This window comes from Paenibacillus soyae (assembly GCF_024623455.1).
GTDB classification, from domain to species: domain Bacteria; phylum Bacillota; class Bacilli; order Paenibacillales; family Paenibacillaceae; genus Pristimantibacillus; species Pristimantibacillus soyae.
The window spans coordinates 1-115,343 of the sequence record NZ_JANIPJ010000022.1 but is presented as its reverse complement, the minus strand read 5'-3'; the positions used below and the strand labels follow the sequence as shown (position 1 = coordinate 115,343).

Sequence of the window (115,343 nt, the reverse complement as noted above, 5' to 3'; positions counted from 1 at the left end):
ATCGTCAGCTTCTGCAGCGTCAGATTCATGCTGAGCTCGTCCAAGCGGATTTTGAGCTTGTCGTATATCGGTTCCTTGTGGCCGCCGAACTCGGATTCCAAGGTACGGATGCCTTTCTCCGCGTCCCTCGTCATTCCCGTAGACAGACTAACCTCAACCTGCTCGGTCATTCGCTTCAGCTGCTCGACGTGCCGAATTACTTGCATATCCTTAGCGACGGCTTCGTATTCCGGCCTTGCTTCCAGCGCGTCGGACAACAGCTCCATCGCTTGCCCGTATTCGCCGGCCAAAGCTGCCGTTTTGGCCTCCGAATGCAGCCTCAGCACCGTCTCGTTAATATTTTTCTCGTGATTGTAGTAGAGATAGAGGGCAGCGGCAACCGCGACGCATAGCCCCGACATAGCCAACGGGAGCTGCCAGCCAGCGCTCCGCTGCAAGGACTGGGGCTGTTCCGCGGCGGATGGGTAATAGGCAGTCGTATGGATGAATTCCGCAGCGGCCGCACCTTCCATAAGCGCGAAGGATTCGGCGCCCGCCTCGATCACTCGGTGTGAATGCAGCCTTCTGCCGCATTGCATACAATATTTGGCTTCGCTCGCATAGCTTTTGACGCAATGATGGCAATACACTTCCGTTCAACTCCCAGCCGCTTTCTCTCTCTTGCCCATATCCGAAATCGATGACTCTATTCTATCTTAAGTAGCCGCCAATCTCCAATCTTCGTATTCGAATAATAGACGCCGGTTTAATAGAATTCGTTCAACCTTTCTCGGCGAAAAAAAAAGCATCCGCGCCCGGATGCTAGTCGTTACCCTTCCTATTAACCGTTCGGCCGCATGCCAAGACGCTCCAGCATGTAACGGCGCACATCATCGGCCAGATCGGCCCGGTCAAGCGCAAAGTCGATGGTCGCCTGGACGAAACCGAGCTTGTCGCCCACGTCATGCCGCCGGCCGTCGAACCGCATCGCCGTAAGCGACGACCTTCGATTAAGCTCTTGAAGGCTGTCGGTCAACTGAATTTCGCCGGCTTTGCCTGGCTTCGCGGCCTCCAGAAGTCCGAAGATCGACGGATGAAGCACGTAGCGGCCGACGACCGCGTAATTGGAAGGCGCCTGCCCGGGAGCCGGCTTCTCCACGATGTCGCGAACGGGCGCGACGCGCTTGCCCGGCTCGATATCGACGATGCCGTATTTGTGCGTCTGGTCCCAGGGCACTTCCATGACCGCGACGACAGAAGACTCCGACTCTTCGTAGACGTCGATCATTTGCTTGATGCACGGCGGCTCGGAAGTCAATATATCGTCTCCGAGCAGCACCGCGAACGGTTCGTCCGCGATAAACCGGCGCGCGCATAACACGGCGTGCCCAAGTCCAAGCGGCTCCTTCTGCCGGACGTAGTAAATGTCGGCCAAATGGGAAATTTCCCTGACGACCTGCAGCATCGTCTCGTTGTTGCGCGCTTCGAGCTCGGCCTCCAGCTCATACGATTTGTCGAAATGATCCTCGATCGCACGTTTGTGCCTTCCGCTTATGATCACGATGCTTTCGATGCCCGACCGGACCGCTTCTTCGACGATATATTGAATGGCGGGCTTATCGATCAGCGGCAGCATTTCCTTCGGCTGAGCCTTCGTGGCGGGCAGGAATCTGGTTCCCATGCCGCCGGCTGGAATAACGGCCTTCCTTATCTTATTGACCATGGACAGCATACTCCTCTCCCCCGTGCCCGGGAGCGTTTTATTGTCAGGATATCATACCATTTTTTTGAAGCACAATCTAATCGTTCCTCCATCCTCTCCCGTTTATCCCCTCGAACATGAACGTTGAATGAACTGTATTGACATTCATTACAGTTTGTAATAGCTTTAAGCTAAGAAAAAAATTATAGACGGCATGGGATGAAGGGGAGGAACATTTATGAACAAAACGATTATTATCGGCACCGGTCCCGCAGGACTGACGGCCGCCATCTATTTGGCCCGCGCCAACATGGAGCCGCTCGTCATCGAGGGCTGGCAGCCCGGCGGACAATTGACGACAACCACGGAGGTTGAGAACTTCCCTGGTTTCCCGGAGGGCATCCTCGGCAGCGAGCTGATGTCCAATATGCGCAAGCAAGCACAGCGTTTCGGCGCGACATTCAAGAACGGCGCGGTGAAAAGCGTCGACTTCAGCAAACGTCCGTTCACTCTCGAGGTTGAAGGGATCGGCCAGCTTCAAGCGGAATCCGTCATCATCTCGACCGGCGCCTCGGCCAAATATCTCGGCATTCCCGGCGAGCAGGACAACATCGGACGCGGCGTCAGCACGTGCGCGACCTGCGACGGCTTCTTCTTCCGCGGCAAAAAAATAATCGTCATCGGCGGCGGCGACTCCGCGATGGAAGAAGCCGGCTTCTTAACCCGCTTCGCGTCGGAAGTTCGCCTCGTGAATCGCCGCGACGAGCTTCGCGCTTCGAAAATCATGCAGGACCGCGCAAAGCAAAACGAAAAAATCGCCTGGAGCCTCAACCGCACGCCTCTCGAAGTGGTTGCCGCGGAGAACGGCATGGGCCTGCAAGGCTTGAAGGTTCGCAACAACGCGACGGGCGAGGAAGAATTGCTTGAAGCGGACGGCGTCTTCGTCGCGATCGGCCATACGCCGAATACCGGCTTCCTGGGCGGTCAAGTGACGACGGATGAGCAAGGCTACATTATCGTGAAGCCGGGCACGTCCGAGACGAACATCCCGGGAGTATTCGCTTGCGGCGACGTACAGGATAAGAACTACCGCCAAGCGATCACGGCGGCGGGAAGCGGCTGCATGGCGGCGCTGGACTGCGAGCGTTTCCTGGAAGCCCAGGCGCATGCGGCGGTGCACGCGTAATTTCTGTCGGAATAGACTAGTGCAAGATTTGCCTTTCATGTATAATAAGCCTTATCAAACGTTCAAAATATAAAGGCACTGCTACCGCATACCAACGATGTTGGAACAAGGTACAACCTCGGCTTAGCTAGCGGAGGTTGTGCCTTTTTTTATTTGTCCAGCCAATTATCGAGAGGAGAATGTTCTAATGTTACTCGAAGCCATCTATCATCGTCCCAAACAAAACTGGGCCTACGCCTACGATGGGCAAACGCTCCATCTGAGAGTCCGCGCGAGGCGCGGCGACGCGAGGCTGGTGGAAGCGATCGCGGGGGACAAATACGCCTGGGAGCAGACCGTGGTGACCGTTCCGATGCGCCTCTTCAGCTCGGATGAGCGGTTCGATTATTGGGAAACTTCCATTAAACCGCCGTTCCGCCGCCTGCGCTACGCCTTCCGTTTTCACAGCGCGTCTTCCGATGAGATCGTCATCCTGACGGAGAAGGAATTCACGAAGGAGCTTCCGGACAATCCGAACACGTTTTTCGATTTCCCGTTCATTAATCCGGTAGACGTGTTCGAGCCGCCGGCTTGGGTGAAGGATGCCGTCTTCTATCAGATCTTCCCTGAACGCTTCGCGAACGGAGACCCTTCTCTCGATCCTCCGGGCGTCGAGCCGTGGGGCGGCAAGCCGACTCCGCAAAACTTTTTTGGCGGCGACCTGCAGGGCGTAATCGACCATCTGGACCATCTGACCTCGCTCGGCATCAACGCGATTTATTTCACGCCGCTCTTCGAGGCGACGACGAACCATAAATACGATACGCAGGACTATCTCAAGGTCGATCCGCAGTTCGGCACGAACGAGAAGCTTAAAGAGCTTGTCGACGAGTGCCACAAGCGGGGCATTCGCGTGCTGCTGGACGCCGTGTTCAATCATTCCGGCCGCACGTTCGCGCCGTTCGTTGACGCCCAGAAGAACGGCAAGGCATCCAAATACGCGGACTGGTTCCACGTTCGGGAATGGCCGCTTCAGGTCGTGGACGGCGTTCCGAGCTACGAGACGTTCGCGTTCGAGCCGCTCATGCCGAAGCTCAATACCGAGCATCCGGAGGTCAAAGCGTATCTATTCGAGGTCGCGCGCTATTGGATCGAAGAAATCGGCATTGACGGCTGGCGCTTGGATGTCGCCAACGAAGTCGATCACCAATTCTGGAGAGAATTCCGGCAGGTGGTCAAGGCCGTGAATCCGGAAGCTTATATTCTCGGCGAGATTTGGCATGAGTCCATGATGTGGCTGCAGGGCGACCAATTCGATGCGGTCATGAACTATCCGTTCACGAACGCGGTTCTCGATTTCTTCGCTTACGGCACGATCGACGCGGCTTCCTTCGCGAAGGCGATCGGCACGCAGCTCGCGGCTTATCCGCGTCAGGTAACGGAGACGGCCTTCAATCTGCTCGACAGCCACGACACTCCGCGGCTCCTGACCATCTGCGACGACGAGCTCCGGAAGCTGAAGCTGGCCGTCCTGTTCCAATTGACATACCCGGGCACGCCTTGCATCTATTATGGCGACGAGGTCGGCATGAACGGCGCGGGCGATCCGGACTGCCGCAAGTGCATGGTCTGGGATCCCGAGGAGCAGGATCAAGGGCTGCTCCGATTCTATCAAGAAACGATCGCCCTAAGGCACGAGTTCAATTCGCTTCGAAGCACGGATATTTCGTTCCTGCACGCAGGAGCAGAAAACGGCTTGCTCGTCTATGAACGCCGTTCCGGCTCGGAACGCGTGCTGATCGCGATTAACGCGCAAGCAAGCGCGGCCGAGCTCAGCTTCCTCGTCCCTACGCTAGGCGAATCGGAGGAAGCATGGAGCTACGATATTCCGTTCCGCGGTTTCGTTAAGGCTGCTGATGATGCCGGTACAGCTCCGAAGCTGGCGCTTGATCCGCCGGCGGCTGCTGCCGCTGCTATGAACTCCGTAAGCGGAGCGGCTTCTTGGAAGGTGCTGCATGCCAACACGCCGGCGCTCAAGGCGAACGATACGCTGAAGGCGGACCGCGACGGCAAGCTGAGCTTGCAAATGAGCGCCTACAGCTACGTTGTTTTGATCGAGCAATAAGATTTTGGGAGGAAGCCGTTTCGTCTGTTCGGTAGACGACGAAACGGCTTTATGCGATAATCGGCTTAAACGATTAAGTTTAGATGTGGCTGGAGGGTACAGTGTCGTTATGAGCGAATCCAAAGAAAAAAAAGCGACGATGAAGGACATTGCCAAGGAAGCCGGCGTGTCCGTCGCCACCGTTAGCTACGTGCTGAATTGCGCCCCTAATCAGACGATCCCGGAAGAAACGAAGCAACGGGTCATGGAAGCGGTCAAACGGCTTCGCTATGTTCCGAATCTCGCTGCCCGTTCGCTTATCAAAAAAAGCTCGGGTCTCGTCGGGATTCTCGTGAACCGCCCGGAGCGCGAGCAGTGGTGGGAAAGGCTGCAGCATGGCAGCTTCATCGATGCGCTGGAAAGGGAGCTTACCCGGCTCGGCTACCATGTCGTATTGTGCAGCGTGAAGGAAGACTTGCCTAACGCCGCGGTCATATCGGAGCGGAAGCTGGACGCGGTGTTCGTGCTCGGCGCCAAGTCGGAAACCTTCCATCAAATCTCGGTTCACTTCACCGCCGGCGTACCGCTCATCGTCGTCGACAGCTTCATTGAGGATCCGTTGTTCTACAAAATCGTATGGGACGCGAAGCTTACCGCAGTCGAAATCGCGCAGCGACATCCGAACCATCGCGAGTTTATGGTGACGGACCGGCTTTCTGCGGAAGCTGCGGGAGCGCTCTGCCGAGAGTTGGCGATTTCCGAAGACAGGCTGTTCATTCTGGAGGAAGAGGAGCAGCTCCCGCGCTTCCTCGCCGGTCAATCCGGATGCGGCATCATCATTGGCGAGGCGATCGGATTGCTCGCCTCGCGATGGCTGCCTCCCGCCAGATACGTCACCGTATGCGCATCGGGCTGCCCGGAGCTGCTTCATCCGTTCCCCGATGCGCCTGTTGTTCATTATGGTAGCGGAAAGATGAATGCCGCGATCGAGCTGATGCAAGGCCTGCTCCGCGACAGCTACTCGGGCCCGAAGGAGAAGTATGTGCGCATTCCGCCAGAGCTTCCCTCGCGGCCCGGGCTAGCTTCTCGAGAATAAAGCCGTGACCAGAGTTGCAGCAGAGAGCCGTCTCTGCTTTTCTCTCATGTAACTTAAACGATTAAGTTAAGCAAACAAGGAGGTGCTCTATATGGGAATCAATGAAATCGAAACCGCGAAAGCGTCGTCCCTCAAAGAGCCTGACTCGACACCGCGCTTAGCCAAGGAGGCGTCCATTTGGCGCAACCGCGCGTTCATGCTGGTGTTCGCCAGCTATACCGTCAGCAATCTCGGCAATACGTTCCACAGCATCGCGATAAATTTGTGGGTGCTTCAGACGACGGGCAGCGCCAAGCTTATGTCGCTTGTACTCATAACCCATCTGGCATCCAGCCTTCTGTTCGGCTCCATCGCCGGCACTTTGGCGGACCGGATCGACCGGCGCAAGATGATGTGGATCAGCGATTTGATCCGCTTCGTCCTCGTAGGACTTATCGCCATATGCATGCTTGTGCCCGGCGTCCCATTCTACATGATCCTATTACTGACGGCACTGGTGGCGGTCGTCGGCACTTTCCGTTCGCCCGCCTTCCAGGCTTCGCTCATCGAGATCGTCGGCAAAACCGGCGTCACGCAAGCGGTTGCCGCGATGACCGTCTCCGACAACGCGACGCGGATCGGCGGCTTTGCGGCCGGCGGCATCGCCGTTGCCGCATTCGGCGGCGCGTTCGCGGTTGCGATCGACTCGTTCGCCTTCCTGCTGTCCGGCATTCTGCTGCTGCTGGCCGGACGCTTTCCTTATCGCGAGGCAGAGGCTCCGTCCGGCGTGAAACCCTCCTTCCGCTCCGACTTCGCGGAAGGCTTCCGCGTCATCTGGGGGGATGCCTTCATTCGAAGCGCGTTTCTGCTGCTTCCGCTCGTCACCTTCTTCTTCCTGTCTACGTTCATGCTCGTTCAAGTGCTGGCCGTGAAAGTCTGGCAAGCGCCGCCGTTCGTGTTCGGCCTGCTCGAGGCTTGTATTCCGCTTGGTTACGTCATCGGCTCCGTCGCCATAATGAAATGGAGCGGAAGAATGCGACGCCGCGGCATCTGGATGCTTGGCAGCGTCGCGCTGATCGGCCCCTGCTTTATCGTCATCGCATTGGTTGATACGGCCGCGCTCGCGCTGCCCATCGTCTTGAGCGTCGGGCTGCTCTTCTCCTTCAGCACGACGATCTTTGCCATCGCGCTTCGCGTCGGCGTACCTGCCCATCTCCAAGGTCGCGTCTTCGGCCTGATCGGCACGCTCACGAGCGTTGCGCCTCCCGTCGGGCTGGCCGCGTTCTCGGCGCTGGCTGACTCCTACGGCCCGGCGCCCATTATTTTGGGCAGCGGTTCGGCTATGCTGGCAATCGGTCTACTCTCGTTTCTTCTATTTAAGCAGCTGCGTAAGTTTGAATAATGCGACAAAGACCCGAGACTCGTCATCCGAGGCCGGGTCTACTTCGCTTCGCTTTATGAATGCCGGTCAACGTCCTCGCCGTTTTTTCGTTCATCCGACCAGGAATGACGAGGACTCCAGCCCAGAACCTCGCGCGCCCGGCGGTTGCTTACGATCGCTTCGCGCTCTTGAAACGAGGAGCGCAGATCTACGACGTCGGGATAATAATCCTTCAGCAGACTCGCGGTCTCCCGGTCGCTAAGCGTATCGCTGCTCGTAATGTTCAGGCAGACCGCCCCGCGGTCTTCCGCCTTCAAAGAAGCGACGCATGCATCGACCGCGTCCCGGATATCGATATAGCTCCACAAAATGTGCTTGTAGCGCTCCGGTTCGTTAATCGCCAGCCTCGAATATTCCTCGGGCGTCGTAATCATTGAAAACCGCAAAGAAATGACCTGCATCCCGTTCCTTCGGTCGAACATCGCCGCGGTCTGCTCGTTTACGATTTTGGATAGCCCGTAACATTCCTGAGGCAGCTGAGGATGATCCTCGTCCAAAGGCAAGTAATCCGGAGAGAACCTTGCCGGCGCCCACGCGAAGCCGTATGAGGATTCGCTCGAGCCCATCACGACCTTGCGGATGCCGAGCATCGAAGCGGCTTCCAGCACATTGTAGCCAGACACGACGTTATTCGCGAAGATGACCGGGTAAGTGTACCCAAGCGGCGCCGGTATCGCGGCCATATGTACGACCGCGTCGGCCCCGCTGAGGGCGGCCGCCACCTGGCCGAAGTCCGTTAAGTCCAGTTCAAGCTGCCTGCAGCGAAGCTGAGGCGAACGCTTCTGATCCAGGGATACGACCTCGTAGCCTTGCGCCTGCAGCTCGTTCACGAGCCGGGTGCCCAGCTTCCCGCTGCCGCCCGTCACCGCTATTTTTTTCATTCCGATGTACTCCTCCCATATAAAAATGTCAAGGACGAACCAGCGTCCCGTCGGCCTTGCGGTCCAAAAGATAGGGATTATAATAGGCGTTCCTTTTCCAGCCGTCGCCTACCAGCTGAGCCGCCTTCAGCTCATCCAGCTCTATGCCGAGCCCCGGCTTGTCGGATGGATACAAGTACCCGCCTCTCCGTTCGATATGGCCCTCGAACGCGTCCAGCTCTTCCGGCCGGAAATGATTGATTTCCTGGATGCCGAAATTCCAGATCGCCATATCGAGATGAACGGAAGCCGCCTGATTGACGGGATCGTTCTCCCCTCCCTCCTGCCAAGCGGTTCGTACGCCAAACGCCTCGCCTAAGGCGGCGATCTTGCGGCAGGCGCTGATCCCTCCCGCCTTGGAGACGCGGACGCGGATGAAGTCGATCAGCCGCTCCTGTATGAGCGGCGTCCATTCCTGCGGATGGACGAACAGCTCGCCGACCGCCTGCGGCACGGCGCTTTGCTGCCTAAGCTGGCGGTACCAGCCGATCTGCTCGGGAGCAATCGCATCCTCAAGGTAGAACAAGTCGAAGGGCTCTACCCGCTTCGATAGCTGCACCGCGTGGATCGGCGACAGATGCTCGTGCACGTCGTGCGTAAACTGCAGGCCGAAGCCGAATTCCGTCCGCAGCTGCTCGAACATGCGCGGAATGGCCTGAAGATAGGCATGCTCGTCGAATACTTGCTTCCCGGCCCATGATGGGGACGGCACGTTCGCCTTGTCCGTCTCGATAAAGCCGCCGCCGCCGTAGCCGCCGAGCTGCACGCGGATAACGGTATAGCCCTCCTCGCGAAATCGGTGCACGCTCTCTACAAGCTCTGAGATGTCGGCGCCCCCCGCGTGCCCGTAGCACGGAACAGCCGCCCGGCAAGCGCCTCCTAGCAGCTGATAGACGGGCAGGCCGGCTTCTTTGCCTTTAATGTCCCACAGCGCCATATCGATGCCGCCGATCGCCGTGTGCAGCAGCGCGCCGTTCCGCCAATAGCCGCTCATAAACATCGTCTGCCACAGATCCTCTATATTCGAGGCGTCCTTCCCGATCAGCAGCGGAGCAAGCAGCTGCTCGACGATCATGACGACAGCCTCCGGGTTGTACACGTCCGAAGCGGAGCCGAGACCGTACAATCCGTCCTGGTCGGTCATCACCTTCACGATCGTCCAGCTGCCGTTACGTCTCGTTCGGATACATTCTACGGCCGTAATTTTCGCCATCTACAGCACCATCCTTTATAGCGGAGTCATGTCTAGTGTATAGGAAGGGGCCGATCATCCATATGAGGCGATCGCAAACTTTCTGTCCCACGATTGGCGTAAAAAAAGAAGAGCCGCTAACCGGCTCTTCCTTCTTCTTCGACGCTTATTGATGGCTCGTCGGATGATTGGCCGTCATCGGGATTTCTCCCGTGAACATCTTGGCGATATCCCGCGTCAGCCGCAGGTAGAAATCCGACGAGACGGCGACGCCGTCGGCGTCGAGCGTAAGGAAATATTGATTGTTCGGCGCCATGGAGCTGTTCTCCGCGGCCTTGGCGATGGCGGTCGCCTCGTCGTATTCGTCGAACATCGCGACGTAGCCCGTGCTAATGCCGAGGCTCTTCAGATTATAAGCCTGCCGCCACATGAAATCTCCGTGCAGGCGCGGAATCTCGTTGATCGGGCCGTTGTGCAGGTTTTTCCACGCGAAGCCCGGCCAGATGACCGGCTGGTAAGCGATGCCGTGCTGCTGGGTGAAGGCGTAGTCCGGCTGCCACTGGTAGGTTTTGAAGTGATCCGCTCCCGCCAGCTGGCTGAACCGGCCCACGAACCACGGGGACAGCATGTCGAGCGACTTGTAGACGTCGAGGAAGCCCGGCTTCGAGTCTTCGACGCCCAATCTCCAATGCGTCGGCACGCCTCCGATGACATAGTACCCTTGATTTTTGAACCAGCCGATCAGCTCCGCGGCTTCCGCTGCCGTGCCGGGCCTATCGTTGAAGCCGATGCCCCAGATGCAGATGACCGGCTTGCCGTTCTGCTTGGCATAGGCTGCGGACGACGGAAGGTTCATGGCTCCGAGCACTTGGTTCGTGAAATCGGTTTTGACGGCCGTCACCCAATTGCTTGCGTTCATGCCGGTAATGTCGTACATAACGTAGAACTTGCGGTCGTACGACTCCGCCGCGTTCCTCACCTTGACCGCCACGCTGTCGCGGTTCGACTTCCAGTTGTTCGGAGCGTTGTTGGCATCCGCGCCGAACCGCTGCAAAGCCGCGCCGTATATGCCGTAATCCCGCATCCATTCGAAATGCTTGTTCACCGTCTCCTGGTCATACGAGGAGAACAGCTTCGCAGGCTGGCCGTTGCCGAGATTGCCGAGCCCCGTCTGGTACAGCTTCGAGTATTCCCGCAAATCCGGATACAGCTCGAAGTTGACGTTGCCGGTCGGCGCGGGAGCGCTCCCGTTCTTGGACCAGTGCGTCCAGTTATTCAGCGGCGAATTGTCGCCGCCGGCCGTGAACCAGCCTTGATAGCCGGCGATGACCTTGCCGAAGACGTCTCCGCCGTTCGGATCGTTCGAGAACTTATACCAATGAACGTTGAACAAGTTACCAACTCCGCCCGTAAATTTCAGATACAAATGCTGGACTCCCGTTATCGTGCTGATGGAGCAGGTTTTCGTGATCCAAGACTGCCACCCTCCGGTACCCGGGACGACGCAGGTGCCAGCCAAAGCGCCGTTCGCGCCGCCGGTCCGAATTTCGATTTTGCCGCCGCCCGTATTGCTCGCTACGCGGAGCTGGACGGAAGTGGCGCCGCTTCCGAAGTCGACGTTCTGGAACGAGATAAAGTCGCCGTTGTCGATGAACGCGACGTTCTGTCCGCCTTCGCTCGAATTCTCGAGCTGAATACCCGATTGCGTGCTGTAGCCGGAAGCCGCCGTCTGGTTGAAGGCCGACGCCGCGAACGCGACGGGCGGCGACAGGGATAGCTGCGTGCCTATAAACGCGAATAATAGAATGGCTATCAACAGATGCTTCCTTGTTAACATACCGTTCATCCTAAAGCCTCCTCGATTTTATGGTGCCGGAATGGTCTCCCGCATCCATCTAATAAGCAGGCTTCTCTCTCCTATCCCGCCTTTCTATTCATAATCGTTCAGCCATCCACCACCTCCCTTCCCCTGCTTGTAAGCGGCGGAAGCCCGGACCCGCCCGGACCGGGCTCCTCCCTTGTCTACAAGTTATAGAGGCGGTACAGCAGCACGGCCGTTTCGGCCCTCGTCAGATGTCCTTGCGGCTTGAATGCGCCGTTGGCGCCTTCCACCAGTCCCGCCCGCGAAAGCAGCCGAACGGCTTCCTCGGCGAATGCCGAGACGGATGCGCCGTCTTTATAGGGCTCGAAATCCGAAGCTTCCCCTTGCGGAAGCGAAATGTCCGCGGCCCGAAGCGCGCGTTCGATCATAACCGCCGCTTCTTCCCTCGTAATGGTCGTATCCGGCAGGAATCGGTTGCCTCCCGCTCCGTTCGTGATGCCGAGTGCCCGGGCGATGCTAACCGCTTCCGCGTAATAGGCGCCGGCAGGGACATCCGCGAACGGCTCGACGGCTGCCGAAGGATTCGCTTCCAGTCCGAGCGTGCCGACAAGAAGCTTAAGGAAATCCGCTCTTTTTACCGGCGAGCCAGGACGGTACGATTGGTCGGTTACGCCGCTGGCGATACCTTTGGCCGCCAGCGTCTCGATCGCTTGCCGCGCCCAGCCGAAGCCGCTTAGGTCTTGGAACGACTTCGGATGATGAACGACCGCGAACGCGCTGAAGTGCGTCGTCCGGAATACGACCTTGCCTTCCGTGAATCGGCCGCTCGGAACAGCCGTTGCCATGCCGTTCTCATCGATATGCCAGACGACGACCCGCTCCTCGTCGCCGATCTCCTTGCCGGACGGTTCGTAAGGAAGCGACACGGTGACCGGCGATTGGCCGTTCGACCACTCTACGACATCGTTGCCGGAGAGGATATGCAGGTCGACGGCGGGACGATCGCCGATCCGCGACCGAAGCTCTTCGCTCCAGCCGCTACGGTCCGCGTCCGCGAGAACGAACGTCACGGTCTCTCCGAGCTTATCGGCGAGGTTCACCAGCATATCGCCAGACACGCTTAGCATCCCAAGCGCCGTGCGGATTTCAATGACGTTTCGGCCATGGTCCTCCGTCAATAATCCGGCAGGTAGCTCGAGCGAATAACCTTCCGCCCCTTGGACCGCCGGGATGTCGAACGTCACTTGTTTGCCTCCGTCGGCGCCGGCTTTCGCGAGTCCAATTGCTTGGGCGGCCGCGCTTGCCGTTACCGCCGCCTTCGCCTGCTTGCTTGCGCCGTCCAGCCGCGCCGTCAAGGTCGCGAGAACGGAGCCGTCCGCTTGTAGCGTCAAGCCGGCTGGTCCGGCGGGAACGCCGCCATTGCCCGAGCCATTGTCCGAGCCGTTGCCTGGACCAGTGCCCGGATTCGGTTCCAGCGCTTCAAGTCTCATCTCGAGCGCCTGCTTGGAGGATCCCTCCGGCAGCAACACAACGAAGTTTGCCGCTGCGTCTCTGCTCGTTTTCGACCGGTCGGTCTCCGCCTCTTCGACCGCGGCCTCCGCGGATGCCAGAAGCAAGCCGGCATAGTCCGCGCTCAGCAAATGAAGGTCGCCGAACAACGTCGCGTCTTTGCTCGTGCCAATTCCCTGGTTGTATTCGATGAAGCCCGATCTTCCGCTGCCGTCGTTTTCGTTGACGAGCAGCGTGAGGCCAAGCGGCTCGCCCGCGTCGAACGTATAACCGGCCCCGTGCAGCACCATGAACGGAATCGCCAGCTCGTAGACGGTCCGCTTCTCCGCCTCGTTCCGCGTGATGTCGGCCGTCACTCCGTTCAGCGCTCCGGCCGCCACGCCTTCGGGCGCTCTCCAGCGCCATGCCGTGACCACGTCTTGACCGTTCAAGGCGAGGCCGAGCTCGTTGACATGCTTGCTCGCCGCGCCGTCCGCTCTCGCCATGTCGATGCCGACCTGCAGGCTGTCTCCCTGCCATATATCGCCGTTCGTCCAGGTCTGATGATGGACATTGTCCGTCACTTCGACGTTGACGTACAGCTTCTCCTCATCCCACGTCACCATGGAGTCCGCGCTGAGGTCCTCCGCTCCGCCCCAACTTCCGCCCACGCTCGAATAGTGGTCCTGACTGGAGACGTCGATCGCCGGCACGACCGTCCCGGCCGCATCTTCCCGCGCGGCGAACGATTGCCCCAGCTTCACGGAGGCCGTGTACGTATACCCCGATTTCAGCGTCACCTTGAACATCAGCGAATCGCCGGTCAGATAAGGCAGCGGGATATTCACGCTTTCGCCGAGCGCGATGCCTTCGAACCGGACCGGCTTCAGCGCGTTCGCGTAAACCGCTGGCTGGACCAGCTCGAGCTTGCCTTCGAGCGGCTCGCTCTCCGTCACGTTCGTCAGCCGAAGCTCCGTCCGCGTATCCTCCGGCTCCTCCGGATTGAATTCGCCCTTCAGCAGCTCGAGCGCAACCGGAACGAGATTCGTGCCCGTTACTTTGGAGATCGCTTCGTTCTCGACCACGATGCCGCCATTGAATAGGTTGTTCGTCACCACCATCTTCTCGATAGCCGGTCCCGCGTAGACGTGAGTCGTCCGCGGCTGCTGGAAGTAAGAATTATAGAGCGTGACGTCCCCGCCAAGCGCGTTCACGCCGATATCGCCGACCCGCGTGAAATTGCTCTGCTGGATGCGCACGTCGCCGCCGTAAATATCCATGGACCGCGTCGTGTCGCCCCACATGGAAGTATTGAAGAACGTCGCTTTCGAGCCGAATGCTTCGTTCACCTCGACATACACCTTATCGGTCGTGCTCATCGACACGAGCTCCGTATTGATGAACGTCAGCCCCGCGGGTCCCGCGCCGTGAAGCACCGCGCCCTTCTTGCTGCCGTCGGTGCCGTGCCCGAGCACGATCGCTTCCGGCCCGCGGCCGTTCTGCTCCTCGAAGTGAATGCCGTATTTGGAGCCGTAGACGAACGTGTTGAAGATCGTCTGATTCGATACGTCGCCGATCCGGAACGCGTCGAGATTCTCCTTCTGATAGCCCCATACGACTTCGAAGCCTTGGCCCGTCGTCGGCGCGTTCGGGTAATTGTTGCGGCCGTAATAATGCGGGTTGAACTGCACGTTGCGCATGATGCCGCCGTCCGCGCCGCCTCCGAGGAAGATGCCCTCCATAAGCGGCGAACCCGCCACGTAGTCGATGTAGTGGCCGCTCGTGTCGTGCGTGCCGAAATCGACGGCTTTGTACGAATTGACTAACGTCGTGTCGATTAAGTAGACGCCGCTGCCCAGCCCTTGCACCGTCCAGGCGTACGGCTTGATCGCGCCGGCCGAGGACCAGTCCTGCTTGTCGTAGTAGACGGACAATCCGCGAAGTCCGGCATCCTGTTCCAGGCGGATGAACGCCTCTCCGTCCGGATCGTTCTCCCCGTAGCTCGTGAAGATAACCGTGCCGTTCCCGATCGTATGATGCGGCACGTCGTAATTGCCTCGCAGCTCCACCCCGCTCGGCACGGTGAAAGGCTGCTCGACGCGGTACACGCCCGCAGGCATATACACCGTTCCGCCGCCGGCCGCTTCGGCATCCGCGAGCGCTTGCCCGATCGCGTCCGACGCGTCGATCACTCCGGTGCGGTCGGCGTTGTACGGCTCCGCGCCGACGTTGAACAGCTGCCGTGTCGCCGGCTTCGGCTGCTCGGCGAGGTCGAGAGCGCCGATCTCGGGCAGCCGCTCCAGCTCGTAGCGCGCGTCCTGATGAACGTTCAGCACCGCCGCTTCGCTATCGTTCTGAACGGCAAGCTCGCCCTCGAAGCCGGAATTGATCGCGTTCACCGTCGACACGCTGCCCTCGAGCAGCAGATGCCGGTCCGGCTTCGCGAACTCGGTCCCGCCGAGAATCAGGGAGCCGCTCTTCGCTGCAATCGCGTACCCGCCGGCTTCATCGTCCCAGCCGCCGAAGACGCTGTTCTCGAACGACAGCACCCCGCTGCCTTCGTTCACCACCGCATGATGCGTCGTCCCGCCAACCGTCACGCCGCTGAACTGCGCGATCGAACGGAAGCCGCTAGTGGCATAAATCGCGGTCGGATTCGGCCCGACGCCGGCCTCGAAGCGACTGTCCGTCACGAGCAGGCCGAAGTCGTTGACGCCTTCGATTTTGAGAGCGACGTTGCAATCCCGGATGCGAATCCCGTACAGCTGCGCGTTGGCCGTCTCGAGGCTGCCCGTTCTGGTCGTGACGCGCATGCCGGTCTTGTAGCCGGCTATCTCGATATCGGACATGTATTCCCAGTCCGACCGTCCCATGACGATGCCTTCGGCATTCGCCGTCATATAGCCGAACAGCTCCGATTCCGACGGTGCTCCCGGCAAGCCGGAATTCGCCCATACTTCCGGCGATAGGCGGATCCCCTCCAGCCTTCCGATATCGGTCGTGAAGTCGAGGAAGATGCCCGTATGAAGCGTCGTGCCGTACAGATTGCGGACGTAATGCAGCTCGTTCCATTCGGGTCCGATTTTGATTCCTTTATAGGAGTTGACGAGCGTCACGTTTTTGATCGTCGCGCTGTCTCCCGGCAACTGCTCGAGCGTCCATGGGTAGACGGCCGGAGACGAAACGGTCTGCTCCGGGTACCAGATCGACAGGTTCGTCACGCCGCTGGAAGGCTGCAGCTGAATGAAGCTCGTTCCCTCCCCTTGACCGCGTCCGCCGTAGACGGCAAGTATCGTGCCTTTCACCGCGCCGCCTTCCGCCTCCGGGTTCGCCCAGTCCCCGCGGAGCGTCACGCCGGTCGGAATCACAAGCTCGCCGGTCAGCTTGTAGGCGCCTGCCGGCGCGAATACGACGCCGCCTCCGTTATTGCCAGCCGCGGCCAGCGCGTTCTGAAATGCCATAGTATCGTCGGCCGCGCCGTCGCCGACCGCGCCGTAATCCTTCACGCTGACGTCCGCGATGACGACGTCGCCGGTTGCGTATACGGTGTCGTACACTTGCGTCTCCGACTCGACGATAACCTGAGTCTGCTTCCTTACCGTGACCGACGCCAGCTGCAATTCCGGGTTATTCGCCGGAGCTCCGGCTCCGCTTACGCCGAGTCGGAAATCGCCGCCGTGCGTCCGGTTGCCGAAGTAGGCGTCGGTCAGCTTGAACGTATGCGTCTTCCACGTATTCGTATCCTTGTAGCGGAATAACGTCGCGTCCTTGAAGCCTGCGGAACGCGCGTCGTATTGCAGCACGATGGCGCCGCTGCCGCTGTCGTAATATTCGACCGTGACATAGACGTCCTGGTCTTCGTTCTCGAACAAATAAGAATCGCTTACGTTGAAGTAATAATAGAGGATGTTCTGTCCCGGGTCGGCCGGATTCACCGTTTGGTTCGTTCTCCAGAACCCTTTGCCGTCCAGCTCGCCGGTTACCATGCCTTCCGGAGGCCCGTCGCCGGGACGGCCCGTGATGCCGTTCTCGACCGGAGCCGTGCCGAGCGTAATGCCTACGGTCTCGGTCGGAACCGATTTCGGCGTCTTCTTGACGGTCACCTTGGCCGCGGTCAGCTCCGCGTTCTCCGCGGCAGGCGAGCCGGCGCCTTCGATGCCGAGGCGGAAGTCGGCCCCGTTCGTCCCGTTCGCGAACTGAGCGTCCGTCAAGCTGAACGTATGGCTCTTCCATTCGCCCGTATTGCCGTATTGGTACAGCGGCCCGTCCTTGAAGTTGGCGGAAGCCGCGTCGTATTGCAGGACGATCTTGCCATTGCCCGAATCGTAGTAATCGACGGTCACATCGACGTTATATTCCGTATTGTCCATAAGATAGCCGTCATCCACGTTCATATAGAAATAATAAGTGCCGGCCGATTTGTCCGTCTGCCAGTAATCCCTGCCGGCAATCGAACCGGTCTTCAGACCATCCGGGTTGTCGCCCGCCCTGGCCGTCATGCCGTCCGGCATAACTGCTGCGCCGAGAGCGATGCTAACGCTCTCCTCCTCGGCACCGGCTTGAGCCGGTCCGACGGCGAACGCGGTCGCCGCCATTAACGCGACAAGCATTCGCGCCGTCAGCGATTGCGCCCTCTTCCATAATCGATTGTTCATTACGCGGATCCTCCTCGAAATGTATTCGCTTACAAGCCTATTAAACAGTGAAGCCGACCCTTTCTTTCTCTGGTCGGCTTCGCTCTTGGATGTTTATTATTTTTTGGATGCCAGGTACGCGTCGATTTGCTTCTGCGTTTCCGCTAGAATGACGTCCAGTCCGTTCTTCTTCTGGGCCTCGATGTAATCCGCTACCGCCTTATCGACGTCCTTCACGATGCCGAATTCGATCGGCCGCCCGAGCTCGTCGGACGCCTGGTCGCGCTTCGCGATTTCGTTCTTCATATTGTCCTCGGCGATGAACAAGCCGTCGATCGGGGAGTTGACGTTGTTCGGCTGGCTGGCGAATTCGGCTTCCTTCACCCAGAAGTCCGGCCCGTACGTCATCGTCGGGCGCATGAATTGCGGCTTCCAGAACGCCCACTGCCCGCCCCACTCCATGTAGTTGGAGGTCGTCGTCTGCATGCCTTTCGGATATTCGGCCGTCTCGCCGTTCAAGACGTACGTCTTGCCTTCGATGCCGTATTGCAGCAGGTCGTACAGCGTTTTGTCCGTCTCGACCATGTCGAGGAAGCGGAGCACGCGGTCCGGATACTTGGAATTCCGGTTAATCGCCACCACGTTCGCGAGCGCCGTGCGGTTAACGAATTTTTTGTCCGGATAGAGCAGCGACATCTCCTGCTTGTAGGAAGGATCGGCGAAGCCCGGGTTCGCGTTCGCCCATTCGTGGGACGTCACCGTGAACAGCGTCTTGCCGTTGCGCCATTGGGCGGCGCCGTCCTCCTTGTCGATCATCGCGTCGCGGTTGATCAGATTGTCGTCGTACCATACTTTGGCCAGCTTCGCCGCCTCGAGGAAGAACGGCTGCTGCTCCACGGGCTGTACCTTGATCGCCGGATCGTTCAGATAGAAGCCGAGTCCGTGGAAGTTCAGGTCTACCCACTCGTCGCGAATATAGTAGATCGACAGCGGCGACGTGCGGTTCAGCTTCTCGTTCGGATAAGCTTTCTTCAAGTCCCGAAGCAGCCGGTCGATATCCTCGATCGTCTGAATGGAGTCCGGCGCGATGTCGATGCCGGCTTTCTCGGCCAGATCGGCGCGCCAGCCGGCGAATTTGCGTTCGTTCATCTTCATCGTCCACGGCAGACCGACGATCTGGCCGTTCACGGTGGCCGCTTCGAGCGTGCCCTGCTCCTGATATTTTTTGTACAGGTTCGGCGCATGCTCCGGCAGCAGGTCGTTCAGCGCCATGTACGAGCCTTTGGCCGCCATTTGTTTGTACGACAGCCAGTCGCCGTCGAAGTTCATGTCCCAGTTGTCGCCCGAGGCGGCCATGACGAGCATCTTGTCCTTGAAGTCGCCGAACGGGATAAAATTGATGTCGAACTTGACGTTAAGGCCCTTGCCCTTCACGTATTTGCTGATCTCGTTCCAGACCTCGTCGGTTGCCGCTTTTTTGTCGCCGCCGAAGTAGAACTTCAGCGTCACTTCCTCTTCTTGCGCGGCTTTGCCCGGCGCGTTCCCGTTCCCGGCGTCCGGCGATGCTTCCGGATTATTGTTCCCGCCTCCGGAGCTGCACGCCGCGAGCAATAGCGACAGAATCAGCACCGAGGACAAGAGCAACGGCCATTTGCGTAATCTGCTCTGCATGATGAACCTCTCCCCTTAACAGATAAATTTATACTATACGGCTTGCGCCGGAATAGCCAGACTAGCCCTTGACGGCGCCGACCATCAGCCCCTTGACGAAAAACCGCTGCACGAACGGGTACAGGAAAATGATCGGCCCGATGGTGACGACGGTAAGCGCCATCTTGATCGACTCCGACGGAATTTGCGCCGAGATGCGCTGCATCGCCGCCGCGTTGCTGGAGCTCTTCAGAAACTCGACGTTCGAGACGAGCGTCCGCAGCAGCAGCTGAAGCGGCTGCAGCTCCTGCTTGTCGACGAACATCAGGCCTAGGAACCAATCGTTCCAGTAGCTGAGGGCGACGAACAAGCCGACGGTCGCGAGCACCGGCACGGCCAGCGGCGCGATGAGGCGGTAGAAGATGAGAAACTCCCCCGCCCCGTCCATTTTGGCCGATTCGTGCAGATCCTCCGGTATGGACAGCATGAAGTTGCGGATCAGGAACATGTTGAACGCGTTCGCGAGCATCGGCAGGATGAGCGCCCAAAGCGTATCCTTCAGATTCAAATAGTGGACGCAGATGATGTACCAAGGGACGAGTCCTCCGTTGAACAGCATCGTGATGATCACGTAGACGGACAGGATATTGCGGTATTTGAACGATCTTCTAGCCATCACGTAAGCGCCCATGCTCGTGACGAAGACGGACAGCGCCGTGCCGGCGGCCGTAACCAGAATGCTGATGCCGTAGGCGTCGATGATCCGATTGGACCCGAGCAGCAGGATGCGGTACGAATCGAACGTCACCGATTTAGGAATAAGCGTGTAGCCGTAATCCATAATGTCCTTCTCCGTGCTGAGCGAGCCCGAGATGACCATTATGAACGGGAACAGGCACGACAAGCTGAACAGGGAGATGGCGACGACGATGATAAGCTGGCCGGCGGACGGCTTTTTCGCTGCGGCGGTGTTCATGGATGGAGTTCCTCCTTTGCGGTTTCGGCCGGCGCTAGAAGATCGCCGAGTCCTTGTCGATTTTGCGTGCGGCGTAGTTGCTGCCGATGACGAGCACGAACGCGACGATGGATTGCATGAAGCCGGCCGCGGAGGCCATGCCGATGTCGCCCGATTTGCGAAGGCTCCGGTACACGAACGTATCGATGACGTCCGTCGTCGGGAACAGCAGCGAGGCGTCGCCGACCATGGCGTAGAACATGCCGAAATCCGCGTTCATGATGCGGCCTACCGCCAGCAGCGTCAGAATGATGATCGTCGGCTTCAGCATCGGAATGCTGATGTAGCGGATTTGCTGCCATCTGCTGGCCCCGTCGATGGAGGCCGCCTCGTAATACGAGTTGTCGATCGAGGTGAGGGCGGCCAAATAAATGATTGTGCCGTACCCCGTCACCTTCCACCGGATTGCGATCGTCAGGATGAGCGGCCAGAGGCCCGCTTCGCTGTAGAAATCGACCGGCTGCATGCCGACCCACTCGAGCATCCGGTTAATGGCGCCGTTCTCGTAGTTCATCAGGTTGTAGGCGAAGACGCCGACGACGATCCAGCTGATGAAGAACGGCAGGAAGGTGAGCGATTGCGCGACCCGCTTAAAATATTTGTTCCGAATCTCGTTCAGCAGCAGAGCGAGCCCGACCTCGAAGATCAGCCCGACGATAATGAACAGCGCGTTCAGCAGAATGGTGTTGCGGATTGCCCTGTACGCCGCGTCGGACGAAAACAAGTATTCGAAGTTATCGAGCAACGGGTCCATCCAGTCGCTGCCGAATATGCCTTGGACGAAATCGAAATCCTTGAAGGCGATGACGAGACCCGCAAGCGGCAAATAGTTGAACAAGAAGAGCAACACAGCGACGGGCAGAAACATGAGCAGAAGCGTGCGGTTGCGCGCCAGTTCCCGAAATACTCCGTGTAGTTTCATGGCGTTTTCCTTTCCGGTTCGTGATGACCTAATCGTACAAGACGCGGTCATCCGGCCGCCATGAGCGAATCTTATCCTTTGTGGTGCAGATTTGGCTTGGACATAGCAAGCCCCGGCCCCCCTCCAACAAGGACAGGGGACCGGGGCTATTTTGTCAGGCTGCGCAACGACCATTGCATCGCGGAGGGAGCTGCCTTCTATATCTTCTTAGGTCCGTCCGATGACGGATCCGGTCTGTCGCCATCCTCCAGCACCGGATGCCGGACCGTAATTTTGGTGCCGATGCCGGGGCCTGTCTCGAACGTCAGCCTGTACCGGTCGCCGAAGTATAACCGCAGCCGGTCGTTTACGTTGCGCAGGCCCACGCCCCTCCGCGCGGCGGAATATCGCTCCTCCTCCGGCTGCTCCTTCTGCAGGTCCGCCAATATTTCCGGCGGAATGCCGGCGCCGTTGTCGGCAATGTCGATGACGATATCGCCGTCCTCGAGCCGCGAAGCGATCATGATTTTGCCTTTGTCGAAGTTGCCCCGCACGCTGTGCTGAATCGCGTTTTCGATCAGCGGCTGCAGGAGGAGCCGCAGGAACGGCAGGTCCATCACCTCGGGCTCGAGCGAATAAATAATCCGGATCGCCTGGCCCATGCGCGCCTGCTCGATCAGGACGTACGCTTTCACCTGCTCTATCTCGCGGCGCAGCGTCGTAATCTCCCGGCCCTGGTTGAGGCTGAGCCTCAGCAGGTTGCCAAGCGCCGACACCATCTCGCTAATATCGCTCCGGCCGTGATTCTCCGCTTTCCACCGGATCGATTCCAGCGTGTTGTACAGGAAATGCGGGTTGATTTGATGGCTGAGCACTTGAAATTCAAGCGCCTTCTTCCTCCGTTCGGACATCGAAGCCTCCTCGATCAGCCCTTCGATGCGGCGGACGAGGCTGCCGACGCCGCGGTACAGCCAGCCGACCTCGTCGTTGCGCGAGGACCAGGGCACCAGATACTGCAGATTTTCCGATTCCAGCTTGCGCATGAGCCTTACGAGATGCGCGATCGGCTGCGTGAACCTTGACGTAATATAGAACAACACCCCGATGCAGCAGATGACGTACAAAATAATGAAAATAACGAGCATTCGGTTAATCTGATCGATCGTCCCGGCGAGCTCGCGAAGCGGCGTCAGGCTGACAATAGTCCAGGGACGGCTCGGCATCGCCACGTAATCGGCCAAATATTCCTCGCCGCCGATCGTAAGCGATCGCGAGCCCTGATCGCCCTCGCCCATGAATTCCACGAACGAAGCGGACGGAAAGGGCTGTCCCGTCCATTCGTTCGACGCGGAATCGTAGTGGACGATGCCGTCCCCGCTGACGAGCAGCAACTTCTGATCCTTCAGCTCCTCGGACGACGCGAAATACCGGCGCAAATAATCCTCCGTCACCTCCGTCACGATAAGCCCCCTCGGCTCCTGATCGTACAGCCCCGTGAACCGCTTGACGTACGCGAGCAGCGGCTTCGCGTATTCCCCTTGCTTGGGCATCCACAAATACCAGCTCGGACTGACGACGTTCTTCGAGCGCTGGAACCAGTCGAGATCCGCCATGCTGCCGGATTCGCCGAGCGTGCTCATGTACGATGGGAAGGCGCCCGGATCAAGCGGGAGCACCTTCACCCGGAACGCGTCGATCGTCTTCGCCTCCTGGCTCATCAGAGTCAGCATGTCGACGGCAAAATCCTCCTCCTCCGCCCCGCTCTCCGGCTCGCGCTCGAGCAGATCCTGCAGCTGCTTCTGCCCGATCAGATCGTTAATCTGGCCGTTCAACGTCTCCAAGTACATTTCGAAATTTTTCCTCGTCTGCAGCAGGTAGCTCATCGTCATCTTCGTGTTCGTGCCCGATATGCCCTCGATCGCCTTGATGTGCGAATAATACGCGAACAACAGGAACGGAACCAGAATGATGACGAAGAAGATTAGGATCACTCTGTTGCGGAACGACGATGCCAGCTGCAGCGACCATTTGTTCATGGGCGGCCGCCCCCTCTCCTTCAATGTGATGACCCGGCTGCCGGAAGCCAAGATTGCCCCCGCAAAGGACGCGATCGCCTCATTGCGGGTTCGCCAAGCGATTAACTACACTGTAGCTGTAATGTCTATCCTTATTTAAGAAAAGAGGAACTGCCGCCATGACCGCTTCCAAAAAAACGGTTCACGTCATCTCCCACACGCATTGGGACCGCGAGTGGTACATGCCTTACGAGGCGCATCACGTCAAGCTGATCGAAACGATGGACGCGCTCCTGCATACGTTCGCGAACGATCCCGAATTTCGCAGCTTTTACCTGGACGGGCAGACGATCGTCGTCGACGATTATTTGCAGGTGTATCCGGAGAGGCGCGAGATCATTCAGCGATTGGTGGACGAAGGCAAGCTTTCGCTCGGCCCTTGGTACGTCCTTCAGGACGAATTTCTGACGAGCTCCGAAGCCAACGTCCGCAATCTGCAGATCGGACACCGGGAAGCCGCGAAGTTCGGCCCGGTATCGAAGCTGGGCTACTTCCCCGATTCGTTCGGCAACATGGGCCAGGCCGCGCAGCTGCTGCGGCAGGCGGGCATCGGCACGGCCGTCTTCGGCAGGGGCGTCCGGGCGACGGGCTTCAATAACCAGGTAGAAGAGGACGTCGGCGGACTGGAATCGCCGTACTCCGAGCTCGTCTGGCAATCCCCGGACGGCTCGGCCGTGCTCGGCATCCTGTTCGCGAACTGGTACAACAACGGAATGGAGATTCCCGTGGATCCCGCCGAAGCGACCGCTTACTGGGATCACCGGCTCGCGAGAGCCGAGCAGTTCGCCTCCACTCCGCACTTGCTGCTCATGAACGGCTGCGACCATCAGCCCGTCCAGACGAATCTGTCCGAGGCGCTCCGCGTCGCGCGGGACCTCTATCCGGATTACGAGTTCGTCCACTCGAGCTTCGACGAGTACGTCGAGGCCTTACGATCCGAGCTGCCGGACCATCTCAGCATCGCCAAAGGCGAGCTGCGGGGCCAGCGGACCGACGGCTGGTTCACGCTCGTCGGCACGGCTTCCGCCCGCGTCTATATCAAGCAGCGGAATCAGCGGGGCCAGACGCTTCTCGAGAAGATCGCGGAGCCGCTCGCGGCCATCGCGCACAAGCTTGGCCGGCCTTATCCGCATGCCATGCTGCAATACGCCTGGAAAACGCTGATGCAGAATCACCCGCATGACAGCATCTGCGGCTGCAGCGTCGACGAGGTTTATCACGAGATGCTGACCCGCTTCGCCAAAAGCGCCGAAGTCGCCAAAGCGCTTTCGGCCGAATCGGCGGCTTTCGTTGCCTCGCGCATCGATACGGGCTGCTTCGCCGCATTCGGGCAATCGGCCGCACCGTTCGCCGTATGGAACACGAGCGGCTACGAAGGCCCTTCCGTCGTTACGGTCGAGGTCGAATGGTCGCATCGTTATTTCAAGCAAAGCGAGAATCCCGCCTCGGTCATGCGGGAGGTGGAGCAGAGAACGACCGGAGTCGGCTATCTCGTTAACGCGCGCGGCGAGAGATTGGACGTCACGGCCGAAGACCTCGGCGTCCGGTTCGGCTACGAGCTGCCGAAGGACAAATTCCGCCAGCCGTATATGGCCCGGGCGGTACGGCTTACATTCGAGACCGGCGTCCTGCCGTCCATGGGCTATTCGACGTTCGCCTGGATTTCCGGCGAAGTCGCGCCGGCGTCGGTTGGCTCGCGGGAACGAAGCCTGATCGCCGGCGAACGCGCGATGGAGAACGACAGCCTGCGCGTCGATTTCGCGGACGACGGAAGCTTCTCCCTGCTGGACAAACGGAACGGACAATCGTATAACGGGCTCGGCGTTTACGAGAACGTTGGAGACGTCGGCAACGAATATTTGTTCCGCTCGCCCGAAGGCGATGCGCCGATCACGTCGGCCGGCGCCTCGGCCGGCATCCGCATCGTCGAGGACACGCCTTACCGGGCCGCCTTCGAAATCTCGCACGAGCTGCTCGTGCCGGAAAGCGCGGACGAGACGCTCGCCGCGGAAATCGCGGCGATGGTCGATTACCGCGACCGCAAAGCCCGGCGCTCGGCGAAGCTCGCGCCGCTGCGCATTCTGACCCGCGTCAGTCTGGAACGAACGGGAGTCGGCGTGCAGGTTCACGCCCGCATCGACAACCGGTCCAAGGATCACCGGCTGCGCGTGCTGCTGCCGTCGGACTCGGCCGCCGCGGTCCATTATGCGGACTCCATCTTCGAGGTCGCCGAGCGCGGCAACTGGCCGGAGAAGGAATGGAAGAACCCGAGCAACTGCCAGCATATGTCGGCGTTCGTCGACGTTCATGACGCAAGCCGCGGGTTGACGGTCGCGACCAAGGGACTGAACGAATACGAGGTGCTTCGCGACGGGCGCGCCACGATCGCCGTCACCTTGCTCCGCGCCGTCGGCGAGCTTGGCGACTGGGGCGTGTTCCCGACGCCGGAGGCGCAATGCCTAGGCATCCAGGAAGCGGAGTGGATGCTTATCCCGCATGGCGGCGCGGATCGGCGGTTCGACGCTTACCGCGAAGCTTACCGGTACCAGGTGCCGGCGACGTTCGTCCGCTGCGGCCTGCATAGCGGCGAGCTTGCCCCGGAGCATGATTTTCTCCGCTGGCAAGGGGACGCGCTCGCTTTCTCGAATTTGAAGGTTGGCGAATCAAGCGGCGACCTGATGGCCCGCTGGTACAATCTCGGCGGCGCTTCCGCGACGCTCGCTCTCGATCCCGGCGCGGTTCCATCCAGAGCTTACCGCAGCAACATTCTGGAAGAAGACGAGGGCGTGCTAGCCACGGACTCGGTTCCGATACGGGGCTGCGAGATCGTCACGCTGGGATTATCCCCGTCGGGTTCGACCGGCGAACGCTCCTGCTAACCTGCTTTTAATAGACCGGCCGGCCGCTGACGCTACATGTCTGCGGCCGGCTTTCGTTCATCCCTCCCCCTCTTCCGCGATCCCGCGCTGCCTGCGGTATTCCTTCGGCGTGCAGCCGACCTGCTTCTTGAACAGCTTGGAGAAATGAACGGGATCCTTGTAGCCCACCTCGTACGAAATTTGATACACCTTGTATTGAATATCGGCCAGCATGTCCTTCGCTTTCTCGATCCGGATATCCGTCAGGTATTCGAGGAACGTCTTCTGCTTCTCTTTCTTGAACAGCTTGCTCAGCCACACGGGCGTCACGTGCACGGCCGTTGCCACGCTCTGAAGCGACAGGGGCTCCGCGTAATCGCGCCGGATTATCTTCTCCGCTTCGATGACGATCTGGCTCGGATTCGCCGATTGCTTCCGGTAATCCTCGGCGAGGGAGAGCAGAAACTTCTCCGCCTGCACGCGAAGCGATTGCAGCGTATCGTATTGCTCCAGCTGCTCCCACACCGCGATCGGATTGCCGCCCCAGCTTCTGCTCGAGAGGCCGGACGACGCGGATCGGCGGAACACCTCGAACAGCCACTCGAAGATGTTCTGCTGAATATCGCGAAGCTGGGTCAGCTTCCAGGTCTTGACCATCTCGACGAAGCTGTCCATCGCGGCGCCGATGTCCGCGTCCGATCCGTATTTGATCAAATCGAGCACCTCGTCGGGCTCCGAGAGCGACAAATCCGCGTGCTCGCCGTCCTCGTACAGACCTTGCTCCGTGAATAGGCGGTTGCCGCCGTAGACCGCTTTCTGCTCCAGGACGCTCGCGGCTTCGACGAACATGTCGTGCAGATGCTCCAGCTTGCCGGGCGCCGTGCGCATGCCCGCGCTTGCCTGAACCTTGACGAACTCGTTAATCCGTTGGATGCATAGCTGCGCGATGCCTCGGGCAAGCTCGGCTTGACCGGATCTCGCGCAGCTGAGAAGCACGATCCATCGTCCGCTGCGGTCCATGCAGAGCGCGTAGGGATCCGGGTATTCCTCCTCGAGCGTTTGGTTCACGACGTTGCCGATGCCGAACAGCACCAGCTCCTTCTCCTTCGGGCTGCGGTTCTCGATCGCCTTCAAGTCGTCCGCCTCGATCATGGCGAGCAGCATCGGCTGCTCCGCCATCCATTCGAGCTGCAGCGACTGCAGGCGGTGCATCCTCCTCGACTCCCTGTACGGGTCGAACTCCTGCTCGAACATTTCCCGCAGCAGCTCCTCCCGCATTTTCGGAATGGCGAACCGGATCTGGTTTTTCATCAGTTGCTCGTTCTGCTTCTCCCGCCTCTTGCGTTCGATCCGTTCGACCGACCGGCGGACGATCTGCTCCAGCTCCTCCAGGTTGATGGGCTTCAGAATATAGTCCAGCACTCCGATCTGCATCGCCTGCTTCACCAGCTCGAAATCGTCGTACCCGCTGATGACGACCGTCTCCGGACAATAGTCTTCAATCAACGAAAGCGCGCGCAGAAATTCCAGCCCCGACATCCGGTTCATCTTAATATCCGTCACGATCAGATCGGGTCTTCGGGCCAGCGCAAGCGTCAGCGCCGTATCGCCGTCGTCCGCCACGTCGACCTCCGAGAGGCCGAAGCCCGTCCAATGAAAGCGATTGCGTAAACCTTCGCGAATTTCGTATTCATCGTCAACGATTAGCGCGCGAAACATGGAATCGCCTCCTGAAGGTGGTTTGCGTTCGTAATTGCCTACCTCCATACTACCTCATCTTGTTTCGAATTGGACGGGGGGAATGTTAAACTTTATGGGGTTGTATTAAAGCGAAGCGGCTGCGCTCCTTCGGACGGAAAGAGGCCGCCGTACGATCGACGGCGGCCCCTCGCGCTCGCGCACATGGCCCGAGCGGATCCGTAGTTATGCGTTTAGAAATTTTCTCACGGCGGCTACAAACTCTTGGGGCTTCGTCTCATGCACGAAATGCCCTCCGCCTTCCAGCGTGACGAACTCGCCGCTTGGGATTAACCCGGCGGCTTCCTTTAATTTATGCTGCGGAATGGGGCTGTTCGAACCGCCTCCGATAATCAGGGTCGGGCACGCGATCCGGTCAAGACGCTCCCACCATTCGGGGTCCGGTTCGTTAAGCTGCCTAAGAATGGACGGGATGACGAACCAGTCGAAGGGCAGCGGACCGGCCGGCGGGTCTCTCGGAATGTCCAGTTTGTCGCTTCTGAAGGGAGGCGGCGAATCCTCGATGACCAATCGTTCGACCCGATCGGGATAGGCTTCGGAGAACAGGAAGGAAACCGTTCCGCCCATGGAATGCCCGATGAGGATGAAGCGCTCCAGACCCAAAGCGTCCGCGAAAACGAGAAGATCGTCGCGCATGAGCTCGAACGAATAGACGCCCGTTCTCTCGCTGCCGCCGTGTCCCCGTTGATCGAGCGCGAAAACGCGGAAATGTTGTCCCAATTCGGCCGCTACGACATTCCATGCTTCCCCGTTTTGCCCTAAGGCATGGAGCGCGATAACGGGCGGCGCCGTTTCCAAGCCCGTCTCGCGATACTGAAAGACGCGTCCTTGCTCTATTAATTGTTTTACTTTCGTTTCCATACATAACCATCCCCTACTGACAAAATTGTTCGATCAGCTGCTGCTTTAATTTTTCGACGGAGTAATGCCCGGGGAGCGTCGCGATCATCAGCATCGCGCCTTGAAGGCTGGAAGAGAAATAGAGGGAGCGAGCGCGCGCTTCGCTCTCCCCGAGTCCGGCGAACATCCCGCATTGCGCCTCGAACTGCTGGGCCATCGCCTTGTTCAGAACTTGGCTGTATTCGGACAGCACCTTGTCTTCCTCCGGCTGGGTTTGCATGTGCAGATAAAATCGGAATTCCCGCGGGCGCTGCTCGACGTTGGCAAGCGCTCCGTTAATAATGTAGGCTAACTGCTCCTCCGATGAGCCCAAAGCGGCGGCACTTTGCATCACTTCCTTGATCTCGTCGATCCGCTTGTTCACCATTGCCGCCAGCAGCTCCTCCTTCCCTTTGTAATAGTTGTACATAAGGCCTTTGGACACGCCGGCTCTCTTCGCGATGTCGTCGATCGCGGCGCCGTGGTACCCTTTCTCCATAAACACCTCCATGGCGGCCGCGCGGATGTTTTCCTTGGCGGATTTCCGTATTCGTTCGTTTTCTTCCGGGGTTCTTGGCATGAACGTGTGATCTCCTACTCGGCGTAAAATGGAAGTCTTTGTCATCATTATATTTATGACTGAACGTACAGTCAATAGAAAACACAGACGTTCATGTATTCGCCCCAATCGGCAAATACTCTTCGGTATTAACGAATCAGCGGCAGTCGGGATCGTATTTCCTTGTCCCTGCTGCCGCCGTTCGTTCATTCATGAAATCGGAGCATCGGCGCGAATCAGCCGGTACGTTTCTCTCGCGCGGACGACCCAGCGGATGGTGTCCTCTCCTCCCCGCTCGACCGAAACGGCATGGCCGCTTCCGTCTTCGACCACGACCTCTTCCGTGACCCGAATGGCGCATGGAGCGGAACGGTCCGCGCGGATCGATGCTTCCGACAGCCGTCCGTCCCGCCAGGCGATCGACAGCTCGAAGCCGCCCCGGGCGCGCAATCCGCGGGCATGGCCGCTCGGCCAAGCGCCGGGGAGCGCCGGCAGCAGATGGATGCAGCCCGCATGGCTCTGCAGCAGCATCTCCCCGATGCCGGCTGTGCCGCCGAAGTTGCCGTCGATCTGGAACGGAGGATGGTTGTCGAACAGGTTGGGCAGCGTGGAATGCTCGAGCAGCGCCCGCAAGTTGTCGTAAGCTTGCTCGCCGTCTTCGAGACGTGCCCATAGGTTAATGATCCATGCCCGGCTCCAGCCGGTATGGCCGCCGCCGCGGGCAAGTCTCCGCTCGAGCGACACCCGCGCCGCCTGCGCCAGCTCTGGGGTCGTTCGCGGATCGATGCCGTTCCCCGGATAGAGGGCGAACAAATGCGAGATATGCCGATGCCCCGGCTCGGCCTCCTCGTAATCCTCCATCCATTCCATCAGCTGTCCGTATCGGCCGATTCCGGGCTTCGGCAGACGGCCGCTCAGCTCCTTCCAAAGCCGGACGAGCTCCGAATCCGTCCCCAGCTCATCCGCCGCCATGATGCAGGCCGAGAAGAGGCCGCTCAATATCTGGTTGTCCATCGCCGGTCCTTCGCATAAGATGCCGCGCTCCCCGCCTGGCAAGATGTACGTATTCTCGGGCGACACCGAAGGGGAGGTCACGAGCAGGCCGGAGGCCGTCTCCGTCAGGAAATCCTCGAAAAAAGCCGCCGTTTCCCGCATGATGGGGTAGACTCTTCGCAAGAACGGCCGGCTCCTCCCGTATTCGTAATGCTCCCATAGATGCAGGCACAGCCAGGCGGCGCCCATCGGCCAATACGTGGCCGGCATATAGACGTCCTGCGGCGCGGTGTCTCCCCACAGATCGGTGTTATGATGGGCGACGAAGCCGCGGCAGCCGTACATCTCGCGGGCCGTCACCCGGCCATTTTCCGCCATCCGCCCGATGTGGTCGAACAGCGGCTCGTGGCATTCGGGCAGATTGCCGGCCTCCGCGGGCCAATAGTTCATCTGCGTGTTGATATTGATCGTATATTTGCTGTCCCACGGCGGCTGCATATGCTCGTTCCAGACGCCCTGCAGATTGGCGGGCAGCGAACCGGGACGGCTGCTCGCGACGAGCAGGTACCTGCCGAACTGGTAATACAAAGCGAACAGCGAGGGATCCTCGCCCCCATCGCGAAGCCGTTCCAACCGGCAGTCGGTCGGAAGCAAATAAGCGGTCTCGGCATTTGCCGCGTCATCCCCCGCCGATACCCTCGATACCTCTCCATGAGCCGTTGCTGCTCCAAGGGCCTGCGTCCCTTCCTCTCCCCCGCCCAGCTCCAGGGACACCCGGGACATGAACGCCCGCACATCCAGGGCATGCCTCATGCGGAGCGCCTCGTAGGACAGCTCCGCCGCCTTCCCCGCCGCCTCGAGACACTCCTTCTCGGGATCGTCGTACCGGTAAGTCGTCGCCGCGGTCAACAGCAGCGTCACGCATTCGGCTCCCTCCACCGTCAAATATTCGCCGACGGCCTTCACCTTGCCCGAATCGGCAACCGCCTTCAGGCAAACGCGGAACGCCACGCCTCCGTCGCCTCCGCCGTGGCCTCGCATGACGATCGTGTCCGGCCCGGCCTGAATGAGCTCATCGTAATACCGGTTGCCCGGCCCGCGGGTCAGTCTAAGCCTCATAGACACCCCTTCGGCGCTGCTGGAAGTCAGCCTCGCGACCAGGGCTTGATCCGGGTAGCTGACGAACAGCTCCCTCTCATAACGGACCCCTCCCGTCTCGTAGCGGACTCGCGAGATGCCAGTAGTTAGCTGCAGCTCCCTGACGTAGCTCTCTACCGCACGTTCCTCATGCTCGACGCGAATCGAGAGATCGCAGAGCGGCACGTAATGCCGCTGCGACTCCGGCACGCCGGACAATGCCGTCTCCGCCAGCCGCTGCGCTTCCCCCGGCTTCCCCTCCCGCAGCAGCTTGCGGATGAGAGGCAGATGGCGCTTCGCGTCGGGATTGTTCCGGTTGCGGGGTCCGCCGTACCATAACGAATCTTCATTGAGGGCGATTCTCTCGTCGGATGGCTTCCCGAACGCGATCGCGCCTAATCGGCCGTTGCCGAGCGGCAAGCCTTCGTCCCACGAAGCCGCCGGCTTCTCGTACCATAACCGCATCTCTTCACCGCCTTATCGATATAAACCGCAAGGGGCCGGGAACCCTGCGGATAGGAATCCGCCGCGGTCCCGGCCCGATCGGCTAACGCCGTTTATTGCCCCAGCTCCGCCCTGACTTCGAGCGTCCGCTTGTTCCAAGCTTCCGTCCCGGGGACGATCGTATTGATGTCCGCGCCCATGAAGATGACCTCGTTCAGAATGTTGTTCCAGTTGTATTCGCCGAACGCCGGAACGGTAAGGCCGGGCTGGATATAGGCGTTTTCTTTGGCGAGTTTGACCGCCTCTTTGTTCTTGCCTTCCCACATCGGCGTCTGGTCGTAATACGCCATAATGTCCGGATCGATGATCGACGCGTTCGCGCCTTGGTCGATCTTCCACTTCTGCGCTTCCTTCGAGAACTGGAAGCTGATCCACAGGAACGCCTCTTCCTTGTGCTTCGAGCTTGCCAGCATCGCGAGCGGTCCGTAGATCGTGTAGCCCGGCTGGCTAACCTCGCCGCGAGGGAACGGCAGAACGTCCCACTCGAAGTTCGCGTTCGCCTTCAGGTTCGGCAGCACCCAGTCGCCGCCGATCGCGAAGCCCGTCTTGCCGTTGATGAATTCGCGCGTCACGTCGCCGCCCGCCGTCGCCGCTTCGAAGCTTTGCAGCGAGCCGTCGTTCGTCACGAACTCCTGCAGCCATCTGACGTCGTCGAGCACCTCCGGCGTGTGCAGCACGCTTTGGGACATGTCTTCGTTCAAATAATGAATGTTGGCCGCATGGCCGTCGGCGATCGCCTTCGTGCTGAGCAGGCGCATCTGCCATTCGGATTGCGTCGTCAACCCGAATTCGCCCGCCTGCGGATCGGTGATCGCTTTGGCGATATTGCGGAAGTCCTCGTATGTCCAATCGTTAGGCGGCATCGCCTGGCCGTGCTTGTTCAGCAGATCCTTGTTGACGAGAATCCACATCGGCACGTCGACCATAGGCACGGCGAGCTTCTTGCCGTTCCACGTCATCGTATCGAAGAATCCGTTCGGAAATTCCGTTTCGTTAAACGTCGGGTCTTGGTCGATGTATGGCGTCAAATCCTCAAGCAGCCCGGCTTGATCGAACGAGATCAGGTCGGAGTCGATCTCGGTCAGGTCGGCCGGCGTTCCGGCAGCTTCCAGCGACGCGATAATTTCCATGATCGGCTGGCTGTTGACCGGAATTTGCTCGATCGTGATCCACGGGTACTTCTTCTCGAACATGTCGTACAGCTCGCCGTACGTGTCCTTCCAGGAAATGATCTTCAGCGTGACCGGCTCGCGGTTCTCGGGGGACGGCGACGCTTCCTCCCCATCCTCCGTCTGGGCCGCCGTCGGCGCGCTGCTCGCTTGATTCGTCCCGTTGCCGTTCCCGTTGTTGCCGCCGGAGCAAGCCGTCACGACCAGCATCAGCATGAGCAGCACCGCCGATAACGCTTTTAACTCGAACCTCTTTTTCATAGTGTTCCTCCTCTTGGATTGTGGACTGGTAACCCCTTCGTACCCTCTACGCGATATCAAATCCCATTGCGTCCGAACCCTGTCTCCCGCTCCCGCTCTGCCCCATCACCCCTTTCAAGCTGCCGGTTCCCGCGAGCATCCGCCGCTTATTCCACGATGCCCGTACGCTCGATGCCGCTGACGAACCACTTCTGCAGCACCATGAAGATGAGAATCGGCGGCAGAATGATCATGAACGCGGCCGCCATCTTCGTCCCCTCCGTGATCGGATTGACGATCGTCCGCGTGTTGCCGAGCAGCGTCGGGTTCAGGATTTCCTCGAGCATGTCGAGCCGGATCGACAGCGGCGTGAACCCTTTGGTCAGGAACATGGACGGCTCGTAATACAAGTTCCAGTACCAGATGAACGAGAACAGGAAGACGACCAGGCAGGCCGAACGGGCAAGCGGCAGCATAATGCCCGCGAACAGGCGGAACGTCGACGCGCCGTCCAGCTTCGCCGCTTCCTCCAGGCTGGGAGGCTGCGACCGGAAAAACTGCATGAAGATGAGGATGAACAAGGCCGACTTGACGCCTTGGCCGAGAGTCGCCGGCACCAGGAACACGAATATCGTGTTAAGCAGCCCCAGCTTGCTGAAAATAACGTAAAGCGGAATAATGATGACCTGCGGCGGTATGACGAACGTCAGGATGATCAGCGCGATGAATACCGCCCGCAGCGGCACCGCCAGGCGGGCAAGCGCGTACCCCGTCATCGAGCAGACGGCGACCTGCATGATCGAGCACGATACGGCGATCGCCGACGTCACCAGCAGCGCCTTCGGATATTGAAGTCCCTCGAACGCCTTCGCGATGTTCTCAAAGGTCGCTTGGCGCGGAATCCAGCGAACGGTCGGATCGTACATGTCGGCTAGCGGCTTCAGCATCGTGCTGATCATGTACAGAATCGGCTGCAGGTACAGGTACGCGACGACCGTCAGCAGGAAATAGATGACCAGCTTCGCGATCAGGCCGTCCGACACGTTCCGTCCGATGACCATCAGCTTGGCCTTCTGGGCTCTGCGGCTCCAAATGAGCGAATGCAGGCCGCGTCCCGCCTTGGCCATGCCGAGCTTCAGCTCCTGTATCATGACCGAGCCCTCCTTTTCTTCATATTGCGGCCGAACAGGCCGAGCACGATCGCGATCAGGACGAAGATGAACGCGAAGTAGATCCATGCCAGCGCGCTGGCGTACCCGTAGCCCGTGTCGACCTTGAACATGTTCTCGCGAATATGCGCGATGACCGGATTAAGAGGGAACGTGAACAGATCGATGATCGTGTACAGAATGTTCAAGCTGATAAAAGGAACCGTGGCCGGCAGCGTGATCTTCCAGAAGCTGTCCCATGGAGTCGCGCCGTCGATGCGGACCGCTTCGTAGATCGTCGGCGAAATCGTCTGGAAGCCCGCCACGAAGATCAGGATTTGCACGCCGGAGTACCAGAGGATCAGCACCGCGTTGCCGAGCACCGACATCACCGGCTCGGCGAACTGCTGGCCGACATACTCCGCCACGAGCGGCTCCAGATTGTATTGGTCGATGAACGGGATTTCGCCGACCTCCTGGGTGAACAGCTCCGAGAGCACCTGCCCCGTGGCGAAGATGACCGGGAGGAAGAAGAGCGCGCGGTACAGGAACCGCCCGGGAAACCTCTGGTTCAGCATCAGCGAGATGAACAGCGCGAACAGCACGATGATCGGAACCATCAGCAGCATTTGCTGGAAATAGGTAATGAGCTGAACCGGGAACTCGTTATCCTTCAGGAACGCGTCGCGGAAATTTTCGAGACCGATATAATCGTATTTGAAGCCGCCGACGCTGACCTGCACTTTGTTGAAGCTCATGAACAGCGACCAGCCCACCGGAACGAGCACGAACGAGCAGAATCCGATCAGCCAAGGAAGCATGAACAGCAGGCCCGTGCCGTACCGGGAGCCGTGGTAGCGAAGCTCGGCTCTTTTCTTTTGTTTAGCGTCCACTCGGCTTCGCCCCCTTCTGTACATGAAACATTCCGTCGCCGTAGTCGACGACGACCTTCGTGCCGTCCTCGTACACCGTTTCGTAACGGTCCTCCTCCAGCTTGGCGTGATCCGCGATCCGCTGCCCGTACACGGGCGCCAGCTGCTGGAACGCCTCGTATTCCGTCTCGATCCGGTCCAGCCATTTGGCATATTGGCTGCTGAACAGATAGCTGGACGGGGAGTACCGCAGCTTGCGGGAATCCTCGTACGACAGGAAGAACGACGGCAGCGCCCCGTATTCGATCGCCTTCAGGAATTCGTCCTCGACGTTATTGCGCAGGTTGCCGTCGCCGAACGTGTAATCGACGTGGCCATGCAGCGCCATCGGGTAGAACGGCACGGTCTCGTCGACCATGAAGTCGTAGCTGGATTCGTTCGGCAGCATCGCGATGAAGCCCGCTCCGCCGATCGCGTAATCGTTGCCCCGGTATACGCCGGCCATGCCGAGCGTATCCCGCGTGTAGTCCAGCAGCCCCCGGTAGATGCCGGCTGTTTCGGCCCGCGTCGTCACGTCGCCGCTTTTGTAGTCGTTGAACACCATCTCGCCGATGTAGTTGTACAAGATGCCGGAGACGCCGATTTCCTTCAGCCCGCGGATCGTTTCGTAAGCCATCGCCACCGTCCGCTCCGGCTTCGCGATGAACCAGTCCTCGTCGAGGAACACGGTGCCGTCGATGCCGCGGATGCCGTTGTTTTTGCCCGAGAGCACCGATTCCGACTCGTTCATCCAGACGAAATCGTCCTCGAACAGGACGGGAAAGCCGTATTCGTCCATCTTGCCGATGAACCGCTTCGCTTCCTCCTCCCCGCCGAGCGCCGGCTCGATTGGCAGCCGGTCGAACAGATCGTGATCGCCTTCATGCTGCCAGCCGTAATAAACGACGTTCATGCTCGCCACGCCCCGGTCCCTCAGCTCTCCGACGATTTCCGCCGCCTGCGGGAACGTCGTCGCCGCCGCGTACCGGATGCCGCCGAACGCTTCCTCGTAATTGCCGCCCATCAGCTTCAGATACAGCGGGATATTCTCCACCGGCTGAAGGCGCTCGCCGAGCCGGCCTTCCGCCTCCAAGTAATCCCGGTACGACGCGGCCATGCCGACGTAGTCGGCTTCCTCTCCCCGAAGGAACCGGTACTCCACCTCCCGGTCCAGCTCCAGCCGCTCCTTCTGCACGGAGCGGATCGGCGTGGCGCCCCTGCCGATCAGGTACAGGTACTCCTCCCGGAACAGATGGGCGGAATGGACGCTGTAACGCGACGACTTGAGGCCCGGCGGCATCGCGTTGATGACGGCGGCGTCGCCGCCCCGCGTCAGCACCGCGACGTAGGCGTCCCCGCCGCTTTTCAGCCCGAATACGGGATAAGCGATGTTCTCGCGGCGCTCCCCGCTGCGGGACCAGTTGCCCGCATTGGTCAGCTCGGAGCCGTACACCTGATGAATATAGCCTCTCGACAGCCCGACCCGCTCCACATCGAACTTAATCAAGCCGCCGGGGCCGTCGGGCACGAACAGGTAGCCGTCCTCGCTCGTCGCGGCCGCCCCGAAGTATGGCAGCAGGTCGATGCTGAAGATGGCGAAGCCGCCCTCTTCGCGGGCGCCGTCAGCCGGCAGGCGAACCTTCAGCCCCCGTTCGGTCAGCTCGTATTGAATCGCGAACGACAGACCCAGATCGGCATAATCGTAATTCGCCTGCAGCACGTCATCCGATTTGCGGTAGCTGACGGCTATTCCTTTAGTCGAGACGTTCGCGAGCTGCCGGATCGTCTGGTCCTTGCCCTCCGTCTTGACGTAGGTCAGGACGAACGGCGACTTCAAATTGTCGAGCAGCGCGCCCTGCACCGTCTCCTCGGCCAGCTGTTCCTCGGACGGGTTGCTCAGCCACCGCTTGCCGGATAGCCGGTCGAGAAGCTCGATCTGCGAGGTCGCCGGGTGGACGGATAACGCATAGCCGTCCGACGATAACGCTTCGGCGAAGCCGTCTCCCGCCGCCGCCGGCGTCCAGGCATCGTCCTCCCCGAGCACCGGCGCCCTGGGCAAGGCGCTCCTCTCGATGCCGGTGAGCTCAAGCGCCGCGGCGGGCGTCAGCTCCTCGCCTCGCAGAAGGATGGCGAGCAGCAAGATCAAGAGCAAGGCCAAAAGCGCCGCCGTCAGCATTTTCACCCTCAAGGATAGGCGTTTGACGAAGTTAACCATGGAATGTCGCCTCCTTGTACAGCTGGTAGAAGAAATCGTACAGGTTGTAGGTCAGCCCCGACACAATGAGGACGAATACCCACATCGTCCCGATCGCGAACAAGGTGATGCCGGTATTGCGAAGCGTCTCGGTGAAATCGAAATTGTGGATGACCTGCGTCATGACGACCAGCATGACGGCGATCCAGACGATCGCGATCGTATTCAGCGCGTCGATGACGATTCTCTCGTCCAGCGTGACGATGTTGGACAGCAGAATCGTCGGCACGGACAAGAACAGATAAGGCGCGAGCGCGTACGTGCTGCCTTGAATGACTTCCCGGAACCGTCCTTCCCCGTCCCGGACGCTGCACACGAGATAATTGGCGATGATCCAGGTCAACCATGGCACAGCGAACCAGGCGAGCTCTCCGAGCAGGTTGATCTGCGACCGTTCCACCGGATGGAACAGGAAGCCCGTTCCGTAGATTTGGGCGATTTTCACCAAGGTGACCGCCGCCAGCAGCAGCAGGATGATCCACCAGGGCACCTTCGCTTCCTTCAGCTTGTAGAAGCCCTCGTACGGATGGAACATGATCGTGCGGAAATTTCGCAGCTCATCCATCGGACGCTGCCACGATGACGGGAGCGGATACCGCCTGAACAGCCGTCTCGCCAGCCTCGGGGCATAAGCGATCAACGCGAAGGCGATCGCCGCGATGAACACGGCTGTCGCGAAGTGATCCTGCAGCCATCTCAGGCGGACTTGCCAGAAGGCGTCGGAATACCCCTGCGTATCGAAAGCCGTCTTCAAATAATCGAGCGCCTTGTCGTAGTCGCCCCGCTGAAGATAGGTCTTGCCCAGCCCCTGGAACGTGCCGTTGTACATGTCGTTGCGGGCGTACACCCGCTCCCACCGCGCCTCGCTTTCGGCGTATCGCCCTTGCCGGTACAAGGACAGCGCCTCCATCACGTCGCGTCCGAACTCGGTCCGCACGAACTTGTGCACGGTGCCGGTCCGTCCGTCCGCCACCCAGACGTTGAACGCGGAGTCGACCGCGATCCCCGTCGGGAAGCCGATGACGCCGTACTGCTGCGTCTCCTTGTCGATGAGGCCGAAGCGGAACATCGGGCTGCCGGTCTCGTCGTAAATATTGATCCCCTCGGAGTCGGTATCCGCGATATAGAGGAATCCGTTCGAATCGGACGCGACGTCGACGATGCCGTGCGCGTTCAGGATCGTCTTGTTCTTGAAGGCGTCCACGCCTCCGGCGTTCAGCTTGCGGATCGCCCCGCTGCCGTAGCTGCCGGCCGTCGCGGTGAGCAGGAAGCCGTCCCTGTCCGCCGCGACGTTCGCGACCGGAAGCGGCAGGCTCGCCAGCTCCTGGGCGAGCTGCTCCTTGTTCAGAATGAGCTGCTTGATCCAGCTCATCACGGTCTGCCGCGCTTTGTTGGCGCCGAAGAATCCCTTGAATTCGCCATCAGGGCTAAGCCGCATGAGCCCCTGATAGGCGGAATTGAGACAGACGTACATGACTCCGCGCCGATCCACGACAAGCTTCGTCGGGATGAAGGAGACGGACGCCAGCAGAGAGGAATCCGGCTTCTTGTACTCGCGGTCGAACGCGCCGTCCGGGCCGAACACCGCGACCCGCTGGTTGCCCGAATCGGCGACGTAGATTTCCCCATCGCTAGCTACGAACACGCCCTGCGGAGCGTTCAGCTTGCCGGCGCCTTCGTCATCGCCGACCGTCATGACCGTGCGGCTGTCCGAATCCAGCACGACGATCCGGTTCAGCGCTTTGTCCGCGACGTACACCTTATCGTCATGCGCAGCATGAACGTCGGCGGGCTCGCCGAGCTTCACCCCGGCCATCTCGGCCGGCTCGTAAATCGGCTGCAGCCGGAGCCAGGTCGACTGGTTGGCGTCGTAATAGGCCGTGCGGTAAGGCAGCTCCGCGTAGGTGGAATCGGGCACGGATAGGACGGCGAAGGACGCCAGCAGCAACAAAAGGATGAATCTTCTCATCGTTACGACTTCCTTTGCTGTTGAAGTTACTTGATCCCGGAATGAACCATCGTCTCCAGCACCCGTTTCTGGAAGATCAAGAAGATAATCAGGTTAGGCAGGAACATGAGCAGACCCGCCGCCGCGGCCATGTTCTGGCCGGCCACGCTGTTCTGAAGGCCGCTGAGCAGGCTGTTCACGTAGAACGCGAGCGTGCGCATCGTCTCCTCCTGCATGAAGAGCGTCGACGTTTCGATATCCCCCCACACCGTCTGGAACGTCAGAATCGAGATCGTGGCGATCGCGGGCGCCGACAGCGGGATGACGATTCTCGAGAAAATGGTCAGATGGCTCGCGCCGTCGATTTTGGCCGCCTCCAGCAGCTCGTCGGGAATTTGCGAGACGAAGCCGATCAGCAGAAACACGGCGACCGGGGAAGCAAGCAGCGGCAGCAGATGCCCGAAATACGTGTCGTTCATGCCGAGCCCGCTGATGATGAGATAACGCGGGATGCCGACCGTCTCGGGGGCGAACATCAGGGACAGCGTAATAAGCGACAGGATGAAGCCTTTGAAGTGGAACCGGTATTTGCCGAGCGCATAGGCCGCCATCGTGCTGACGAGTATGACGCCGGCAAGCGCCAGCGCGGCGACCAGCACGCTGTTGAACAGATAGCGGGTGAACGGCACCGTCGCGTTCGACGCGTGCAGGAACAGCAGCTCGAAGTTGCGCAGCGTGGGGTTCTGCACCAGAAATTGCGGCGGGAACAGGAACAGCTCGTTCTGCGGCTTGAACGCATGGTTGACGATGAACAGAATCGGGAGCGACATGAACGCGGCGAGGGCGGTGAAGCTCGTCACCAGCGCGAATTGGAACCAGGACCATCTGCGTCTCATGCGCGCGTCTCCTCCTTCTCCCCGAACAGCCGGTAGGCGAACCGCATGGCGAAATAACTCAGCAGCAGCAGCACGACCGATACGGCCGACGCGTAGCCCAGCTCGAACCGGATAAACGCGTAATCGTCGATATGGTTAATGATCAGATGTCCCGAATAGGACGGCGAGATCGGCATGCCGGTCAGCTGCACCGAGATGCTGCCCGCCTTCAGCGTGCCCACGATGGACATGACGGCGCTGAACAGCATCTGCGGCTTCATGGACGGCAGCGTAATGTAGAATACCTCCTGCAGCCGGCTCGAGATGCCGTCGATCCTTCCCGCTTCGTACAGCTCCTTGTTCACCGTCTGCAAGCCGGCGAGCATGGCCAGAAAGCCGACGCTGAAGCTGATCCAGAGCGATACCAGAATCATGATGTTCATGAGATGCTTCGGATCCTGCAGCCAGATGACCGGACTTTCGATCCAGCCCATCGACAGCAGGAAGTTGTTCACGTAGCCGACCCGGTCGCCGCTGAACGCCGCGATCCAGACGACCGACAGCGCGACGCCCCCCGCCATCGAAGGCGCGTAGAACGCCAGCGTGTAGTAGTCCCGGATCCGCAGCGGCAGCTGATGGATGAGCCACGCGAACGCGAACGCGAGCAGATAGCCTCCAGGACCGACGAGCAGCGCGAAAAACACGGTATTCGGAATCGCTTTGGTCAAGAAGATGATGTCCTGCGTGAACAGAGCGATATAGTTGTCGATGCCGATGAACCGGAGCCCGCTGAACCCGTCGTAGGACGTGAAGCCGAGCAGGGCCGCCATGAACACCGGGATGATGATGAACGCCAGGAAGCAGATCAGGAACGGCGCAAGGAACAAATAACAGAACAGATCCCTCCTCAGCTGCCGGATGAATAAGGTCGTCTTCCGCCTGACGCGCGCTCCGCGGCTCGTTGTCGTTCTATGGGTTGCCAATCCGGCGTTCATGAGCCGCCCACCTCCCATTCGTAAGGATCGTCGATCTGGGGAATGCGCAGGTCATGCGTCCCGTCGATGCCGAAATCCCGCTGCCTCCGCTGCATTTCCCTTTGCAGCGACAGCTGCGCCTCCTCGAGCGATTCCTGAGCCGGCATCGCCTCCATCACCGTCCGGTTCCAGGCGAACTCCATCTCCCGGTTCAGGAAGTAATAACCCGGCACGTACGGCATGTTCTTCGCCCAGCGCGCCTGCTCGCGAAGCGCCTTCAGGTCTTCGGCAGGCCATTCCAGCACGCTCATCGCTTCGAGGTTCGCGGTGTTCCAGCGGAACTCGAGGCCGTAATACGATTCGATGTCGCTCGCGTACCGCGACTGCGTCTCCGCCGAGGTCCACCATTTCAGGAACTCCCAAGCTTCGTCCTTCCGTTCGCTCTTCTCCATGATCATGCCGGCGGTCATCGCCTGCGGCGACCACCTCTCGACGACGCCCTCCTCGCTCCGAACGCCAGGCAGCGGCGCGATTCCCCAATGCCCGGTAATTTCCGGCGCGGCCACCTGCAGCTGCACGTACGTGTTGAAGTCGGCGATGCCGATCGGAATGTTGCCGTCGCGGAAGTGCTGGAAGAACGCCGGCACGTCGATCGGCAAGTTATATTTGACGTACAAGTCCGTCCACAGGCGGAACGCCTCCTGCGCCTCGGGCTCCGTCAGCAGTCCCGTCAATCCGTCCGGGCTGTACACCTCCGCGCCGTGCTGGAAGAAGAGCGTCGCGAAGTCCGCCTTCGGGTAGAACATCGTCATCCCGTTCTCTTGCAGCGTGGGGAGCAGATCGAACAGGTCCTCCCACGTGTCCGGCACCTCCAGTCCGAGCCCTTGCAAAATATCCGAGCGGTAATACAGCACCTGGAAGTTCTGCACCTCGGGGACGCCGTACAATCCGCCGTCATACATGAGCGATCTCGACGTGCCCGGAACGAATCGCTCCAGCACTTCCTCGTAATCCGGGAACCGCGTCAGATCGAACGCGGCGTCCCGCATCGCGAAGTCGGCCGGCGTCGATTCCGCCACGCCCAGCGTGACATCCGGCACGTCGCCCGCCGCGTTGCCGAGAATCAGCATGTTCGGATTCGGCATCAGGTTGATATTGACCGGAATGCCCGTTCTCGGCGTGAACTCCTGATCGACCAGCTCGCGGAGCAGCTCGGCGTAATCCCGCCCGCGCTGCACCCAGACGGTCAGCGCTTCCTTGCGGTTATGCTTGCGGGTGTCGTAATCGAGATAGAAGGACCTTGCGAACTCCGTCACCGCGTAGGGGATCCGCTTCGCAAGCGTCGATGTCTCAAGCCCCGTCTCGGCGCCCGGCGTCCGTACGACGATGTAGTCCAGCAGCAAAGGCTGATGCGTCAGGGTCGAGATCAACGTGCCTATGTTGTTCTGGATCGTGGAGAAGTCGTTGATCTTGACCGGAATTTCGTCGACGTCCTTCAGCATGCCTTCGAGGATGCCGACCGAGGACCGCAGCGACTGGGACAAATCGGAATCCATGCCGTTCAGTCCGTCGATATACTGGCGGATATCCGACAGCCTTTTCACGAAGCCCTGCATCTTGCTTTCGACCTCCGGGTCAAGGCTTCGCATATTCCAGGTGCGCGTGGCGTCGATATTCGCGTCGAAGGCCGACTTGCTGTAATTGCCCGTCAGCAGCCTGACCTCCCGGTCGTATGCGGCGAGATCGGACAGCACCGCCTTCAGCGCGAGGAATACCGGCTGCAGCGGGGTGGAATCCGACGTAAGGCGCAGCGTGTGCTTCCCGGCAGCGAGATAGAAGCGGTACGGCTCCTCTTCCCCGCCGCCAAGCCCGTGGATCATAAACGACTTGCGGTTCGGCACGCCGTATTGCAGGAGCTCATGGAACGGCACTTCGCCGTCGATCGACACGGTCCGGTAGGCCTGGAAGCCGTTCCGGTAATCCTGGAACGCCTTGAGGTCGATCTCGTACCAGCCGTCCGCGGGCACCTCGAAATCCCATTCCGCCCACTCGCCGGGCAGCCGCCAGCGCCAGCCTCCGAGCACGTTGTAGGTGATGCGGCCCTTCGGATCGGGCGATATCTCCGGCTCCGACCAGTAGTCGGTCTGGATCGCGACGCTCGATTTGCGTGCGGTCCGCTCCGCCTCGACGACGGTGAACCATGGCTCTGCGGCGCCGCCATCGGCGGGCTGCCCGGCCGCATAGTCGGCGTAACCGGGCGCTTCCGCGGGAGCCTGGAACCGCAGCTCCCGGATCGCGAGAGGCTCCCGGACGCCCGTCAGCCGCAGCGTATGCTCTCCTTCACCCAGCTTGAACAGCAGCGCTTCCGAAGAAGCGGCAAAGTGGGTGAGCGGCTTCGCGATCCAGTCGGTTATTTCCGACTGGGTCGGCCGCACCTGCTGACCGATCTCGTTCCTGTCGTAAGGATATTGCGAATCCTTGAACATCCGCTCGAATTCGATCCGCTGCGCCTCGGCGAACGGATATTGCCCGTCGATCTGAATGCCGCGAACGGCGGAGGCGTTGCTTCCTTCAAGCGGCTTGAACGTCATATGCAGCTCGTACCAGCCCGCCTGCTCGGCGCGGAACGTCCATTCGACCCAGCCCGCTTCGTTGTTCCAATGCAGCTCGCCGTCTTCGGCGGACAATCGGGCGTCCGGCGATGCCGAGCTGTAGGACGTCGCTCCAAGCGGTACGTCGGGCAGCTCCCCGTTTGTCGCGGTATCCTCCTGCAGCATGAGCTGCGCATAAGATAGGAGCTCTCCTTCCGGCTGCTTGTAATCCATCAGCTGCTCCAGAGTCACCGCATTCGCTTGAATGACCACGCTCCCGTCGGCATTCCACCGCACAATACCGGCTACGAGAGCGACGGCCACCGCAAGCCTGATCAGAATGCCGATTAGCTTCCCGCGGCGCTTCATCCTCCGTCGCCCCCTGGCGCCGCGAGCGAGATGCCCGTCTCCTTATCGAAGAGATGAACCTTCTCGATCTGGAAGCCGATTTCCACGCTTGCATGGCGCGGGTAATCCCGTTCCGGCTGCGCTCTGGCGATGACGGTATCTTCGCCAAGCTCGACGTAGACGTATAGATCGGCGCCCGTCACTTCGCTCATTTGAACTTGACCCCGATACCATACGCCGCCGTCCCCCAATGACGAATCCGCTTTCAATTTCACGTGTTCGGCTCTAACACCCATCACGACCTGGCGCAGCGTCCGGGACGAATGGTTGAAGCGCGCTCCGAACGTCTCCGGCAGCGGCAGCTTGAGGCGCCGGCTGCTGAACCAATAACGGCCGTCCTCCCGGATAATGGCTCCGTCCAGGAAATTCATTTGAGGCGAGCCGATGAAGCCCGCGACGAACATATTGACGGGACGGTCGTACAATTCCCGGGGCGGCGCGACCTGCTGGATGACGCCATCCTTCATGACGACGATGCGCGAGCCCATCGTCATCGCCTCGACCTGGTCATGCGTCACGTACACCATCGTGCGGCCGAGATCGGCCTGCAGCTTGATCAGCTCCGCCCTTGTCTGGGCCCGGAGCTTCGCGTCCAGGTTGGAGAGCGGCTCATCCATGAGGAACACCTGCGGCTCGCGGGCAATCGCCCGGCCAAGCGCGACGCGCTGCTTCTGTCCGCCGGACAGCTGGTTCGGCTTTCTTTCGAGCAGATGCGAAATCTCCAATATTCGGGCCACTCTGCCGACTCTCAGCTCGATATCGTGCTTCGCCGTCTTGCGCAGCTTCAGGCCGAGCGCGATATTCTCGTAGACGCTCAGGTTCGGGTACAGCGCGTAATTCTGGAACACCATCGCGATATCCCGGTCCTTCGGGGATAGGTAGTTGACGAATTTGCCGTCGATGTACAGATCGCCGCGCGATATTTCCTCGAGTCCCGCCAGCATCCGGAGCGTCGTCGATTTGCCGCAGCCCGACGGGCCGACGAGCACAAGAAACTCCCCTTCTTCGATCTGCAGGTGAAAATCATGGACGGCGGGCCGTTCTTCGCCCTTGTAGTTTTTGTAGACGTGGTGAAACGTTATGCTCCCCACCTTCACTCACCTCTTGTTCGCGTATTCGTTGTTCGCTCCGTTCTGTTTCAGTGTAGAGCAATCCCAGAAACAACCAAATGAGTCATTCCTAAACTTTCTATTCCAAGCTTGGCTTGTTGGACGGCCGGCATTACGAGCCTCGGACAAGCGGAATAGCCCCGTACGGCCCCTCACGGGGCATACGGAGCTACTTCGAATTCTGATCGCATCGTTGATTCGGGCATTCCGCTCACCGCTCTCCACGGGATCGCAGGGAACGACCGAAGCATCTCTATCGATTTGTCCTAGATTGTTTGCGATTCCCTCATGGCGGCCGGTTGCCGGCTGGCTTATTCTACTAGCGTATCTTGATTTGGCCTTGCTGCCGACTAGGAGGTAATCATAATGAGTACGATTCGAATTCCGGCCGAGGCGCTACGATCCGTCGGCTCCAACCCGGTCATCACGTCCATCTTCACGGCGGATCCGTCCGCCCATGTCTGGGACGACGGCCGAATCTACATGTACGCCTCGCACGACATGGATCCCGCGAGAGGCTGCGATCTGATGGACCGCTATCACGTCTTCTCGTCCGCCGATATGGTGAACTGGATCGACGAAGGCGAGATTTTGCGTTCGGACGACGTTGCCTGGGGCCGTCCGGAGGGCGGGTTCATGTGGGCGCCGGACGCTGCGTACAGGAACGGAACCTATTATTTTTATTTTCCGCATCCGAGCGATTCGAACTGGAACGATTCGTGGAAGATCGGGGTGGCGACCAGCGACCATCCCGCGAAGGGCTTCGTCGATCGCGGCTATATCGAGGGGCTCGGCGGCTTCGCCATGATCGACCCTTGCGTGTTCGTCGACGACGATAACCGGGCGTACCTGTATTATGGCGGCGGGGGCAAGTGCGTTGGAGGCGAGCTCGCGGACGACATGATGTCGATGAAAGGCGAGCCGGTGCCCATGGAAACGACTGAGGACTTTCACGAGGCGGCTTGGGTGTTCAAGCGGAACGGCATGTATTATTTGACCTACGCGGACAATCTGGAGGAGAACAATCGGATGCGTTATGCCATAAGCGACAACCCGCTTGGACCTTGGACGTACAAGGGCATCTTCCTGGAGCCGACGGGCTGCTCGACGACACATGGCTCCGTGGCCGAGTTCAAGGGCAAATGGTATTTGTTCTATCACAATCAAGCGATATCCGGCCAAGGCAATTTGCGCAGCGTCTGCATCGACGAAATCGAGTTTAACGAAGACGGGACGATCCGGACCGTGCGGCAGACGGCAAACGGACTGCAGCCGGCAGCCGCAATATCGGCGCCTCACCCGAATCCGCACCGCTATTACGCGGACGGCGCGATGACAGGCGGAGGAGCCGCGGTTTCATTCGGCGACAACCATATGCCTATTATCGGCGGGTTGGAGCTTGAAGGAGCCTTTGCGGAGTTCGGACAGGTAGACGGAGGCGCCGCTGGCGGACGGGCGACCATTTACGTACACTACGCAACGGCGGACAGACTGGCCAAGCTTCGATTGACGGTGAACGGCTCCGACTATTCGCTTCTCAATCTGCCTTCGACGGGCAGCGAGCAGAGCTTCTCCGGCTGCGCCCAGATCACCGTGACTCTAAGGCCGGACCGCTCGAACACGGTCAGGCTGACGGGCGGCAACGGCGATGCGCGAGTGGATTATATCTTGGTAAATCCGTTTCAGGATTTATGAAGGCACACGGAGCAACACAAAAAATGGCGCAGCAGGATCGTTCTCCTGCCGCGCCATTCCATTGCTATTTGCTATTTCAATATTACCGTCGAATACGAAGGAAGCGTTAGCTTCGCGCCGTCCAGCTTGGCGTCCGCCGAAGTTGCGTGAGCCAGCTCCCGGAACGGCCCATAGGCCTTGGAGGCGGCTATCTCCGCCGTCTGCTCCTCGCCGGACAAGTTGTGCACGACGAGCACGCGCTCCTTCGTCGCGACACGCACGTACGCGCTCAGCTTCGAATTCGACGGCTCCAGTTTATATTCGCCGATCGTGCCGTCGCGAAGCGCCGGCTCCGCGTTACGCCAGCCGATCAGCTCGCGGTAATGCTCAAGCAGGGAGCCGTCCTCCCCTTCTTGCGCCTCGACCGACACGCCGCCGGCGTCCTTGTTATGCTTGGACGCGACCCACGTCGTCTGGCCTTCCCCGCCGTCGGGGTTGCTGTGCCAGAGCATCGGCTCGCGGATATACTCATCCGGCTTCATGCCCTGCATGCCGATCTCCTCGCCGTAGTAGAGATACGGCGTGCCCGGCAGCGTCAGCAGCAGAGAAGCCGCCATCTTCGCGTGGTCGACGTTGCCCCCGAGCACGCTCATGACCCTGTTCTGGTCATGGTTGCTGAGGAACGGCGCGTCAACGAAGCTCCCTCCGGACGACTGCGCGTAAGCCCCGTAAGCCCGGCCCAGCGAGAAAGCCAGGTCCGGATCGGTCTCGCTGCCCGCCGCTCCCAGCAGCTTGCCCGCGAGATCGAAGTGGAACGCCGAATCAAGGGCGTTATCGAAGTAAGGTGCGATAATCGCAAGCGAATCCCACACCTCACCGATCAGATAAGCATCCTCTTTGACATCCAGCATGCCCTTGCGGAACTCCTGCCACCATTCCTTATTCGCCGCCTGCACCTCAGGAGAGCTAACGGTCGATTTGAAATCGCCGAAGATGTGTTTGGCCGCGTCCAGACGGAAGCCGTCGAGCCCCTGCTCCAGCCAATATTGGCCGATCTTGATCATCTCCGCGCGCACGGCGGGCTCCTCGAAGTTCAGATCCGGCATGCCGCCCCAGAAGACGCCGAGATAACGCAGGTTGCCGTAGCTGTGCCACGGATTCCCGTCGACCGCGCCGTCCGTCTGCAGCTGATCCTGCGCCGTCTTGATGGTGTACCAATTGCGGTACGGACTGTCCGGATTCGCCAGCGCCTCCTTGAACCAAGGATGCTCGCTGCTCGTATGATTGACGACCAGATCCATGATAACCTCGATATCGCGCTTATGCGCTTCCTCGAGCAGGCGTTTCAGATCGTCCAGCGTGCCATACTCCGGATTAATCGCGTAATAGTCCGTCACGTCATAGCCGTGATAGCTTGGCGACGCGTTGATCGGCATCAGCCAGATGCCGCCGACGCCAAGCTCCTTCAAGTAGTCCAGCTTCTCCGTCACGCCGTTCAAGTCGCCGATGCCGTCGCCGTTCGTGTCATAGAAGGCGCGAACGAAGATTTCGTAGAATACCCGCGACGGCTGCTCGTCGACTTCGAACGAGGCAGGGACAACGGCAGAATCGCCAGCCTTCTCCGTTTCGGCAGGGACATTAGCTTGCCCCTCTGTACCCGCGTTCCCGTTCGACGAGCATGCGGCTAGCAGAGCGACAAGCAGTACGAGCTGCAGCGTCAGAACCGGCCATTTCCCCATGATCCGTTTCATTCGTTTATCCTTTCGAAGCGCCGGCCGTCAATCCTTGTACCAAGAAACGCTGCAGGAAGACGAACAGAAGCGTGATCGGAATCGCGATCAGCACGGCGCCGGCCGCGAACAATGTAAAGTTACTGTTCTGGTACGAGTTGACGAGATCCCACATGCCGACCGCCAGCGTCCAGTTTTCCTTGGAACGAAGCACGAGCCGCGCGAAAATAAAGTCGACCCAAGCGCCCGTAAATGTCGTAAGCGCCACGTAAGTCAGCATCGGCTTCGACAGCGGAAGCATGATGCGGATGAATACTTGCAGATGCGACGCGCCGTCGATGCGGGCCGCCTCGTCGAGGCTCCGCGGAATCGTGTCATAGAAGCCTTTGACGATAAAGCCGCTGAGCACCGAGCCCGCGGAATACACGAGAATGAGCGCCGCGTGCGTGTCCAGCAAGTTGAGCTGCAGCAGCACGATGAACACCGCGATCATGCTCATGAAGCCCGGGAACATGCCGAGCACCAGAAGAGCGGTGAGCGTCGTCTTTCTTCCCGGGAAGCGGAATCTCGAGAGCGAATACATGCTGAGCGTCACCAGAATCGTCGAGAAGATCATGGACAGCGTCGCGATCTTCAGCGTGTTCAGATACCAGACGCCGTACCTAAAGCTCGGGTTCGTGAACAGCTCTTTATAATGAGCGAAAGTGAATTTGTCCGGAATAAGCGATGGTGCGAACAGCGACGTACCCGGTCTAAGCGACGAGAGCAAGACCCAAATCGCCGGATACAGACAGCAGATCGCGATGGCGATCAGAACGATATAGCTTAACGTCAAGCGAAGCGCATTGGCGGATTTCTGTCCCATCTTCATTGGATCATATCCTCCTCTTTGTAGGCTTTCGATCGGCGATAGCTCCAAATCGACAGAGAAGCGACGATCAAGAATATGATGATGCCGATGGCCGAAGACATGTTAAATTGGCTATTGTTCAGCGTGAGCTTATACAGCCACGTAACAAGCAGGTCCGTACTGCCCGCGAACTGGTATTTGCCGTTGACCGGATCCCCGTTCGTCAGCAGGAAGATGACGTTAAAGTTGTTGATGTTGCCCGCGAATTGCATGATTAGAACCGGACCGGTCGAGAACAGGATGAACGGCAGCGTAATGATCTTGAACTTCTGGAAGCCCGTAGCTCCGTCCACGTCCGCGGCTTCATACATATCCTTCGGAATGGCGGTCAGGATGCCCATGATCAACACCATGGAGACCGGGATGCCGACCCACATGTTAACGATAATAACGGTAACCTTCGCCCAGATTGGATCCGTCAGCCAAGGCAGCTTGCCGAGTCCGAAATAACTAAGATACTGATTGATCGGCCCGAACTGGCCGTTGAACAGATTGCGCATGACGAGCAGAGAGATCAGCTGCGGAATCGCGTACGGCAGAATGAAGATCGTACGCCAAAGCTTCTTGAACCGCACGCCTTTGGATTCCACGAGAAGCGCGACAAGGATGCCGCCGAAATAAGTGGTTGCCGTTGCAATAACCGCCCAGATGATCGTCCAAGTAAATACACTGAAGAACGTCCGGCTCCAAGTTTTCAGAGTGAGCAAATTAGCAAAGGTTTCGAAGCCAACCCAGTCCACCAACGCTTTCGGCGGAATATGATTAGGCGACGCGTAGTTCGTGAAAGCCAGCATAACCATGAAGATGATCGGCATGATCGTCAGGAATAACACGCCGATAGCCGGAATGGCGAGCATGAGATACGGGAAGTTGCGGCCCGTCAGATGCGCCCACGACTTCTTGAAGTCGGCGGGCTGCTCGCCTTTATCTCTCAGCGCCCCTGTGCGGTACGCGTCGCGAATGTTCATAATGTAAATAACCAAATAGATAGCGAATACGAATAAGGTAATCAAACCGCTGATAAGCAAATAAATCGAATGGTCCCCTTCTACGCGGACCGTTACTTTGTTGACAATTTCAAAGCCTTGCGTCTTCGTTCCGAGGGTTACGACGCCCCAGATCGCCTTGCCTAGATTCGGGATAAAATAAAACAGCGCTGCCGCATTGACAGCCATCAAAAATAAGCCTTTGACGAATTGGCGGTTATACAGTTGGCCAAGTCCCATGTAGAGGACCGACAAAATAGCCGCAATGCCGCGATGACGATTCATACCGCCTGGCTCCCTTCCTTTCATCTAAACATCGGTTCACCCGCCGGCCCAGCCGGCGGGTGGATTCCCGATGCTTTACGTTATTTATTGAGCTGCTGCGCCGTTGTTGGCGTCTTTGATTTGTTGAACCGCGTTGTCGAGCGCTTCTTTCGCGTCTTTGCCGGAGTTCCAAACGTCGGAGAACGCCGCGCCGATCGGAGCCCATACGTTGCCCATCTCAGGGATGGAAGGCATTGGCGTCGATTGATTGAATTGCTCTACGAAGCCTTTAACGATTTCGTTGCCTTGTACCGCGGAATCGGCAGTCGCTTCCGTGTTCGCCGGAATGGCGCCTGTCATTTCGAAGTCCTTCAGCTGCGCTTCCTTCGTGGAAGCGAAACGAGCGAACAGGCGAGCCGCGTTCGGGTATTTCGAGAAGCTGTTGACATAGAACGCTTTAACGCCGGAGAACGAAGAAGCCGGTTGACCGTTGATGCTTGGCAGCGGAGCTACGCCGAAGTCGATGCCTGCCGCTTTGTAGTCCGCGATTGTCCATGGACCGTTGATATCCATCGCCAGCGTTCCGCCAGTGAACAGACCTTTTTTGATGTCGTACGTAATGTCGCCGGAGTTCATTGGAAGGATGCTGTTCTTCAAGGAACCGTAGTATTTCATGCCCGCTACCGCGCCTTCGTTGTTCAGGCCGATATCGTCTTTGTTCTGGCCGTTGTCGCCGTATACGTAACCGCCTGTCGAGATGAACGGGTAGTTGAAGTAGAAGTTGCCTACTTCCCACATCAGGGCATATTTGTTAGCCGCAGGATCGTTGAACGTTTTCGCGAATTCCACGACTTCGTCGAATGTTTTTGGCGCGTTAGGGATCAAGGCTTTGTTGTAGAACAGCGCGTACGTTTCTACCGAACGAGGGTAGCCGTACAGCACGTTATCGTAGGAAACCGCGTTCACCGCAAGCTCCGAGTTTTCGCTTTTGGATTGTTCCGCGTAGAAGTCGTTCGGCAGAACGAGGCCGGCGGATACCGCTTTGCCCAGGTTGTCGTGCGGGAACACTACAACGTCGGCGCCAAGACCGGCAGGACCGTCGGAGATCAGCTTGTTGACTTGGTCGGCAGCGCCAAGCTCTTCGAACTTGATTTCGATGCCGTATTTCTCAGTAAACTCTTTACCGATTGCTTCAATGAAAGGTCGCTCTTCTTTGGATTCCCATACGAGAAGCGTCGCGCCTTCTTCAGGAGTGATGTCTTCGCCTTCTGCCGCAGTGCCGCCCTCCGCGTTGTTCGCTGGAGCTTCCGTAGCGCCAGTGTTCGCGTTGTTGCCCGCGTTGCCTCCGTTATTGTTTCCGCCGCAAGCGGCTACGACGAACAATGCTGCGATCATCGTCATAACAAACCATTTTTTCATTCTAATGATCCCCTTCCAAAAAAAATGTGGATATGCCTCGAATGACGCCCGCTCACGATAGACGGCCAACAAACGTGCTTCTTCATAAAATGCTTAAATTTGGCGCACTTTATGTATGCAATCGTCCTGACTCTTTGTCATGCGTACGGCGTGAAGCCGTTTTTCGGATGACAAAGGCTCAAGCACATTGCGCAAACGTTTGTACAATTCACCCGAAAAAAAACGATTTTTGATGACTTTTCACTCAAAATCGTTTGCGCCGAATGAAAACAACGTCTTGAAAGCGTTCTATTCGTGTACTTAATATACATCATGGGACAGGTTTTGTTAAAACGTTTGCACAGTCCATATTCGCCCATCAATAGTCCATTGTCTTTCGTTTACTCGCGAATTCTCCGCTAGGCTCAGTTTTTCGCGAATTGTGAATTGCGCATTGAACATTTATATTTACATGTGGGCAACTGTTGCATTAGGATGGACATAATATTCCGTATACGCAGCATCGATAATGTCGCTCATTGGGGGCTCGCAAGCAATGGTTACTATTAAAGATATCGCAAAGGCCGCGGGAGTCTCTCCTTCGACGGTCTCGAGGGTCGTGTCCAACCACCCGAGAATCAGCAAAGCGACAACGCAGAAGGTCAAAAAAATAATGGACGAGATGGGCTACCATCCGAACATCATGGCCAAGAGCCTCGTGTCGAAAACGACGAAAACGCTTGCCATCATGCTACCTCGTCCGGCCGAGGAGCTGTTCCAGGACTTCTTCTTCGGCGAATTGCTTCGCGGCATTCTGACTCAATCCACCCGCGCGGGCTACGATATGCTTCTCGCCGCAGCCACCTCGCCGCAAGACGAAAGCGAAACGATCGCAAGACTGGTGCTCGGCAGAAGAGTGGACGGCGTCATTCTGCTGTCCGCCCGAACGAACGATCCTTTAATCGATTTGCTCAATCAGCATGACTTCCCAACCGTGCTGATCGGGAGATCGGATGGCCATCATAATATATTGTCCGTCGACAACAACAACGAACAAGCCGCTTACGACGCGACTCAGCATCTGATCATACAAGGCCATGAACGGATCGGCTTCGTCAGCGGCCCTCCCAACCTGACGGTTTCGCATGACCGGATGGCGGGCTACCGCAGAGCCATGAAGGATGCCAGCCTCCCGGTTCGCGGAGAATGGATCGTCGAAGGCGAATTCCTGCAGCAAAGCGGCTACCGCGCCATGTCCTTCATGATGGGTCTGCCCGAACGTCCGAGCGGGCTTGTCGTCATCGACGACGTTGTCGGCTTCGGCGTGTTGCGCGGCCTGAACGAGCTTGGATATTCCGTTCCGAACGATATCAGCCTGGTCAGCTTCAACAACATCGCCTTGTCGGAGCTTGCCACGCCGCCGATCAGTTCTGTCGATATCGGAACCTATCAACTCGGCTATACCGCCTCTCAATTGCTGATCCGCCGCATCATGGAAGAGGACATCTATCAGTCCCGCATGATTATCCCCCATCGGCTGATCGTGCGAGAATCTTCGATTCAAGCAGTTAACAAAAGGAGCTGAACCTATGAATAGCAAAAAACCATACTTAGTAGACGCGATTATCGGCAACTCTACCATTCTTGCTTCGATGGGCCGCACGGGCAGACTTTACCGCCTGTGGTGGCCGAACATCGATATGCCTCAGCATGTCGACGCAATGCGCACGTCCTTGCAATGGGCAGACGGCAGCCTGACCTGGTTCGACGGAGAAGAAGACGGCTGGAAGCATGACGTCGCTTATGTCGACCGCAGCAACGTTCTTCGCGTATCGGCGCGTTCGGAAGAGCAGCCGGTCGCGGTTGAAAGCTTGCATTTCGCCGTACCGGACAGCAACCTTCTCGTTCGCGAATACACGTTCACCAATACCGGCAGCGAGCCGCTAAGCTTCGGATTCCTGCTCCATTCTTCGTTCCTGATTAGCGAGAACGGTCACTACAATACGACGATGTTCCAGACGGACGCGGATGCTTTGATTCATTTCCGTAACGGTTATTTTTTTGCGGTCGCTAGTGCAAACGTATGCGCAAAATATCAAGCCGGTATATCGTGGGAGCAAGTCCAAGAGGGCAAGCTGAACGGCAACAACATCGACATGCGGCCTGATGGCGCAATGGCCTGGTCCGTCGAGGCGCTTGCGCCGGGAGCCAGCGTGACGATTCCCGTCTTCATCGCGGCAGGCCGCAATGAAGAGCAGGCGCTCGAGGAGCTTGCAAGCGCAAGAAGCGTATCCAGCGAGCAGCTTGTCGCGCGCACCAATGCGTACTGGGCGGCATACGTTGACGCGGCAGCTCCTTGCCCTCTCGAAGGCGACGAGATCAAAGCGCTGTACGAGCGCTCCGTGCTCATGTTCAAGCTGATGTCCGACGACAAGACGGGCAGCATTATCGCGGCACCGGAATTCGACGAAACGTTCTCCCGCTGCGGCGGCTATTCCTATTGCTGGGGCCGGGACGCGGCGTTCATCACGACCGCTCTCGACAAGGCGGGCCTATCCGATCTGTCCGACCGCTTCTACGCATGGACGCTGACCGCTCAATCGCCGGACGGCTCCTGGCAGCAGCGCCATTACCATGACGGCGGACTTGCACCTTCCTGGGGCTTGCAAATCGACGAAGGCTCCTCGATTATTTGGGGAATGTGGCAGCATTACATGGAGAAACAAGATCCGGCGTTCGCCCGGATGGTTTGGCCGGCGGTGCAGCGAGGCGCCTCCTTCCTCATCAGATTCATCGATGCGGAGTCGGGATTGCCGAAGCCAAGCATCGACTTGTGGGAGGAACGCGAAGCTTCCCATACCTATTCTTCGGCTGCCGTATACGGCGGTTTGACCGCGGCGGCCAGCTTCGCCGAGCTGATGGAAGAACGCACGCTGGCTGCGGACTGGCGTCAAGCGGCGGACCGCATTGCATCGGCCATCATGAGCGATTGCTGGAACGAAGAGCGCGGCAGCTTCTACAGAGGCGTGGACCTGAAGGTTGGCGCCGATCGTTACGAGCAAGCTGTTGCGGAAGGTCTTGAAGGCCGCGTCGAGCAGCTGGACAAAGGCTACGTGAAGCACGTTCTCCGTCACGATCCGATTATCGACATCAGTCTGCTCGGCATCGCGGTGCCGTTCGAAGCGGTTGCTCCCGGACATGAGCGCATGAAGCGCACGGCCGAAGCGGTCGAAGCATCGCTCACCGTTCCGGCGGTCGGCGGCATCAAACGCTACGAGGACGACCACTACATCGGCGGAAACCCATGGATTCTGACGACGTTGTGGCTGGCCCATTACCGTGTCGCAACCGGCGATGTTGCCGCTGCCCGCGAACTGCTAGATTGGGCGATTCAGCATCGCACCGAGACCGGTCTGCTCCCTGAGCAAATCGACAAAACGACCGGCGAAACCGCTTGGGTAGTGCCGCTCACTTGGTCCCACGCGATGTTTGTTCTTGCGATCTTCATGATCGCGGAAGCGGAAGCCGCTTCGAAAGTTTCTTAATCAACGAATGAAAAAGCCGTCTAAAGGTCAAATTGACCTTGACGGCTTTTTTTCGTTTGGTTTTTGCTTGACAAATCGTTCTTATTTTATAATAATTATTAATAAGGAATTGATCTAAATATATCAGAGCTGCTGATTCAATCTTTTTCCTCCTGTTTATTAGGTAGCAGACGAGGCGATTACCATTCACTAATTCGAAACGACGAAAGGATGATTGTATATGGCAACCAAACAAATGACGAAAAAAATGACGGTTCAAGAGCACCTCAACCGCCAAATCGCCAACTGGAGCGTGCTTTACATTAAGCTTCACAACTACCACTGGTACGTGAAAGGCTCTCAGTTCTTCACGCTGCACGCCAAGTTCCAGGAGTTCTACGAGGAAGCGGCCCTTCATGTCGACGAGATCGCCGAGCGCCTGCTCGCGGTCAAAGGCAAGCCGATCGCCACGATGAGCGAATATCTGGAGGAGTCCACGATCAAAGAAGCCAGCGGCAAGGAATCCGCCGAGCAAATGGTCGATCAGCTCATCAAAGATTTCTCCTCCATTATCGACGAGCTCAAGGAAGGAATGGAAGCATCCCAAGAAGCCGGCGACGAGACGACCGCCGATATGCTGCTGGCCATCCACACGTCGCTCGAGAAGCATGTTTGGATGCTGAGCGCGTTCAACGGCAAATAAACTCGGCAATAAAGCAGAAGACCGAACGCATACGCGTTCGGTCTTCTTTTTATGTCATCGAGATAGTACAGCTACCCAGCTTCCGCTCTCCCCAGAACGCTTCGAGCACGTCCCCGTCTCGGAGCGCGGCGACGCCCGCCGGCGTGCCGGTGAAGATCAGATCGCCAGGCCCAAGTCCAAAGTTCGCTTCGATATGCTTCGCCAGCTCGGATACGCCGAACAACATATCCTTCGGGAATCCATGCTGGGCGACTTCTCCTCCGCGGATCAGCTTAAATTCGCCTTCCTTCAGATCCGCTTCGCCGGGATAGTCGATCCATTCACCGAGCGGAGCGGAGTTTTTGAATCCTTTGGCCGCGAGCCAAGGATGTCCTTTCGCCTTGAGCTTGGATTGCACGTCTCGCAGCGTCAGGTCGAGTCCTAACGTCATAGCGTCGAACATATCGTCCGGCGCCATTCCCGGCTTATACGACTCGCCGACGCGCAGCACGATTTCCAGCTCGAAATGCACTTCCCCTACGCTCCCGGGAATGGTGACGGTCTCTCCGTTCATCGGGGCGACGGCATGCGACGGCTTTGTGAATACCATCGGCTCCTCCGGTACCTCGTTGCCCAGCTCAACCGCATGCAACCGGTAATTGCGGCCGATGCAATACATATTTTGAATGTGCGTGTGGTTTGCCATGTTTGACTCCGCCTCTCGTGTTGTTATCGTCACTTACTCTCTATCGTTTTTGCGCGGCAATCCGCTCCGCCAGCTCGTTCAGCTCCGTCCATCTGTCCATCAGCGTCTCCAGCTTGCCTTCCAGCTCTTGCTGCTTAGCCGCCAGCTCCTGCAGCCTGGCGGAGTCGCTGCTCGCGGCCTCCATCTCTTCCGCTATGCGCGCAAGCTCGGCCTCGGCGTCCGCAATCCAATCGTCGATCTGCTCGAAATCCTTCTGATCCTTGTACGACATCTTAAGCGTCCGTTCCTTAACCGGCTGATCCGCCGCCTTCGCGTTATCGACCGTTTGCCCAGCCGCCGCGTTTCCCTTCAAAGATGCCGGAGCTGCTGTTGAGGATGCGCCTCCAGAAGGCTGCCGCTCGGCATATTCGGAATAATTGCCCGTATGCAGCGTAATGGCGCCGTTTCCTTCGAACGCGATAATTTTCTCTACCGTGCGGTCGAGGAAATAGCGGTCATGAGAGACGACGAACACGACGCCGGGGAAATCGTCCAAATAATCCTCGAGCACGGTTAACGTCGCGATGTCGAGGTCGTTCGTCGGCTCGTCCAGCAGCAGCACGTTCGGCGCTTCCATCAGGACGCGCAGCAGCTGAAGCCTGCGCTTCTCGCCGCCCGAAAGCTTAGCAATCGGCGTCCACTGCATCGTGGGCGAGAACAGGAAGCGCTCCAGCATCTGTCCCGCCGAGATCGTCGTGCCGTCCGCCGTCTTCACTTGCTCGGCCGCTTCCCGTATGTATTCGATGACGCGCAGCGACTCGTCCATCTCCTCGCGCTCCTGCGAGAACCAGCCGAGCTTGACGGTAGGGCCCAGCTCTACTGTTCCCGCATCCGGTTCAAGTCGTCCCGCGATCAGCTTCAACAGCGTCGACTTGCCGCTGCCATTAGGTCCAACGATGCCGACACGGTCTTCAGGCACCGCGATATAGCTGAAGTTCCGAATAAGCGCGCGGTCGCCGTAGCTCTTCGCAAGTCCTTCGGCCTCCAGTATTTTCTTCCCGAGCCGGGTGGAGGCAACGGATACGTCCAGCTTGCCGTCCGTCGCTTTCGGTCCTGCCGCCTTCAGCGCCTCGAAGCGGTCGATTCTGGCCTTCTGCTTCGTCGTGCGGGCTTTCGCGCCGCGCCGAATCCAGGCGAGCTCGTTGCGCAGCAGATTTTGCCGCTTCGCTTCCGACGCGGCTTCCCGCTCCTCCCGCTCCAGCTTCAGCTCAAGGAAACGGCTGTAGTTCGCTTGATAGAAATGCGCCTCTCCCCTGTCAAGCTCAATGACTCTGTTGCTGACGCGGTCCAGGAAATAGCGGTCATGCGTAATCATCAGCAAGGCGCCGCGACGCTTCTGCAGCATGCCCTCGAGCCAAGCGACGGAATCATTGTCGATATGGTTCGTCGGCTCGTCCAGAATAAGCACGTCGCTCGGCAGCAGCAAAGCGGCCGCCATCGCGACTCGCTTGCGCTGGCCGCCCGACAAGGTCTCCACCTTTGCGTCGTACTGCTGGATGCCCAGCTTGGAGAGGGCCGTCTTCGCCTCGTTCTCGAGCTGCCAGGCGCCGTGCTCGTCCATGCGGGCATTGGCCGCGATCAGCTCCGACTGCGCTTTCTCGCTGCCCGGATTCAGCTCGATCGCCTGCATAGCGGCCGCATAGGCCTGGACGGCGCGAAGCTGCGGCGAATCCCCGCCAAGAACATGCTCGAGCGCCGTCTCCCCCGGCTGGAATACGGGATCCTGCGAGAGCATCCGCACGACGACCTTGCCGCCGATGGCAATCGTCCCGGCATCCGGGGGCTCGACTCCGGCAATCACCTTCAGGAACGTGGATTTGCCTGTTCCGTTGACGCCGATGATGCCGATTTTGTCTCCATCCTCGACCCCGAACGTGACGTCGCGGAACAACACTTTCTCGCCATACGTTTTCGTTATATGTTCTACCGATAATAAATGCATGCGTCTACCCTACTTTTTCATTCATGATAGACCGCTTCCGCGGCTACCTGTATCATAGCATAGTTTGCCGTTCGCACGCACGGCAAGCCGCATTCCTCTCATGCATTCATGAGACAATGCCGATATAAAGAGTAAGAGAAAGGAGCGTGTTCCCATGGCTCTTCCATCCCCTTATATCTTCATCTTCACGGGCACCAGCGGCTCGGGACGCAAGACGGCGGCGCACCAGGCGCTGAGAGGGAGCGGCATCGTCCATATCCCCTCGTGCACGGACCGTCCGCCGAGAAGCCGCGAGCATCCCGACAGCGATTACCGTTATGTCAGCGAGACGCAGTTCGATTTGATGTGCAGAAGCGACTTCTTTGCCGAAACCGTGCGGATCGACCGGTACCGTTACGGAATCGGCAGACGTTATTTGAACATGGCGTCGGAGTCCGGCCAGCATGTCTACCTTATCTTGAACCGCGAAGGCAGCGACGCCATTCGCGAGCAGTACGGCGAGAGGGTCGTCCGCATCTTCCTGTACGTCGATAAAAACACCGTGCAGGAGCGGCTGGAATCCAAAGGGACGTCCTATGAGGTCGTCGACAGCTATTTGCGTCATTATAACGACGAGGTGACCTACCGGAAGCATTGCGAGCATATAATCGAAAACGTAAATCTGAAGGAAACCATCGCGCGCATCAAATCTATCGTGGACGGGTATTTAAAGTAAATGAACGGCGGCTTCCGCTACGAAAAAAGGCAGCTCCGGGGTTGTTAGTCAACCTCACGGAGCTGCCTTTGTTTTTTCGGGCGAATTAACGTTTGCCGATCATATTCTCCGGACGCACCCACTCGTCGAATTGCTCGGACGTGAGCAGACCGCTCGCGATCGCGGACTCCTTCAGCGTCAAGCCTTTCTTGTGCGCGTTCTTCGCGATGGCCGCGGCGTTCTCGTAGCCGATATGCGGGTTGAGCGCCGTAACGAGCATCAGGGATTGATCGAGGTTGCGCTTGATCACCGCTTCGTTCGGTTCGATGCCGACGGCGCAGTTATCGTTGAACGAAATCATGGAATCGGCCATCAGGGCAACCGATTGAATGAAGTTGTACAGGATAACCGGCTTGAAGACGTTCAGCTCGAAGTTGCCTTGGCTTGCCGCCATGCCGATCGCCGCGTCATTGCCGATGACTTGGCATACGGCCATCGTCATTGCTTCGCTTTGCGTAGGGTTTACCTTGCCCGGCATGATGGAGCTGCCCGGCTCGTTCTCCGGAATCGTAATTTCGCCGATGCCGCAGCGCGGACCGCTTGCCAGCCATCTGACGTCGTTGGCGATCTTCATCAGGTTCGCCGCCAGCGCTTTGATCGCTCCGTGCGTATACACCATTTGGTCATGGCTGGTCAAGGAATGGAATTTGTTGCGCGCCGTTACGAACGTTTTGCCCGTAAGCGCCGTAACTTCTTCGGCTACCGCCACCGCGTAGTCCGGATGCGCGTTGAGCCCCGTGCCTACCGCCGTTCCGCCGAGCGCAAGCTCGCGCATTGTGTCCACGCTTTGCACAAGCATCGCGCGCGTATTATCCAGCATGGAATACCAGCCGCTGATCTCTTGACCGAACGTAATCGGAGTGGCGTCCTGCAGATGCGTGCGGCCGATCTTCACCAGATCGTTGAACTTCTCTGCTTTCGCGCGGAGCGTGCCGTTCAGCAGGTCCAGCGCCGGCAGCAGCCGGTCTTCAACCGCGATGACGCCCGCGATATGCATGGCGGCCGGGAAGGTATCGTTCGAGCTCTGCGAACGGTTGACGTCGTCGTTCGGATGAACGCGAGTCGCGCTTCCTCTGGACTCGAGAATTTGGTTCGCGCGGCGAGCGACAACCTCGTTCACGTTCATGTTCGTCTGCGTGCCGCTGCCCGTCTGCCAAACGACGAGCGGGAATTCGTCGTCCCACTTGCCGCTCAGGATTTCGTCCACCGCTTCGCCGATAACCGCGGCTTTCTCCTCGTCAAGCACCCCTAGCTTGCGGTTCGCGAACGCGGACGCTTTCTTGACGATCGCCATAGCGTAGACGACTTCGATCGGCATTCTTTCGCCGCTGATTTTAAAGTTCTGCAGGCTGCGCTGCGTCTGAGCTCCCCACAGCTTATCCGCAGGCACCTTGATTTCGCCCATTGTATCCTTCTCAATCCGGTAATCCATTACAGAAACGACTCCTTTACGCTTAAATTAGTCCAAGCTTTAACCCTTTTTCTGTTATAACGCTAAACGCGACGAGAAGCAAGCGGTGACCGCTCTCCTTCCGCCTCTTTCCGGCTTCCATGCAAAGACGCCTTAAAGCGCATGCCGCTTGAAGGCGTCTCTTAGCCTCGCCGTTCCTACGCGCGAAGCATGTTGTTATTGTCCTTTGGCCTCGCGGTAAACCGCCATGTAAGCCGCCGCTTTTTGCTCGATCAAGGAGAAGTCTCCCGTCTTCACGGCATCCTTCGTCAAGTCGGAGCCGATGCCGACCGCTACGGCGCCCGCTTTGATCCAGTCCTTCAGGTTGCCCAGCGACACGCCGCCCGTCGGCATAATGTTTGCTTGCGGAAGCGGTCCTTTAATGGAAGGAATGACGCTAGGCGAATACAGATTGCCCGGGAACAGCTTCACGACGTCCACGCCAAGCTCCAGAGCGTTCTGGATCTCCGCGATCGTCATCGTACCCGGCATGACCGGCACCGCGTAACGGTTGCACAGCTTAATGGTGTCCGGATTGAGTGCCGGAGCTACCACATATTCCGCTCCCGCGAGAATAGCCGCGCGCGCCGTCTCCGGATCAAGCACCGTTCCTACGCCGATGATCGCATAGTTGTCCGCGTCTTTTGCGGCGTCGCTGGAAAATTCCTTCGAGAGCTCCTCGATCGCTTTCAACGCGAAAGGCACCGTCATCGTAATTTCGATGGCCTTGATTCCGCCTTTGATGGCGCGTCTTGCCATCTCGGCCACTTCCTCCGGCGAATCCGCGCGGAGCACCGCCACGACCCCCGCCTCTGCCAGCTGCTGCAAAACTCTAAGCTTTTTCATTATTCAACCGTCCCTCTTCCCTTTAGGTGCGTCTTTGTGCGAAATTGTTCGCATTCCTAGCGCCATTATAGACCTTTTCGGCTTGGCCAGCAATACAATCCGCTACAACTTATAGTCGATTTCGAGGAACTTCTCGACTTCCTTCACCCACCGCTCGTTCACGAACTGCTCATGCAGCGGGTGAGCGTTATAGGCGTCGTAATCCCGCTGATTCTCGAACTCCATCGCGAATCCGTAATCATAGTCGTTTTTGGCGCTGACCTGACGGTATACTTTAAAATTGCGCACGACCGGAATCATCGTAAGAATGCGTTCCCCATCCTCCAAAAACCTCTTCTCCTGCTCGGAGCCCTTCTCATGCTTCAATGTGAAAATAACGGAGTGCAAAATCCATTCGCTTTCTTGAGTAGACATTCTAATCTCTCCTTCCGGTTCTATTCTTTTTTAATTCTATCAAACAAATGGGAGTTCTGCCAAAAGAATCACCTGTGCCGACTCGCCCGTCCTTAAGCGACAAATAGTTTAAAACTATAAAGTTTATTTGAATTATATACTTAACCTATATACTCATTTGCATTATGATTGGAAGCATCCACCACAAATCGGAGCGAGCGTTTCACAAAACTAAGCGAATGCTTCCGATGCGGTTTTGTTCCACTTCGTTTCACAAAACTTAAGGAGGAATAAACATGTCCGATCAAGTAAAGGCGCAATTCGATCAAGCGGCCGAGCGCTACGACGAGCAGCGACGAGGTTTGATTCCCTGTTTTGACGATTTCTACGGCACGGCGGTTGACTGGACCGAGGTCGTATCCGAGGAGCCGCGCATCCTGGATCTTGGCGCCGGCACCGGCTTGTTGACCGCCATGATGCTGGATAAATTCCCTCATGCGGAGTTCACGCTCATCGATTTCAGCGACGAGATGCTGGCCCAGGCGAAGACAAGGTTCGCGGGCCGGAACAACTTGACCTACATCGCCGAAGACTATTCGGCCTATCCGTTCAAGGACTCTTATGACGCCGTCGTATCGTCTCTTTCCATTCACCATCTTCCCCACGATCAGAAACGATCCTTGTTCCGCACCGTCCGCGGTCTTCTCAAACCGGGCGGAAGATTCGTGAACGCCGATCAGTCGGCAGGCGGCTCCCTTTCCTTCGATCAGACGTACAGGCAGAGCTGGCTTCGCTCCGTCGAGAATAGCGGCATCGGCGGCGAGGCGATTCGGGCTTCCGTCGAGAGACGGAGCCACGACATCAACGCCGGTCTTCCCGAGCAGCTGCAGTGGCTGCGCGAAGCCGGCTTCGCGAGCGCCGACTGCGTCTACAAGCATCACGAATTTACGGTTTATGTCGCGCTGGCCTAGCAGCGCTCGAAGCGCCGCTCCATAGAGAAACCCGCAGCGGATAATTCCTCTGCGGGTTTCTCTGTCTATATGCGGCGCACCAACTCATGCTCTTCGCCGCGTCAGGAAAGCAAAACAGCCCGAAGCTGCGACGACGAGCAGCAGAATAACAAGCGCGAGCGGCCAGGCCGTGCCTTCCCCGCCCAGCCCTACCAAAGGAGCCGCCGCCCCTCCGAAAATAAAGGAAAGCATGCCGAGAAGCGCCGACGCGCTGCCCGCCGTTTTCCCTTGATCCTGCAGCGCAAGCGAAGTCGTCGTCGCCGAGACTATGCCGACGCTGGATACGACCAGGAAAAACGCGGGAATCACCCCGCCGAGCCCCATATCCGCGGCGACGGCGAGCAGCAGCAGCAGAGCGCCGGAAGATGCGAGGGCAAGGCCCGCGCTCAGCATTTTGCGCGCTTCCACCTTCCCCGCCAGCCTGCCCGCGATCTGGCTCGCTATAATGATGCCTGCCCCGTTCAAGCCGAAGACAAGGCTGTAGCCTCTCGGCGTAACATCGTAAATTTCCTGCAAGACGAACGACGAGCCCGATATGTAAGCGAACATCGCGGCCATCATCAATCCTTGCGTAATCGCGTACCCCATGAAGACGGAGTTGCCGAGAAGTCCCCGGAACGTCCTCAGCGTATTCCGAAGCCCGCCCTTGGAGCGTCTCTCCGCGGGCAGCGTCTCCTTCAAGCCGAGCCATACGGCGGCTAGCATCAGCAGCCCCGATACGCTGAGCACCGCGAATACTCCCCTCCAAGAGGTGAAGGTCAAAATTTCGGCTCCGATCATGGGGGCAAGAATCGGGGCCGCTCCGTTAATCAGCATCAGCAGGGCAAAAAACTTCGTCAGCTCGGGACCGGAGTACATATCCCTTACGCTTGCCCTGGCAATGACGATAGCTGCCGCCCCGGCCAAGCCCTGCACGAACCGAAGCGCGATAAAAGCCCATATCGAAGGAGAAAAAACGCATAATAGCGACACGATCGCATACAAGACGATTCCAATCAGCAGCGGCGTTCTTCTTCCTCTTACGTCGCTGATCGGACCAACGATTAACTGCCCAAGCGCTATGCCGAGCAGGCACGCGGTCAAGCTAAGCTGAGCGAGGGACGCGGAAGCGCCGAAATCTTCGCTTAGAGCGGGCAGCGCCGGCAAATACATGTCGATGCTCAGCGGACCGATGCCGGATAACGAACCGAGAATGGCCGCGATAAACAATCTTCTCGAGCGCGGCATTGGCTGAGAAGCGGATGGGGTAATGTTCAATGGATGCGCTCCCTTCTTTCTAGCTGCTATGGATATGAACGGCTTCGGAAACTATTTCATTCTAATGGGGTATCGACGATCTGGCAACCTCGCTTTTCTTTTGAAAACGACAAAAAACATGGTATCCGGCCCTTGTCCGAATACCATGTTGGCTTGTGCGTTACCGATTCTCCTGCGCTATGCTTCGAAGAATTTCGATGTCGTCGCCCAATGAGGTTTGAATCATCTGCTCCGCTTCTTGAATGATGGTTTCCGCATCCTTTTGGCGTTCGATCCCCTTGTTCACCGTATCGTTCCATATCTGCTTCACCTGTTGATCCAGCGGCGTAAGCCTATACTCCTTCATGTTCTCCGTAAGCCATAAGTTTGTCGCGTACATCTTCTGGCCGCCGAAGAAGTCGCTCGTCTCCGCCAGCTTTCTTCCGTTCGCTCTAGCCGGAATGTACGCGGGCACGCTGTTGTCGACGCCCTTGAACGCCCAATCCGTCACGATATAGCGGATAAGCTCCCAAGCCCAAGCCTTCTGGTCCGATGCGGTAGGAATCATGAAACTGGCGCTGTTCGCCCAGCCGTACTTATTGAAGGGGAGGCGGGTAGCCCGCCAATGCCCTGCCGTATCGGGAGCCCATGCTTCGATCTGGGAGGCGCCCCACGTGCCCTGATAGAGCATCGCGAGCTCGCCGTCCCTTACGGTCTGGGCCCCTGCTTCCGTCCATACGTCCTGCAGCGACACCAAGCCTTCCTCATTCAGCGTCTTCGCGAGTTCAATGGCCTCATAATAGGCTTCGTTATTGCGGAGAAACGAGACATTCTCGTCGAGCAAACCATGCGCGCTGTCATAGACGCGAATGACCTCCGTCGACCACTGGGCGAGATAACGCCCATCCTTCTTCAACGTTCTGGCGATTTCCAGCCAATTGTCCGGGTCCTCCATATACTTGCCGAGCTCCTCCGGATCGGACGGGAAACCGTATTGCCTCATCATATCCTCTCTGTAGTAAGCGACGATAGGCGAGCTTCCGAACGGAAATCCGACCATGGACTGGCCGTCGAAGGAGAAGTTCGACGCCCACAGGCTTCCGCTGATATCCTTCTCGTATTCGCCGGCTCCGTAATCGAGCAGATTCTCGAGCCCGGCAATCGTCGTGAATTGACCGAAATGCTCGCTGTCCGTCAGCATGACGTCCGGCGTCTCGCCCGAAGCGATCGCTTCCTTATAGACATCCGCGTACGTGTCGAAGGCGAACGTCTTCAATTTCACCGTAACGTTGGGATACTTCTCCTCGAAGCTTTCGATAATGGATGACCATCCGTCATAGTACGCCCATAGCTCAAGCTCTACCGGTTCCATGGAAAGCGCGGTCTTGTCCTCCGTCTCCACGATTTCTTCCGTTGCCGGCGCGGCGGCGTTCCCGTTGCAGCCGCTTAACGCTGCCGCGATCACCACGGACAGGATGATCATCATCGTTCTTCTCATATTCCGTCTCTCCTAGTCAGCATTGAAATGGGTTTTGATATATAGCTCCAAACGTTCGCGCGGAAGCGGCTTGCTGAAATAATAGCCCTGCAGCTCGTCGCAATTCAATTCTTCGAAAAACGATCTTTCCTCCTCCGTCTCGATGCCCTCCGCGACAACCTTGAGTCCCATGCTGTGGGCAAGCTCGATTACGGCCTTGACGATGGATGACTTAAGCGCATCCTTGTCCGCGCCGGAGATGAAGGTCCGATCCAGCTTGACCACCGAGATCGGAAGACGCTGCAGCTGGCTTAGCGAGGAGTAGCCGGTCCCGAAGTCGTCGATCGAGATATCGATGCCCATTGCCCGAATCCGCCCCAGCACATCGATGACTTCTTCGACCTGGCGGATAAACACGCTTTCCGTTATTTCGATGCTGATCGATTTGCCGTCTACCCCCGTCTCGTTCAGAATCGCGCGAATGCGTTCCACGAGCATTGGCTGTCCGAAGTGCTTGGCCGACAAATTAACGGAAATAGGAAGCGCGGGCAGGCCTTGCGCCTGCCATTCCTTCGTCTGTTCGCACGCTTCGCGGAAAACCCACAAATCGATGTCCGTAATGATGCCCGACGCCTCCGCGAGCGGAATGAATTTAACCGGCGAGATCAACCCTTTGACCGGATGCCTCCAACGGATTAACGCTTCGAAGCCGAGCGGAGTCCCTGTATTGGGATGAACCTTGGGCTGATACTCCAGGAACAGCTCCTGATTCTTCAGCGCGTTGCGAAGCCCGTTCTCGAGCTCCATCTTCTCGCTTAACGTGTCTTCGAGCTCTTTATCGAACAGGTGGTAGCCGCTCGGTCCGTTCTCCTTAGCTACGTACATCGCGATATCCGCTTTCTTGACGATATCGTCAATGGTTTGTCCATGCTCCGGGTACAAGCTGATGCCGACGCTGGCAGCCGTATAGAAGGAGGCGCCCATCAGCTCGAAAGGCTCGTTGAAGCACCCGCATATCTGTTCGGCCAATCTGCCCGGCGCTTCCTCCGACCGGAAACGCTGCACGAATACGAATTCGTCGCCTCCAAGCCGGAACACCTGGCTGCTGCCGTCGGCAAGCCAGGTGAAGCGGCCTGCCACATGCTGGAGCAGAACATCTCCTGCCGCATGCCCGAGGGAATCGTTGATCTGCTTGAACCGGTTCAGATCCACGAACATGACGGCGATTCGCTCATCGCTCCCGTCGACTTCGGCAAACAAAGCCTCAAGCGACTGGCGGAAATGGTGACGGTTCGGCATGCCGGTCAAGCTGTCGTAGAAAGCCAGATGGTGAAGCTTCTCTTCCGACATCCGCAGCTGTTCGTTCATATGCTCCGATTCTTGGAACATGAGCTGCAGATTATTCGACATCTCTTTCACGTTATGTACGACGGAATTGACTTCCAGAATGCCGCTTACGGGCCACTCCATCGCTACCCTCTGCTTCAGCTTGTCCGGCAGATTGGTCGTGGAGCCGGCAAGCTGCATAAGTCCCTGACTCAGCCAACGGTTCATGCCGAGCGCCAGTCCTGCGGCGATCGCGGCGCTTACCAATAGGGACGTCAAGTAATAGATATATTCTTGAAAGATGTGGTCTTTGTAGGACGATACAGGGAAAATGACGGACAGAGTCAACGGGAGCGAATCCAGCTTCGCCTTGTAGACGTAGTTCGCGTCTCGCCACCGCTCGGTCGGCAGAAGCTGTACCGCGGATTGCCTCGGCATCTCGATACGGAATCCATGGTCTTCGATCGATTCCATCGCGAAACGTTTGGGCTTCCATGCCTTGAATTCCTCGAGAGCCATCGTGGAGGCCAGCGGAATTCGATCCTCGTTCGCCAGCGTCAGATGGTACCTGCGGTAATCGGCATGCCGGTCCAGCAGATCGTGCAAATGAGCAAGCTGAATCCGGTTCCGCAGCCGGATGCCGAGCAGCTCTTCCTCGCTCCAGTGGCTAAGCTCCTCCGAGAGGATGCTCGTCGTGCTCCCCGCGATTTGACCCGCCATATGCAGCGAAGCGTCATACGCCTTCCAGCCGCTGATCATCATGATCAGCAGAAACGGCACCGCCACTATGGCAATGGAGGCGTTAAGCAAGGCCATTCGGAACGGGATCGGCGCGCGCATGCTACTCTCCCGCTTCAATAACCGTTTAATTGGTACGAAATAGTAAATGATCTCGGATAGCAGCACATTGAATAGGCCGTTCACCGCCGAAAGAAAAAACAGGAGCACAAACTCCGTCGCGTCGAAAGGACCCGACAGTAGACAAGCCAATAGAATAAGAGGGAGTCCGCACGCCGCCCAGAACCAGACATTCAGCTTGAGCGGAGAACGCTTGGTCTTCTTATGTAGAAGGGTTACCCAGCAAACCTCCATAAGAAAGATCAGAACAAACAGGGGAATATGGAACGCGAGCACGGCCGCGCCATAAGCCGCCGCGGCGACTGGCAGGGCGGTCCGAAGGCCGAACAAGCGATAGAGAAGCATGATGAACAAATTGGTGAAGACAAACGTAATGCCGTAAATCAATTGCAACTGCTGCGAAGCGGTGACGAGAGCAAGCGAGGCGGTTCCCGCCATAAACAGCCAGCTTCGTATCCGATGGGAAGCAGCGAAAGAGTTCCTCATGGTACACGGCCCTCCTGGTACGGTTGATGTAGATTCTAGTTGATGGAGCGGTATGGTCCGATTCTGACTTGTGAGGCAAAAATAATGCCCTGGCGGCAATCAAGCGACCAGGGCTCTATAATCCAGCAGCAAGAGCTGGTTTATCTGCGTGCAACCCGGCTATCATCAATGTTGGTAAGACCCGTGGCTTTGCGTCCTATGCTTTCGCATAGTTTGCCGAAATCGGTATGCAGTTGGCTGATTCCATCTTACTAGATTTCTAGGCGCTTTCATAGATCATCCGACCTACAATATGAAGTTTTTTTTCAAAAAAGTTATCATTGCATACATCTATTGCGAGAATTCCCTCAATGTTCCTGCGATACCAAAGTTGTCATATTGCCTTGCGCCACCCCCATTACGCAAACCATCGCCGAATCTGTTAAAATAAAGGCTATGATTGGAGGTCATCGACTTGGACTATATTGTACTCGATATCGAATTCAACGGACGCAAATTCGCGAGCGATCTTCCTATGGAAGTCATCGAGATCGGCGCGGTTCGATTAGACGCATCTTTAAACGTGGTGGACGAATTCACCGACTTCATCAAGCCGGTCTATTTCGCGAAGCTTAATTCGTTTATTCAGAAGAAAACCGGCATCCCCCAGGAGAGCATCGACGCCGCGGCGGGCTTTCCCAAGGTTATACGCGCGTTTCTCGCCTGGCTCGGCAAGTGCGAGCAGCCGCTGCTTATCGCATGGGGTGGCGAGGATTTGAAGAGAATCGTCCTCGATACCCGCATGCACAAGATGGATGACGCCTATTGGCTGGCCATCCCCTGCTTCGATCTGCTGAAGGGCTTCCTGCGCGTGCGCGGACTGACCAACGACGTCAGCGTAGAGGCCGCGCTCACGGACCTCGGCTTATCCTCGGAGGGCTCGGCTCACAGGGCGTTGGACGACGCCCGCATGACGGCCGATATTTTCCGCAAGGTGTACGGCCAGCTGGATTTCAGCTTCGTCACGCATTACAAGGATCAATTCACGAACGCCAAGGAACGCAGACTCGTGAAGAACGCCATCCGGCTTCTGCGGTCGCAGAAGCTCGAGCCGACATGGGAATCGTTCGCCGAGCATGTGCTGAAGGACAAGGTGAAGCTCGACGATCCTCGCAAGGAAGCGGAGCTTAAATCGTATTTCCAAGCGGAGCTGGAGAAGAAAAGCGCCAAACCGGCTCATGCGGGCCCCAAGGCCAAGAAGGATGACCGGCAAGAGGACGGTGCGGCAGATCCGGCTTCCGTTCAAACAACCGGGATAGCTGGCGTCACGCCTAATGGCCGGGAAGATGATGCTCGGGAAGCGGACGGGCTGCAAGAGCAGGAATAAGCGATGCCGCTGAGAATAGTCCACAGGCGGCGAACGAACTAGAAGGCATGTCCGCTTCCGGGCTTCGGGAGGACATGCCTTATCTATTCCAGTCATAGTCGCCCGTAAAAAATGGCTTTGACAGCGGTCAGCGCCCGGGAGTATGATCTCTGAGTGCGCAACAGCGCCGAACCCTTTCATGTTTGGAGCGACACAACACGATGGAACTCGGCACAAAAAGCTTAACGGTTTACGAACTTCTCTATGTTATCGGCATTATCGCCATATCCTTCTCCTCCATCTTCGTCCGATGGTCGGAAGCCGACGTGGCGGTTATCGCCATGTATCGGCTTTATTTGACGAATCTATTGCTGCTCCCGCTTGCTTGGAGATACCGGAATGAACTGTTCCGGCTGTCGCCCCGGCAATGGGGCTGGCTGACCGCTTCCGGCGCGATGCTCGCCTTGCACTTCCTTCTCTGGATGGCGTCGCTTCGCTTAACGACCGTGGCAAGCTCTACGGTTATTCTGACGCTCGAGCCGCTGATGGTGATGCTCGGCTCGTATTTCTTGTTCAAAACGAAAGCAAGCCGCATCATGCTGATCGGCATGTTCATCGCGATTGCCGGATCGGCCGTCATCGGGGCCGGCGATTTCCGATTGTCCGGAACCGCTCTTCTCGGAGACGCGCTGTCCCTTCTCGGCACCGCCGCCGTCGCCATCCATATGCTGATCGGCAAGAAGCTCCGGGAATCGATCGACGCGTTCCCGTACAACTTCTGGGTGTTCGCGACGGCCGCCACCTTCCTTGCTCTGTACAACATCGCGCAGGGCAATAGCTTTACCGGCTACGAAGCCCGCGAGTGGGGCATCTTCCTGCTGCTTGCCATCGTGCCGACGCTGTTCGGCCATTACCTGTTCAACTGGCTGCTGAAATACATGAATGCGACGGCCGTGTCCATGTCGGTGCTGGGCGAGCCCGTTATCGCTTCGCTGCTCGCCTGGGTGCTTCTGAAGGAAGCGCTGGCTGGCTATCAGCTTGTCGCCGGCGCCTTCGTCCTGTTCGGCGTATGGCTGTTTATCCGATTCGGTGACAAGGCGGAGAAACCGGAGCCTAAGCCGCGCGAAGGCGAAACTTCCTTTGACAGAACCGAAACGGGAACGGTATAATTTTTGTAGCGCTTTCTTTTTTCCGAAAGAATTGAACGTGTAACCGCTGAGGGCATTAGTTCAAGAAGGGCAATCCTTCTTGGGCTATGCCTTTTTTCGATTTTCCATCAACGAATGAGGTGTGTATTCCTACTATGAGCTATATCCAGCGCGTAAGCCGTTCGTTCATGATTCCGATTGCCGTCATGCCGGCTGCGGCCATTCTGTTCCGTTTCGGCAAAATCGAGTTCGATCATCCCTTCCTGATGAAGCTGGCCGCGATCTGCGAGGCAGCCGGCGGGGCGATCTTCGATCATCTCCCCCTCCTGTTCGCCATCGGCATCGCCATCGGCCTGACCGGCGGAAAAGGCGTTGCCGCGCTGTCCGCGGCCGTCGGGTACCTCGTGTTCCAGGAGGTCATGCGCACGTACGAAATCGTGCAGACGAACGAGCTCGCGGAGGCGAACGTGCAGATGGGCGTCCTCGGCGGCTTGATTACAGGCGGGGTTACCGCCTATCTGTATAACCGGTTCAAAGATACAAAGCTGCCGCAGGCGCTCGGCTTCTTCGCCGGACGCCGGTTTGTTCCCATCGTCACCGCGCTTGCGATGACGGTGCTCGGCGGATTGCTCGGTCTGATCTGGATGCCGATACAGGAGATGATCCAGCAAGCCGGGCTCTGGCTTCTGTCGACGGGAGGCGTCGGCTCGTTCCTGTACGGCACGGTAAACCGCCTGCTCATTCCGACCGGCCTGCATCATATCGTCAACCACGTAGCGTGGTTCCAAATCGGAGAATACGCCGAGGCGGGCGGCAAAGTCGTGCAGGGCGATCTGACCCGCTTCTTCGCCGGCGATCCGGCCGCGGGCACCTTCATGACGGGCTTCTTCCCCGTCATGATGTTCGGCTTGCCTGGCGCCGCGATCGCCATGGCCAGAAGCGCGCGGCCCGAAAACCGCAGGCTCATGATGTCGATTATGCTCAGCGCCGCCTTCACCTCCTTCCTGACCGGCATTACGGAGCCGATCGAATTCGCTTTTATGCTGATCGCCCCGGTCTTGTTCGTCATTCACGCGCTGCTGACGGGGCTGTCGATGATGCTCATGCATCTGCTCGAGGTGAAGATCGGCTTCGGCTTCTCCGCAGGCTTCATCGATCTGGCCATCAACTGGAACGACTCTACGCGTCCGTGGCTCGTATTTCCGATCGGAGCCGCCTACTTCGCGGTGTATTACGCGGTGTTCCATGTCTTCATCCGAGTATTCGATTACGCGACGCCCGGCCGCTCCATGGAACACGCGGAGCCGGCCGCCGCGGCGGCGGAACCCGCTGCGGTGCAGGAACCCCCGGATATCGGCATCCGTATGCCGAAGCCCGATCCCGATCCCAGGCTGTCCGCGCTGCGAAGACCGAGCTCTCAGCTCATGTCCCGGAAAGCGGCCGACGTCGTGGACTGTATCGGCGGAACCGGCAATATTAAGAGCATCGACGCCTGCATCACCAGGCTGCGATTGACGCTGCAGGAGCCTTCTCTTATTCACACGGAAGGCCTGCAGCAATTAGGCGCCGCCGGCATTATCCGGATCGGCAAGGACGGCGTGCACGTCGTCTTCGGCACCGATTCCGAGCTCATCAAGGAAGAAATATTGAAGCTGCAAAGCGAGCAGAACGATTAATGGACGGAGGAGATCGCCAAGATGAACGTTATTGAACGGAAGATCATTCATGTGCTTTCCAACAATGTCGTGATGACCAAGCTAACCTCCGGCAAAAATTCCATCGCGTTCGGCAAAGGAATCGGCTTCAAGAAGCAGCCGGGCATGAGCGTTGCCGCCAATGAAATCTCACAGGAGTTTCTACTGCATACCATGGAAACGATCGAGCATTACGAGCAAATACTGAACAACGTCGATACCCGGATCGTCGGCGTCACCGAAGAAGTGATCGCGATGGCCCAGCAGAAGCTGGAGGGCGAATTCTCCGAGACGATCCACGCCGCGCTGGTCGACCACATTAACTTCGCGATCGAGCGCTGCCGGCGCGGCGTCATCATCACGAACCCGTTCTCCTACGAGATCCGGCTCATGTACCGGGAAGAATACGATGTCGCTTCGCTCGCGGTCCAATATTTAAACGAGAAGCTGGACGCCGGCTTGCCAGAGGACGAAATCGCGTTTCTCGCCATGCATTTCCACGGCGCGCGCAACCGCGAACGCGGCACCGAGACGCTGGCCGTCGTCCGTCTCGTCGCCAAGGTGATGGACGAAGCGAAGGAAATCGGCCTTCAGTTCGGCGACTCCTTCTCCTCCATCCGGTTCATCTCGCATCTTAAGGGGCTGATCGACCGCGTTCGCAAGGAGTCGCATATCAAGAATCCGCTCCTGGGCAAGATCAAAGTGGAATACCCGCAGTCCTACGGCTATTCCCTTCAGCTTTCCGCCATTCTGGAGGAGCAATTGAAGAAGACGGTACCCGAGGACGAGATCGGATTCCTGACGCTGCATATTGAACGATTAAACCAACGTGAGCATTCCTAGCATTATTTTGAACGAATAAATTAATTTATTGACAGAAACGAAAATTCCGAATAAGATAACATCGTAAACTTCATAAACCGTTCGCGATAATGTGTTACCGCAAGGGCATTAGTTATCGAGGCAAGCATGGATATGCGCGCTTCGTTTCTAATGCCCTTTTTTTGTTGGGCCGGGGACGGTATGGGGTTGCACGACATCATACAAACGAAGGGGAGATTGGAAACATGAAAACTTGGCGAAACCGCAACAAATCCGTATTCGTCGCACTGATCCTCGCGCTTACGTTCAGCTTGCTTGCCGCTTGCTCGGGCGCCGATACCGAGCAGCCAGCGAATACCGGCTCGAACACGGGCAGCGCAAACAGCGACAGCGGAGAGAACAACGGCGGCAGCGGCAATAGCGATGAAGGGCTGACCGGCGAATTCGAAATTCAGTATTTCGTCGGCGGCTACGGCGATACGTGGTGGAAGCACGTCATCTCCGAATTCCAGAAGGCGAATCCGAAGCTGAAGATTACGCAAACGGCGGGCTCCCAAATCAACGAGCAGATGAGGCCGCGCTGGATTCAAGGCACTCCTCCCGACTTCGTCTACATCGACGGCGCCGGCTCCAACGAAGCGCAGATGGTGGCGGACGCTCAGTTGATGGATTTGACGGACTTTCTGAAAGGGGCAACAAACGCGGACGGCAAGAAGCTTCTCGACATCGCGATCGGCCAGCCGACGGATTACGGCGGCAAGCTGTACACGATGCCTCTCGTATTCGGCTCCTGGGGTACGTTCTACGACAAAGCCTGGTTCGCCGAGAACGGCTGGGAGACCCCTACCGACTTCGAGAGCTTCATGGCCGTCAGCGAGAAGATCAAAGCGTCCGGCGTATCGCCTTATATCCATACCGGCGTCTACCCGTACTACATTAACGGCGGCCTCGTGAACTCCGCGATCGTGGCTGAGAACGGCGGCGACGCGTCAATCATCTCGCGGATGGCCGCGCTGGAGGAGGGCGTGTTCAAGAGCGAGCCGGTCATGAAGGCGCTTGGCAAAATCGTGCAAATGCGCGACGCGGGCCTGATCGATCCCGGCTCCATCGCCTTGAACCATACCGACTCCCAAATGGCGTTCCTGCAGCACAAAGCCGCGTTCATCCCGAACGGCCTGTGGCTGGAGAACGAGATGAGCAAGGACATTCCGGAAGGCTTCGAGTTCGACTTCGTTCCGTCCGTCATGCAGGACAAAGGCGAGAAATACGTGGCGATTCCGTACACGGCGTCCGTGGCGATCGCGGAGAAGGCCAAAAACCCGGAAGCGGCCAAAGCGTTCCTGCAGTTCATCTTCACCGAAAAGTTCGCGGTGGATTGGGCCGAAATGACCGGTGCCATCATGAACGTCAAAGCGGATCTGGAGAGCTCCTCCGCCGGTCCGGTCGTGAAGTCGGCGATGAGCTACTTCAACAGCGACCAGCTGGTCGTCGCTCCGGCGCTTATCGTGAACGCGGACGTGGAGCAGGCGCTGCAAGACGGCATTATCGCTTTGCTCGATAGCCGCATTACGCCCGAGGAGTGGGGCGACCGCTTGGAAGAAGCGGCGGCGAAGGCAAGATAACAAATGCAAGACATATGGACGCATGGAGGGCCTGACGCCCTCCCGTCCATGAATAGACTTTTCCTGCAAGGGGCGTGCAAGCCATGACAGCCAAACCATCATCCTACCGATTCAGACGTGCCCTGTTCATTCTGGGGTTTACCCTCCCGACCTTTCTCTTGTTCAGCCTTATTACCGCTTATCCCATGCTAAGAGGCTTGTACATCAGCTTCTTCGAATGGTCCGGGTATTCGGGGAGCATGTCGTTCATTGGACTCGACAACTACAAGAGACTGCTGAAAGACAACATTATCGGCACCGCGATCTACAACGACTATTTCCTTGTCTTCTGGAAGGTCGTGCTCATTCTGGCCATCGCCACCTTCCTGGCCGTAGCTCTGACGCGCATGAATTTGAAGCGAACCGGATTATTCCGAGTCGTCCTGTTCTTCCCTAACCTTATATCGGTCGTCGTCATCGGCGTCTTATGGCGCTATATCTACAACCCGTCGGATATCGGATTTCTTAACGCCTTCCTCTCCTTGTTCGCCGGCGATCCCGTCAAGACGGTATGGCTGGGACAGGAGAACACGGCGATGTGGTCCATTCTGGCGCCTGCCGTCTGGGCGGGCATCGGCTTCTATATGATTCTGCTTATGGCGGCCATTATGAACATTCCGGAATCGTTCTACGAAGCGGCCGGCATCGACGGAGCATCCAGATGGCATCAATTCAAGCATATTACGATTCCTCTCATATGGGAGCAGATGAAGGTATCGATCATTCATATCGTCATTACGACGCTCAACGGCTCGTTCATCATCATCTTCTTAATGACCGAAGGCGGCCCCGATAACTCGACGCAGGTAATGGGCTCCTATCTGTATCAGATCGGCTTCCAGCAATACCATATGGGCTACGCCTCCGCGATCGGCGCGCTGATCTTGATTCTGACGCTCGTCACTTCGCTTATTCTGAACCGCTTGCTGAAGCGGGAAACGATTCAAATGTAGGAGGCTTCCCTTATGAAATTAACCAAAACCGAGTCCCTCGTCACGTGGATCGTCCGCCTGCTCGTGCTCGTTTGGACCGCCGCGGTCGTCTATCCTTTGCTCTGGACGCTGCTTTCTTCGCTTAAGGACAACAAGCAGTTCTACGGCAACAAGCCTTGGGCATTGCCCGAGCTTCCGCTGCAGTGGTCTAACTTCGCTTATGTATGGACGGAATACAAGTTCGGCGGATACTTCCTCAATTCCGTGGGCGTTACGTTCGCGGCAACGGCGCTCGCGGTGCTCTTGTCCGCCATGACGGCTTACGTCATCGCCAGATATCCGTTCAGAGGCAGCAGCCTGCTCTACTTCGTGTACGTGTCGGCCATGATGATTCCGCTTATTCTCAGCTTGATTCCGCTCTTCTTCCTGCTCGACGGAATCGGGCTGACGAACAACCTGCTTGGCCTTATTCTCGTATACGGCGCAGGCGCCTTGCCGTTCGGCATCTTCGTCCTGGTCGCGTTCTACAAGTCGCTGCCGAAGGAAATGGAGGAAGCCGCCTCCATCGACGGCAGCTCCGAAGCCGGCACGTTCTTCCGCATCATGCTGCCTCTGTCGAAGCCCGGGCTCATTACGGTCGCGATCATGAACATTCTGACCATATGGAACGAATACATCCTTGGAACCGTCATCATGAACGACCCGATGAAAAAAATATATACCTTACCCGTTGGCATCGCCGTCATGCAAGGCGAGATGCAATACCGCACCGAATGGGGACCGCTCTTCGCCGGACTCGTCGTCTCGATGATTCCGATCATCATCCTCTACGCCCTCTTCCAGCGCCAGATTACGGGCGGCATAACGGCCGGGGCGGTGAAGTAACGAGGTTGGCGTATGCTCATAAATAAAAAGCACCGATGAATCCGGACCGCGCAACTTCCGCGGCCTTCGTCCATCGGTGCTTTTTCTTTGATACCGTTTGTTATCCCGCTTTCTCCCCGGCAGCAGCCTCTTCGAGCGGAATCCGGATCGACACCGTCGTTCCGATGCCGAGCCGGCTGTAAATGCTGACGCCGTAGCCCCCGCCGTAATACAGCTTGATCCGCTGATTGACGTTGCGGATGCCGTAACCGACGCTCGTGCTTTCCTCCGGATCGTTCATCTGCTCCAGCAGCTCCGCGCTGATTCCGACCCCGTCGTCGATGATTTTGAACAGGATGTAGTCCTTCTCAAGCAGCCCTACGATCCGGATATGAATCCGGTCCGCGCACCAGGCATGCTCAAGCACGTTCTCGATGAAGGGCTGAATAATAAGCTTAATGGTCGTGTAGCCTTCAATGCGGGGATCGATATCGAAGGTCACGCCCATCCGTTCCTCGTATTTGATCTTCTGTATGTTAATATAAGCCCGCGCCTGCTCCAGCTCCTCGCCGATCGGCAGCAGGATGCGCCCTTCGTTGAGCGACAGCCGGTAGAACTTCGCCAAATCCATGACCATGCGCTGCAGCTTCTCAAGCTCCCCGAATTTCGCCAGACGGTTGATCGAAGACAGCGTGTTATACAGGAAATGCGGATTGATCTGCGCTTGCAGCATGTCGAGCTCCGCTTCCTTCTTGTCAAGATCCGCGACGTACACCTTGTGGATGAGCTCGCCGATATTTTGCCCCATCTCGTTCAGTGCCCTTGAGATTTGGCTGAATTCGTCGTTGCCTTTGAAGTTGATCCGCTTGTGGAAGTTGCCCTCCTGGAACGAATCGAGCACGGAGACGATCTTGTTCACTTTCCGGGAGAAGTAGTTGGACAGCAGCGCTCCCGACACGAAATACACGACGGTAAACACGAGACAAATCAAGAAGGTCAGCAAGCGAACCTCCGCTACCTTCTCTTCGAATATCGTGTTCGGAATAACCGCGCTGATGCTCCACCCCAGCTGCGGGATCGCGTTCCCGATAATCAGGTGGTCTTCGAACTCCGCCTCGTTCCAGACTTGTCCGATCTCGAAGGGGGACGTCCCCGACGTCCGTATGATCCGGTTGCCGTCATCCTTAATATAGATCGTCGCCTCATTGCCGATCTTCGTATAATCGACGGTTTCGAACAGATCAGCCAAATACACGCTCTGCCGGATGAAACCGATCTCGCTGATCTTCCCTCCGTCCTGCACGCTGACGAGTCTTCTCAGCAGCGATATACGGCCGAACCGCGCATCATCTTCGATCTGCTTCCACTGCTTCGTCTCGCCATATATTTCTTCAGGGAAGTTCAGATACCAAATCTTTTCCTTAATGCGCGATATATGATAGAGATCGAACGGATTAGCGGTCTGCCTCAGCGGATCTTCCCCTTTATAGTTGCGGTAAATTTCCGGGAAGTCTTCATTGTGGAAGTAGAGCGACAGCCACATCTTCACGCTGGATGCTTCCTTGTATGCCGAGATCTTGGGGAGGACCAGATTCGTCGTCGCCTCGTACCCGACCCACCCCTCTTCGAAATTGCGCAGATTTCTGGCAAGCGTATGATCGTTATAGAAAAAGTCCGATATGCGAATGACGTCTTCGCTCTTGAAGAGCACGTTGTCGATCATCTGCCTCAGCGTGCCGTTCACGCCGCTTTCGATCTGCTCCCGAATCGACTTCACGTAGACCGAATTGGCGAAATACCCGATGACGACGACCGGAATGACGATGAAAACGCAATAGGACAGCATCAGCTTGTAGCCGAACGGCATATATCGATATTTGCGCATAAGCTTCATATCTTCCTGCGGTATTCCAGCGGCGTCTTGCCGTGGTAGTCCTTGAATTGCCTGCTGAAATACGGGAGGTAGCGGTATCCGATCAAATGCGCGATTTCATACACCTTCAGATTCGTATTCATAAGCAGGTCGCCGGCCTTCTCCATGCGGAGAGTCGATACGTAATCGCTGAAGCCCAAGCCCATCTCTTCTTTGAATATTTGGCCCAAATAATTCGGGGAAAACGAATATTTCTCCGCGACGTCCTTCAGCGTAATATTTTCGTGCAGCCGCTGCTTCACGTCGTTTATAATGTCCTGCACGAGCTTCCAATTTTTTTTGTGTTTCTTGGACTGCAGCAGCTCGGACAGCTGGTACACCCGGTACCGAAGCCAGGAATGAATTTCGTCGATGGTGTCATAACGAAGCAGCACATCCAGGCTGCCGATATCCAGCTGGAGCATCCGGAACAGATCCTCGTTGCTCTTCTGCATATGCGCGTCCAGCTTCATGAGCAGGAAGATCGTGAAGTTCTGGATCGAAAACTTCGAACGCATGTTGTTGGCAAGGCCGTAAAGCATGTTCAGCTCGTCGTGCACCTTCACCAAATCGTAATTCGTCATCGCGTCGAACAAGGCGTCGAGCTGAATGTCCAGGCTTTGCACATCCTTCATCTGCGCCGCCTGTACCGCTTCGTGGCGGATGACCTTCCCTTTTCCGTAAAAAACCTTATAATCCAGCGCGTCCAGCGCCTGCTTGTAGGAATCTTTGAGCGCGTAAGGCGAATGCACCGCATCCCCTATCCCGATCGTAACCGTGAAGGAGGCGCGCGCCGAGATTGCGCTTATCCGTTCTTTTAACATCTCCAGTTGTCCTCCGAGATCAATCAGGATCCCCATTCGTTTGTCCGTCACCCGGCAATAGTGCTCGATGCCGAGCTCCCTGCATACCGACAGCAGCTCCTCCCAAAACACGTTCGGCTGCTCCTCCGCCGCCTGCGCCTCCGTTTGCCTGCGGCTAATCCAGTCGTCGCGTTCGGCGATGGCAACCTGAACGGGCCAGCGCAGCTTGGTGAGCCCGTACTCCTCGAGCAGGGAATCCAGCGTCTCCATATCCCATGTACCTTCCAGCAATTGGAGCAGATACTCGCTTTTGGCCATCGGCACCATCCGTTTGTACAGCAGCTCCGCCGCCCGTTGCCTGCGTTCGTCGTCCAGTTCGTTTCGCAGCTTCCGGAGCGACTCGATCAGCTCGTTATCGTCCATCGGCTTCACGACATAGCTGCAGGCGTTGAGGGCTAGAGCCTGCTTCACGTAATGGAAATCCTGATAGCCGCTAACGAAGATGATTTTGATCTTCGGATGAAGATCGAGCGCCTTCCGGGCGAGCTCCAGACCGGACATGTTCGGCATCCGCACGTCCGTCACGAGAATATCGATCGGCTCCCTCTCGATTACTTCGCTCGCCGCGAAGCCGCTCGTTACGGCCGCTACGACCTCCATGCCGAGCTCCGCCCATGGAATGAACGTATGCATTCCTTTCAGGTCCAATATTTCATCATCGGCCAGCAGTACCCTATACATAGGCATCATCTCCGGATCAACTATAAATGGAAAGAGGGTATACTCATTCCAGTATACCCTCTCGATATGAACATTTGAACGATTAATTGCCGCCCGCGATGATCTCTTTGTTCTTCTTCCAGCCTTCCGTACGCCATGCCAGCAGCTCGGCGTAGCCGGCTTCCTGAGCGTCCTTCTCGGCTTTGTCGAGGATCGAATCCACCTCGGCGTCATCCTTGGCCATAACGGATTGCGCATAGGCCTGCGTGAAGATGTCGTCCACGCGCTGCTTCACAATGCCCAGCTCGCTGTCCGGCAGCGGGTTCAGGTTGATGAACTCCGTTGCGTTCGCTTGCGTCGGCCACGTGATTTCGCTTTGGTAACGAGCCGCCCAGTTTTGTTGATCCGCCGGAAGCTTACTCTCATATTTCATCTTTGCGGGGTCGATGTAGCCCGTGTTGCCGTTCCACATGATCGGGTCATGCGCTTTCTGCAGCTCAAGCACTTCGTTCGCGTCGTACTGATCCGTGAAGATCGGATGCCCGTCGGCGTCGAAGCCCTTCCAGTTTTTGCCCTCCGGACCGAAGAACAGCAGCGATTGACCTTCCGGACCGGTGTACCAGTCGAGGAACGCGAAGATTTTTTCCGGATCTTCGGCGCTTTTCGTAATGACGTTGACGTTCCATCCAAGCGCCGTGTAGGTACCCGGGAATATTTTGTTTTTGTCCAGACCTTCCTTGTGAATCGGCCAAATCATGAAGTAGCCGGAGTTCGGATCTTGCTTGACCATCTCGTTGTGCGCGTTCATGGCGATAACCGTCGGGCTGGAAGCCGCGAATACGGCTACGCGTCCTTGCATGACCTTCTCTTCGATCTGGTCGACCGTTTGCGTGAAGGCGTCTTGCGAGATCAGCTTCTCTCTGTACAGCTTCGCGATATACTTCTGAGCCTCGCGGAACACCGGATCCGTGAAGACGGAAGTCAGCTGATCGCCTTGCGGAATAGCGCGCAAGCCTGCGTTTAGGTACGTATAAAGTGCGTTTTCGCCAAATGCGGTGTAGAGCACGCCCAGACCTTGCATATCCTTCGCCAGATGCGGCTCGAAAGGCGTAATTCCGTCGCCGTATTTGGCTTTGACCGCTGTCAGGTAAGAATAAAGATCGTCTGTCGTCTCGAGCTTAGGCGAGCCCAGCTCTTCATAAATCTTCTTGTTGATGACGTAGCCGGCGTTGCCGTTCGGTCGTCCCGTGTACCAGTTCGGGAATTGATACAGCTTGCCGTCCTCGGAACGCAGAAGGTTCAGGTCTTGACCCATCCATGTTTTCAGGTTCGGATATTTGTCGAGGTAATCGTCGAACGGTACAAGCATGCCCGCTTGACGCAGTCTCTCCACGTCTGCTCCGCGGTCCATCCACATGACGTCAGGCAGATCATTGGAGGCGATCATCGTGCTCAGCTTCTGCTCCGGGTTGCCGCCGGCGGATACCGGAACGATGTTCAGCTGCTTATTTTCCTTCAGCCATCTGCCCGCAACCGTGCTGTCCCATGCCGGAACGTCGTACCAGTTATAATGGCCGTACATGCTGAATTCGAGCGGCTCGGAGCCGAATTCCCATACATCGGATGGAGCTTCCGTCGCTTCGCCGCCATTCTCCGGCGCTTTCGTCGCTGCGTTCGACGCCGACGGACTCGGTTCGTTGTTGCCGTTGTTCGAGCTGCATCCGGCAAGCACCGTCGCCAGTACCAGGATAGCGGATACGATAAGCATCGTTGTTTTTCTAGCTTTCCTCATGCTTGTACTACCCCTCTCATATTCGGTTTATATGTCCAAAGCGTGTTCGCCTTAAACCAAGGTTGGGGACTACTCTTTCAGCGAGCCGATCAGCACGCCCTTGACGAAGTACTTCTGCACGAACGGGTATACCATGACGATCGGCAGCGTGGCGACCATCATCGTCGCCATCGTCAGCGACTTGGTCGTGATCGTACGCATCGCTTCCATCCGAGCCGCGGACGCCGTATCCAGGTTGTTCGACATGTCCGTAACGATATTGGCGTTCAAGATTTGGCGAAGCATAGTCTGGATCGGGATCAGCTTCTCGTTCGTGATGTAGATGCTCGGAACGAACCAGTCGTTCCAGTGCGCGACGGCCGTGAACAGCGACAGCGTCGCGATGACCGGGCCCGAGAGCGGGAGCACGATGCGGAAGAAGATGCCCCAGTTCGTCGCTCCGTCGATTTGCGCGGATTCTTCGAGTCCGACCGGAAGTCCTTTGAAGAAGGTTCGGAATATGATCATATTCCATACGCTGATCAGCGCAGGAATAATAAACACCGCAAATTTGTTCATTAAGCCAAGCGAGCTGATAAGGAGGTAAGACGGAATCAGTCCGCCGCCGAAATACATCGTGAAGACGAAGAAGAGCATGTAAAATTTTTTCCCGATCAGCTCCCTCTTCGTCATCCCGTACGCCAGAATGGCCGTCATGAGAATGGATGAAGCGGTGCCGACGATCGTTCTGGCGATGGAGACGAAGAAGCCGTTAACCAGCCGGTCGTCCTTGAACACGATATCGTAGTTCTCGAGCGTGAACACCCTCGGCCAGAACGTGACGCCTCCCTTCGTCGTATCGATTCCCAGATTGAAGGACACGACGAGCGCGTTCCAGAACGGGTAAAATGCGCTGAACGATAGTATGATGACAAATGCGTAAATGAAGATCATCATGATCCGGTCGCTGAAGCCTAGTCGCGCCAATGGAAGTCCCTCCTGTTCGTTCGTTTTCCTTCTACCATAAGCTGTTACCGGATCTGCGGGCCAAGTAGTTCGCCATTGTAAGGAGCCCTATACTGATGACGGCTTTGAACAGCCCCACCGCGGTGGCGTAGGAATAGCGGAAGTTCGAGAGACCTACGCGATACACATACGTGTCGATGACATCGGACACCGGCCGGAGTACCGGATTCGTCGCCAGAATGAGAATATCCTCGAAGCCCGCGTTCAGCAGATTGCCAATCGACAGAATCATGAAGATCACAATAACGGGCATAATCGTCGGGATCGTGATCAAATAAATTTGCTTGAACTTGCTTGCCCCATCGATGTCGGCCGCCTCGTAAAGATGCGGATCGACGCCGGAGATGGCCGCCAAATAAACGATCGAACCGAATCCGATTTCCTTCCACACGTTCGCCGATACGAGAATCGACCAGAAATATTCCTTCATCGATAGGAAGTTCACCGGTTCATCAACTAAACGGATCTTCTCGAGCAGCAAGTTGACGCTGCCATTCTCCGTCGAGAGCATCGCGATCGTCAGACCGCCCACGATAACCCAGGACATGAAATGCGGCAAATACGTCAGCGTCTGCACGATTCGCTTGAACATCAGGTGCCGGATCTCGTTCAGCATGAGCGCCAGGACAATCGGAGCCGGGAAGCCGATGACAAACTTCAGCAGGCTGATGACGATCGTGTTGCGCATGACGTTAAAAAATTCGGGCGATTCGAAAAACATTTGGAAATGCTTGAAGCCGACCCAAGGATTAACCCAAATATTGCCCCGGGAGAAAATGCTGTAATCCATAAACGATGTCAGCACGCCGTACATCGGCAGATACGCGAAAACGAAAATGAGCAGAAGTCCCGGCCATACCATCAGCTGAATATCCCATTGCTTGAGCATCCGCGCGAAAATGTTTTTCCGTGGCTTTGGCTGTCGGTCCAATACTGCGTTAGACGGCTCTGTCGGTGCTTGCGCCATTCGTATCCTCCTTGCTGCTGTTGATGATGCAAGTTCAAAAAGTCCGGTTTTCAGCACCGAGAAGATTGAATGAAGCTAGAAACTGAGGAGCGGAGCGTAGTGATAGCTACGTGAGCACCGGAAGTTTCGGCTGAATTCAATATTCGATGTCGAATATGCTTCATGAAATACCTCGTGATCAAAATTGGACTTTTTGAACATCCTCTTTATAGCTTTATTGTAAAGGACATGGGGGCGCCGCATCTATTTGCCGGATCAACAAAAAATGATACTTTGCAATGATTTTGTATGTAAATTCAAAATTCGATGATTAAAATGTATCATTCCGTGTTAGATAGTGACATTTTTATTCATAAAACTGATGGACAGGCTCAAAACAAATGAAATAACCGCTTTCCTCGCAAGGAGAAGCGGTTAGGGGTTGTCGTTGATTTGTATCATTTTTTTCTCCGGATATGCTTCAGAAGGAACCATGCATTGGCCGGACGCTCCGCCAGCCGCCTCATGAAGTAGCCGAACCAATCCTTGCCGTACGGGACATAAACCCTTACTCGGTGCCCATCCTTCGCCAGCTTGCGCTGCAGATCCTCCCTTATTCCGAACAGCATTTGGAACTCATAGCGTTCGCGGGATATTCCGTTCTGGCTCAGCCACTCGAGCGTGTCGCCGATAATCGCTTCGTCATGCGTGGCGATGGCCGCGTAGCCTTGCTTCAGCTGGCGGCGAATCAGCTTCGCGAAGCTTGCGTCGACGTCTCTTTTGTCGGGAAAAGCGACCTGAGGCGATTCGCGATACGCGCCTTTCACCAGCCTCAGATTGGCTCCCTCCCGTCCCAGCTCCCTCACGTCCCGCTCCGTTCTGCGCAGATATGCTTGAAGCACGATCCCTACATTCGGAAAATCCCGTTTCAGCTTCCGATAAAGATCAATGGCCGGCTGGCAATGTCCGTAATCCTCCATGTCGATACGGACGAATAGCTGAAGCTCCCGAGCCCGGGACAATATCGTGCGCATATATCGCTCGCACAAGCGCGGATCAATATCGAGCCCCAGACTCGTCAGCTTCAGCGAGAGATTCGCGCGGAGCCCCTCGGCATGAATGGTTTCCAGCGTCTTCAGGCACATACCAGCGGCGTGCTTCGCGTCCCGTTCGTCCCGCACGAATTCGCCGAGATGATCAAGCGTCGCTTCCAGACCCGCAACGTTCAGCCGCTTCACGGCGGCGACAGCCTCCTGCAGCTCCGTGCCCGCCACGAACCGATCCGCCCCCATCTTGGTTCCGTAGCGTCGCATAAAGCGGGCCGCGTTTTTGTTTTTGCCTAGGGCTAGAAATAACGTTCTGAGCATGATGTTCGCTCCTTTCTTAGATGAGTCGTTTGCCAAACAGGGTTTCCGCGAGCGAAACGGCCAGCTCCGCCGTACGTCCGCCAGGATCCAGCATCGGGTTCACCTCGACGATGTCCATGGAAGTGACGGCTCCGGATTCGTACAGCATCTCCATCGCGTAACGCGCTTCCCGGTACGTAAGCCCTCCAGGCACTGGAGTCCCGACGCCCGGCGCTTCTTGCGGATCAAGCACATCCAGATCCAGGCTTACATGAATGCCGTCCGTCCCGTTGCCGGCCGCGGCTACGGCGCGCTTCATGACGCTGCGGATGCCAAGCCGATCCACGTCGCTCATCGTGAAGCAGCGGATGCCGCGATGCGCGAGAATGCGCTTCTCTCCATCGTCCAAATCCCTTGCGCCTACGATGACGATTCGATGGGGATCCAGGAGGGCGCCGGTGTCGCAGATCTCTTGCAGCTTGAGCCAAGACAGCCCCGTCGCGACGGACAGAACCATGCCATGGGCATTGCCGGTCGGCGAGGTTTGTTCGGAGTTAATGTCTCCATGGGCATCGAGCCAGATAACGCCGAGGCGCTTGCCGCTCCGGGACAGACCGGCAAGCGAGCCCATCGCGACGCTGTGGTCCCCGCCGATGAGCAATGGGAAGGCGCCGGCATCCGCCGCCTGCTTCACGTTTTGGGCTATAAGACGGCATATGGCCAGAACTTCCTCGATGTTTTTGACAGGGTTCGGCTCAGTTGAAGAGCGGGTATTGGCTCTGTCCCCGTTTGACGTATTCGAATCGGCTTGCTCAGAAGGCGTCCGGGAAGAAGTATCCTTCGGGGCTTGAATGGATGGAACAGGCTGCGGCGATTGTTGCGTTTGAACCGTCTGAGCTTGAGTCGTCTGCGGCAGATGAGGTGCTTGTTCTGTGTGGGCTGGATTCGTCTGGGGCAGATGAGGTGCTTGCTCCGTGTGGGCTGGATTCGTCTGGGGCAGACGAGGTGCTTGCTCCGTGTGGGCTTGATTAGTTAGTGGCAATTGCTGGGTTCTCTCCTGTTGCCGAGTGACCTCTGCTGTTGTACAGGTTACCGTGCGGCCTAGTGCCTGCAGCCTTTCTGCCAATCCTGCCCGCAAGAGCGCTTGCGGTCCATACTCCGCACCTGGAATTGCGCCTCCCATTCCGAACGGAGCGCTTATGATCGCAACCGGGGGCAGTTGCTTCTTCTTCATGCTGACCCTCCCCTTCGAGCTGTCAAGTCTTCAGTTGGCTGTCTCTCCCTCCGCTTACCTTCTCTCTCTACAGTTGCTCCTCATCCTCACTGCCAACTCTTAATTTTGAAGCACGGCCGCAATCCGAGGGATCGCCCAGTCCAGCTCTTCCTTTCCTATCGTTAACGGCGGGGCAAGTCGAATCGTATGCTCATGCGTCTCCTTGCACAGGATCCCTTTCAACATTAATGCCTCGCAATAAGGTCTAGCCGGCTCCTTCAGCTCAATTCCAATGAACAAGCCTCTTCCCCGAATGTCCCGGATGAGCGTGGATTGGATATGTCTGAGATGCTCGAGAAGGTAACGCCCCAGCACGTCGGAGCGTTCGGCCAGCCGCTCGTGTATGGTCACGTCGAGAGCGGTCTCCGCAACAGCACATGCGAGCGGATTCCCGCCGAAGGTCGAGCCGTGGGAGCCGGGCTCGAATAATCCGATGATGTCTTCGTCGGCCGCAATCGCCGAGATCGGCAGAACACCCCCGCCTAGTGCCTTGCCGAGAATGTACACGTCCGGCCTCACCCGCTCCCAGTCCGACGCGAACCGCCTGCCTGTACGCCCGAAGCCGGTCTGGATCTCGTCGGCAAGCAACAGAATCTTGTTCTGGCGACACAGCCTCGACACGTCAGCCAGATAACCTTCCGGCGGAATGACGATACCTGCTTCGCCTTGAATCGGCTCAATGAGCATTGCGGCCGTGTTCGGTGTAATCGCTTCCTTAAATTTAGCCGTGTTCCCGTACGGGACAAGCTTGAACCCCGGGGTGAACGGACCGAAGTCACGCTTATAGCCATGCGTTGAGGAGAAGGAGGTCGCGGTAATCGTGCGCCCGTGGAAGTTGCCTTCGCATACGATGATCTCTGCTTGGTCCTCGGGTATGCGTTTCACTCGGTACGCCCATCGCCTCGCCGCCTTCAACGCCGTCTCCACGGCCTCCGCCCCCGTGTTCATCGCGAGAATACGCGATTTGCCCGTGTACTTTGCGAGTTTCTCGTAGAAGCGCCCCGACGTCTCGTTGTGGAACGCGCGCGAAGTGAGAGTGACCTTGTCCGCCTGCTCCTTCAGCGCCTTGATGATGGCCGGATGACGATGACCCTGGTTGAGCGCGGAATAGGCGCTGAGCATATCCAGGTAACGGTTTCCGTCCGGATCACTCACCCAAACCCCTTCCGCTTCTGCAATAACGATAGGCAACGGATTATAGTTATGCACTCCGTAACGTTCCGCCAGCTCGATCGCTGGCCGAAAGTCCTCTCCCCTCATCCGCAAAACCTCCTCGCGTTCGTGTCTTACATTGTATTCAGCAGTGGCCCAAGCGGTAACCGTACACCATCCTGAAGTTTCGTGACTGTTGGAGATGTCGCGAGTTTAGCCACACCTCCGTTCTTTATCGAACAAACTAGCTACTCCTGTGGAGCAATAACGGCCACTAGTAGCGTTATCGCACGATACATAGACGTTCACGCTCCAGTAGCTACACCTCCGATCGTTATTGAACAAACTAGCTACTCCTTTTGGGCAGTAACGATCGCTAGTAGCGTTAGCGCACAATTTACCGCCGTTCTCGCGCCAGTAGCCACACCTCCGATCGCTATTGAACAAACTAGCTACTTCAGCGAGACGATAACGATCGCTCGCAGCGTTATCGCACGATTTACCGCCGTTCATGCGCCGTAGCCACACCACCGATCGCTATTGAACAAACTAGCTACTTTAGCGAGACGATAACGATCGCTCGTAGCGTTATCGCACGATACGCCGCCATTCTCGCGCCAGTAGCCATATCTCCGATCGCTATTGAACAAACTAGCTACTTCAGCGGAACGATAACGATCGCTCGTGTCGCTATCGCACGATTCGCCGCCGTACTCACTCCAATAGTCACACCTCAGATCGCTATTAAACGGGCTACTCCCGTAGAGCTATAACGATCTCTCATATCGGTATCGCACGAACGATACAGCGACGTTCTCACAGTTGCAGGCGAACTGGTGCCACGTAAAATTTATCAATTTTTAGTTGCAGAGTACTGAAATTTTTGTATAATCAAGCTAATTGAAATATTTCTAAGCGTGAAGCACACGCCGTTTATCCTATTTGGGATGAGCGGCGTTTTTTTATTATCTGAGGGGAGAGAATCATATGACTTTTGAAGAAGCCTATGCCCAGTTTTTGAAAGAACAATTGAAGGATGCTTCCGGGAGAAGGATTGAGATGCTTTCGAAGGATATGACTGCGGAGAAAAAGTTGTTTAAGGAAATACTTTGGCCTGCGTTTAAAACGTTCAAAGGCTTTAAATTACAATATGAACTTGTAACATTTACGGGAATAACGATTTTTGTGGACATCTTTTATGTCCCTTTAGGAATCGCCTTTGAAAGCGAAGGGTTTGTGGCGCATTCGGAGAACATCACCCGCGATCGTTTCGACTTCGAGCGCTTCAGAGTTCGTACAATTGCCAATAAGGGCTATATTTACTACCCCTTTACGTGGGACGAAATGAACAAAAAGCCTGACAAGTGCAGGACAAGCTTGTTCGAGTTATTGGGTATATTACATTCCTTGAACCGGCAGGAACTTAATGTTTATGAGAGGGCAGTTTTGCAATTTGCAGCATACATTAATCGGCCTATTCGCATCTCCGACGTCATGCAGTGTATTGGTAAAGGAGAGGTTTTTTCTCGCAAAGTTTTGAAGGGGCTTTATTCGAAATCCATGATCGTTCCATTAAAACCGGATAAAAAACGAAATCATGCGTATATCTTAGCCGGATCAGGAACCAGTAATTTGGTAAATATTTGATCAAAACTCCGCATGTTAAATGCAGCTTCCCGTTCGCGAGTAGCCTAGTACGATGCAATAACGATGTGACAGATAGCTAACGTTCGGGGGATGCAGCCGATTCGACCAATAACGATCTGTGGAACGGTTACTCGTTCACGAGAGTTCGAGTACGGCGCAATAACGATGTGACAGATCGCTAACGTTCGGGGGATGCAGCCAATTCGACCAATAACGATCTGTGGAACGGTTACTCGTTCACGAGAGTTCGAGTACGGCGCAATAACGACGCGATGGATCGTTAACGTTCTCGGAGAGCAGCGAAATTGTCCAATAACGATTTGGGATGTGGCTACTCGCTCACGAGTAGCCGAGTTCGACGCAATAACGATGCGATGAATCGCTAACGTGTCGGGGGAGCAGCGAAATTCTCCAATAACGATCTGGGATGTGGCTACTCGTTTACGGGTAGCCACGTACGGCGCAATAACGATGCGATGGATCGCTAATTACTTCGCGAGCCCTACTCCCCCTGCAGCACATCCATGCTCGCCAGCTTGCCGCCGGCGAAGTCGAACAGCGTCAGGTTCGACCAGTTGTTCGGATGGCCGACGGACCACTCCGCCTTGGACGGGATCCAGGCCGGCTCCCACCAGTAGAAGCCGTCGCCGAGCCCGCCCGGCGTCGCCTTCACGATCTCCACGAAATCGCGCAAATACTGCGCTTGTCCTTCCACCGTCGCCGGATACCCCGCATGCAGCTGCTCTTCCTTCTCGACGATGATCGGCATGCCTTCCGGGCGTTCGAGCGTCCATGGATAAGCCGTCTCCACGACGTTGATCGGTTTGCCGTAACGCTCCGCAAGACCGGCCAAATTCCCGCGCAAATCTTCCAATGTACCATGCCACCACGGATAATACGACAGACCCATCACATCGTATTCGACTCCATGCCGCGCCATCCGGTCATAAAACTTCACGCTCGAAGCATGATCCCCGCCGCGGTCGATATGCATCATGATCTTCACGCCGGGCAACGCCTCCAAAGCGCCTTGAATACCGGCCTTCAGCAGATCCGTGAACGTCTCCCACTGCTCGTCCGTATCGAATTCCCCGTCCACCTTGCCGTCATTCCACAGCATGCCCGGCGTCACTTCGTTGCCGATCTGCACCGTATCCGGAGCAGCGCCGGCCGCCCGCAGCATAACGAGAACCTCATAGGTGAACGCCCGGACCGCTTCGCAAAGCTCCGCTCCGTGCAGCTCCTCCCAAGCCTTCGGCTTCCACTGATTCGCGGGATCGGCCCATCGGTCGGAATAGTGAAAGTCCAGCAAGAAATGCATGCCCGCCGCCTTGATCCGCTTCGCGATCGCGACCGTGCGCTCCATATTGTTATAATGGTGAGGCGGGTCGTTCCATATGCGCAGCCGGGCGGCATTTACGCCGCTGTTCTTCATGATTGCCAGCACGTCGGCTTCGGCGCCATCCGCAAAATAGCGGCCGCCCTCGGATTCGACCTCATCGATAAACGAAATGTCCATCCCTTTCAGAAATGCCTGCTCCATTCCACCATCATCTCCTTTGAACATTTGGCCAGCCTCTATATTGGGTGGCATTCGAGTTAATCGCTTTATATAGCCAGAAAAACACAGCCTCGTCTCCGAAACTGCGCTTTCCGCCTTCTATTCTTTTACCGATCCCAGAACGAGACCTTTGACAAAAAACTTCTGCAAGAACGGATACACGACGAGCACCGGCAGCGCGCCGAGGAAAATCTGGGCCGCGTTCACCGTCTTCTGGGACAGCAGCTCCATCTCCTTCGGGTTGAACGTCATCGAGCTCATGTCCCGCTGCACGATTACCGTCTGCAGGAATGTAGCCAGCGGGTAATCCGATTTGTTCTGCAAATAAAGCAAGCCATCGAACCAAGAATTCCAGTGAAACACCATACTGAACAAACCAAGCGTGGCGAGCGCCGGCAGCGATACCGGCAAATAAATGCTGATCAACGTTCGGAAGTGCCCCGCTCCGTCAATCAAAGCCGCCTCCTCCAGCTCCTTCGGCACGCCGCGGAAGAAGTTCAGAAGCAGAATGGTCAGCCAGACGTTGACCGCTCCCGGAAGGACAAGCACCCAGAAGTTGTTGATCAGATTCAAGTTTTGGATGACGACGTAGAATGGCACCAAGCCGCCTTGGAAAATCATCGTGAAGACGAATACCCAGGCATAGATGTTGCGCGCCTTGAAGGTCGAGCTCTCCTTCGACATCGGATAGGCCGCCAGACAAGCGAGAACCAGCGTCAACACGGTTCCGATAAGGGTTCGTTTCACCGCCACCCATACCGAGCTTAGAAACACGGGGTTGTTAATCGTCTTCTCATAGGCGACCGTTGTGAATTCAACCGGCCACAGGTTTACCAAATTCGCATCCGCGGCCGACTTGGCGCTGAACGATACCGCCAGAACGTGAACCAGCGGAAGCACGCAGATGAGGCCAAGCACGAGCAGGAACACGGTGTTGAATACGTTGAACACCCGGTAGGACGTTGTTTTATGATACATGTTGCTTCACTCCATTTCCGCTTCAGTCTAGAACACGCGGTAGTTTGCGACTTTGTAGGCGATCCGGTACGAGATGACGATCAGCGCCATGCTGACGATCGATTTGAACAAGCCGACGGCCGTAGCGAATCCGAACTTCCCGTCCTCAATCGCCGTCCGGTAGACGAATGTATCGAGGATGTCGCCTTTCTCGTACACGAGCGGATTGTACAGATTGAAGATTTGGTCGAAGCCCGCATTCAAAATATTGCCGAGCGACAACGTGCCGACCACGATCGCCATCGGGATAAGCGACGGTATTGTAATGTGCAGCGTCTGCTTCCAGCGCGTCGCGCCGTCTACCTCGGCCGCCTCGTAGAGCGACGGGTTGATGTTCGCCAGCGCGGCCAAGAAGACGATCGTGCCGTAGCCGAACTCCTTCCACACCTCCGAAGCGATAACCGTGAAGCGGAACCAATTGCCGTCCCCGAGGAAGAAGATCGGCTCGATGCCGAACCAAGAGGTCAGCATGCGGTTGACGAGTCCGCCATCCGTAGACAGGATGTTCAGCAGGATGCCGCCGAGAATGACCCACGACAAGAAGTGCGGCAGATAGACCAGCGTCTGGATCGTGCGGCTGATGAACGCCTTGCGTATCTCGTTAAGCAGGATCGCGAACGTAAACGGAGCGACCAAGTTGAATATAATTTTGAGCGCGGCGATGATAAACGTGTTCCAGATGACCTGGATGCTGTCATCGCGCTCGAACATCGTGCGAAAGTTCTCCAAGCCGATCCATTCGGACCCGAACACGCCGTCCCAAGGCTTGAAATCCTGGAACGCCATGACGATGCCCGCCATCGGCAAATACGCGAATACGATCAGAAAAAGAAGAGACGGCAAGATCATTAGATGAAACTGCCAGTTGCGTTTTAAGCCTCTCATTCTTAAGCCCCCTTAACCTCTCCGTAATAGCTTGTTTTCTATAAGTGCGTGTTCAAAAAGTCCAGTTTTCAGCACCGAGAAGATCGGATGAAGCTAGGAACTGAGGAGCGGAGCGTAGTGGAAGCTACGTGAGCACCGGAAGTTCCGGCTGAATTCGATATTCGAAGTCGAGCAGGCTCCTTGATAAGCTTCGTGATCAAAAGTGGACTTTTTGAACAACCTCTATATGTTAAGTATACAGAGGCAGCCTTGCGGTCAGGTAGCTCACAAAACCAACATTCATGGCACGTTTGCAACATCTTTACTTTTTGCCGGGTATTCGGCCCTCGGGCCTCGCGCTCCCATGAAAAAAAAGCCCCCCGTCCGGTAAGGGAGCCGGACGAAGGGCAATAATCAATCTACTTGACGGAGTCGTACCAAGCGTTAACTTCCTCCGTGATCTTGTCGCCGCCGCCCGCTTTCCAAGTGGAAACGAAGTCGTCGAACGCCTCGATCGGCTTCTTGCCGTAGATGATTTCGTTGAATGTTTGAAGCTCGATTTTGTTCAGGTAGTCCAGCTTGGAGCTCATCGTCTCAGTCGGAGGGCCCGTGAACATGTTTTTGAACGAGATATCCTCCTGCGACAACAGAACCTTCGCCGCGCCTGGCGTCTCGACGCCGTAAGCGGTCTGCACTTCCTTCTCCAAGCGAGTTGTGGCTTCTTTGCCGTCAGCCAGATTCAGCAAAGCTTTCATCTGAGCGTCCGGAATACGAGCGCCGTCGCGAACGAGCAGGTAGCGTACGGAGTTGACGTAGCCGCCAGGAATCTCTTCCCAACGCAGCAGCTTGCCGTCTTCCGCGATGTCGTAGTCGTAGTTTTTGAACAGGCCGTTGTCGAACACGCCGCCCGGCTTCGGATCCGCGTAATTCTCGAACATGTAGTTTTGGTACGTGAACAGAGCTTCCGGGTTTTTCATGTCTTTGCTGATCAGAGTAACGCCGTTCGTGAAATGCGTGCCGTGACGCATCGCTTTGCCTTCCGGACCGGCAGGAATCGCATAAGGCTTCCATACCGCGTTAGGAGCGTTCTTCACTGTATCGGACAGCGGCCAGCCGCTCATCCAGTAAGGGCCAGGGATAATACCAGCCGTACCCGCTACAGCAGGCTCGGATGTTTTGTTCTCATCCCACAGAGCCGTCTCAGCCGGAATGTAGCCTTTCTCCAGCCAGCTCTTCATCGTCTCGAGACCTTGCTTCATCGCAGGGTTCGTGGAGCCGTATTCCAGCTTGCCGTCCGCGCCGACGTTCCATTGCTCAGGCAGCGTGCCGTAAGCCCCGAAGATCCAGGACGGGTCGCCCATCCATGTGCTCATTTTGTTTTTGAAGCCGATGCTGAGCGGCGTCACTTGATCCGGGCTCAGGCCGTCCGGATTCGCGTTTTTGAATTTCTCCATAACCGTTTCCAGCTCAGCCAGAGTCGTTGGAGCCTTAAGGTTCAGCTTATCCAGCCAGTCTTGACGGATCCACAGCATGTAGTCGTGGTTGTACGCGTAGTCAAGAACCGGAATGCCCATGCGCTCGCCGTCGCGTGTATACGGGTTCCAAACGTTTTCGTCGATCGCCATCGCGGCTTTCCACGTGTCGTTGGCGTACTGATCGAATAGGGAGCCTACCTCGCGGAACAAGCCGGAGTCGATCAGGTCTTGCGCCAGCTGCGCGTCGCCGATCGTTACAACGTCAGGAATTTCTTCGCCGGATGTAAGCGCCAGACGCATTTTCGTTGCGAATGCGTTATTGGAGTCCGTTACGGACCAGATCGTTTTGATGTCGATGCCGAGCGTGTCCTTCGCCCATTTGGTCGCGACGTTGTTTTCGATCGTTTCGCCGTTCTTGAACTTCAACTCCGGATCGATGCCCCATACGGTCGAGATCGTTACCGGCGGATCGTATTTGTCTTTGTACACATTTTCGGTCGCCGCCGTGTTGCCGGAATTGCCCGTGTTGCCCGCGTTATCGGCTGCGTTGCCTTCGTTATTCGCTTTGCCGCACGCGCCGAGCAGCGATACGCTCATCATGCCAGCCATGGCGAGCACGAGTCCTTTTTTAGTAAAGGCTTTCATTTGTTTATCGTTCCCCCTTGCGGTTAGTGTTGCTTACATCTCTCATTATAGGGGTGTCCGAAGTACCAGCCTATGACACAATGCGAACATTTCTGCACCTTTCCCAATCTGTTAGCCGACTATCCGCTATTGGCGCGGAACCCCCCGTTCATGATTCGGGGCCTTCCGCTTATTGATCACGATACTCGTTCGGCGTCATGCCGTAATGCTTCTTGAACACCTTGCTGAAGTATTGCGGATTCTGATAGCCAAGCTCGGACGTGATCTCGTAAATCTTCTTGTTCGTCGATTTGAGCATGTACACCGCCTTCTCCATCCGCATCCGGATAATGTAGTCGCCGAGGCTCTCCCCCGTCTCGCTCTTGTAGATTTTCGACAGGTAGACCGGGTGCAGATACACCTTGTCCGCGATCGTCTTCACGGAGGTCTCGCCTCCCAGATCGCCGAGCACCATCTCCTGCACCTGCTTGATGATATGGTTTTTGTTGTACTTCTCCTCGTCCGTCCAGCCGCTCCGGAGCATGCCGAGCATGCCGTTCGACCAAGCCTGCAGCTTCTCCGCCGACTGCAGCATGCTTCGATCCAGCATGAGGTCGACGCCTCCGCCTTCCCCGCCGTATAGATCAATGCCTTTCTTATGCGCGATATACAAGTAAGCGTTCGATACGGACAGGAACACCTCGTACAGCTGCTCCCTCGACACTTGGGCGCTGGCGAGCGCGTCGAACAGAATACGAAGCTTCTCTTCCGCCCCTTCCCATTGGCCCGATTCGAGCAGCTGGATCAACGTCGGCGGCTTGTACAGCTCCTCGATCGCCTTGACGCCCGTCGCCCTTCGCTCCGGCATATCCTCCAGGAACACCAGATAAGCATCCTCCTGATGCAGGCGGTACATCGCGGCTTGAGCGCTGCGATACATGCCGGCAAGCTCCTGCGGGAAGTTGAACCAATCGGAGAAAACGATCGAAATATTGCCCTTCAAATAATCGTTAACCGTCTCCTGGAACCGCAGCCCTAGCGCGCGAATCCGATCTTTGCGGAACACCGCGGAATCTCCGTCCGGCGATGCCGAGACGATAATGGCCAGACAATCATGCGGCGCTTTGCCATGCCAAACGCGATAAGGCGCGGCAAAAATTTCCTCCGCAATGTTGCCGATCGCATATTCCATAAGAGAGACGGACTGGTGATCCATCCCCGTAAAATAATCCCCAAGCTGTACGGCGAGCAGCAGCGCGGAATCGTCCGGGCGCACCTTCACCTCATACTGCTCCAGCTTGGAGGCAATGGATGAGCCGGATAGCTGTCTGCCGAGCAGCAGCTCCTGCAGCAAATTTTGTTTTAGAACGGAGTGGTCCGACTTCATCGTATATACCAGCTGATGGTACTCGTCGGCCTTCTCCCATTCCTCCTTCAGCGACGCGATGCACGCCGAGAGGCTCTTGATGAAATCCGCGTCGTCCACCGGCTTCAGCAGGTAATCGACGGCCTGCAGCTGAATCGCCTTCTTCGCGTATTCAAAATCCGAATGGCCCGTCAGCAGCAAGCAGCGCGTATCCGGCCATCGTTCGGCCACCAGCTCGATGAGCTGAAGCCCGTTCATCTCCGGCATGCGGATATCGGTCACCAATATATCGATGTCTTGCTCCTCCATGATCCGAATGGCCTCGGACGGCGAGGCCGCCTGATACACATGCGCCACCCCCATGTCCGTCCACGGAATCGTCGCATGAAGGCTTTCCGTTACGTATGTCTCGTCATCGACCAGCAAAACTTCTATCATAGTTGTTCCTCCTGCTCCCTCTTTTTCGCATGGTCCGGATCCAGCCACGTTAATGTCGCCCTCATGCCTCCCAGCGGAGACCTCGACAGCGTTAATCCCGAGCCTTCTCCATATCGCAAATGAAGCCTCTGATGCACGTTCCACAATCCGCAGCTCATCTCTTCGTCCATTGGCAGCGACAGCTTCTTCGCCAGCGCGGCCATCTCGTTCTCGGACATGCCGGCCCCGTCGTCATCGACCGTGACGGTCATGAGGCCATCCTCCTCTTCCGCGCGAACGACGACGCGTCCCGCCTCCAGGCTCGGCTCGATACCGTGCAGCACCGCGTTCTCGACAAGCGGCTGGATCACGAGCGGCGGCACCTGCTTATGCTTCAGCCATGGCGGCAGATGAACCTCGAAGCTGAGTCGCTTCATCCGCATCTGCTGAATGTCCAAGTAATGGACCAGCAGATTCATCTCCTCCGACAACGCGACGAACTCCCGCTCCTGTCTTGTCGTGTATCTGTAGTAATGAGACAGGTTTTGCGACATGGCGATAATTGCTTCATAATTTTTCAGCTTGGCCATGCTGGATATGAACGAGAAGCAATTATAGAAGAAGTGCGGATTAATCTGCGACTGCAGCTGCTTCAGCTTGGCCTCCCTGACATGGATTTTCTCCAGGTAGACCCGCCCGAACAAATCCTGGATTTGCGCGACCATGGAGTTAAAGCGGGTGAACAGGAAGCTGAACTCGCTGTTCCCCTTCGGCAGAAGCCTTACGGTATAATCTTCATTCTTAAGCCTTTGGAAGCTCGTAACGAGCTGCCGCATCGGCACCTGTACCTGGGCATACAGCATATAGACCACGATCATTCCCATCAGGAGAAGAGCGGCGACGGAGCTGTAGAACAGCGTGTTCGACTTCTCAATCGGCGACATCACCTCCGTAAGCGGCAGGTAGTCGACAAGCGTCCAGCCTGTCGTGCTGGACACCTCCTCGTTCACGAGATACGATTCGCCGTTGATCTCGACAACCTTGTTGTCCGATGGAAGCTGCTTCTCTCCGTTCAAATGCTTGGCGAGCTCCACCGCAATCGTTTTATCCGAAGCGCTGTTGAAGATCATGCCCGCATCTGCTTTATAATAGAATGGATCTCGCTCCCCGTCGCCCTTGAACGTATCCAGCATGCGGATAATGTTGGCGCTGTCGAACTGCACCTCGATGATCAGATTCGCGTCCTCCGGTCTGTGGAAGGAGGAGTAGGGCGACACCGTAATAAGCGAAAAAATATAGTTCTCTTCACCGTCTGCTCCTTGGACGGTTTTCACTTGCCAGCCTTGCTTCAGCCTGCTCTTCAAATCCGCATGATCGTAGCTCGATACGTCGCTTGCGGTAATGACGCGCTGCAAGGACGGCGAATAGATCATGAGCGAGCTTACCCAGTTAAGCGAATTTTCTTGGATGCTGATTTTTTGCTGAATGCGCTTGATGAGCAGCATCGTATCCAAATTAAGATACCGGCGCTCCGTCCCGAAAATGTCCTTCAGGTTCGAGATGTCGGGATCGTGCAGCAGCAAGTTCGGCCACAAGCTGATCGATTGGATCGTCGTATCGACCTGATGCTGGAAAAACTGAAGTTGATTTCGGCTGGACTCGTGCAGCTCCTCCCGCAGCACCTCCGTGCTAGTCTGGTTTGAATACACGTAGAGCCCCATAATCGGGATAAGCATCAGAATAACAAGAGCCATCAGCTTCTTGAACAAATTGGATCTCGGCATGTTCGTTCTCTCCTCGGCCTGTCCGGCCGTCATGATGTCGGTAAATGGCGCAAGCACCGCCCCAGCAAACGGAGCGGTGCATTCCATCCCATATTTCCCATTGTGCCCTCATCTTAACGTATATTCTAACACGAATAATTCCGAATCGTTATGGCCAGCTCCTTCATTGTAAGCGGTTGCCCATTTCCCATGTATGTCACGTTTGCAACATTTCTGCAGTTTTCGAAGCTTTATGGGTTGTGCGGCTCGAATCGGCCCCCGAAATAAGTCTTATTCGAAGCACTTCTACCCTCCCGCCGAATAGAGTATGATTCCTATAGGAATCAACTACGTCAATGTTAGGTGGACCCTATGAAAAAAATCTTATTTACGGGCGGAGGCTCCGCGGGGCATGTAACGGTAAACATCGCGCTTATTCCGAGGTTCGCCCGGGAAGGCTGGACCATCGATTACATAGGCTCGACGAACGGCATCGAGAAGCAGCTTATCTCTTCCATGCCGCATGTTAACTATCATTCGATTTCGACCGGGAAGCTTCGGCGGTATTTCGACTTGCAGAACGTGAAGGACCCGTTCCGCGTGGTTCGAGGCGTTCTTCAGGCGTATCGCATTATAAAAGAGCAAAAGCCAAACATCGTGTTCTCCAAAGGCGGCTTCGTATCCGTCCCCGTCGTGATGGGAGCATGGCTGAACAAGGTGCCTGTCATCATTCACGAGTCCGACCTCACTCCCGGATTGGCGAACCAAATCGCAAGCCGGTTCTCCACGAGGATCTGCACTACCTTCCCGGAAACCGTCAACGCCTTCAATAATCGAAAAAGCCGTTATGTCGGCCCGGTTGTAAGAGAAGCGATCTTTCATGGCGACGCCGCCCGAGGGCTGGCCTTCACAGGCTTCTCCAAGTCGGCTAAGCCGACGATTCTCGTTATGGGCGGAAGTCTGGGCGCGCAAAAAATAAACCGGATGGTCCGCGAAGCGCTGCCCGAGCTGACCAAGCATTTCCGCATCATCCATCTCTGCGGAAAAGGGCAGCTTGACCCCACATCGACTCATCCCGATTATCGGCAATATGAATATGTCAACGAGGAGCTGCCCGATCTGTTAGCTCTTTGCGATTTCGTCCTGTCGCGCGCGGGCTCGAATGCCATCTTCGAATTTCTGGCGCTGAAGAAGCCGATGCTGCTCATCCCCCTAACGAAGCAGCAAAGCAGAGGCGACCAATTACTGAACGCCGCTTCCTTCGAACGCAGCGGCTATTGCAAGGTGCTGCAGGAGGAGAAGCTCACCCCGCAAACCTTGGTCTCGCAGCTTCGGGAGGTATCATGGGATAAGGACGAATATATCCAGAACATGAGCCGATTCCAGCAAAACGACGCGCTCGCTCTCCTCCATCAGCTGATTACGGAGACGGCAAAATGATTCATATGCAAAACGAAAACGGCAGGCTAGGATCGAAACAGGGTCCTAAGCTGCCGTTTGTCTATGGTTGAATGTCTTTTTTCAAATAATAGTGAGTGTGCCCTCCGGCGTTAGGTATCGTCCCGAACACCTCGAAGCCTTGCCGCTTATAGAAGTCGATCGCTTGAAAGCTCAACGTATCCAGCTTTATGAAATCGCATCTTCTCTCTATCGCTATTTCCTCGGCTTTCGATAGCAGCTTGGTTCCATATCCCGATTTGCGATAGGCTTCGTCTACAAAAAGATATTGAACCTCCAGCCAATTCCAGCACATTTCGCCAACCAGCCCACCGAACAGATTGCCATCCGCATCCCTCAAAGAGAGTTGGACAGGCTGGTATCTGCCCCTTAAATGTTCAGGAAAGTGCTTGAGATTAAAGGCAATCATTTGATTTACGACATAGGACTTCCCTTCGTTCTCCGTCTCTTCATATATTTGCAATTCCATGAGAAGCTCTCCTCTCGGATTTCCGTTCTTCCATCATTGTAACCGTCTAGAGAAGCGGAATCGCGGGAGGATATGATTTAAACCATACTTTCCGTTGCCTCGCGGCGGCTAGCTAAGCACTCTCGGTTCGTGCTATATTGCTAGAAGATTGATTCTGAGAAAAGAGGGATTTAAGCATGATCGATCGCACAATTCTCGTAAAATTCGGCGAGCAAACCACTCGGGAGCAGCTGCAGGAAATCGTGGAGCGCTTCAAGGCGCTGAAGCAGCACTTGTCCGGCGTCGTTGAAGTGAACGCGGGCATTAATTTCTCGGACAACAACAAGGGCTACCAGCTTGTGCTTCGCGTCCGGTTCGAAGACCAAGCAGCCTTGGAAGCCTACGGCCCGAATCCGGAGCACCAAGCGGTAGCGGCGCTTATCCGCGAATACGGCCGGGAAGACAGCATTGCCGCCAATATCGAGGTTTAATTGAGAAACAGCGAGGCCCATCTCTGGGCGCTCGCTGTTTTTATGCTATGAATTCACAATTTCAATAACGACTTCCCCTTCTTATGCCCGGCATCTACATAGCGATACCTATTGCTTCCACTTCTCCAGCCAGCTCGAAGCCAAGAGTCCGGACTCTTGCAGGTCTCAGGAGACCATTGAGGATTCGAGCCGCGAACGGATCTATGCGAACAGACCTCCCGATATTCTCAAAGCTTTGTCACGGGCACGCAAATTTCGCACAGGTGCTGCTTCAACAATCCGCCGGTGTATCTTTCGATAATCGGCTTATTGTCCACTTGATAGCCACTGCTTATAATGGCAGGGATGATCTCCGACCACGCCTTCTGAACATCCTCTGCTGTATGTTTAACCGTGATCACCGCATATTGACCGCCCAAGAACCGACCGGTATGAATAGCATCGCCGGATTCATATTGTTCCGGAATAACGATACACGCGTCATACCGGCAGCGGTCAGGCTCCGTCAATCGAGGGTCGTCTTGCGGTATGCCGAACAGGATCGCCGAGTCGACAAGCATTCCTCTCACCTCTGCCCAACTCTTGAGCTCCTCCATCGCTCGAACATTCCCGGCTCCATACGGACCAACTTGCCTCACATAGGCAATCCGATAGTCTGGCAAGCTTTCGATTCTCGTCTCCATCATTACATGTTCCTCCTTCAACTGTAAATTCCTTGCAGTTCGGATCGTAACATGCTATAAAATATTATTCATTACCTATTAAAAAGAAAATTTATGGATCTGTTTCACAAGGAGAGAGAACGTACCTATGTGGAAATGCTCAGCCCGCTCCCTCTAGGAGAGCGTAGCTTCAAAGAGCCTGCTTCGGAAGCTGAGATCTCTTCTGCGCATTCTCGATGAAGCGGCTGTTACGGAATAACGGCAATTCTACTGTTATTTTTATATAAACTCCAACCTCTCACCGAAATAACACCCATAATACCGTTATTGGGTTTCCATATAAAGATATCTCTCGTTTTCTAGAGAATTAGTGCCGTTTATGCCGCTATTTGATCGAGAACCGATGTTTGCTATAAAATAACACCATTTTGTCCGCTATTTCACTTTGAACCTACCAGACGCCGCAATTCCAACAATTGAAAGTTTACTTAAGTTCACAAACGAAAGCAATAAAAAAGCGGGAGCCCTGGACGTTATTTAATAGACCGAGGCTGCCGCTATTCCTTTCATCTCTTCCGCCTTACAAACCCCAACAACACTCACCGCCGGCTCCGCACATCCTCCCGGTACTCCTTCGGCGTGACGCCGGTCTCCGTCTTGAAGACGCGGTTGAAGTGGCGGATGTTCGCAAAGCCCGTCGTCTCGGCGATGGAGAGGATCTTCTCCTCGCTCGACGCCAGCCTGCGCTTCGCCTCCTCGACGCGGATCTCGGTCAGGCGCTCGACGAACGTCTTGCCGGTGCGCTGCTTGAACAGCGTGCTGAAATACGACGCGTTCAGGAACACTTTATCCGCGATATCCTTCAGCGTAATCGGCTCGTGGTAATGCTTCTCGAGATATTTCTCCGCGAGTCCGATCGGCTCCCGCTCCGGAGGCTTGCTGCCGGAGGCGATGCCCGATGCCAGACGGCCGAGCAGCGACCGGCAGACGTCGATCAGCTCGCGGCTGGAGGAGATGGAGCAAATCTCGACGAGCAGCGACCGGATGTCCTGCCCGCCCAGCCAGCCGTCCGTCAGCCCCATATCCTCCGACAGCTCGTAGAAGTGGATGAGCAGCTTGCAGATCTGCTGATGGACCAGCTCCGGCGTCCCCGCCTTCGAGCAAAGCTCGGTGATCGACAGCTCCACGAGCCGCTCCGCCTCGTCTCTCCGGCCCTCGCTGACCGCTCGCTCAAGCGCTTCCCAGGACCAACGCTTCATATCCGGCTTAAATTCCTGCCCCTGCGCCGCGCATCGGTAATCCAGCACCTTGTCGCCCCCGACGACCAGCCGGTACAGCAGGGCAATTCCCGCTTCGCGGAACGGGATCGTCATCGATTCGAACCCTTTGACCGGCCTGCCGACGCCGATCGTCACCGTCAGGTTCGACAGCGACTTCATCTGCCGACGTATGGACTCAGCGATCTCGAGCAGCTTCGCCATGTCGGTTCCCGGCATGTTCACAAGCGCCGCCACCTCCGTCTCGGAGAAAATAAAGCTAAACCCCGGCATACGGTGATCAAGTATCTCCTGCACGAATTGTTGAATGTAAAGCTGGAATAGCGAAGGATCCGATTGGCGGTACCGCTCTCTCTCCACCGATTCCTTGTCCAGCTTGATGACCAGGCAGTTGAAATACGACTCTCCCAGCTCGATGCCAAGCTGGCTGAGCAGATCCAGGTGCTGCTGGCCAACGCTGCCCCGCATGATGCCCGCCACGAGCTGATCCGCGGCTTGCTGACGCAGCATCCGGTCATCCTTGGCGATTAGCGGCACAGGCGCGGCTGCTTTTCTGGCGCGAAGCTCCTCTTTCAGCCGATCCAGCACCCGCGTCAACTCGTCGCGTTCGACCGGCTTCATGATATAGTCCCTGGCCCCGCTTCGCAGCGATTGCTGCAGATAGGAGAAATCCTCATAGCCGCTTATTACAACGCAGAGCAACCCGGGAAACCGCTCGCGCGCGATGGTCTGAAGCTGTAGTCCGTCCATCTTCGGCATCCGGATGTCGGTCAGCAACACATCCGGCTCGAGTCTCTGCAGCAGCTCAAGCGCTTCATAGCCGTCCCTCGCATCCCCGACGACCTCCCAGTCCGGGTCCCACGACGCGATCATCGCCCGCAGTCCTCTCCGGAAGATCGTTTCATCGTCCACCACTACAATTTTCGGCATTCGCTAACCCTCCCTCAACTCGCCATAAGACCAATTGCCTGCCCTTATCCGGCCGCCTGTCCGTCTTCTCCTCCCGACTCCGGCTGCTCGGCCGAAACGTTCGAAGCCGGCAACGTCATGATAACGCGCAAGCCCTGGAACGGCATGCTCTCAAGCATCACCCCATGAGGCTCTCCGAAATGCAGCACAATTCGTCGGTGCACATTCAGCAGACCGTTGCCCGTCTTGCCGCCTAGATCCTTGGAGTAGCGCAGGCGCGTCCGAAGAAGTTCGAGCTCGTCTGTGCCCAGCCCGATCCCGTCGTCCTCGACAATGATCGTGAGTACGCCTTCGGACTCCCTTCCGCTGACGCGTATCCTTCCCTCTCCGACGCCTTTATCGATTCCATGATTGATCGCGTTCTCGACAATCGGCTGGATCATAAGCGGGATGACCTTGCAGTCCAGCGCGCCTTCGTCTATGTCTAACTCGAACCTTAACCGCTCCTCGTAGCGGATTTTCTGAATTCCCATATAGCCGTTCACATGGACAAGCTCGTCCCGCAGCGTTACTTCTTCCTTGCGGCTGCTAAGGCTGTAGCGGAGAAGCTTGCCGAGATTGTTCGCCATCGTCACGATTTCCCGATTCCCCTCCAGCTCGGCGTACATGCTGATCGAACCAAGCGTGTTATACAGAAAATGCGGATTAATCTTGCTCTGCAATGCGGCAATCTGGGCATCCTTCTCGCGAATCTCGGTCTCGTACAGCAGGTAGCCCAGCTCGCTCAGCTTGGACACCATCGTGTTGAACGTGCTCCCCAGCTGCCCGACCTCGTCTGCCGACGTCACGGGGAACGCCACGTTCAGCTCGCCCTGCTCCACCTTGCGCATGAGCCGGCTCAGCTTGCGCAGCGGCATCGTAATGCGGAACGCAAGAAACACAGACAGCAGCATCGCCAGCCCGATGCAGATGAAGCCCGCCAGCGCGATCGAATTGCGGACGATGAGGCTGTCCTTCATCAGCTCCTTGACCGGCACGGCGCTCACCGTCGTCCAGCCCGTCACATCGGAGGTGACGTAAGCCACTAGACGGTTATCACCGTCGCCGTCCCCCTTCAGGTGAAGGGTGCCTTCCCCCTGCGGAGCGCCCAGCTCCAGCACGGTCGGCGTATCGTCCCTTGTAATGACGGTTCGGCCGGAGCCGTCGATGATATACACCGACTCCTTGCGGCCGGGATCGGCCTCAAGCAATATTTTGCGGACGGATGCGGGGTCGATATCAAGCACGATGTACCCTAGCGTCTCGCCTGTATCGAAGCTTCGCAGCTCGCGCGCGATGGAGAACACCTGGTACGTCATGCCGCTCGTCGCCTGCACCTCATGCGTCGTGATGAAGGTCGGCTGTCCGAATCTCTCCCTTGCCTGCACCAGCCATTCGGCGCTGTCGTCCAGCTTGTACGTCGTCACGTATTGGCTCTCCGGAAGCACGACGTACGAAGCACCCTTCTCCCCGTAGAGCGACACGCCCATAATATCGATCCGACCGTTAATGAAAATAGAAGAAACGAACTGGTTGAGACTGTCGATTTCCTTCAGCTCAAGGCGTTGTCCGGGCTCGCGCTCGGAGCCGATGAAGTCCATGATTTCCTTGTAGGAATACGGCGTCAGCGTAAGCCGGTTCAGCTCGCTCATATAGGTGTCGATGTTCAGCGTAATCTGCTTGACGGTCTGCAGCTGGTAGCTGCCGACGTTCTTCTCCATCGTCCGCTCGAAGCTTCCGAACGTATAGATGCCCATCGCGGCCAGCGGCACGAGCACCAGCAGGAAGTTTATCCAGATCAGCTTTCGCGCCAGCTCTTGATTTTTGAATCCCTGTATCAGCCTGCGGCCCATTCGCTTCACCGTCCCTTACGCTTTGCCCATCGCATCGACTTGGTCCGCCGCGTTCCGCAGCGCCTCCTCCGGCGATTGCTGCCCGTAGATCATTCGCTCGAACTCCTTGATCATGAGCTCGATCATCGACCACTGCTTCGCGTGGCGAGGCCAGTACGCGACATAATCGGCGACGGCCGCGTAGTCGTTACGGTATTCCAGCTTGGCGAACGCCTCGCTCGCCACCACCTTCGTCATGCTGGGCACGTGGCCGGCCTGCGCCCACAGCTCGCCGTGCTCGACCATCCACTTGGAGAAAATAAGCGCCGCCCGCCTCTTCTCGTCGGTCATGCCGTGCTTGGTCGGAATCGCAAGCGTATGGGAGTCGCCCCAGGCTGCGGAATGATCGTATAGAACCGGGATCGGCACGACCCCGAAGTCGAGGTTCGGCGCGTTCTCGAAAGCGCCCGTTCCCCACATGCCAAGCAGGAGAACGGCGGCACGGCCGTCATGGAACATTTTGAAGGAATCGTTAATGTCCGGCGGTATCAGCTTCGACTCGTACAGATCGTTCACGTACGTCAAAGCCTCCAGCGCTTTCTCATTGTTGAAGGTCGTCTTCGTTCCCGTCTTGTCGTAGAAGACGCCGCCCCCGTCCATCTGATTGTACAGGCTCCACCACAGCCAGACGGAGTCGATCCGCGTGCTCGGCATGGACAAAGGCGCGACCGTTCCCGGAACGGCTTCGCGGATCCGCTCCAGGAACGCCTTGAATCCATCCGGTCCGGGATCGATAACCGGCTTGCCGGTCGCCTCGTCAAGGACGCCCGCCAGACGCAGATGGTCCTTGTTGTAATACATGACGAGCGCGTGCGTGTCGAGCGGCACCGCGTAGGAGCGGCCGTCGTATTCGGTCGCCTCGCGGATGTTGGGATTGAACTGGCTCCAGTCGAGCCCGATTTCCCCCGCCGCCTCCGTTACGTCCTCGATGTAGCCGTTCTGCACGAATTGAGGCATGCTTGTCGTATGGATGATGGCGACGTCCGGGGCGTTGCCGGCCAGAATAGCCGTCCGTAGACGGGAATAATAATCGTCCAGCCTGGAGTTGGTCTGCACGACCACGATCTCGTCCTGCTCCGCGTTGAACTTCTCCACCATCTCGGTCATGAACTGATTGTCGCCGCCGCTGAAAGGCGTCCAGTAGTCGAGCTGAACCGCTTCCCGTTTAGGTCCCGGAACCGTCTCCGGCGCCTCCTGTCCCGCGCAGCCCGCGACCGCGGCCATCATGAAGACGGCCGCCAGCGCAAGCGCCGTTAAGCGCGTTCCTCTCCCCATCGATCGTCGATTCCCCATGCTCGTACTCCCCCATCCTTCCACACGTTAACTGACTCTTCGGAGCCTGTATTTATAATATGAAAACGGTATCATCGCAAAATATCCAAATAATCGACAGAGATCGCCCCCGCAGTAGGCTCTAGTGTAATCGAATTCATGCCCTTGCGCAACGCTATTCTCGCCTCGATAACCGGGAAGGAGCTGCGTTCGGTCGGCGGAACCTGAAGCTTGGCTTTTTGGCCGTCGCCGGTCTTCAGCTCCACGCTTGCCTCCCCAGACCCTGACGGATTGGATATCGCGATTCTCACCGTGTAAGTTCCGCTCGCCGGCACGCCAATGGAGCCGAACACAATAGCCGCCCCGTTCTCCGAATCGCCGCGCATCACTCCTGTTCCGGAAGCGAATGGATTGTCCTCCGCCTCCATGCCGTCCTGCCCCTGCGCGTATTCCGCCTCGTAGCGCGGAATCTCGAGCGCTATCACGTCGACCTGATCGCTTAGTCCCGTTATTTCGAGACTGCGGCTGCCCTCCGCGAAGCCGACCACCGCGTAAGCGTACCCCGTCTCGCCTTCCTTCAGCGCGGGCAGCTTCACCCGGGCCGGCTCGCCTCCGGCAGCAAGCGCCTGCACAGCCGCTTCACCGCCGGAGACGTTCCGGTAATGCAGCAGGATCGGCGCCTCCCGAGACGCGCCCGATCCAAGCGGCACGCTATCGTATCGCAGACCGCCGGCGATCCGCTCCGCATGCTCCGCTTGAAAGACGCCGCTGCCCGACGGGACGGCGATCGCCGTGTCCAGAGACAGCGGCTTGCCGAAGCGCGGCAGTCCGTCTTCGCCCCATTCGACGCGCTGAGCCCGCGCTTTCCGGTTGGCCCAGCCATCCGCGACGCCGCTCGTCGCATGGTAGACGAGCCATTCCTCGGTCCCGTCCGGCGACACGGCGAACGAGTTGTGGCCGGGACCGTATACGCCCGCTTCATCATCCATTGCCATCAACGGCTGCTCGGCCTTCACCCAGTCCGCCGGATCCAGCGGATCGCCGCCGGCCTTCAGCGCTAGCATGCCCAGGCTGTAGAAGGGCGTCCAGCTTCCCGCTCCGGAATAGACGAGGAAGACGCGCCCGTTCTTTTTCAATATCGATTGTCCTTCGTTAATGTACGGAGGTCCGCCGGCCCGTTCCCAATCGAGATCCGGCTCGCTGAGCAGCACGCGCGGACCGCTGATGGTGAGCGGGTCGCTCATCGGCGCGATGTAGGTGTTCTGCGCGATGTTGACGTCGCCTTCCCAGCCCGACCAGATGAAATACAGCTTGTCTTCATGCTCCAGCGCAAGACCGTCGATCGCCCAGCGGTTCGACTCGTCGGTAATCTGTCCTTTGAATGTGTAGCTGCCCATCGGATCGTCGGTATCGGCTTCGAGCGCGTACATCCGGTGGTTTTCGTTTGCCCCGTCGTCCGCCGCGAAGTAGATGTACCATTTGCCCTGAATGAATTGAATTTCGGGCGCCCATAGGTTCGCCGAATACGGCGTGCCGACCGGCGGGTACCAGACGACTTTGCGTTCCGCCTCCTTGAAGTCGAGCGTCCGCGATTTCATGACCATGACGTCCGCGCCGTTATGCGTGAACGTCATGTAGTAGAAGCCGTCCTTGTAAGCGATGCTCGGGTCCGGCGCATCCATGCTTGAGAGCGTATTTTTGAACGTGCCGCCATGTCCCGCGTACGGAACAGCCGACCTCTCATCCTCATTCATCTTCTCGTTCACCATCCATACCCCCGCGACGGCAAGAGCGGCCAGCAAGGCCGCCCCGAGCCAGAGGAGGATTTTTTTCGCACCGATTCTAGTCATTCCAATCTCCTTCTCCCGTTACTTGACGCCGGCTTGCGTAATCGCCCTGACGAACGACCGCTGACCGAGAATGAAGACGAGCAGCACCGGCAGCGTCGCGATCGTCGTCATCGCCATCAGCTTACCGTAAGCTTGGGTGTAACTGCCCTGCGCCATCAGCGCGATGCCGGCCGTAATCGTCCGCATCTCCGGCGACGTCGTCGCGTACAGCGGCCAGACGAAGTCGTTGTAGATGCCCATGAACGTGAAGATGCCTAGCGTCACCATGATCGACACCGAAGCCGGCAGCAAGATACGCGAGTAGATCTGCCACTTGTTCGCGCCGTCGATGCGGGCCGCTTCCTCGATCTCCTTGGGGAACGAAATGAAAAACTGATACAGTAGAAAGACGCCGAACGCTCCCGCCGTATACGGCAGAATAAGCGCGGAGTACGTGTTGATCAGCTGCAGATGGTTAAATTCCATATACATCGGCAGGAACGTCAGTACGCCCGGAATCATCAGCGAGGCGACGAACATCGCGAACAGCGTGCGGCGAAGCGGCAGATCGGGCAGCCGCGCGAGCGCGTAAGCGGCCATCGAGTCGATCAGCAGCACGATGGCGGTGCCGATCAGGCCGACCGACAAGGAATTCGTGATCCAGCGCACGATCGGCACGTTCATGAGCTCGCCGGCGAGCCCTTCCGCATAATTTTCGATCGTCGGCTTTTTCGGAATGAAGTTCATCTGCCCGGCGAGCGCCTCGAAGTCGTTTTTGAACGACGTCGACACCATCCAGATGAGCGGCAGCAGGAACAGGAGGGCAATAGCGGACGCCAGCAGCACCAAGAGTATCTTGTTTGTTTTGTTCATCTAAGCCCCCCGCTCCTTCCTGCCGTAGGTTAGCCTGTATTGCACGATGGAAATGATCATGATGAGCAGCGCCATCAGAATCGCCATCGCCGACGCGCTTCCCACCTCTTTGCGGATAAAGGCGTGATCCAGCACGTTCATCAGCAGCACCTTCGTCGAATCGCCGGGACCGCCGCGCGTAAGGAGGAACGGCTGCGCATACACGTTGAACGACGCGATCGTGGACGTAATCATGACGAACAGCATAACCGGGCGGATCGAAGGCAGCGTAATATGGACGAATTTGCTCCAGGCGGTCGCTCCGTCGATCGATGCGGCCTCATAATAGTCCTCGGGCACCTCGTTCAGCGCGTTGATGAAAATAATCATGTTAAACCCGATCGTCCACCACAGCGTCGTGGCGATCAGCGAGACCCATGCCCAAGGCGTGTCCGTCAGCCACGGAATCGTGTTCAGGTTCAGCTTCATCAGCATGCTGTTAATAAAACCCGCGTTCGTGTCGAACATCATAAGCCAGATGACGGCCATGACGGATGCCGAAATCGCGTACGGCATGAAGTAGAACGTGCGAAACAGCCCTCGGATCCGGCCCGGCAGCTGGTTGACGAGCAGCGCGAGCCCCAGCCCGACCGCGATGAGCAGCGGCACGGAGAACAGGACGAATTGGGCCGTCGCCCACAAGCCCCGGAAGAAAACGCTGTTCTCGTAGGTCCCCCCGGTGAAGATGCCGATATAGTTGCTAAGCCCGACGAACGGATGCTCCTCGGACAGCAATTCGAAGTCATGCAAGCTGATATAGACGCCGTACCCGATCGGGAACAGCAGGAACATGGCAAAACAAACCGTATACGGCAAAGCGAACAATGCCGACGTCAACCTGGATGTCCAAGTCGTTTTCATTAACGCAATCCCCCCAACTCGTGCTTTGGGAATAAGAAAGGACGGGAGCCAGCCTGCCGATTCCCGTCCTTCCGTCCTTTCCCTAAGGCCTTCGCTATCCGTTACTTCCCGATCGCCTGCTTCGATTTCGCGGCCGCGTCGTCCATCGCCTGCTTGGCGTCCTTCTTGCCGAGCAGCGCGTTGTTCAGCTCGCCCCAGATCGGCTCGGAGATCGTCGGCCAGTTCAGCACGTTCGGCGCGAATTGGACGTACGGGAAGCTCTCCGCGATGGCGCTCTGCGGCAGCGCCTTGAACTCCTCGCTCTCCAGCATCGGCTTCGACGCGAGCGCTTGGCCCGACTCCGCCCATTCCAGCGAGTTCGACGATACGTATTTCAGGAAGTCGCCGATGCCGGCGATGATGTTCTCGTCCGTGACATCCTTCGGAATCGCGAAGTTATGGGAGCCGCCGAATACCGCTTGCTTCGCCTTGCCGAGCTGAGGCATCGGCGCGACGCCGTAGTTCAAGCCCGCTTCGTCGAATTGCGACTTCATCCAAGGACCGTTGAATTGAATCGCGTTTTTGCCTTGCAGGAACAGCGTGTTCTCGCCGTCCTGCTGCACGTTGCCCGGGGAGACGCCCTTGTCGACCATGCCGCGCATCCATTCGATCATCTCGATCGCTTCCGGCGAGTTGTAAGCGACGTCCGTTCCGTTCCAGAGGTCTCCGCCGTTCTGCCAGACGAGCGTCGGGAAGATGAACTGCTGCGGCCAAAGCGTCGGCACGACGTAGCCGTAGATGCCTTTGTCCTTGTTCGTCGCCTTCTCCACCGCGGCGTCGAATTCTTCGCGGTTCGTTGGAGGGCTCGTAACGCCCGCCGCTTCCAGCAGGTCTTTGTTGTAGTACATGACAAGCGGATGAATGTCGAGCGGGATGCCGTACCACTTGTCTTCGATTGTCGCATAGTTGATTGCGGCTTCCACATAATCCGCTTTGTTGATGCCCGCCGCGCTTGCCAGATTATCCATCGGCTGCAGCTGGCCTTTGTTCACGTAAGTCGGGATTTGGTCCAAATGCATGATCATCAGATCCGGGCGATCCTTGCCCGTGCTCAGCGCGACGTCCAGCTGCTTGTAATATTCGCCGTTTGGCTGGATGACGAAATCGATTTTGTAGCTGTCCTGCGACGAGTTATATTTGTCGACTATCTCCTTCATGAACGGGCCGTCCGCGCCGGAGAACGGCGTCCAGAACAGGAATTCCGTCTTCTCGCCTTTCTTGCCGCCTCCGTCCGTCCCGCTGTCCGCGCCGCTATTCGCGTTGCCGTTCGCGTTACCGCCGTTACCGCTGCAGCCCGCCGTCACCATGGCGAAGATCGTGAGCAGCGAAACCCATGTCGCCAATCTTTTTTTCATCGCTTCATTTCCCCCTAGTCGATGGTTGAAAGACGCTGTCATCTTTCTTGGTTCTCATCTTATCCCGACCGGGGGAACGAAAAAATGTCATCTTTTTTGTTGCTATGGACATTTATTTAGGATCCGAGCGCCGTCCATTCCAGAGCGCCGATCGTCAGCTTCCCGCCGGAGGATACGGTAAGGGCGCTGAAGTCGCCTTCCGCCGGCTCGGATAACACAAGCGTGCTGCCCGCCCAAATCTGCAGAACGCCTTCTTCGTGGCGGAGATGCACCGTGCCTCCTTCGGAGAGCGCCCCGCCCGGAACGGCAATGCCGCGGGTCCGCCCGGTCGGCGTCTCGAGCGTAAGCGATACCTCCGGCCGGCTGCCGGTAAGCTCGAAGCGACAGTACGAGTCCGCAGCCGGGAACGGATTGCGGATAACGATGCCCGCCTTGCCTTCCGCCGGCAGGCCGCTCAATCGGTCCCCTTCGGCGCTCCATTGTCCGGATACGGGACTTGCCAGCCGCGCAAAAGCCGATGCGCCCGATTCGAGGAACGACAACGTGCCGGTCAGCGCGATTCCGTCATAACGAGCGGAAGTATAGTGCGCCGCGAGTCCGTAACGGCTCACGGGCGCATAGATGTTGCCCCCGAGCACTTCCACCCCATCCAGCTCGACGCGAAGCGTGCGTCCGGCCGCGCGGATCATTAGCTGATGGTAGGCGTCGAAGCGGAAGCCCCGCGGCACCTCGGCCGTAAGCGCCGGCATCCGAATGCCCCTCACCGTCTCGTAGAGGCCGATCGTCCGCTTGCCGACATCGAACAACATCTCGATCATGCCCCGATCGTCGCCGTACAGCATGACGGCGCCATACAGGCCGCCCATATGGCTCCGCTCCCAGCGGACGTTCAGCTCGAACAGCGCGTGCGGATAGGAGGCGTCGACATAGGCCCGGGCTATGCCCGTCTGGCTGCCCTGCAGCAGCTCGCCGTCCCGCACCAGCCAGTCCCCGCCGGCAGTCGTCCAGCCCTCGCCAATCCCGATCTCGGCGGAATCCGCGCGGTCGAACAGATCCCGGAACGCCGGCAGTCCCGGCGCCGGCTTCTCGTCATAGGTCGGGCCGGGCACCCACATGCGGTTCCCGTTCCACAGCAGCGGGTCCATGCGCATCTGTCTTCGCTCTCCTTGACCGCCCTGCTCTTCCGTAGTCTGCTCGACCTCGCGCCCATGGTAGACGACCCAGTCATCCACGTTGTTCGGCGCCTTCGCGACGCTGTTGTGGCCGACTCCTTCTACCCTGTCGTTCTGCCGCAGCAGCGGCTCGTATGTATCTTCGTCCGGAAATTTGGTCCAAGCCAGCTCCGTAATCGACCGTCCTTCTTCATGCGGAGCAGTGCTGTAGCCGATGTAATAATACGGGCTGGTGAACGCGTTCCCGCTGTACATGACATAGTGCCTGCCGCCTCTTCTCAAATGGAAGGCCCCTTCGATCGTATGCCAGTCCCGGCCGTCGCCGAAGCGGTTCTTCGCGAATATCTCTTCGTTCAGCGTCGGTCTTACGATCAGCTTGGGCTTGCCCTCCGGCGTGAACGGATCCAGGAGCCGGTCCGCTAGTATAACCGTCCCCGCGCGGTGCGAGTCGATGCCGTACGTCTCGTTGGTCGAATAGAACAGGACGAGTCCTCCGTCCGCGTCCCTGACGACATGCGCATCGATCGAGAACGTGTCGAAGAGCGTCTTCCGGTATTCGAACGGTCCCTCCGGTCGTTCCGAAACCGCGACCCGCATGAACTGGTAATGGGCGTCGTCTTCCCCGCTCGGCACGCTCGAGACGTACAAGTAGAACAGCCCGTTATCGTAAAATACCGCGGGCGCCCAATAATCGCTGCGCCCTTCCTCCTGATAGGCATAGCCGAGATACGTCCATGACGTCATATCCTTGGCATGCATCACGGCGACGCCGTTCCTCGACGTTGCATAGGCGTAGTACTCGCCATTGAATTTCAGGACGTACGGGTCGGGATTGTAAGGGGATGGCCGTTGATCCGCAGAGATCCGAAGCAGGCCGTCCGTCTGGACCGGCAGGGGGTTATTGAATTTTCGCATGAGTGCGCCTCCAAATCTTCCTAGGTATCAAATAGTCAGCCCTATTATAGCGGAATCCCTCGTCTCTCTTGGAGTGTACTTTATTGGACTTTATGGACTTTTTTCTAGATCATCGACCCAAAAAACGTAAATCCGTCTATAGAGAGCGTAAAAATGTCCTGTCGCAATCCCCAATCGAAAGGAGCTGCCGAGAAAGCCAATGCATCCGAAATAACACCCAAAGTACCCTTATTTCTACCCAAACTTCCACTTTCATCTAAATAACGGCGATACTACCTTTATTTTCAACCAAGTTACCCCTTTTCGTAGGCTGTTCCAATTTTAGAGGTAAAATCGCCGTTATTTTACCGAGCCGGTCTCCTGCCGCGGTAGCGTCAAGAAGTTTGTGTAAGCTTGTAGAATATCCATCTGGGATGGATCAATGAGGTGCCAGGCGGGGGAGGAGGCCTCCTCCCCCGCCTGGCCACCTGCCACCTTTTTTTGTTAGATTTCTG

80 protein-coding genes and 1 riboswitch (1 of these 81 running past the window's edge) are annotated in these 115,343 nt (G+C 57.3%); of the genes, 21 read left to right on the top strand and 59 right to left on the bottom strand.

The window, feature by feature from the left end; translation table 11 throughout:
- On the bottom strand, positions 1-629 hold the 5' portion of the coding sequence (locus tag NQZ67_RS30735; protein ID WP_257451180.1) for an FxLYD domain-containing protein. The gene continues 619 nt to the left of window position 1, outside the view; the window shows 629 of its 1,248 coding nt (coding positions 1-629); the start codon lies at positions 627-629; its stop codon lies beyond the left edge, outside the window.
- Positions 630-820: 191 nt separating this feature from the next.
- Entirely contained in the window at positions 821-1,702 is an 882-nt protein-coding gene (gene galU, locus NQZ67_RS24560; RefSeq protein WP_257451179.1) for a UTP--glucose-1-phosphate uridylyltransferase GalU, read from the bottom strand.
- A gap of 217 nt (positions 1,703-1,919) precedes the next feature.
- Between galU and trxB the strand changes: the two genes are divergently transcribed.
- The 4 genes from trxB to NQZ67_RS24540 all read left to right on the top strand — a co-directional run bounded on the left by trxB (position 1,920) and on the right by NQZ67_RS24540 (position 7,427).
- On the top strand, positions 1,920-2,867 hold the full coding sequence (gene trxB, locus NQZ67_RS24555) for a thioredoxin-disulfide reductase (protein WP_257451178.1): 948 nt from the start codon (positions 1,920-1,922) through the stop codon (positions 2,865-2,867).
- A 187-nt stretch (positions 2,868-3,054) separates the two neighbouring features.
- The gene (locus tag NQZ67_RS24550) at positions 3,055-4,971 is read left to right on the top strand and encodes a glycoside hydrolase family 13 protein (RefSeq protein WP_257451177.1); all 1,917 of its coding nucleotides are present in this window, start codon (positions 3,055-3,057) and stop codon (positions 4,969-4,971) included.
- Positions 4,972-5,080: 109 nt separating this feature from the next.
- Positions 5,081-6,046, top strand: a complete 966-nt coding sequence (locus NQZ67_RS24545; protein WP_257451176.1) for a LacI family DNA-binding transcriptional regulator — start codon at positions 5,081-5,083, stop codon at positions 6,044-6,046.
- A 91-nt stretch (positions 6,047-6,137) separates the two neighbouring features.
- Positions 6,138-7,427, top strand: a complete 1,290-nt coding sequence (locus NQZ67_RS24540; protein ID WP_257451175.1) for an MFS transporter — start codon at positions 6,138-6,140, stop codon at positions 7,425-7,427.
- 53 nt (positions 7,428-7,480) lie between these two features.
- Here NQZ67_RS24540 and NQZ67_RS24535 read toward each other — a convergent pair whose 3' ends face one another.
- The 8 genes from NQZ67_RS24535 to NQZ67_RS24500 all read right to left on the bottom strand — a co-directional run bounded on the left by NQZ67_RS24535 (position 7,481) and on the right by NQZ67_RS24500 (position 23,124).
- A complete protein-coding gene (locus NQZ67_RS24535) occupies positions 7,481-8,347 on the bottom strand; it encodes an NAD-dependent epimerase/dehydratase family protein (protein ID WP_257451173.1) in 867 nt (288 codons plus the stop codon).
- Between the two features lie 28 nt (positions 8,348-8,375).
- Positions 8,376-9,599, bottom strand: coding sequence for an enolase C-terminal domain-like protein (locus NQZ67_RS24530; RefSeq protein ID WP_257451171.1), 1,224 nt, complete (start codon positions 9,597-9,599; stop codon positions 8,376-8,378).
- A 145-nt stretch (positions 9,600-9,744) separates the two neighbouring features.
- Entirely contained in the window at positions 9,745-11,424 is a 1,680-nt protein-coding gene (locus tag NQZ67_RS24525; RefSeq protein WP_257451169.1) for a carbohydrate-binding protein, read from the bottom strand.
- A 176-nt stretch (positions 11,425-11,600) separates the two neighbouring features.
- The gene (locus tag NQZ67_RS24520) at positions 11,601-17,543 is read right to left on the bottom strand and encodes an S-layer homology domain-containing protein (protein WP_257451167.1); all 5,943 of its coding nucleotides are present in this window, start codon (positions 17,541-17,543) and stop codon (positions 11,601-11,603) included.
- A gap of 96 nt (positions 17,544-17,639) precedes the next feature.
- Positions 17,640-19,193, bottom strand: a complete 1,554-nt coding sequence (locus NQZ67_RS24515; protein ID WP_257451165.1) for an extracellular solute-binding protein — start codon at positions 19,191-19,193, stop codon at positions 17,640-17,642.
- A gap of 61 nt (positions 19,194-19,254) precedes the next feature.
- Positions 19,255-20,148: a carbohydrate ABC transporter permease gene (locus tag NQZ67_RS24510; RefSeq protein WP_257451163.1), complete on the bottom strand. Its 894-nt coding sequence runs from the start codon at positions 20,146-20,148 to the stop codon at positions 19,255-19,257.
- A gap of 34 nt (positions 20,149-20,182) precedes the next feature.
- Positions 20,183-21,109, bottom strand: a complete 927-nt coding sequence (locus tag NQZ67_RS24505; protein ID WP_257451160.1) for an ABC transporter permease — start codon at positions 21,107-21,109, stop codon at positions 20,183-20,185.
- Between the two features lie 197 nt (positions 21,110-21,306).
- Positions 21,307-23,124, bottom strand: a complete 1,818-nt coding sequence (locus tag NQZ67_RS24500; protein ID WP_257451157.1) for a cache domain-containing sensor histidine kinase — start codon at positions 23,122-23,124, stop codon at positions 21,307-21,309.
- A 158-nt stretch (positions 23,125-23,282) separates the two neighbouring features.
- On the opposite strand from NQZ67_RS24500, the gene NQZ67_RS24495 reads away from it, so the two are divergent.
- Complete coding sequence (locus NQZ67_RS24495; protein ID WP_257451155.1) at positions 23,283-26,042, top strand: alpha-mannosidase; 2,760 nt, start codon at positions 23,283-23,285, stop codon at positions 26,040-26,042.
- A 57-nt stretch (positions 26,043-26,099) separates the two neighbouring features.
- Here the strand turns inward: NQZ67_RS24495 and NQZ67_RS24490 are convergent, their stop codons facing one another.
- The 13 genes from NQZ67_RS24490 to NQZ67_RS24430 all read right to left on the bottom strand — a co-directional run bounded on the left by NQZ67_RS24490 (position 26,100) and on the right by NQZ67_RS24430 (position 45,460).
- The gene (locus NQZ67_RS24490) at positions 26,100-27,740 is read right to left on the bottom strand and encodes a response regulator (RefSeq protein ID WP_257451153.1); all 1,641 of its coding nucleotides are present in this window, start codon (positions 27,738-27,740) and stop codon (positions 26,100-26,102) included.
- 204 nt (positions 27,741-27,944) lie between these two features.
- Positions 27,945-28,640, bottom strand: a complete 696-nt coding sequence (locus NQZ67_RS24485) for an alpha/beta fold hydrolase (RefSeq protein WP_257451152.1) — start codon at positions 28,638-28,640, stop codon at positions 27,945-27,947.
- Positions 28,641-28,653: 13 nt separating this feature from the next.
- A complete protein-coding gene (locus NQZ67_RS24480) occupies positions 28,654-29,238 on the bottom strand; it encodes a TetR/AcrR family transcriptional regulator (protein ID WP_257451150.1) in 585 nt (194 codons plus the stop codon).
- Between the two features lie 189 nt (positions 29,239-29,427).
- Entirely contained in the window at positions 29,428-31,812 is a 2,385-nt protein-coding gene (locus tag NQZ67_RS24475) for a glycoside hydrolase family 95 protein (RefSeq protein WP_257451148.1), read from the bottom strand.
- Positions 31,813-31,904: 92 nt separating this feature from the next.
- Positions 31,905-33,281, bottom strand: a complete 1,377-nt coding sequence (locus NQZ67_RS24470) for an ABC transporter substrate-binding protein (RefSeq protein ID WP_257451146.1) — start codon at positions 33,279-33,281, stop codon at positions 31,905-31,907.
- 146 nt (positions 33,282-33,427) lie between these two features.
- Positions 33,428-34,411: a carbohydrate ABC transporter permease gene (locus NQZ67_RS24465; protein ID WP_257451144.1), complete on the bottom strand. Its 984-nt coding sequence runs from the start codon at positions 34,409-34,411 to the stop codon at positions 33,428-33,430.
- Positions 34,408-35,301 (bottom strand): carbohydrate ABC transporter permease, encoded by an 894-nt coding sequence (locus NQZ67_RS24460; protein ID WP_257451142.1) that lies wholly within the window; start codon positions 35,299-35,301, stop codon positions 34,408-34,410. The genes NQZ67_RS24465 and NQZ67_RS24460 overlap by 4 nt, the downstream gene beginning before the upstream one ends.
- A complete protein-coding gene (locus NQZ67_RS24455) occupies positions 35,291-37,534 on the bottom strand; it encodes a DUF5696 domain-containing protein (protein WP_257451140.1) in 2,244 nt (747 codons plus the stop codon). The genes NQZ67_RS24460 and NQZ67_RS24455 overlap by 11 nt, the downstream gene beginning before the upstream one ends.
- A complete protein-coding gene (locus NQZ67_RS24450) occupies positions 37,527-39,542 on the bottom strand; it encodes a YIP1 family protein (protein ID WP_257451138.1) in 2,016 nt (671 codons plus the stop codon). Before NQZ67_RS24450 ends, NQZ67_RS24455 begins: the two co-directional genes overlap by 8 nt.
- A gap of 26 nt (positions 39,543-39,568) precedes the next feature.
- Positions 39,569-40,417 carry a carbohydrate ABC transporter permease gene (locus NQZ67_RS24445; protein ID WP_257451136.1) on the bottom strand — a complete coding sequence of 283 codons (849 nt, stop codon included), beginning with the start codon at positions 40,415-40,417 and terminating at the stop codon, positions 39,569-39,571.
- Entirely contained in the window at positions 40,414-41,391 is a 978-nt protein-coding gene (locus NQZ67_RS24440; RefSeq protein ID WP_257451134.1) for a carbohydrate ABC transporter permease, read from the bottom strand. Before NQZ67_RS24440 ends, NQZ67_RS24445 begins: the two co-directional genes overlap by 4 nt.
- A complete protein-coding gene (locus NQZ67_RS24435; protein ID WP_257451132.1) occupies positions 41,388-44,330 on the bottom strand; it encodes an extracellular solute-binding protein in 2,943 nt (980 codons plus the stop codon). The genes NQZ67_RS24440 and NQZ67_RS24435 overlap by 4 nt, the downstream gene beginning before the upstream one ends.
- Positions 44,327-45,460 carry an ABC transporter ATP-binding protein gene (locus NQZ67_RS24430; protein WP_257451130.1) on the bottom strand — a complete coding sequence of 378 codons (1,134 nt, stop codon included), beginning with the start codon at positions 45,458-45,460 and terminating at the stop codon, positions 44,327-44,329. Before NQZ67_RS24430 ends, NQZ67_RS24435 begins: the two co-directional genes overlap by 4 nt.
- A 384-nt stretch (positions 45,461-45,844) precedes the next feature.
- On the opposite strand from NQZ67_RS24430, the gene NQZ67_RS24425 reads away from it, so the two are divergent.
- A complete protein-coding gene (locus NQZ67_RS24425) occupies positions 45,845-47,173 on the top strand; it encodes a family 43 glycosylhydrolase (RefSeq protein ID WP_257451129.1) in 1,329 nt (442 codons plus the stop codon).
- Between the two features lie 71 nt (positions 47,174-47,244).
- On the opposite strand, the gene NQZ67_RS24420 is transcribed toward NQZ67_RS24425, so the two are convergent.
- The 4 genes from NQZ67_RS24420 to NQZ67_RS24405 all read right to left on the bottom strand — a co-directional run bounded on the left by NQZ67_RS24420 (position 47,245) and on the right by NQZ67_RS24405 (position 52,461).
- Positions 47,245-48,903, bottom strand: a complete 1,659-nt coding sequence (locus tag NQZ67_RS24420) for an alpha-amylase family glycosyl hydrolase (protein WP_257451127.1) — start codon at positions 48,901-48,903, stop codon at positions 47,245-47,247.
- 4 nt (positions 48,904-48,907) lie between these two features.
- Positions 48,908-49,753: a sugar ABC transporter permease gene (locus NQZ67_RS24415; RefSeq protein ID WP_371825355.1), complete on the bottom strand. Its 846-nt coding sequence runs from the start codon at positions 49,751-49,753 to the stop codon at positions 48,908-48,910.
- Positions 49,750-51,063 (bottom strand): carbohydrate ABC transporter permease, encoded by a 1,314-nt coding sequence (locus tag NQZ67_RS24410; protein ID WP_257451126.1) that lies wholly within the window; start codon positions 51,061-51,063, stop codon positions 49,750-49,752. Before NQZ67_RS24410 ends, NQZ67_RS24415 begins: the two co-directional genes overlap by 4 nt.
- Before the next feature lie 84 nt (positions 51,064-51,147).
- The gene (locus NQZ67_RS24405; protein WP_257451123.1) at positions 51,148-52,461 is read right to left on the bottom strand and encodes a sugar ABC transporter substrate-binding protein; all 1,314 of its coding nucleotides are present in this window, start codon (positions 52,459-52,461) and stop codon (positions 51,148-51,150) included.
- A gap of 535 nt (positions 52,462-52,996) precedes the next feature.
- Between NQZ67_RS24405 and NQZ67_RS24400 the strand changes: the two genes are divergently transcribed.
- From NQZ67_RS24400 to NQZ67_RS24390, 3 genes are all read left to right on the top strand, one after another.
- On the top strand, positions 52,997-54,025 hold the full coding sequence (locus NQZ67_RS24400; RefSeq protein ID WP_257451122.1) for a LacI family DNA-binding transcriptional regulator: 1,029 nt from the start codon (positions 52,997-52,999) through the stop codon (positions 54,023-54,025).
- A 4-nt stretch (positions 54,026-54,029) separates the two neighbouring features.
- The gene (locus NQZ67_RS24395) at positions 54,030-55,985 is read left to right on the top strand and encodes a glycoside hydrolase family 15 protein (protein WP_257451120.1); all 1,956 of its coding nucleotides are present in this window, start codon (positions 54,030-54,032) and stop codon (positions 55,983-55,985) included.
- A gap of 235 nt (positions 55,986-56,220) precedes the next feature.
- Complete coding sequence (locus tag NQZ67_RS24390) at positions 56,221-56,667, top strand: Dps family protein (protein WP_257451197.1); 447 nt, start codon at positions 56,221-56,223, stop codon at positions 56,665-56,667.
- Between the two features lie 49 nt (positions 56,668-56,716).
- On the opposite strand, the gene NQZ67_RS24385 is transcribed toward NQZ67_RS24390, so the two are convergent.
- Together NQZ67_RS24385 and NQZ67_RS24380 are read right to left on the bottom strand one after the other, a co-directional pair.
- Positions 56,717-57,352, bottom strand: coding sequence for a fumarylacetoacetate hydrolase family protein (locus tag NQZ67_RS24385; RefSeq protein WP_257451118.1), 636 nt, complete (start codon positions 57,350-57,352; stop codon positions 56,717-56,719).
- A 40-nt stretch (positions 57,353-57,392) separates the two neighbouring features.
- Entirely contained in the window at positions 57,393-59,333 is a 1,941-nt protein-coding gene (locus tag NQZ67_RS24380) for an ABC-F family ATP-binding cassette domain-containing protein (RefSeq protein ID WP_257451116.1), read from the bottom strand.
- 154 nt (positions 59,334-59,487) lie between these two features.
- Between NQZ67_RS24380 and NQZ67_RS24375 the strand changes: the two genes are divergently transcribed.
- The gene (locus NQZ67_RS24375; RefSeq protein WP_257451114.1) at positions 59,488-60,048 is read left to right on the top strand and encodes a guanylate kinase; all 561 of its coding nucleotides are present in this window, start codon (positions 59,488-59,490) and stop codon (positions 60,046-60,048) included.
- Between the two features lie 85 nt (positions 60,049-60,133).
- Here the strand turns inward: NQZ67_RS24375 and fumC are convergent, their stop codons facing one another.
- The 3 genes from fumC to NQZ67_RS24360 form a co-directional block, all read right to left on the bottom strand.
- A complete protein-coding gene (gene fumC, locus NQZ67_RS24370) occupies positions 60,134-61,519 on the bottom strand; it encodes a class II fumarate hydratase (protein WP_257451112.1) in 1,386 nt (461 codons plus the stop codon).
- Between the two features lie 195 nt (positions 61,520-61,714).
- The gene (locus tag NQZ67_RS24365; protein WP_257451110.1) at positions 61,715-62,383 is read right to left on the bottom strand and encodes a bifunctional 2-keto-4-hydroxyglutarate aldolase/2-keto-3-deoxy-6-phosphogluconate aldolase; all 669 of its coding nucleotides are present in this window, start codon (positions 62,381-62,383) and stop codon (positions 61,715-61,717) included.
- 102 nt (positions 62,384-62,485) lie between these two features.
- Entirely contained in the window at positions 62,486-62,797 is a 312-nt protein-coding gene (locus NQZ67_RS24360; protein ID WP_257451107.1) for a Dabb family protein, read from the bottom strand.
- 275 nt (positions 62,798-63,072) lie between these two features.
- Here NQZ67_RS24360 and NQZ67_RS24355 point away from each other — a divergent pair, with 275 nt between their 5' ends.
- Positions 63,073-63,747, top strand: a complete 675-nt coding sequence (locus NQZ67_RS24355) for a class I SAM-dependent methyltransferase (RefSeq protein ID WP_257451104.1) — start codon at positions 63,073-63,075, stop codon at positions 63,745-63,747.
- An 84-nt stretch (positions 63,748-63,831) separates the two neighbouring features.
- Here the strand turns inward: NQZ67_RS24355 and NQZ67_RS24350 are convergent, their stop codons facing one another.
- The 3 genes from NQZ67_RS24350 to NQZ67_RS24340 all read right to left on the bottom strand — a co-directional run bounded on the left by NQZ67_RS24350 (position 63,832) and on the right by NQZ67_RS24340 (position 69,169).
- A complete protein-coding gene (locus NQZ67_RS24350; protein WP_257451195.1) occupies positions 63,832-65,013 on the bottom strand; it encodes a multidrug effflux MFS transporter in 1,182 nt (393 codons plus the stop codon).
- A gap of 190 nt (positions 65,014-65,203) precedes the next feature.
- Positions 65,204-66,520 carry an ABC transporter substrate-binding protein gene (locus NQZ67_RS24345; protein WP_257451101.1) on the bottom strand — a complete coding sequence of 439 codons (1,317 nt, stop codon included), beginning with the start codon at positions 66,518-66,520 and terminating at the stop codon, positions 65,204-65,206.
- A 12-nt stretch (positions 66,521-66,532) separates the two neighbouring features.
- Positions 66,533-69,169 (bottom strand): putative bifunctional diguanylate cyclase/phosphodiesterase, encoded by a 2,637-nt coding sequence (locus NQZ67_RS24340; protein WP_257451099.1) that lies wholly within the window; start codon positions 69,167-69,169, stop codon positions 66,533-66,535.
- A gap of 146 nt (positions 69,170-69,315) precedes the next feature.
- Positions 69,316-69,397: riboswitch (cyclic di-GMP riboswitch) on the bottom strand.
- A gap of 226 nt (positions 69,398-69,623) precedes the next feature.
- Between NQZ67_RS24340 and NQZ67_RS24335 the strand changes: the two genes are divergently transcribed.
- The 7 genes from NQZ67_RS24335 (at position 69,624) to NQZ67_RS24305 (ending at position 77,656) form a co-directional block, all read left to right on the top strand.
- The gene (locus NQZ67_RS24335; protein WP_257451097.1) at positions 69,624-70,535 is read left to right on the top strand and encodes a 3'-5' exonuclease; all 912 of its coding nucleotides are present in this window, start codon (positions 69,624-69,626) and stop codon (positions 70,533-70,535) included.
- 200 nt (positions 70,536-70,735) lie between these two features.
- On the top strand, positions 70,736-71,683 hold the full coding sequence (locus NQZ67_RS24330; RefSeq protein WP_257451094.1) for a DMT family transporter: 948 nt from the start codon (positions 70,736-70,738) through the stop codon (positions 71,681-71,683).
- A gap of 134 nt (positions 71,684-71,817) precedes the next feature.
- Complete coding sequence (locus NQZ67_RS24325) at positions 71,818-73,338, top strand: PTS transporter subunit EIIC (RefSeq protein ID WP_257451091.1); 1,521 nt, start codon at positions 71,818-71,820, stop codon at positions 73,336-73,338.
- 21 nt (positions 73,339-73,359) lie between these two features.
- Entirely contained in the window at positions 73,360-74,199 is an 840-nt protein-coding gene (locus tag NQZ67_RS24320) for a PRD domain-containing protein (protein WP_257451090.1), read from the top strand.
- 224 nt (positions 74,200-74,423) lie between these two features.
- Complete coding sequence (locus NQZ67_RS24315; RefSeq protein ID WP_257451088.1) at positions 74,424-75,800, top strand: extracellular solute-binding protein; 1,377 nt, start codon at positions 74,424-74,426, stop codon at positions 75,798-75,800.
- A gap of 83 nt (positions 75,801-75,883) precedes the next feature.
- Positions 75,884-76,792 (top strand): carbohydrate ABC transporter permease, encoded by a 909-nt coding sequence (locus tag NQZ67_RS24310; protein WP_257451086.1) that lies wholly within the window; start codon positions 75,884-75,886, stop codon positions 76,790-76,792.
- Between the two features lie 12 nt (positions 76,793-76,804).
- Positions 76,805-77,656 carry a carbohydrate ABC transporter permease gene (locus NQZ67_RS24305; protein ID WP_257451084.1) on the top strand — a complete coding sequence of 284 codons (852 nt, stop codon included), beginning with the start codon at positions 76,805-76,807 and terminating at the stop codon, positions 77,654-77,656.
- Between the two features lie 100 nt (positions 77,657-77,756).
- Here NQZ67_RS24305 and NQZ67_RS24300 read toward each other — a convergent pair whose 3' ends face one another.
- The 8 genes from NQZ67_RS24300 to NQZ67_RS24265 all read right to left on the bottom strand — a co-directional run bounded on the left by NQZ67_RS24300 (position 77,757) and on the right by NQZ67_RS24265 (position 88,692).
- On the bottom strand, positions 77,757-79,520 hold the full coding sequence (locus tag NQZ67_RS24300) for a sensor histidine kinase (RefSeq protein ID WP_257451082.1): 1,764 nt from the start codon (positions 79,518-79,520) through the stop codon (positions 77,757-77,759).
- A gap of 5 nt (positions 79,521-79,525) precedes the next feature.
- Positions 79,526-81,091, bottom strand: a complete 1,566-nt coding sequence (locus NQZ67_RS24295) for a response regulator (protein ID WP_257451080.1) — start codon at positions 81,089-81,091, stop codon at positions 79,526-79,528.
- Between the two features lie 82 nt (positions 81,092-81,173).
- Positions 81,174-82,862: an extracellular solute-binding protein gene (locus NQZ67_RS24290; RefSeq protein WP_257451077.1), complete on the bottom strand. Its 1,689-nt coding sequence runs from the start codon at positions 82,860-82,862 to the stop codon at positions 81,174-81,176.
- 69 nt (positions 82,863-82,931) lie between these two features.
- Positions 82,932-83,828, bottom strand: a complete 897-nt coding sequence (locus NQZ67_RS24285; protein WP_257451074.1) for a carbohydrate ABC transporter permease — start codon at positions 83,826-83,828, stop codon at positions 82,932-82,934.
- A 31-nt stretch (positions 83,829-83,859) separates the two neighbouring features.
- Complete coding sequence (locus NQZ67_RS24280) at positions 83,860-84,834, bottom strand: ABC transporter permease (protein WP_257451072.1); 975 nt, start codon at positions 84,832-84,834, stop codon at positions 83,860-83,862.
- A gap of 437 nt (positions 84,835-85,271) precedes the next feature.
- Positions 85,272-86,180, bottom strand: a complete 909-nt coding sequence (locus tag NQZ67_RS24275; RefSeq protein WP_257451070.1) for a proline dehydrogenase family protein — start codon at positions 86,178-86,180, stop codon at positions 85,272-85,274.
- Positions 86,181-86,196: 16 nt separating this feature from the next.
- Entirely contained in the window at positions 86,197-87,393 is a 1,197-nt protein-coding gene (rocF, locus tag NQZ67_RS24270) for an arginase (RefSeq protein WP_257451068.1), read from the bottom strand.
- Positions 87,394-87,492: 99 nt separating this feature from the next.
- On the bottom strand, positions 87,493-88,692 hold the full coding sequence (locus NQZ67_RS24265) for an ornithine--oxo-acid transaminase (protein WP_257451066.1): 1,200 nt from the start codon (positions 88,690-88,692) through the stop codon (positions 87,493-87,495).
- An 879-nt stretch (positions 88,693-89,571) separates the two neighbouring features.
- Here NQZ67_RS24265 and NQZ67_RS24260 point away from each other — a divergent pair.
- The gene (locus NQZ67_RS24260; RefSeq protein ID WP_257451064.1) at positions 89,572-90,231 is read left to right on the top strand and encodes a hypothetical protein; all 660 of its coding nucleotides are present in this window, start codon (positions 89,572-89,574) and stop codon (positions 90,229-90,231) included.
- Between the two features lie 502 nt (positions 90,232-90,733).
- On the opposite strand, the gene NQZ67_RS24255 is transcribed toward NQZ67_RS24260, so the two are convergent.
- The 6 genes from NQZ67_RS24255 to NQZ67_RS24230 form a co-directional block, all read right to left on the bottom strand.
- The gene (locus NQZ67_RS24255) at positions 90,734-91,774 is read right to left on the bottom strand and encodes a glycoside hydrolase family 53 protein (RefSeq protein ID WP_257451062.1); all 1,041 of its coding nucleotides are present in this window, start codon (positions 91,772-91,774) and stop codon (positions 90,734-90,736) included.
- Positions 91,775-91,891: 117 nt separating this feature from the next.
- On the bottom strand, positions 91,892-92,770 hold the full coding sequence (locus NQZ67_RS24250) for a carbohydrate ABC transporter permease (protein ID WP_257451059.1): 879 nt from the start codon (positions 92,768-92,770) through the stop codon (positions 91,892-91,894).
- Between the two features lie 27 nt (positions 92,771-92,797).
- Positions 92,798-93,694, bottom strand: a complete 897-nt coding sequence (locus tag NQZ67_RS24245) for an ABC transporter permease (protein WP_257451056.1) — start codon at positions 93,692-93,694, stop codon at positions 92,798-92,800.
- 398 nt (positions 93,695-94,092) lie between these two features.
- A complete protein-coding gene (locus NQZ67_RS24240; protein ID WP_257451053.1) occupies positions 94,093-95,793 on the bottom strand; it encodes a type 2 periplasmic-binding domain-containing protein in 1,701 nt (566 codons plus the stop codon).
- Positions 95,794-95,962: 169 nt separating this feature from the next.
- Entirely contained in the window at positions 95,963-97,576 is a 1,614-nt protein-coding gene (locus NQZ67_RS24235) for a response regulator transcription factor (RefSeq protein ID WP_257451050.1), read from the bottom strand.
- Complete coding sequence (locus NQZ67_RS24230; RefSeq protein ID WP_257451047.1) at positions 97,573-99,339, bottom strand: sensor histidine kinase; 1,767 nt, start codon at positions 99,337-99,339, stop codon at positions 97,573-97,575. Before NQZ67_RS24230 ends, NQZ67_RS24235 begins: the two co-directional genes overlap by 4 nt.
- 351 nt (positions 99,340-99,690) lie before the next feature.
- Between NQZ67_RS24230 and murG the strand changes: the two genes are divergently transcribed.
- Complete coding sequence (gene murG / locus NQZ67_RS24225) at positions 99,691-100,758, top strand: undecaprenyldiphospho-muramoylpentapeptide beta-N-acetylglucosaminyltransferase (RefSeq protein WP_257451045.1); 1,068 nt, start codon at positions 99,691-99,693, stop codon at positions 100,756-100,758.
- Between the two features lie 61 nt (positions 100,759-100,819).
- Here murG and NQZ67_RS24220 read toward each other — a convergent pair whose 3' ends face one another.
- The gene (locus NQZ67_RS24220; protein ID WP_257451042.1) at positions 100,820-101,245 is read right to left on the bottom strand and encodes a GNAT family N-acetyltransferase; all 426 of its coding nucleotides are present in this window, start codon (positions 101,243-101,245) and stop codon (positions 100,820-100,822) included.
- Positions 101,246-101,421: 176 nt separating this feature from the next.
- Here NQZ67_RS24220 and NQZ67_RS24215 point away from each other — a divergent pair, with 176 nt between their 5' ends.
- On the top strand, positions 101,422-101,715 hold the full coding sequence (locus tag NQZ67_RS24215) for a Dabb family protein (RefSeq protein ID WP_257451040.1): 294 nt from the start codon (positions 101,422-101,424) through the stop codon (positions 101,713-101,715).
- A 227-nt stretch (positions 101,716-101,942) separates the two neighbouring features.
- On the opposite strand, the gene NQZ67_RS24210 is transcribed toward NQZ67_RS24215, so the two are convergent.
- The 9 genes from NQZ67_RS24210 to NQZ67_RS24170 all read right to left on the bottom strand — a co-directional run bounded on the left by NQZ67_RS24210 (position 101,943) and on the right by NQZ67_RS24170 (position 114,849).
- The gene (locus NQZ67_RS24210; RefSeq protein ID WP_306813051.1) at positions 101,943-102,401 is read right to left on the bottom strand and encodes an AraC family transcriptional regulator; all 459 of its coding nucleotides are present in this window, start codon (positions 102,399-102,401) and stop codon (positions 101,943-101,945) included.
- 575 nt (positions 102,402-102,976) lie between these two features.
- Positions 102,977-104,584: a response regulator gene (locus NQZ67_RS24205; RefSeq protein ID WP_257451038.1), complete on the bottom strand. Its 1,608-nt coding sequence runs from the start codon at positions 104,582-104,584 to the stop codon at positions 102,977-102,979.
- 44 nt (positions 104,585-104,628) lie between these two features.
- Positions 104,629-106,455, bottom strand: coding sequence for a cache domain-containing sensor histidine kinase (locus NQZ67_RS24200; protein ID WP_257451036.1), 1,827 nt, complete (start codon positions 106,453-106,455; stop codon positions 104,629-104,631).
- Between the two features lie 15 nt (positions 106,456-106,470).
- A complete protein-coding gene (locus NQZ67_RS24195; RefSeq protein ID WP_257451034.1) occupies positions 106,471-107,787 on the bottom strand; it encodes an ABC transporter substrate-binding protein in 1,317 nt (438 codons plus the stop codon).
- A gap of 71 nt (positions 107,788-107,858) precedes the next feature.
- On the bottom strand, positions 107,859-109,616 hold the full coding sequence (locus NQZ67_RS24190) for a family 43 glycosylhydrolase (RefSeq protein ID WP_257451032.1): 1,758 nt from the start codon (positions 109,614-109,616) through the stop codon (positions 107,859-107,861).
- A gap of 18 nt (positions 109,617-109,634) precedes the next feature.
- Positions 109,635-110,468 carry a carbohydrate ABC transporter permease gene (locus tag NQZ67_RS24185; RefSeq protein ID WP_257451030.1) on the bottom strand — a complete coding sequence of 278 codons (834 nt, stop codon included), beginning with the start codon at positions 110,466-110,468 and terminating at the stop codon, positions 109,635-109,637.
- A complete protein-coding gene (locus NQZ67_RS24180; RefSeq protein WP_257451028.1) occupies positions 110,469-111,368 on the bottom strand; it encodes a carbohydrate ABC transporter permease in 900 nt (299 codons plus the stop codon).
- A gap of 101 nt (positions 111,369-111,469) precedes the next feature.
- Positions 111,470-112,762 carry an ABC transporter substrate-binding protein gene (locus NQZ67_RS24175; protein WP_257451026.1) on the bottom strand — a complete coding sequence of 431 codons (1,293 nt, stop codon included), beginning with the start codon at positions 112,760-112,762 and terminating at the stop codon, positions 111,470-111,472.
- A 116-nt stretch (positions 112,763-112,878) separates the two neighbouring features.
- Complete coding sequence (locus tag NQZ67_RS24170) at positions 112,879-114,849, bottom strand: glycoside hydrolase family 43 protein (protein ID WP_257451024.1); 1,971 nt, start codon at positions 114,847-114,849, stop codon at positions 112,879-112,881.
- Positions 114,850-115,343 lie beyond the last annotated feature (494 nt).

What these genes read in the sequence shown, in the direction of transcription:
- galU (WP_257451179.1), bottom strand. Translation starts at nt 1,702, where the DNA reads ATGGTCAATAAGATAAGGAAGGCCGTTATTCCAGCCGGCGGCATGGGA.
- trxB (WP_257451178.1), top strand. Translation starts at nt 1,920, where the DNA reads ATGAACAAAACGATTATTATCGGCACCGGTCCCGCAGGACTGACGGCC.
- NQZ67_RS24550 (WP_257451177.1), top strand. Translation starts at nt 3,055, where the DNA reads ATGTTACTCGAAGCCATCTATCATCGTCCCAAACAAAACTGGGCCTAC.
- NQZ67_RS24545 (WP_257451176.1), top strand. Translation starts at nt 5,081, where the DNA reads ATGAGCGAATCCAAAGAAAAAAAAGCGACGATGAAGGACATTGCCAAG.
- NQZ67_RS24540 (WP_257451175.1), top strand. Translation starts at nt 6,138, where the DNA reads ATGGGAATCAATGAAATCGAAACCGCGAAAGCGTCGTCCCTCAAAGAG.
- NQZ67_RS24535 (WP_257451173.1), bottom strand. Translation starts at nt 8,347, where the DNA reads ATGAAAAAAATAGCGGTGACGGGCGGCAGCGGGAAGCTGGGCACCCGG.
- NQZ67_RS24530 (WP_257451171.1), bottom strand. Translation starts at nt 9,599, where the DNA reads ATGGCGAAAATTACGGCCGTAGAATGTATCCGAACGAGACGTAACGGC.
- NQZ67_RS24525 (WP_257451169.1), bottom strand. Translation starts at nt 11,424, where the DNA reads ATGAACGGTATGTTAACAAGGAAGCATCTGTTGATAGCCATTCTATTA.
- NQZ67_RS24520 (WP_257451167.1), bottom strand. Translation starts at nt 17,543, where the DNA reads ATGAACAATCGATTATGGAAGAGGGCGCAATCGCTGACGGCGCGAATG.
- NQZ67_RS24515 (WP_257451165.1), bottom strand. Translation starts at nt 19,193, where the DNA reads ATGCAGAGCAGATTACGCAAATGGCCGTTGCTCTTGTCCTCGGTGCTG.
- NQZ67_RS24510 (WP_257451163.1), bottom strand. Translation starts at nt 20,148, where the DNA reads ATGAACACCGCCGCAGCGAAAAAGCCGTCCGCCGGCCAGCTTATCATC.
- NQZ67_RS24505 (WP_257451160.1), bottom strand. Translation starts at nt 21,109, where the DNA reads ATGAAACTACACGGAGTATTTCGGGAACTGGCGCGCAACCGCACGCTT.
- NQZ67_RS24500 (WP_257451157.1), bottom strand. Translation starts at nt 23,124, where the DNA reads ATGAACAAATGGTCGCTGCAGCTGGCATCGTCGTTCCGCAACAGAGTG.
- NQZ67_RS24495 (WP_257451155.1), top strand. Translation starts at nt 23,283, where the DNA reads ATGACCGCTTCCAAAAAAACGGTTCACGTCATCTCCCACACGCATTGG.
- NQZ67_RS24490 (WP_257451153.1), bottom strand. Translation starts at nt 27,740, where the DNA reads ATGTTTCGCGCGCTAATCGTTGACGATGAATACGAAATTCGCGAAGGT.
- NQZ67_RS24485 (WP_257451152.1), bottom strand. Translation starts at nt 28,640, where the DNA reads ATGGAAACGAAAGTAAAACAATTAATAGAGCAAGGACGCGTCTTTCAG.
- NQZ67_RS24480 (WP_257451150.1), bottom strand. Translation starts at nt 29,238, where the DNA reads ATGCCAAGAACCCCGGAAGAAAACGAACGAATACGGAAATCCGCCAAG.
- NQZ67_RS24475 (WP_257451148.1), bottom strand. Translation starts at nt 31,812, where the DNA reads ATGCGGTTATGGTACGAGAAGCCGGCGGCTTCGTGGGACGAAGGCTTG.
- NQZ67_RS24470 (WP_257451146.1), bottom strand. Translation starts at nt 33,281, where the DNA reads ATGAAAAAGAGGTTCGAGTTAAAAGCGTTATCGGCGGTGCTGCTCATG.
- NQZ67_RS24465 (WP_257451144.1), bottom strand. Translation starts at nt 34,411, where the DNA reads ATGATACAGGAGCTGAAGCTCGGCATGGCCAAGGCGGGACGCGGCCTG.
- NQZ67_RS24455 (WP_257451140.1), bottom strand. Translation starts at nt 37,534, where the DNA reads ATGGTTAACTTCGTCAAACGCCTATCCTTGAGGGTGAAAATGCTGACG.
- NQZ67_RS24450 (WP_257451138.1), bottom strand. Translation starts at nt 39,542, where the DNA reads ATGAGAAGATTCATCCTTTTGTTGCTGCTGGCGTCCTTCGCCGTCCTA.
- NQZ67_RS24445 (WP_257451136.1), bottom strand. Translation starts at nt 40,417, where the DNA reads ATGAGACGCAGATGGTCCTGGTTCCAATTCGCGCTGGTGACGAGCTTC.
- NQZ67_RS24440 (WP_257451134.1), bottom strand. Translation starts at nt 41,391, where the DNA reads ATGAACGCCGGATTGGCAACCCATAGAACGACAACGAGCCGCGGAGCG.
- NQZ67_RS24435 (WP_257451132.1), bottom strand. Translation starts at nt 44,330, where the DNA reads ATGAAGCGCCGCGGGAAGCTAATCGGCATTCTGATCAGGCTTGCGGTG.
- NQZ67_RS24425 (WP_257451129.1), top strand. Translation starts at nt 45,845, where the DNA reads ATGAGTACGATTCGAATTCCGGCCGAGGCGCTACGATCCGTCGGCTCC.
- NQZ67_RS24420 (WP_257451127.1), bottom strand. Translation starts at nt 48,903, where the DNA reads ATGAAACGGATCATGGGGAAATGGCCGGTTCTGACGCTGCAGCTCGTA.
- NQZ67_RS24415 (WP_371825355.1), bottom strand. Translation starts at nt 49,753, where the DNA reads ATGAAGATGGGACAGAAATCCGCCAATGCGCTTCGCTTGACGTTAAGC.
- NQZ67_RS24410 (WP_257451126.1), bottom strand. Translation starts at nt 51,063, where the DNA reads ATGAATCGTCATCGCGGCATTGCGGCTATTTTGTCGGTCCTCTACATG.
- NQZ67_RS24405 (WP_257451123.1), bottom strand. Translation starts at nt 52,461, where the DNA reads ATGAAAAAATGGTTTGTTATGACGATGATCGCAGCATTGTTCGTCGTA.
- NQZ67_RS24400 (WP_257451122.1), top strand. Translation starts at nt 52,997, where the DNA reads ATGGTTACTATTAAAGATATCGCAAAGGCCGCGGGAGTCTCTCCTTCG.
- NQZ67_RS24395 (WP_257451120.1), top strand. Translation starts at nt 54,030, where the DNA reads ATGAATAGCAAAAAACCATACTTAGTAGACGCGATTATCGGCAACTCT.
- NQZ67_RS24390 (WP_257451197.1), top strand. Translation starts at nt 56,221, where the DNA reads ATGACGAAAAAAATGACGGTTCAAGAGCACCTCAACCGCCAAATCGCC.
- NQZ67_RS24385 (WP_257451118.1), bottom strand. Translation starts at nt 57,352, where the DNA reads ATGGCAAACCACACGCACATTCAAAATATGTATTGCATCGGCCGCAAT.
- NQZ67_RS24380 (WP_257451116.1), bottom strand. Translation starts at nt 59,333, where the DNA reads ATGCATTTATTATCGGTAGAACATATAACGAAAACGTATGGCGAGAAA.
- NQZ67_RS24375 (WP_257451114.1), top strand. Translation starts at nt 59,488, where the DNA reads ATGGCTCTTCCATCCCCTTATATCTTCATCTTCACGGGCACCAGCGGC.
- fumC (WP_257451112.1), bottom strand. Translation starts at nt 61,519, where the DNA reads ATGGATTACCGGATTGAGAAGGATACAATGGGCGAAATCAAGGTGCCT.
- NQZ67_RS24365 (WP_257451110.1), bottom strand. Translation starts at nt 62,383, where the DNA reads ATGAAAAAGCTTAGAGTTTTGCAGCAGCTGGCAGAGGCGGGGGTCGTG.
- NQZ67_RS24360 (WP_257451107.1), bottom strand. Translation starts at nt 62,797, where the DNA reads ATGTCTACTCAAGAAAGCGAATGGATTTTGCACTCCGTTATTTTCACA.
- NQZ67_RS24355 (WP_257451104.1), top strand. Translation starts at nt 63,073, where the DNA reads ATGTCCGATCAAGTAAAGGCGCAATTCGATCAAGCGGCCGAGCGCTAC.
- NQZ67_RS24350 (WP_257451195.1), bottom strand. Translation starts at nt 65,013, where the DNA reads ATGCCGCGCTCGAGAAGATTGTTTATCGCGGCCATTCTCGGTTCGTTA.
- NQZ67_RS24345 (WP_257451101.1), bottom strand. Translation starts at nt 66,520, where the DNA reads ATGAGAAGAACGATGATGATCATCCTGTCCGTGGTGATCGCGGCAGCG.
- NQZ67_RS24340 (WP_257451099.1), bottom strand. Translation starts at nt 69,169, where the DNA reads ATGAGGAACTCTTTCGCTGCTTCCCATCGGATACGAAGCTGGCTGTTT.
- NQZ67_RS24330 (WP_257451094.1), top strand. Translation starts at nt 70,736, where the DNA reads ATGGAACTCGGCACAAAAAGCTTAACGGTTTACGAACTTCTCTATGTT.
- NQZ67_RS24325 (WP_257451091.1), top strand. Translation starts at nt 71,818, where the DNA reads ATGAGCTATATCCAGCGCGTAAGCCGTTCGTTCATGATTCCGATTGCC.
- NQZ67_RS24320 (WP_257451090.1), top strand. Translation starts at nt 73,360, where the DNA reads ATGAACGTTATTGAACGGAAGATCATTCATGTGCTTTCCAACAATGTC.
- NQZ67_RS24315 (WP_257451088.1), top strand. Translation starts at nt 74,424, where the DNA reads ATGAAAACTTGGCGAAACCGCAACAAATCCGTATTCGTCGCACTGATC.
- NQZ67_RS24310 (WP_257451086.1), top strand. Translation starts at nt 75,884, where the DNA reads ATGACAGCCAAACCATCATCCTACCGATTCAGACGTGCCCTGTTCATT.
- NQZ67_RS24305 (WP_257451084.1), top strand. Translation starts at nt 76,805, where the DNA reads ATGAAATTAACCAAAACCGAGTCCCTCGTCACGTGGATCGTCCGCCTG.
- NQZ67_RS24300 (WP_257451082.1), bottom strand. Translation starts at nt 79,520, where the DNA reads ATGCGCAAATATCGATATATGCCGTTCGGCTACAAGCTGATGCTGTCC.
- NQZ67_RS24295 (WP_257451080.1), bottom strand. Translation starts at nt 81,091, where the DNA reads ATGTATAGGGTACTGCTGGCCGATGATGAAATATTGGACCTGAAAGGA.
- NQZ67_RS24290 (WP_257451077.1), bottom strand. Translation starts at nt 82,862, where the DNA reads ATGAGGAAAGCTAGAAAAACAACGATGCTTATCGTATCCGCTATCCTG.
- NQZ67_RS24280 (WP_257451072.1), bottom strand. Translation starts at nt 84,834, where the DNA reads ATGGCGCAAGCACCGACAGAGCCGTCTAACGCAGTATTGGACCGACAG.
- NQZ67_RS24275 (WP_257451070.1), bottom strand. Translation starts at nt 86,180, where the DNA reads ATGCTCAGAACGTTATTTCTAGCCCTAGGCAAAAACAAAAACGCGGCC.
- rocF (WP_257451068.1), bottom strand. Translation starts at nt 87,393, where the DNA reads ATGAAGAAGAAGCAACTGCCCCCGGTTGCGATCATAAGCGCTCCGTTC.
- NQZ67_RS24265 (WP_257451066.1), bottom strand. Translation starts at nt 88,692, where the DNA reads ATGAGGGGAGAGGACTTTCGGCCAGCGATCGAGCTGGCGGAACGTTAC.
- NQZ67_RS24260 (WP_257451064.1), top strand. Translation starts at nt 89,572, where the DNA reads ATGACTTTTGAAGAAGCCTATGCCCAGTTTTTGAAAGAACAATTGAAG.
- NQZ67_RS24255 (WP_257451062.1), bottom strand. Translation starts at nt 91,774, where the DNA reads ATGGAGCAGGCATTTCTGAAAGGGATGGACATTTCGTTTATCGATGAG.
- NQZ67_RS24250 (WP_257451059.1), bottom strand. Translation starts at nt 92,770, where the DNA reads ATGTATCATAAAACAACGTCCTACCGGGTGTTCAACGTATTCAACACC.
- NQZ67_RS24245 (WP_257451056.1), bottom strand. Translation starts at nt 93,694, where the DNA reads ATGAGAGGCTTAAAACGCAACTGGCAGTTTCATCTAATGATCTTGCCG.
- NQZ67_RS24240 (WP_257451053.1), bottom strand. Translation starts at nt 95,793, where the DNA reads ATGAAAGCCTTTACTAAAAAAGGACTCGTGCTCGCCATGGCTGGCATG.
- NQZ67_RS24235 (WP_257451050.1), bottom strand. Translation starts at nt 97,576, where the DNA reads ATGATAGAAGTTTTGCTGGTCGATGACGAGACATACGTAACGGAAAGC.
- NQZ67_RS24230 (WP_257451047.1), bottom strand. Translation starts at nt 99,339, where the DNA reads ATGCCGAGATCCAATTTGTTCAAGAAGCTGATGGCTCTTGTTATTCTG.
- murG (WP_257451045.1), top strand. Translation starts at nt 99,691, where the DNA reads ATGAAAAAAATCTTATTTACGGGCGGAGGCTCCGCGGGGCATGTAACG.
- NQZ67_RS24220 (WP_257451042.1), bottom strand. Translation starts at nt 101,245, where the DNA reads ATGGAATTGCAAATATATGAAGAGACGGAGAACGAAGGGAAGTCCTAT.
- NQZ67_RS24215 (WP_257451040.1), top strand. Translation starts at nt 101,422, where the DNA reads ATGATCGATCGCACAATTCTCGTAAAATTCGGCGAGCAAACCACTCGG.
- NQZ67_RS24210 (WP_306813051.1), bottom strand. Translation starts at nt 102,401, where the DNA reads ATGATGGAGACGAGAATCGAAAGCTTGCCAGACTATCGGATTGCCTAT.
- NQZ67_RS24205 (WP_257451038.1), bottom strand. Translation starts at nt 104,584, where the DNA reads ATGCCGAAAATTGTAGTGGTGGACGATGAAACGATCTTCCGGAGAGGA.
- NQZ67_RS24200 (WP_257451036.1), bottom strand. Translation starts at nt 106,455, where the DNA reads ATGGGCCGCAGGCTGATACAGGGATTCAAAAATCAAGAGCTGGCGCGA.
- NQZ67_RS24195 (WP_257451034.1), bottom strand. Translation starts at nt 107,787, where the DNA reads ATGGGGAATCGACGATCGATGGGGAGAGGAACGCGCTTAACGGCGCTT.
- NQZ67_RS24190 (WP_257451032.1), bottom strand. Translation starts at nt 109,616, where the DNA reads ATGACTAGAATCGGTGCGAAAAAAATCCTCCTCTGGCTCGGGGCGGCC.
- NQZ67_RS24185 (WP_257451030.1), bottom strand. Translation starts at nt 110,468, where the DNA reads ATGAACAAAACAAACAAGATACTCTTGGTGCTGCTGGCGTCCGCTATT.
- NQZ67_RS24180 (WP_257451028.1), bottom strand. Translation starts at nt 111,368, where the DNA reads ATGAAAACGACTTGGACATCCAGGTTGACGTCGGCATTGTTCGCTTTG.
- NQZ67_RS24175 (WP_257451026.1), bottom strand. Translation starts at nt 112,762, where the DNA reads ATGAAAAAAAGATTGGCGACATGGGTTTCGCTGCTCACGATCTTCGCC.
- NQZ67_RS24170 (WP_257451024.1), bottom strand. Translation starts at nt 114,849, where the DNA reads ATGCGAAAATTCAATAACCCCCTGCCGGTCCAGACGGACGGCCTGCTT.